The 113,481-nt window shown below is 64.8% G+C and carries 99 protein-coding genes and 7 tRNA genes (1 of these 106 running past the window's edge); 57 read left to right on the top strand and 49 right to left on the bottom strand.

Annotation, left to right across the window (positions count from 1 at the left end; translation table 11 throughout):
* Nucleotides 1-54: 54 nt before the first annotated feature.
* The 8 genes from M2339_RS09015 (at nucleotide 55) to nadC (ending at nucleotide 6,274) form a co-directional block, all read left to right on the top strand.
* Nucleotides 55-381 carry a DUF1476 domain-containing protein gene (locus M2339_RS09015; protein ID WP_264574774.1) on the top strand — a complete coding sequence of 109 codons (327 nt, stop codon included), beginning with the start codon at nucleotides 55-57 and terminating at the stop codon, nucleotides 379-381.
* A gap of 12 nt (nucleotides 382-393) precedes the next feature.
* Nucleotides 394-627 (top strand): BolA/IbaG family iron-sulfur metabolism protein, encoded by a 234-nt coding sequence (locus tag M2339_RS09010; RefSeq protein ID WP_181559130.1) that lies wholly within the window; start codon nucleotides 394-396, stop codon nucleotides 625-627.
* A gap of 46 nt (nucleotides 628-673) precedes the next feature.
* Nucleotides 674-1,003 (top strand): Grx4 family monothiol glutaredoxin, encoded by a 330-nt coding sequence (grxD, locus tag M2339_RS09005; RefSeq protein WP_264586850.1) that lies wholly within the window; start codon nucleotides 674-676, stop codon nucleotides 1,001-1,003.
* Nucleotides 1,004-1,320: 317 nt separating this feature from the next.
* The gene (locus M2339_RS09000; RefSeq protein ID WP_413714793.1) at nucleotides 1,321-2,205 is read left to right on the top strand and encodes an MBL fold metallo-hydrolase; all 885 of its coding nucleotides are present in this window, start codon (nucleotides 1,321-1,323) and stop codon (nucleotides 2,203-2,205) included.
* 66 nt (nucleotides 2,206-2,271) lie between these two features.
* Nucleotides 2,272-3,036: a hypothetical protein gene (locus tag M2339_RS08995; protein ID WP_264586852.1), complete on the top strand. Its 765-nt coding sequence runs from the start codon at nucleotides 2,272-2,274 to the stop codon at nucleotides 3,034-3,036.
* 68 nt (nucleotides 3,037-3,104) lie between these two features.
* The gene (gene nadA / locus M2339_RS08990; RefSeq protein WP_264586853.1) at nucleotides 3,105-4,100 is read left to right on the top strand and encodes a quinolinate synthase NadA; all 996 of its coding nucleotides are present in this window, start codon (nucleotides 3,105-3,107) and stop codon (nucleotides 4,098-4,100) included.
* Nucleotides 4,101-4,116: 16 nt separating this feature from the next.
* On the top strand, nucleotides 4,117-5,430 hold the full coding sequence (locus M2339_RS08985; RefSeq protein WP_264586854.1) for a DUF2254 domain-containing protein: 1,314 nt from the start codon (nucleotides 4,117-4,119) through the stop codon (nucleotides 5,428-5,430).
* Nucleotides 5,414-6,274 carry a carboxylating nicotinate-nucleotide diphosphorylase gene (gene nadC, locus M2339_RS08980; RefSeq protein WP_264586855.1) on the top strand — a complete coding sequence of 287 codons (861 nt, stop codon included), beginning with the start codon at nucleotides 5,414-5,416 and terminating at the stop codon, nucleotides 6,272-6,274. The genes M2339_RS08985 and nadC overlap by 17 nt, the downstream gene beginning before the upstream one ends.
* A gap of 33 nt (nucleotides 6,275-6,307) precedes the next feature.
* On the opposite strand, the gene M2339_RS08975 is transcribed toward nadC, so the two are convergent.
* From M2339_RS08975 to aroA, 7 genes are all read right to left on the bottom strand, one after another.
* A complete protein-coding gene (locus tag M2339_RS08975; RefSeq protein WP_264586856.1) occupies nucleotides 6,308-6,715 on the bottom strand; it encodes a DUF4112 domain-containing protein in 408 nt (135 codons plus the stop codon).
* Nucleotides 6,716-6,792: 77 nt separating this feature from the next.
* Complete coding sequence (locus M2339_RS08970; protein ID WP_264586857.1) at nucleotides 6,793-8,283, bottom strand: ABC transporter substrate-binding protein; 1,491 nt, start codon at nucleotides 8,281-8,283, stop codon at nucleotides 6,793-6,795.
* 116 nt (nucleotides 8,284-8,399) lie between these two features.
* A tRNA-Leu gene (locus tag M2339_RS08965) sits at nucleotides 8,400-8,486 on the bottom strand.
* A 165-nt stretch (nucleotides 8,487-8,651) separates the two neighbouring features.
* Nucleotides 8,652-8,936, bottom strand: coding sequence for an integration host factor subunit beta (locus M2339_RS08960; protein WP_181559138.1), 285 nt, complete (start codon nucleotides 8,934-8,936; stop codon nucleotides 8,652-8,654).
* 213 nt (nucleotides 8,937-9,149) lie between these two features.
* A complete protein-coding gene (gene rpsA, locus M2339_RS08955; RefSeq protein WP_181559139.1) occupies nucleotides 9,150-10,850 on the bottom strand; it encodes a 30S ribosomal protein S1 in 1,701 nt (566 codons plus the stop codon).
* 176 nt (nucleotides 10,851-11,026) lie between these two features.
* Entirely contained in the window at nucleotides 11,027-11,656 is a 630-nt protein-coding gene (locus M2339_RS08950; protein WP_264586858.1) for a (d)CMP kinase, read from the bottom strand.
* Nucleotides 11,653-12,993 carry a 3-phosphoshikimate 1-carboxyvinyltransferase gene (aroA, locus tag M2339_RS08945; protein ID WP_264586859.1) on the bottom strand — a complete coding sequence of 447 codons (1,341 nt, stop codon included), beginning with the start codon at nucleotides 12,991-12,993 and terminating at the stop codon, nucleotides 11,653-11,655. Before aroA ends, M2339_RS08950 begins: the two co-directional genes overlap by 4 nt.
* Nucleotides 12,994-13,165: 172 nt before the next feature.
* Here aroA and M2339_RS08940 point away from each other — a divergent pair, with 172 nt between their 5' ends.
* From M2339_RS08940 to M2339_RS08900, 9 genes are all read left to right on the top strand, one after another.
* The gene (locus M2339_RS08940) at nucleotides 13,166-13,495 is read left to right on the top strand and encodes a TIGR02300 family protein (protein ID WP_181559142.1); all 330 of its coding nucleotides are present in this window, start codon (nucleotides 13,166-13,168) and stop codon (nucleotides 13,493-13,495) included.
* 110 nt (nucleotides 13,496-13,605) lie between these two features.
* Nucleotides 13,606-13,681 (top strand) — tRNA-Ala (locus M2339_RS08935).
* A 315-nt stretch (nucleotides 13,682-13,996) separates the two neighbouring features.
* Nucleotides 13,997-15,199: an aromatic ring-hydroxylating oxygenase subunit alpha gene (locus tag M2339_RS08930; RefSeq protein WP_264569823.1), complete on the top strand. Its 1,203-nt coding sequence runs from the start codon at nucleotides 13,997-13,999 to the stop codon at nucleotides 15,197-15,199.
* 144 nt (nucleotides 15,200-15,343) lie between these two features.
* Nucleotides 15,344-15,829: a VOC family protein gene (locus tag M2339_RS08925; protein ID WP_181559144.1), complete on the top strand. Its 486-nt coding sequence runs from the start codon at nucleotides 15,344-15,346 to the stop codon at nucleotides 15,827-15,829.
* A 201-nt stretch (nucleotides 15,830-16,030) separates the two neighbouring features.
* Nucleotides 16,031-16,813 carry a 4,5-DOPA dioxygenase extradiol gene (ygiD, locus tag M2339_RS08920; RefSeq protein ID WP_264569825.1) on the top strand — a complete coding sequence of 261 codons (783 nt, stop codon included), beginning with the start codon at nucleotides 16,031-16,033 and terminating at the stop codon, nucleotides 16,811-16,813.
* A gap of 40 nt (nucleotides 16,814-16,853) precedes the next feature.
* On the top strand, nucleotides 16,854-17,945 hold the full coding sequence (locus tag M2339_RS08915; protein ID WP_181559146.1) for an acetamidase/formamidase family protein: 1,092 nt from the start codon (nucleotides 16,854-16,856) through the stop codon (nucleotides 17,943-17,945).
* Nucleotides 17,926-18,945, top strand: a complete 1,020-nt coding sequence (locus tag M2339_RS08910) for a helix-turn-helix domain-containing protein (RefSeq protein ID WP_264586860.1) — start codon at nucleotides 17,926-17,928, stop codon at nucleotides 18,943-18,945. Before M2339_RS08915 ends, M2339_RS08910 begins: the two co-directional genes overlap by 20 nt.
* A gap of 78 nt (nucleotides 18,946-19,023) precedes the next feature.
* Nucleotides 19,024-19,836 carry a TauD/TfdA dioxygenase family protein gene (locus M2339_RS08905; protein WP_264586861.1) on the top strand — a complete coding sequence of 271 codons (813 nt, stop codon included), beginning with the start codon at nucleotides 19,024-19,026 and terminating at the stop codon, nucleotides 19,834-19,836.
* Nucleotides 19,836-21,152, top strand: coding sequence for a serine hydrolase domain-containing protein (locus M2339_RS08900; RefSeq protein ID WP_264586862.1), 1,317 nt, complete (start codon nucleotides 19,836-19,838; stop codon nucleotides 21,150-21,152). Before M2339_RS08905 ends, M2339_RS08900 begins: the two co-directional genes overlap by 1 nt.
* On the opposite strand, the gene M2339_RS08895 is transcribed toward M2339_RS08900, so the two are convergent.
* The 7 genes from M2339_RS08895 to M2339_RS08865 all read right to left on the bottom strand — a co-directional run bounded on the left by M2339_RS08895 (nucleotide 21,142) and on the right by M2339_RS08865 (nucleotide 30,396).
* On the bottom strand, nucleotides 21,142-23,487 hold the full coding sequence (locus M2339_RS08895) for an acetamidase/formamidase family protein (RefSeq protein ID WP_264586863.1): 2,346 nt from the start codon (nucleotides 23,485-23,487) through the stop codon (nucleotides 21,142-21,144). The genes M2339_RS08900 and M2339_RS08895 overlap by 11 nt on opposite strands.
* 99 nt (nucleotides 23,488-23,586) lie before the next feature.
* Entirely contained in the window at nucleotides 23,587-24,957 is a 1,371-nt protein-coding gene (locus M2339_RS08890) for a peptidase M20 (protein ID WP_264606305.1), read from the bottom strand.
* A 31-nt stretch (nucleotides 24,958-24,988) separates the two neighbouring features.
* The gene (locus tag M2339_RS08885) at nucleotides 24,989-26,224 is read right to left on the bottom strand and encodes a CynX/NimT family MFS transporter (protein WP_264586865.1); all 1,236 of its coding nucleotides are present in this window, start codon (nucleotides 26,222-26,224) and stop codon (nucleotides 24,989-24,991) included.
* 104 nt (nucleotides 26,225-26,328) lie between these two features.
* On the bottom strand, nucleotides 26,329-27,618 hold the full coding sequence (locus M2339_RS08880) for an MFS transporter (RefSeq protein WP_264606304.1): 1,290 nt from the start codon (nucleotides 27,616-27,618) through the stop codon (nucleotides 26,329-26,331).
* Entirely contained in the window at nucleotides 27,615-28,271 is a 657-nt protein-coding gene (locus M2339_RS08875) for a cysteine hydrolase family protein (RefSeq protein WP_264586867.1), read from the bottom strand. The genes M2339_RS08880 and M2339_RS08875 overlap by 4 nt, the downstream gene beginning before the upstream one ends.
* Nucleotides 28,264-29,382, bottom strand: a complete 1,119-nt coding sequence (locus M2339_RS08870) for an LLM class flavin-dependent oxidoreductase (RefSeq protein WP_181559154.1) — start codon at nucleotides 29,380-29,382, stop codon at nucleotides 28,264-28,266. The genes M2339_RS08875 and M2339_RS08870 overlap by 8 nt, the downstream gene beginning before the upstream one ends.
* A gap of 75 nt (nucleotides 29,383-29,457) precedes the next feature.
* Nucleotides 29,458-30,396 (bottom strand): ribokinase, encoded by a 939-nt coding sequence (locus M2339_RS08865; RefSeq protein ID WP_264569834.1) that lies wholly within the window; start codon nucleotides 30,394-30,396, stop codon nucleotides 29,458-29,460.
* A gap of 168 nt (nucleotides 30,397-30,564) precedes the next feature.
* On the opposite strand from M2339_RS08865, the gene M2339_RS08860 reads away from it, so the two are divergent.
* The 3 genes from M2339_RS08860 to M2339_RS08850 are packed head-to-tail and all read left to right on the top strand — an operon-like array spanning nucleotide 30,565 to nucleotide 32,691.
* Nucleotides 30,565-31,419 (top strand): oxidoreductase, encoded by an 855-nt coding sequence (locus M2339_RS08860; protein WP_264569835.1) that lies wholly within the window; start codon nucleotides 30,565-30,567, stop codon nucleotides 31,417-31,419.
* Nucleotides 31,412-32,071 carry a cysteine hydrolase family protein gene (locus M2339_RS08855; protein ID WP_264569836.1) on the top strand — a complete coding sequence of 220 codons (660 nt, stop codon included), beginning with the start codon at nucleotides 31,412-31,414 and terminating at the stop codon, nucleotides 32,069-32,071. The genes M2339_RS08860 and M2339_RS08855 overlap by 8 nt, the downstream gene beginning before the upstream one ends.
* Nucleotides 32,072-32,091: 20 nt before the next feature.
* Nucleotides 32,092-32,691 carry a nitroreductase family protein gene (locus tag M2339_RS08850; protein WP_264569837.1) on the top strand — a complete coding sequence of 200 codons (600 nt, stop codon included), beginning with the start codon at nucleotides 32,092-32,094 and terminating at the stop codon, nucleotides 32,689-32,691.
* Nucleotides 32,692-32,773: 82 nt separating this feature from the next.
* On the opposite strand, the gene M2339_RS08845 is transcribed toward M2339_RS08850, so the two are convergent.
* Nucleotides 32,774-33,859, bottom strand: coding sequence for a TauD/TfdA family dioxygenase (locus M2339_RS08845; RefSeq protein WP_264569838.1), 1,086 nt, complete (start codon nucleotides 33,857-33,859; stop codon nucleotides 32,774-32,776).
* A gap of 386 nt (nucleotides 33,860-34,245) precedes the next feature.
* Here M2339_RS08845 and M2339_RS08840 point away from each other — a divergent pair, with 386 nt between their 5' ends.
* Nucleotides 34,246-36,633, top strand: a complete 2,388-nt coding sequence (locus M2339_RS08840) for a TonB-dependent receptor (RefSeq protein WP_264586868.1) — start codon at nucleotides 34,246-34,248, stop codon at nucleotides 36,631-36,633.
* A gap of 249 nt (nucleotides 36,634-36,882) precedes the next feature.
* Here the strand turns inward: M2339_RS08840 and M2339_RS08835 are convergent, their stop codons facing one another.
* Both M2339_RS08835 and M2339_RS08830 read right to left on the bottom strand, forming a co-directional pair.
* Entirely contained in the window at nucleotides 36,883-37,572 is a 690-nt protein-coding gene (locus M2339_RS08835) for an HD domain-containing protein (RefSeq protein ID WP_264606303.1), read from the bottom strand.
* 180 nt (nucleotides 37,573-37,752) lie between these two features.
* On the bottom strand, nucleotides 37,753-38,250 hold the full coding sequence (locus M2339_RS08830; protein WP_181559161.1) for an Lrp/AsnC family transcriptional regulator: 498 nt from the start codon (nucleotides 38,248-38,250) through the stop codon (nucleotides 37,753-37,755).
* A gap of 338 nt (nucleotides 38,251-38,588) precedes the next feature.
* Between M2339_RS08830 and M2339_RS08825 the strand changes: the two genes are divergently transcribed.
* Nucleotides 38,589-38,795 (top strand): cold-shock protein, encoded by a 207-nt coding sequence (locus M2339_RS08825; protein ID WP_181559162.1) that lies wholly within the window; start codon nucleotides 38,589-38,591, stop codon nucleotides 38,793-38,795.
* 167 nt (nucleotides 38,796-38,962) lie between these two features.
* On the top strand, nucleotides 38,963-39,136 hold the full coding sequence (locus tag M2339_RS08820; RefSeq protein WP_264586869.1) for a hypothetical protein: 174 nt from the start codon (nucleotides 38,963-38,965) through the stop codon (nucleotides 39,134-39,136).
* Between the two features lie 120 nt (nucleotides 39,137-39,256).
* Here the strand turns inward: M2339_RS08820 and M2339_RS08815 are convergent.
* Nucleotides 39,257-39,333 (bottom strand) — tRNA-Pro (locus tag M2339_RS08815).
* A gap of 194 nt (nucleotides 39,334-39,527) precedes the next feature.
* Between M2339_RS08815 and thyA the strand changes: the two genes are divergently transcribed.
* The 3 genes from thyA (at nucleotide 39,528) to M2339_RS08800 (ending at nucleotide 41,845) form a co-directional block, all read left to right on the top strand.
* Nucleotides 39,528-40,508, top strand: coding sequence for a thymidylate synthase (gene thyA / locus M2339_RS08810; protein WP_264606302.1), 981 nt, complete (start codon nucleotides 39,528-39,530; stop codon nucleotides 40,506-40,508).
* An 11-nt stretch (nucleotides 40,509-40,519) separates the two neighbouring features.
* Entirely contained in the window at nucleotides 40,520-41,707 is a 1,188-nt protein-coding gene (locus tag M2339_RS08805) for an AI-2E family transporter (RefSeq protein WP_413714790.1), read from the top strand.
* Between the two features lie 61 nt (nucleotides 41,708-41,768).
* Nucleotides 41,769-41,845: transfer RNA gene (locus M2339_RS08800), tRNA-Asp, on the top strand.
* 91 nt (nucleotides 41,846-41,936) lie between these two features.
* Here M2339_RS08800 and M2339_RS08795 read toward each other — a convergent pair.
* The 4 genes from M2339_RS08795 to M2339_RS08780 form a co-directional block, all read right to left on the bottom strand.
* Nucleotides 41,937-42,158 carry a DUF2842 domain-containing protein gene (locus tag M2339_RS08795; protein ID WP_264569843.1) on the bottom strand — a complete coding sequence of 74 codons (222 nt, stop codon included), beginning with the start codon at nucleotides 42,156-42,158 and terminating at the stop codon, nucleotides 41,937-41,939.
* Nucleotides 42,155-42,733 carry a 5-formyltetrahydrofolate cyclo-ligase gene (locus M2339_RS08790; protein WP_264586871.1) on the bottom strand — a complete coding sequence of 193 codons (579 nt, stop codon included), beginning with the start codon at nucleotides 42,731-42,733 and terminating at the stop codon, nucleotides 42,155-42,157. The genes M2339_RS08795 and M2339_RS08790 overlap by 4 nt, the downstream gene beginning before the upstream one ends.
* A 200-nt stretch (nucleotides 42,734-42,933) precedes the next feature.
* Nucleotides 42,934-43,269, bottom strand: a complete 336-nt coding sequence (locus M2339_RS08785) for a cell division protein ZapA (protein ID WP_264586872.1) — start codon at nucleotides 43,267-43,269, stop codon at nucleotides 42,934-42,936.
* Nucleotides 43,270-43,272: 3 nt separating this feature from the next.
* Nucleotides 43,273-43,521 (bottom strand): hypothetical protein, encoded by a 249-nt coding sequence (locus M2339_RS08780; RefSeq protein ID WP_181559167.1) that lies wholly within the window; start codon nucleotides 43,519-43,521, stop codon nucleotides 43,273-43,275.
* A gap of 269 nt (nucleotides 43,522-43,790) precedes the next feature.
* Between M2339_RS08780 and tkt the strand changes: the two genes are divergently transcribed.
* The 3 genes from tkt (at nucleotide 43,791) to M2339_RS08765 (ending at nucleotide 48,082) form a co-directional block, all read left to right on the top strand.
* Nucleotides 43,791-45,758 carry a transketolase gene (gene tkt, locus M2339_RS08775; RefSeq protein ID WP_264586873.1) on the top strand — a complete coding sequence of 656 codons (1,968 nt, stop codon included), beginning with the start codon at nucleotides 43,791-43,793 and terminating at the stop codon, nucleotides 45,756-45,758.
* A gap of 23 nt (nucleotides 45,759-45,781) precedes the next feature.
* Nucleotides 45,782-46,792 carry a type I glyceraldehyde-3-phosphate dehydrogenase gene (gene gap, locus M2339_RS08770; RefSeq protein ID WP_181559169.1) on the top strand — a complete coding sequence of 337 codons (1,011 nt, stop codon included), beginning with the start codon at nucleotides 45,782-45,784 and terminating at the stop codon, nucleotides 46,790-46,792.
* A gap of 84 nt (nucleotides 46,793-46,876) precedes the next feature.
* Entirely contained in the window at nucleotides 46,877-48,082 is a 1,206-nt protein-coding gene (locus M2339_RS08765) for a phosphoglycerate kinase (RefSeq protein WP_264579317.1), read from the top strand.
* On the opposite strand, the gene M2339_RS08760 is transcribed toward M2339_RS08765, so the two are convergent.
* A complete protein-coding gene (locus tag M2339_RS08760; RefSeq protein WP_181559171.1) occupies nucleotides 48,083-48,607 on the bottom strand; it encodes a TlpA family protein disulfide reductase in 525 nt (174 codons plus the stop codon). It abuts the gene before it with no gap.
* A 149-nt stretch (nucleotides 48,608-48,756) separates the two neighbouring features.
* Here M2339_RS08760 and M2339_RS08755 point away from each other — a divergent pair, with 149 nt between their 5' ends.
* From M2339_RS08755 to M2339_RS08740, 4 genes are all read left to right on the top strand, one after another.
* Nucleotides 48,757-49,656, top strand: a complete 900-nt coding sequence (locus M2339_RS08755) for a fructose bisphosphate aldolase (RefSeq protein ID WP_264586874.1) — start codon at nucleotides 48,757-48,759, stop codon at nucleotides 49,654-49,656.
* A gap of 113 nt (nucleotides 49,657-49,769) precedes the next feature.
* The gene (locus M2339_RS08750) at nucleotides 49,770-50,339 is read left to right on the top strand and encodes a glutathione peroxidase (RefSeq protein ID WP_264586875.1); all 570 of its coding nucleotides are present in this window, start codon (nucleotides 49,770-49,772) and stop codon (nucleotides 50,337-50,339) included.
* Nucleotides 50,340-50,369: 30 nt separating this feature from the next.
* Complete coding sequence (thiE, locus tag M2339_RS08745; RefSeq protein WP_264586876.1) at nucleotides 50,370-51,014, top strand: thiamine phosphate synthase; 645 nt, start codon at nucleotides 50,370-50,372, stop codon at nucleotides 51,012-51,014.
* Nucleotides 51,011-51,538 (top strand): TPM domain-containing protein, encoded by a 528-nt coding sequence (locus tag M2339_RS08740; RefSeq protein WP_264586877.1) that lies wholly within the window; start codon nucleotides 51,011-51,013, stop codon nucleotides 51,536-51,538. The genes thiE and M2339_RS08740 overlap by 4 nt, the downstream gene beginning before the upstream one ends.
* An 11-nt stretch (nucleotides 51,539-51,549) precedes the next feature.
* Here M2339_RS08740 and epsI read toward each other — a convergent pair whose 3' ends face one another.
* On the bottom strand, nucleotides 51,550-52,281 hold the full coding sequence (epsI, locus tag M2339_RS08735) for an exosortase-associated protein EpsI, V-type (RefSeq protein ID WP_413714789.1): 732 nt from the start codon (nucleotides 52,279-52,281) through the stop codon (nucleotides 51,550-51,552).
* A 339-nt stretch (nucleotides 52,282-52,620) separates the two neighbouring features.
* Here epsI and ffh point away from each other — a divergent pair, with 339 nt between their 5' ends.
* The 9 genes from ffh (at nucleotide 52,621) to M2339_RS08690 (ending at nucleotide 60,058) form a co-directional block, all read left to right on the top strand.
* Complete coding sequence (ffh, locus tag M2339_RS08730) at nucleotides 52,621-54,108, top strand: signal recognition particle protein (RefSeq protein ID WP_264586878.1); 1,488 nt, start codon at nucleotides 52,621-52,623, stop codon at nucleotides 54,106-54,108.
* A 51-nt stretch (nucleotides 54,109-54,159) separates the two neighbouring features.
* Complete coding sequence (gene rpsP, locus M2339_RS08725; protein ID WP_264569852.1) at nucleotides 54,160-54,624, top strand: 30S ribosomal protein S16; 465 nt, start codon at nucleotides 54,160-54,162, stop codon at nucleotides 54,622-54,624.
* Nucleotides 54,625-54,626: 2 nt separating this feature from the next.
* On the top strand, nucleotides 54,627-55,121 hold the full coding sequence (gene rimM / locus M2339_RS08720) for a ribosome maturation factor RimM (protein ID WP_264586879.1): 495 nt from the start codon (nucleotides 54,627-54,629) through the stop codon (nucleotides 55,119-55,121).
* Between the two features lie 91 nt (nucleotides 55,122-55,212).
* Nucleotides 55,213-56,217 carry a class I SAM-dependent methyltransferase gene (locus M2339_RS08715; protein ID WP_264586880.1) on the top strand — a complete coding sequence of 335 codons (1,005 nt, stop codon included), beginning with the start codon at nucleotides 55,213-55,215 and terminating at the stop codon, nucleotides 56,215-56,217.
* Nucleotides 56,218-56,230: 13 nt separating this feature from the next.
* A complete protein-coding gene (trmD, locus tag M2339_RS08710; protein WP_264586881.1) occupies nucleotides 56,231-56,932 on the top strand; it encodes a tRNA (guanosine(37)-N1)-methyltransferase TrmD in 702 nt (233 codons plus the stop codon).
* A 42-nt stretch (nucleotides 56,933-56,974) separates the two neighbouring features.
* Complete coding sequence (gene rplS / locus M2339_RS08705; RefSeq protein WP_181559181.1) at nucleotides 56,975-57,343, top strand: 50S ribosomal protein L19; 369 nt, start codon at nucleotides 56,975-56,977, stop codon at nucleotides 57,341-57,343.
* 186 nt (nucleotides 57,344-57,529) lie between these two features.
* Nucleotides 57,530-58,324: an ATP-binding cassette domain-containing protein gene (locus M2339_RS08700; RefSeq protein ID WP_264586882.1), complete on the top strand. Its 795-nt coding sequence runs from the start codon at nucleotides 57,530-57,532 to the stop codon at nucleotides 58,322-58,324.
* A 3-nt stretch (nucleotides 58,325-58,327) separates the two neighbouring features.
* Nucleotides 58,328-59,890, top strand: coding sequence for an ABC transporter permease/substrate-binding protein (locus tag M2339_RS08695; protein WP_264586883.1), 1,563 nt, complete (start codon nucleotides 58,328-58,330; stop codon nucleotides 59,888-59,890).
* A gap of 91 nt (nucleotides 59,891-59,981) precedes the next feature.
* Nucleotides 59,982-60,058, top strand: a tRNA-Arg gene (locus M2339_RS08690).
* A gap of 5 nt (nucleotides 60,059-60,063) precedes the next feature.
* Here M2339_RS08690 and M2339_RS08685 read toward each other — a convergent pair.
* Nucleotides 60,064-60,777, bottom strand: a complete 714-nt coding sequence (locus M2339_RS08685) for a DNA alkylation repair protein (protein WP_264586884.1) — start codon at nucleotides 60,775-60,777, stop codon at nucleotides 60,064-60,066.
* A 208-nt stretch (nucleotides 60,778-60,985) separates the two neighbouring features.
* Between M2339_RS08685 and M2339_RS08680 the strand changes: the two genes are divergently transcribed.
* Nucleotides 60,986-61,984 carry an SdiA-regulated domain-containing protein gene (locus tag M2339_RS08680; RefSeq protein ID WP_264586885.1) on the top strand — a complete coding sequence of 333 codons (999 nt, stop codon included), beginning with the start codon at nucleotides 60,986-60,988 and terminating at the stop codon, nucleotides 61,982-61,984.
* Between the two features lie 45 nt (nucleotides 61,985-62,029).
* Here M2339_RS08680 and M2339_RS08675 read toward each other — a convergent pair whose 3' ends face one another.
* The 4 genes from M2339_RS08675 to M2339_RS08660 form a co-directional block, all read right to left on the bottom strand.
* Entirely contained in the window at nucleotides 62,030-62,464 is a 435-nt protein-coding gene (locus tag M2339_RS08675; protein ID WP_264579304.1) for a pyridoxamine 5'-phosphate oxidase family protein, read from the bottom strand.
* A 94-nt stretch (nucleotides 62,465-62,558) separates the two neighbouring features.
* Nucleotides 62,559-64,001, bottom strand: coding sequence for a family 43 glycosylhydrolase (locus M2339_RS08670; protein ID WP_264586886.1), 1,443 nt, complete (start codon nucleotides 63,999-64,001; stop codon nucleotides 62,559-62,561).
* Nucleotides 64,002-64,056: 55 nt separating this feature from the next.
* Nucleotides 64,057-64,761: an acetylxylan esterase gene (locus tag M2339_RS08665; RefSeq protein ID WP_264586887.1), complete on the bottom strand. Its 705-nt coding sequence runs from the start codon at nucleotides 64,759-64,761 to the stop codon at nucleotides 64,057-64,059.
* A gap of 61 nt (nucleotides 64,762-64,822) precedes the next feature.
* Nucleotides 64,823-65,773, bottom strand: coding sequence for an alpha/beta hydrolase (locus M2339_RS08660; protein ID WP_413714786.1), 951 nt, complete (start codon nucleotides 65,771-65,773; stop codon nucleotides 64,823-64,825).
* 325 nt (nucleotides 65,774-66,098) lie between these two features.
* Between M2339_RS08660 and M2339_RS08655 the strand changes: the two genes are divergently transcribed.
* A complete protein-coding gene (locus tag M2339_RS08655) occupies nucleotides 66,099-68,561 on the top strand; it encodes a glycoside hydrolase family 9 protein (RefSeq protein WP_264586888.1) in 2,463 nt (820 codons plus the stop codon).
* Between the two features lie 193 nt (nucleotides 68,562-68,754).
* Here M2339_RS08655 and M2339_RS08650 read toward each other — a convergent pair whose 3' ends face one another.
* Both M2339_RS08650 and M2339_RS08645 read right to left on the bottom strand, forming a co-directional pair.
* Nucleotides 68,755-69,351, bottom strand: coding sequence for a 2-dehydro-3-deoxy-6-phosphogalactonate aldolase (locus M2339_RS08650; RefSeq protein WP_264588327.1), 597 nt, complete (start codon nucleotides 69,349-69,351; stop codon nucleotides 68,755-68,757).
* Nucleotides 69,352-69,397: 46 nt separating this feature from the next.
* Nucleotides 69,398-70,408, bottom strand: coding sequence for a sugar kinase (locus tag M2339_RS08645; RefSeq protein WP_264586889.1), 1,011 nt, complete (start codon nucleotides 70,406-70,408; stop codon nucleotides 69,398-69,400).
* 140 nt (nucleotides 70,409-70,548) lie between these two features.
* Here M2339_RS08645 and M2339_RS08640 point away from each other — a divergent pair, with 140 nt between their 5' ends.
* The 4 genes from M2339_RS08640 (at nucleotide 70,549) to M2339_RS08625 (ending at nucleotide 74,758) form a co-directional block, all read left to right on the top strand.
* Entirely contained in the window at nucleotides 70,549-71,649 is a 1,101-nt protein-coding gene (locus M2339_RS08640) for a fumarylacetoacetate hydrolase family protein (RefSeq protein ID WP_264588328.1), read from the top strand.
* Nucleotides 71,646-72,410, top strand: coding sequence for an SDR family NAD(P)-dependent oxidoreductase (locus M2339_RS08635; protein WP_264574820.1), 765 nt, complete (start codon nucleotides 71,646-71,648; stop codon nucleotides 72,408-72,410). Before M2339_RS08640 ends, M2339_RS08635 begins: the two co-directional genes overlap by 4 nt.
* Nucleotides 72,379-73,272: an SMP-30/gluconolactonase/LRE family protein gene (locus tag M2339_RS08630; protein ID WP_264606300.1), complete on the top strand. Its 894-nt coding sequence runs from the start codon at nucleotides 72,379-72,381 to the stop codon at nucleotides 73,270-73,272. The genes M2339_RS08635 and M2339_RS08630 overlap by 32 nt, the downstream gene beginning before the upstream one ends.
* 67 nt (nucleotides 73,273-73,339) lie before the next feature.
* A complete protein-coding gene (locus M2339_RS08625; protein ID WP_264579294.1) occupies nucleotides 73,340-74,758 on the top strand; it encodes a sugar porter family MFS transporter in 1,419 nt (472 codons plus the stop codon).
* A gap of 61 nt (nucleotides 74,759-74,819) precedes the next feature.
* Here M2339_RS08625 and M2339_RS08620 read toward each other — a convergent pair whose 3' ends face one another.
* From M2339_RS08620 to M2339_RS08605, 4 genes are all read right to left on the bottom strand, one after another.
* Entirely contained in the window at nucleotides 74,820-75,893 is a 1,074-nt protein-coding gene (locus M2339_RS08620; RefSeq protein WP_264586891.1) for a LacI family DNA-binding transcriptional regulator, read from the bottom strand.
* Between the two features lie 261 nt (nucleotides 75,894-76,154).
* Nucleotides 76,155-77,465: a xylose isomerase gene (gene xylA / locus M2339_RS08615; RefSeq protein ID WP_264586892.1), complete on the bottom strand. Its 1,311-nt coding sequence runs from the start codon at nucleotides 77,463-77,465 to the stop codon at nucleotides 76,155-76,157.
* A gap of 28 nt (nucleotides 77,466-77,493) precedes the next feature.
* Nucleotides 77,494-78,942: a xylulokinase gene (gene xylB / locus M2339_RS08610; protein ID WP_264586893.1), complete on the bottom strand. Its 1,449-nt coding sequence runs from the start codon at nucleotides 78,940-78,942 to the stop codon at nucleotides 77,494-77,496.
* Between the two features lie 5 nt (nucleotides 78,943-78,947).
* The gene (locus tag M2339_RS08605; protein WP_264588329.1) at nucleotides 78,948-80,060 is read right to left on the bottom strand and encodes a glycoside hydrolase family 43 protein; all 1,113 of its coding nucleotides are present in this window, start codon (nucleotides 80,058-80,060) and stop codon (nucleotides 78,948-78,950) included.
* Nucleotides 80,061-80,320: 260 nt separating this feature from the next.
* Between M2339_RS08605 and M2339_RS08600 the strand changes: the two genes are divergently transcribed.
* On the top strand, nucleotides 80,321-81,982 hold the full coding sequence (locus M2339_RS08600) for a glycoside hydrolase family 43 protein (RefSeq protein WP_413714784.1): 1,662 nt from the start codon (nucleotides 80,321-80,323) through the stop codon (nucleotides 81,980-81,982).
* Nucleotides 81,983-82,001: 19 nt separating this feature from the next.
* On the top strand, nucleotides 82,002-84,368 hold the full coding sequence (locus tag M2339_RS08595; RefSeq protein ID WP_264606299.1) for a glycoside hydrolase family 95 protein: 2,367 nt from the start codon (nucleotides 82,002-82,004) through the stop codon (nucleotides 84,366-84,368).
* On the opposite strand, the gene M2339_RS08590 is transcribed toward M2339_RS08595, so the two are convergent.
* From M2339_RS08590 to M2339_RS08575, 4 genes are all read right to left on the bottom strand, one after another.
* A complete protein-coding gene (locus M2339_RS08590; protein WP_264586895.1) occupies nucleotides 84,352-87,021 on the bottom strand; it encodes a glycoside hydrolase family 3 C-terminal domain-containing protein in 2,670 nt (889 codons plus the stop codon). The two genes, M2339_RS08595 and M2339_RS08590, sit on opposite strands and share 17 nt — an antisense overlap.
* Before the next feature lie 46 nt (nucleotides 87,022-87,067).
* Complete coding sequence (locus tag M2339_RS08585; RefSeq protein WP_264606298.1) at nucleotides 87,068-89,071, bottom strand: right-handed parallel beta-helix repeat-containing protein; 2,004 nt, start codon at nucleotides 89,069-89,071, stop codon at nucleotides 87,068-87,070.
* A 161-nt stretch (nucleotides 89,072-89,232) separates the two neighbouring features.
* A complete protein-coding gene (locus tag M2339_RS08580) occupies nucleotides 89,233-90,777 on the bottom strand; it encodes a tryptophan halogenase family protein (protein ID WP_264586897.1) in 1,545 nt (514 codons plus the stop codon).
* Nucleotides 90,778-90,842: 65 nt separating this feature from the next.
* Nucleotides 90,843-93,746 carry a TonB-dependent receptor gene (locus M2339_RS08575; RefSeq protein ID WP_264586898.1) on the bottom strand — a complete coding sequence of 968 codons (2,904 nt, stop codon included), beginning with the start codon at nucleotides 93,744-93,746 and terminating at the stop codon, nucleotides 90,843-90,845.
* A gap of 364 nt (nucleotides 93,747-94,110) precedes the next feature.
* On the opposite strand from M2339_RS08575, the gene M2339_RS08570 reads away from it, so the two are divergent.
* The 5 genes from M2339_RS08570 (at nucleotide 94,111) to M2339_RS08550 (ending at nucleotide 100,148) form a co-directional block, all read left to right on the top strand.
* On the top strand, nucleotides 94,111-94,800 hold the full coding sequence (locus M2339_RS08570) for a SapC family protein (RefSeq protein WP_264586899.1): 690 nt from the start codon (nucleotides 94,111-94,113) through the stop codon (nucleotides 94,798-94,800).
* A gap of 13 nt (nucleotides 94,801-94,813) precedes the next feature.
* Nucleotides 94,814-95,830, top strand: a complete 1,017-nt coding sequence (locus M2339_RS08565; protein WP_264586900.1) for a cupin-like domain-containing protein — start codon at nucleotides 94,814-94,816, stop codon at nucleotides 95,828-95,830.
* A 46-nt stretch (nucleotides 95,831-95,876) separates the two neighbouring features.
* Nucleotides 95,877-96,959, top strand: a complete 1,083-nt coding sequence (locus tag M2339_RS08560) for an esterase family protein (RefSeq protein WP_264588331.1) — start codon at nucleotides 95,877-95,879, stop codon at nucleotides 96,957-96,959.
* 119 nt (nucleotides 96,960-97,078) lie between these two features.
* Nucleotides 97,079-98,911: an NPCBM/NEW2 domain-containing protein gene (locus tag M2339_RS08555; RefSeq protein WP_264586901.1), complete on the top strand. Its 1,833-nt coding sequence runs from the start codon at nucleotides 97,079-97,081 to the stop codon at nucleotides 98,909-98,911.
* 367 nt (nucleotides 98,912-99,278) lie between these two features.
* A complete protein-coding gene (locus M2339_RS08550) occupies nucleotides 99,279-100,148 on the top strand; it encodes an OmpA family protein (RefSeq protein ID WP_264584712.1) in 870 nt (289 codons plus the stop codon).
* A 78-nt stretch (nucleotides 100,149-100,226) separates the two neighbouring features.
* On the opposite strand, the gene M2339_RS08545 is transcribed toward M2339_RS08550, so the two are convergent.
* The 6 genes from M2339_RS08545 to M2339_RS08520 form a co-directional block, all read right to left on the bottom strand.
* On the bottom strand, nucleotides 100,227-101,036 hold the full coding sequence (locus M2339_RS08545) for a FadR/GntR family transcriptional regulator (protein WP_413714783.1): 810 nt from the start codon (nucleotides 101,034-101,036) through the stop codon (nucleotides 100,227-100,229).
* A gap of 120 nt (nucleotides 101,037-101,156) precedes the next feature.
* Nucleotides 101,157-102,728, bottom strand: a complete 1,572-nt coding sequence (locus M2339_RS08540) for an alpha-N-arabinofuranosidase (RefSeq protein ID WP_264586903.1) — start codon at nucleotides 102,726-102,728, stop codon at nucleotides 101,157-101,159.
* A gap of 82 nt (nucleotides 102,729-102,810) precedes the next feature.
* The gene (locus M2339_RS08535; RefSeq protein ID WP_264606296.1) at nucleotides 102,811-104,751 is read right to left on the bottom strand and encodes a sialate O-acetylesterase; all 1,941 of its coding nucleotides are present in this window, start codon (nucleotides 104,749-104,751) and stop codon (nucleotides 102,811-102,813) included.
* Nucleotides 104,752-104,841: 90 nt separating this feature from the next.
* Nucleotides 104,842-105,774, bottom strand: coding sequence for a Gfo/Idh/MocA family protein (locus tag M2339_RS08530; protein ID WP_264586905.1), 933 nt, complete (start codon nucleotides 105,772-105,774; stop codon nucleotides 104,842-104,844).
* Nucleotides 105,774-106,766 (bottom strand): AraD1 family protein, encoded by a 993-nt coding sequence (araD1, locus tag M2339_RS08525; protein WP_264586906.1) that lies wholly within the window; start codon nucleotides 106,764-106,766, stop codon nucleotides 105,774-105,776. Before araD1 ends, M2339_RS08530 begins: the two co-directional genes overlap by 1 nt.
* A gap of 72 nt (nucleotides 106,767-106,838) precedes the next feature.
* A complete protein-coding gene (locus M2339_RS08520; protein WP_264586907.1) occupies nucleotides 106,839-108,371 on the bottom strand; it encodes an aldehyde dehydrogenase (NADP(+)) in 1,533 nt (510 codons plus the stop codon).
* Nucleotides 108,372-108,652: 281 nt separating this feature from the next.
* Between M2339_RS08520 and M2339_RS08515 the strand changes: the two genes are divergently transcribed.
* Complete coding sequence (locus M2339_RS08515; RefSeq protein WP_264586908.1) at nucleotides 108,653-110,029, top strand: cation:proton antiporter; 1,377 nt, start codon at nucleotides 108,653-108,655, stop codon at nucleotides 110,027-110,029.
* 51 nt (nucleotides 110,030-110,080) lie between these two features.
* On the opposite strand, the gene M2339_RS08510 is transcribed toward M2339_RS08515, so the two are convergent.
* The 4 genes from M2339_RS08510 to M2339_RS08495 all read right to left on the bottom strand — a co-directional run bounded on the left by M2339_RS08510 (nucleotide 110,081) and on the right by M2339_RS08495 (nucleotide 112,736).
* A tRNA-Glu gene (locus M2339_RS08510) sits at nucleotides 110,081-110,155 on the bottom strand.
* A gap of 164 nt (nucleotides 110,156-110,319) precedes the next feature.
* Nucleotides 110,320-110,395: transfer RNA gene (locus M2339_RS08505), tRNA-Ala, on the bottom strand.
* Nucleotides 110,396-110,586: 191 nt separating this feature from the next.
* Nucleotides 110,587-112,044, bottom strand: coding sequence for a DEAD/DEAH box helicase (locus tag M2339_RS08500; RefSeq protein ID WP_264569905.1), 1,458 nt, complete (start codon nucleotides 112,042-112,044; stop codon nucleotides 110,587-110,589).
* Between the two features lie 308 nt (nucleotides 112,045-112,352).
* Nucleotides 112,353-112,736, bottom strand: a complete 384-nt coding sequence (locus M2339_RS08495) for a hypothetical protein (RefSeq protein WP_264586909.1) — start codon at nucleotides 112,734-112,736, stop codon at nucleotides 112,353-112,355.
* 374 nt (nucleotides 112,737-113,110) lie between these two features.
* On the opposite strand from M2339_RS08495, the gene M2339_RS08490 reads away from it, so the two are divergent.
* On the top strand, nucleotides 113,111-113,481 hold the 5' end (the start) of the coding sequence (locus tag M2339_RS08490) for a response regulator (protein WP_264574992.1). It continues 424 nt past the right edge of the window; only the first 371 of its 795 coding nucleotides appear in the window; its start codon is at nucleotides 113,111-113,113; its stop codon lies off the right edge, out of view.

The raw sequence follows: 113,481 nt of genomic DNA, 5'->3' as shown, positions 1-113,481 counted from the left end.
TGCTTCCTAAGTAGAACCTCTATTCAGTTACCTCCAGATGAAGGTGCGTCTTTCATGAGTTCATTCGACGATCGCGAGAAGGCGTTCGAGACCAAGTTCGCCATGGATCAGGAACTCGCGTTCCGGGTCGCTGCCCGGCGCAACCGCCTGCTGGGCGAGTGGGCGGCCGGCCTGATGGGGCTGACCAAGGAAGAGACCGATGCCTATGCCAAGGCGGTCGTGCAGGCGGACTTCGAGGAAGCCGGCGATGAGGACGTGATCCGCAAGGTGATGGGCGATCTTGTATCGGCCGGCGTCGACATGGACGAGCAGCGCGTGCGCACGGCGCTGAGCGACAAGGCCGCCGAGGCGCGTCGCCAGTTCATGCAGGAAGAGAATTGAGGGGCCTTTGACATGCCCATGGCGGCTGGCGATATCGAGGCGATGATCCTCGCGGCTTTCCCGGATGCGACGGTGGAGATCACCGATCTGGCCGGCGATGGCGATCATTATGCGGCGCGGGTCACCTCCGAGAGTTTTCGGGGGATGAATCGTATTGCCCAGCAGCGGGCCGTCTATGCCGCACTCGGCGGGCGCATGGGCGGAGAACTTCACGCCTTGCAACTGACCACGGCCGTTCCCAACTGATAGCGCAGCGCAGGCATCGCGCCGCACTGCTGCCCGGAGACCAGACATGACCGACCCCGTCCACGCCCGCATCGCCGATATCGTCGGCAAGAACGATGTCGTGCTCTTCATGAAAGGCACGCCCTTGTTCCCGCAATGCGGGTTCTCCAGTCGCGCCATTGCCATTCTGGAACGGCTCGGCGCACCCTTCGAGAGCGTGGATGTGCTGCAGGATCAGGAGATCCGCCAGGGCATCAAGAGCTTTTCCGACTGGCCGACCATCCCGCAGCTTTACGTAAAGGGCGAGTTCCTTGGCGGGTCGGACATCATGATGGAAATGTATGAGGCGGGCGAGCTCAAGCAGCTTCTTGCGGAGGAGGGCGTCATCGCCGCCTGACCGAGCTTCCATTTCGTTCTTCAAGCGGGCGCGGGGCAAAAAGCCCGGCGCCCGTTTTGCGTTCGGGCGCCGGAGTTCGGAGGGATTGGGAGACAAAAGGATTGGGGGACAGGCAAGAAGACCGGGTGCCCGTCCCCCAAAGCGGGTGTGTCGACAAGAAAAGCAAGCGCCGTGCCAGTTTCTCCGGGTGAGGAGAGCGGGCGGCGACGCTGGTTAAGGGCGGGGCAAGAGGTTGCGACCTGTAAAGCGCTCCGACAGTTTCGCCCGCATTTCCGCTTGCGCCTTGCAATCGGCGGCGGCCGTGACACATGGAAGAGATGATGCCTGCTGCCCCCAGTCTCGCCGCCGACACCGGCCGGGTCATGCGCCTGTCGCCGCTGGTGCAGCGCGTGCTGGCACCCAATCCCTCGCCCTTCACTTTTGAGGGGACGCAGACCTATCTGGTGGGCAACAGCGACCTTGCCGTAATCGATCCTGGCCCGGATGATCCTGCCCATTTGGATGCACTGGAAGCGGCGATTGCCGGTCGCCCCGTCATTGCTATCGCCTGCACCCACACCCATCGCGATCACAGCCCGGCGGCGCGGCCGTTGGCACAGCGCATTGGCGCGCCGATCATCGGCTGCGCGCCGCTCACTTTGGAGGATGACGGGCCGCGCGCCGATGCGGCGTTCGACCCCGATTACAGTCCCGACCGGGTGCTGGCGGAGGGCGAGCAAATCGTGGGCACGGGCTGGATTCTTACCGCGCTGGCGACGCCCGGCCACACCTCCAATCATCTGTGCTACGCGCTCGAGGAAGAAGCGGCGCTGTTCACCGGCGATCATGTGATGAGCTGGTCCACCAGCGTCGTCTCGCCGCCGGATGGCGACATGAGCGATTATCTCGGCTCGCTGGAGCGCCTCGTCGCCCGCTCGGACAGCATCTATTATCCAGCCCATGGCGAACCGGTGACGCAGCCCCAGCGTTTCGCTCGCGGCATGCTGGGGCATCGGCGGATGCGGGAAGGGCAGATCCTGCGCATTCTGGAGCGGCAGGGCGCCGTCACCATCCCGGATTTCGTCGCGAGCATGTATGTGGGCCTCAATCCGCGCCTGCATGGCGCCGCCGGACGATCCGTGCTCGCCCATCTCATCGATCTGCAACGGCGGGGGCTGGTCAAAGACAGTGCGGACGGGGTCTGGGCGAGGGTGTTGATTTAGGCGCTTGACGGGACGCGCGAACAGGATCAGCTTCCCTGCCGTCCAGGCAACGGTGGGGGGACCGTCATGGCAACACTTGCTTCAGGCATCAGATCCGAGATCGAGCGCGAGCGCAGCTTCTTCCTCAAATTGGCGCTGGCGATGGCCTTTGTCCTTGTGGCGGGCTTCTCATTCAATGTCGCCGCCGGCCGCTCGACCTTCGCCGCGCCGCTGCTGCTTCATGTCCACGCGCTGGTTTTCTTCGGCTGGCTGGTTCTTTTCGTCACCCAATCTTTTCTGGCGGCTAGCGGCTCGGTGCGCCTGCACCGGCGACTTGGTGTGCTCGCGCTGCTCTGGGTGCCGGTCATGGTCGTGCTGGGTCTGGCGGTGACGCGTCATTCGGTGCGCGCAATCGGCGGGCCTCCTTTCTTCGATACTAATGAATTTCTCTTCGGCAACAGCATCGGCCTGCTGGCTTTCGCGCTCACCGTCGGGGCGGCGCTCGTCATGCGCGCCCGTCCCGACTGGCACCGGAGGCTGATGTGCGGCGCCATGGCCGGGCTGACCGGCCCCGGCTTCGGGCGGCTGCTGCCGATGCCGTTCCTCATCCCCTGGGGCTGGTGGGTCGCGGCTGTCGTGGCGCCCATGATGTTCATCCTGGTCGGCATGGTCTGGGACTGGCGGCGCAAAGGGCGCATCCACGCCGCATGGCTGTGGGGAGCGGGCATCCTGATCGGCAGCCAGCTCATGGCCGATGCCATCGCCTACAGCCCGATGGGCCTTGCCATCACGCGCGATATGGTCGCCGGGACACCCGGTGCGATGCGCGATATGCGGGCCTTCTTCCCCTGAGCGCGGTTAGAGGTTGATCGACGGGCGCTTCGTGGCCATCTCCGCCGCATGACAAAGGAGATTCGGTGATGGATGCACGCGGCGGGATCGGCGGAAGTCTTGCGGGGCTGGACCTGCTGGAGGAGATCAATCGCCTGCGCAAGGAGCGCAATGCGGTCATACTCGCGCATTATTACCAGAAGCCGCAGATCCAGGACCTGGCCGACTTTGTCGGCGACAGCCTTGAGCTATCCCGCAAGGCGGCCGAGACGGATGCGGACGTGATCGCATTTTGCGGCGTGCGCTTCATGGCCGAGACGGCGAAGATCCTCAGCCCCGAGAAGATCGTGATCCTGCCGGACATGGACGCAGGCTGTAGCCTGGAAGACAGCTGCCCGCCAGCCCAGTTCAAGGCCTTCCGCGAGGCACATCCCGATCATATCGCCCTCAGCTACATCAATTGCTCGGCGGAGGTAAAGGCGCTGAGCGATATCATCGTCACCAGCTCGTCTGCCGAGAAGATTCTGAGCAAGCTCCCCAAGGACCAGAAGATCATCTTCGGGCCGGATAAGCATCTGGGCGGCTATCTCGCGCGCAAGCTGGGGCGTGAGATGCTGCTCTGGCCGGGCGTGTGCATCGTGCATGAGAGCTTCAGCGAGACTGAGCTGCTCAAGCTCAAGGCCATGCACCCTGGCGCGCCGGTTGCGGCCCACCCCGAATGCCCGCCGGCTATCATCGATCATGCCGATTATGTCGGCTCGACCAGCGGCATCCTGCAATATGCCAAGGACATGCCCGGCGACACGCTGATCGTCGCGACCGAGCCGCACATCATCCACCAGATGGAAAAGGCGATCCCCGAAAAGCGCTTCGTCGGCGCGCCGGGTGCGGACGGCAACTGCAACTGCAACGTCTGCCCCTATATGGCGCTCAACACGCTGGAGAAGCTCTACATCGCGCTCCGCGATCTCCAGCCGCGCATCGAGATGGATGAGCAGCTGCGGGTCGCCGCGAAGAAGAGCCTCGACCGGATGCTGGATCTTGCCAGCGATACGGTCGGGCAGGGCGACGTGGGAGCACGGTGAGCGGGGAGCCGCCCCGGTGATCGTCCGCCTGCGCTCGCTCTGGCTGAACGTTAACGCGAGCTATTGGTTCTATCCGGCGCTGTTCACGATGCTCGCCCTCGCGCTGGCGATCGTCACCATCGACATCGATCGCTCGGGGCAGGCCGCCCATCTCGTCAAGTTCGTGGATGCTGCGCGGCCGGAAGGGGCGCGCAACGTCCTCAACGTCATTGCCGGATCGATGATCGGCGTGGCGTCGACCGTTTTCTCGATCACCATAGCCGCCGTGGTCTATGCCTCGGGTAATTACGGCCCGCGCCTGCTCATCAATTTCATGGAAGATCGCGGCAACCAGCTCTCGCTGGCGACGTTCATCGGCACGTTCGTCTATGCCGTCATGGTGCTGCGGGTCGTCCGGGAGGCGGCGGAATCCAGCGTCGATGTGGGGTTCGTGCCGCAACTCTCGCTGGTCATCGCGACCGGCCTGATGCTGATTTCCATCGGCGTGCTGGTTTTCTTCCTCAATCATGTGCCGGCCAGCATCCGCATCAATTCCGTGCTTGAGGAGATCGGACGGCGCCTGACCGAGGAAGTGCGCCAGCGCTTTCCGAAAGAGGGCGACGAGGTGGAGATGATGGCGTTGTCCGACGGGCAGATCGTGCCGGCGACGGGCAGCGGCTATATCCAGATCGTCGATTTCTCAGGCCTGGCTGACGTTGCCCGCGAGCACAAATGCCGCGTGGTCATGCGCCTGCGTCCCGGCGATTTTGTGCATCCCGAGATTGGCCTGATGTCCGTCCACGGCTGTCATGTGGATGATGAGATGGCCGAGCAACTGCGGGACTGTTTCTCACTCGCTGGATTTCGGTCTCCGGCGCAGGACATCGAATTTCTGATCGACGAGCTGGTCGAGATTGGCTTGCGCGCCCTGTCGCCTGGCATCAACGATCCCTTCACGGCGGTGACGGCGATGCATTGGCTCGGCGCTTCGATGAGCGAACTTGCCCGGCGCGATCTGCGCAGCAGGCCGGGAGAGGAAGAAGAAGACTGGCAGCGTGTCATTCCGCTTAATGACGATTTCGACCATTTCCTGCGGCGCGGGTTCGGCTCCCTGCGCTCGGCCGCCGCAACCAGCCCTATTGCTGCGGCGCAGTTTCTCGATTGTCTGCTGGGCATTTCCGCCGGCCTCGTCTCGCAGCCCCGGCGGGAGGCGCTGCGGCTGGAAGGCGAGCGGTTGATGGCGCAGGCGCGGATCGCGCTGGCCGGTCCCTCCCTCGCTGAGCTTGAGGAACGCTCTTGCGCTTTCGAGGCGGCGATGAAAAAGCGAGCGCATCATGCCCTTCACACTTGACCGCTTCGACCTCGACGCCTTCGTCGCCGCCACCCTCGCCGAGGACCTTGATGGTCCGGTCAATGGGGGCGGGCGGGATGTGACGTCGCAGAGCGTCATCCCCGCAGACGCGGTGTTCAGCGGTGTGATGGACAGCCGCGACGCGGTGACGGTTGCGGGCCTGCCGTTGGCCGAAGCCTTCTTCCGTGCGCTCGATCCCGATGTCGAGATCACGCTGCTCGTCGCGGATGGTGATCAGGTGCCGGCCGGCACCGACCTCATGCGCCTGAAGGGCCGCGCACGCGCGATGCTCACCGCGGAGCGGTCGGCGCTCAACACGGTGCAGCACTTGACCGGCATCGCTACGATGACGCGGGCTTATGTGGACCGCATTGCCGGCACCGGAGCGACGCTGCTCGATACCCGCAAGACGATCCCCGGCCTGCGCGTGCTGGAGAAATACGCGACGCGCATGGGCGGCGCGAAAAACCACCGCATGGGCCTGTGGGATGCGGCGATGATCAAGGACAATCACGTCGCCGTCGCCGGATCGGTGGAAGAGGCGGTGCGCCGGGCAGTGGCTGCCGGGATTGCCGAGGTGATCGTGGAGGTCGACCGGATCGACCAGATCGAGCCGGCCATCGCGGCCGGGGCGACGCATCTGCTGCTGGATAACATGTCGCCGGGCGTTCTGCGCGGCGCTGTCACGCTGGTTGGAAAGCGCGTTCCCACGGAGGCCTCTGGCGGGGTTACGCTGGAGACCATCCGCGCTATCGCCAGCACGGGCGTCGATTATGTCAGTGTCGGGCGATTGACCCAGTCGGCACCAGCGGCAGATATCGGCCTCGATTTCAGCAATATCTAGGCTCAAGGCGCCGAAGAATGGCGCTTGGCTTGTTTAGCCTTCGATGATCGCCGTCTGGGGATGGTGCTTGTCGAGATGCTTGCGGATGATCCGCAGGTTGCGCGTGTTCGAGCGGAACATGACGTCGAAGGCATCGCCGACCAGTGGAACCGCGCCGATTGCGGTGTCGAAGGCGACATTGCCGCTCATCCGCAGCAACTGCCAGCGCGGCATCCCGAGATTACGGGCCTCCCATACAATCCATGCGCCCATGGCCGCTGCGAGAAGATCGCCGACGATGGGAATGATGCCGAGCATGGCGTCCAGCCCGACGCGGATGCGCGTCCCGGGGATCACCATCGCATTTTCGAGCACCTGCTCCATCATCTCGATGCGGCGGCGCACCGCATGGGGATCGCGCCCGAGCCGCGAACTGGCGAGGCTCTCAAACTGTCTCGCCATCTCTTCAGCAGCGTTATGCGGTTTCGCCCGGGCCATCCACGTTCCTTTGCAGGCTGCCTTGCTGGCAGCGCGAAGGATTAGTTGGGGACGGTGATCAGCGCATTCAATGGATGAACTCCGCGCGAAGAGGGTTTGAAGTTGGTCAGCCGCTGCCCGACGAGCGACCAGCGGATGGGACGACCGAGCGGAATGAACCCGCTGAACGCCACCGTCGCTTCCTCCGCTTCCGCCAGCAACTGGGCGCGCTCCTCGTCATTCTGGCTCTTGCGGGCCTCGGCGAGGCGGCTGGCCACGCGCGGATCGCACAGGAACCCGGCCGAACAATCGAGGCGGGCGAGATACCAGAACGCACTGTCAAAGGGCGCGACCTCGTCGATCAGCCGCAGATCGGCGGGCTGATCGATGGCCACCCGATCGAGTTGCAATCCGGCCTGTCCAAAGTCTTGAACCAGGCGCAGGAACAGCACGGAGGCGCCTGATCCGTCCGGCAAGGCGATCCGTAGAACCGGCGGATCGCCCTTGTCCGCCCGCCAGCGGTCGATGATCCGCCGGGCGGATTCGACGCGCTCCTCGCGCGAGCGGCCGGACCATGCCGGTGCGCTCGGCAGGCGGTTCAGTTCATAAGAGGCCGGGAGCGGGTAGGTGGCGGTCCGCCAGCCCGGCAGGCCCAGAACCTCGGCGAGCTTGTCCCGGTCGACAAGGCGGGCGAGCGCGTCGCGCACCGGTACGTCCGCGAGGAAGGACGACGTGCTCGTAAAGGCGAGGCCGAACAGGCCCTCGACCGGGTCGACCTGCGCATCGGCCATGTTGAGGCCGGCCGCGTCGATCAAGGGCAGGTGCTGGAAGCGCCCGCCCAGCACGAGATCGGTATGGCGAGCGCGGAAGCGGACGAGAGCCAGCGACGCGCGCTCGGCGCGCACTTCCCGCCGCTCGACCAGGGGCGCGGCTTCGCTCTCGGGCTCGCCCTCGGTCGGCTCCTCGATCGCGGCTGTCGCGGGTGCCAGGACGACCGGCCCGCCCTTGGCAACCGGCTCACGGCGATAGGGGCCGGTGCCGTCGCCCGAGCGGGTCATTACCGCAAGGTCCGGTTGAGCGAGCAATTGCAGGAAGGCGGGGAGGCTCATGTCGAGCCTTATTTCGATGACCCGGTCGGTCATCGCGCGCACATCGGGGGTAAGGCCCGCCAGCAGCAGCGGATTGGCGCGCATCCGCTCGCGCAGAAGCCGGGCGACCTCATCGGCATGGACCGGCTTGCCGTCCGCCCAGTGCAGCCGCTTCAGCCGGAAGATGTAGCTCTGGCCGCCATCCTCGACGATCCAGCTTTCCGCCAGCGCGCCGACAATGTCGCCGCGCGCGTCGAAGCTGAGCAGCCCTTGCGCGGTCGAGGCGAGGATCAGCCGGGCTGCCGGTGCATTGCCGTGGCGCAGCGGCTGGGCGAGCGCTTCGCTCTGGCCGATCACGTCCACCCGAACGGTGCGGTTATCGCGCGGGCTGTTGCATCCCGCCGTGGCGAGCACGGCCAATGCCAGCAGGGGGCGGACCCAGGTTCGCGCGGGGCGGGTGCCCATCGCCTTTCACTCCCTGTTCGGACAAGAATCCATCGACGTTACAGGGAGGCCGTAGCCTGCCGACGCGATTCGTCCAACCATGGCTGCGCTTGAAAGGGGGGACATCGCGTTCGCTATGGTGCGGACGGCGGGACTTGAACCCGCACTCTCAGATGAGAAGCAGATTTTAAGTCTGCTGCGTCTACCGATTTCGCCACGTCCGCAAGCACATGGGGATGCGCGAACGCCCATGCCATGCACGGCAGGACGGTTCCAGCCCTTATCAAGCGCCGGGTGAAGGACATGCTGTGCGCGGAATGACCGCAACCCGGCCGATGCGCTGCCGCATGGCCGGGCTGCCGGATCGTCAAAGGCTCAGGTGATGGTGCTCAGTCGCCGGCATTCAGGCGAATGCGCATTTCCTTGCCTGGCTTGAAGTGCGGCACGCGCTTGGGCGGTACCACCACCGAATCGCCGGTGCGGGGATTGCGCCCCGTGCGCCCGTCCCGGGCGCGGGTGGTGAAGGCGCCGAATCCACGCAGTTCTACCCGGCCCCCTTCGGCCAGGCGCGCGGTAATCGAGTCGAAAACGATATCCACGATGCGGTCGACTTCCTGCCCGCTGAGGTCAGGATGAAGAAGCGCAAGCTTTTGAACGAGCTGAGAACGAATCATCTCTGCTACTTTCCGAAAAGGCCGAAGCCGTCCCCCATAATCCGGAAGTGCCCCGAGTCCCCCTTCGTTGCGTTTTCCGTGACTCGCGCGATGCGCCAACATCGGCGTGCAATCAAGAAAAATCCCCGCAGAACGCCGGAAACGGAACGGGCCGGCCGATTGCTCGACCGGCCCACTGCCGCAATTATTAGAGGGTGGGAAAAGCCCCGGCGATCAGTTCTTCGCCTTGAGCGCCTCACCCAGAATGTCGCCCAGCGACGCGCCGCTGTCGGACGAACCGTACTGCGCGACAGCCTGCTTCTCTTCGGCGATCTGGAGCGCCTTGACCGAGAAGTTCGGCTTCTTGGAGCGGTCGAAACCGATCACCAGTGCGTCGAACTTCTGGCCGACCTGGAAGCGCTCGGGGCGCTGCTCGTCGCGGTCGCGGCCAAGGTCGCTGCGCTTGATGAAGCCGGTCACGCCGTCGTCGCCAGCCTGAACTTCCAGGCCGCCGTCGCGGACTTCCAGAACGGTCACGGTCACGGTCTCGTTCTTGTTGAGGCCGGTGCCACGCACCGCGCCAGCTGCCGGCGCACCCTTTTCGAGCTGCTTCATGCCGAGGCTGATGCGTTCCTTCTCGACGTCCACGTCAAGCACGATGGCCTGAACGGTCTCGCCCTTGCGGTGCAGGTTGAGCGCGTCCTCGCCGGAGATGCCCCACGCGATGTCGGACATGTGAACCATGCCGTCGACGTCGCCGTCCAGGCCGATGAACAGGCCAAACTCGGTGGCGTTCTTGACTTCGCCCTCGACCTGGCTGCCGACCGGGTGACGCTCGGCAAAGCTCTCCCAGGGGTTGGACTGGGCCTGCTTGAGGCCAAGGCTGATGCGACGCTTCTCGGCATCGACCTCGAGCACCAGAACTTCCACTTCCTGGCTCGTCGAAACGATCTTGCCGGGGTGGACGTTCTTCTTGGTCCAGGACATTTCCGAAACGTGGACCAGACCCTCGATGCCGGGCTCCAGCTCGACGAACGCACCATATTCGGTAATGTTCGTGACGCGGCCGGAGAGCTTGGCGCCGATCGGGTACTTGGCCGATGCGCCTTCCCACGGATCGCTCTCGAGCTGCTTCATGCCGAGGCTGATGCGCTGCGTGTCGCGGTTGATGCGGATGATCTGCACCTTCACCGTGTCGCCGATGTTGATCATCTCGCTCGGGTGGTTGATTCGCTTGTAGCTCAGGTCCGTGACGTGCAGCAGGCCGTCAATGCCGCCCAGATCAACGAACGCACCGTAATCGGTGATGTTCTTGACCACGCCCTCGATGATCTGGCCTTCGCTCAGCGTCTGGATGAGGCCGCTGCGCTGCTCGGCGCGGGTCTCTTCCAGGATCGCGCGACGCGACACGACGATGTTGCCACGACGACGGTCCATCTTGAGGATCTGGAAGGGCTGCGGAATGTCCATGAGCGGGGTGACGTCGCGCACGGGGCGGATGTCGACCTGGCTGCCGGGCAAGAAGGCCACGGCGCCGTCGAGATCGACGGTGAAGCCGCCCTTGACGCGGCCGAAGATGACACCCTCAACGCGGGCGCTCTCGGCGAATTCGGATTCCAGCTTGTCCCACGCGGCTTCGCGGCGGGCGCGGTCGCGCGAGAGCATGGCCTCGCCATTGCTGTTCTCGACGCGGTCGACATAGACCTCGACTTCGTCGCCAACCTTCAGATCGGCCTTCTGGCCGGGCATGGCGAACTCGCGCAGCGGCACGCGGCCTTCGCTCTTGAGGCCCACGTCGATGACGGCGAGGTCGTTTTCGATGCCGGTGACGGTGCCCTTGACCACGCGGCCTTCAAAGCCGCCGTCTGCACCACCAAGAGATTCATTGAGAAGCGCGGCAAAATCATCGCGCGTCGGGTTTGCCTGAGAGGCCATGTGAGAGTTCCTTCAAGTCGTTGCTGGCCAACCGGTTGTCTCCGGTGGTCTTTGGCCAAACTGCCCGAACGACCTCATGCCGGCCGGGCATTCACCAGGCGGCGCGAAGGCGATCACTCGTGCTTTGGGAAAAGCAAAAGGGCGCCTCGCAACGCGAAGCGCCTCATCCAAGCCGTCTAATGGCGACTCTTCAGGCGAGCGTCCACCAGCGCGATCGCATGCTGAACGGCGGCGTCTATACTCAAATTGCTGGTATCCAGCAAGTCCGCATCTTGGGCCTGCTTCAGGGGCGCATCGGCGCGCTGCATGTCCCGCGCGTCACGCTCGGCGAGGTCGGCGGAGAGAGCCTCCAGCGCGACGGGATGGCCATGGGCGGAAAGCTCCGCATGGCGGCGCTGCGCGCGCACCGCAAGGCTGGCGGTGACGAACAATTTGGCGTCGGCATCCGGCGCGATCACCGTGCCGATATCGCGCCCGTCGAGTACCGCGCCGCCCGGCTGTGCGGCGAAGGCGCGCTGGCGCTCCAGCAGCGCCGCGCGCACCTGCGGGTGGCGAGAGACGCGGCTGGCGAGGGGGCCGGCTTCCTCCGACCGCAGTGCCGGATCGGTGAGCAGGCTGTCCGGAAAAGCGCAGGCCGCTGCGGCGTCGGCCGGATTGTCGGCATCGCCGCCCTGCCGCGCGACTGTCACGCCGACGGCGCGATACAGCAAGCCCGTGTCGAGATGGGGCAGGCCGTAATGCCGCGCCAGTGCCCGCGCGATCGTGCCCTTGCCGGAGGCGGCGGGACCATCGACGGCAATGATCATGCCGCGCCCTTGAGCGTGGCCAGCATGTCGGTGAAGCCGGGAAAGCTCGTCGCGACCGGGCTCATATCGTCGATGATGAGGCCGCCGCGCGTGTGATGACCGGCGACCGCGAAGCTCATCGCGATGCGGTGATCGAGATCGGCACCGATCGTCGGCGGTTCATTGCCGCCGTCCAGCGGCTCGCCACCGCGCCCGTGGATGATGAGGCCGTCGGGTGTCTCCTCTACCGACACGCCGAGGCGGGCGAGGCCGTGCGCCATCAGGGCGAGTCGGTCCGATTCCTTTACGCGCAGCTCGTCCAGCCCGGTGGTGCGGGTGGTGCCCTGTGCGCAGGCCGCCGCGACGAAGAAGATCGGGAATTCATCGATCATGCTCGGCGCGACCTCGGGCGGCACGTCGATGCCTGTGAGCGTGCTGTGGCGCGCGACGATATCCGCGACCGGCTCGCCACCGACTTCCCGCTGGTTGGTCAGCGTAAGGTCCGCCCCCATCGCCTGCAGCATGGCGAACAGGCCGGTGCGGGTGGGGTTCATGCCGACATTGGTGACGGTGATGTCCGATCCCGGCGTGATCAGCGCCGCGACCACGGGGAAGGCGGCGGAGGAGGGGTCGCCCGGCACCACCAATGTCTGCGGCTCGAGTTCCGCCTCACCGGTTAGCGAGATGATCCGCGTGCCGTCCGCCTCGGTCTCCACGGTCAGGTCCACCCCGAAGCCGCGCAGCATCCGCTCACTGTGGTCGCGCGTCGGCACCGGCTCGATGACGCGGGTGATGCCCGGCGTATTGAGTCCGGCCAGCAGCACCGCCGATTTGACCTGCGCCGAGGCGACCGGCAGCCGGTACTCGATCGGCACCGCCGGGGCGATGCCGCGCATGGTCAGCGGCAGGCGGCCGCCCGGCGAGGTCATGAACTCGGCGCCCATCAGCCCGAGCGGTGTGGTCACGCGGCCCATTGGGCGCTTGCTGAGCGAGGCGTCGCCCACGAAGGTCGCGGTGAGATCATGGCTCGCCAGCAGGCCCATCAGCAGGCGCGTGGAGGTGCCGCTATTGCCCATGTCGAGCGCGGTCGCGGGCTGCGTCAGGCTGCCGACGCCGACGCCATGAATGCGCCACACGCCGTCCTCGCCGCGCGTGATCTGCGCGCCGAGCGCCCGCATCGCCGCCGCCGTTGCCAGCACGTCCTCGCCTTCCAGCAGGCCGGAGACGCAGCTCTCGCCCACCGCCAGCGCGGACAACATCAGGGATCGGTGGGAAATGCTCTTGTCGCCGGGCACGGTCACCGTGCCACGCAGCGGAGCACCAGGCTCGAAGAGCATGTTGCGCGCAATGTCAGTCATGAAAATCAGGTCCGAAAAATGGCCGTCGCTGCGCGGAGCAGGAGGGCGGGCAATAAAAATGGCGAACTGCTTTTGACAGTGCCCGCCCGCTATGGCAAGGCGCCCCACACTTCGCGGCAGGCCTGCCTGTCCGCGCACTTGGCTATTACTCTCTGGAAGGATGAGGCGGCACATGGTGAAGCCTGAATGGGGATCGAAGCGGACCTGCCCCAAATGCGCAACGCGCTTCTATGATCTGGGCAAGGACGAGCCCGTGACATGCATCGAATGCGGCAATGTCTGGACGCCCGAGCCCGTGCTCAAGTCCAAGCAGCCGCTGCCCTTCGAGGAAGCGCCGCAGAAGGTCGCGGCCGGTGCGGATACGGAAAGCACGGCGGACGATGATCTGGACATCGACATCGACGTCGATGAGGCCGAAGGCTCGCCCGACAACGACGTCGATCTCGGCGGCGACGACGATCTCGGCGTCGATGCCGGCGACGATAACGACGAAGAAAACTGAGCGCGCAGGAAAGATTGCGCGCCATAAAAAATGGACTTGCAGCGAGGCAGAGCCTGACCTAAAGGCAGCGCCTCGCCGCGACGGACCCACCCGTCGCCGCTGCAATGATCGGGGCCGTAGCTCAGCTGGGAGAGCGCTACACTGGCAGTGTAGAGGTCAGGGGTTCGATCCCCCTCGGCTCCACCATTTCCCTTAATCGAAAGTCTGTTGAGCGCTATAGAGCGTGCCCCGTCGTGAATGCGCGGCGTCGGGCCAGCGCCGCGTCCGGAACGCACCCCAACCTCTCTTATTGATGGCGACCGGGCTACCCGCGCAGCTTCGCGTCACCCGGTCCACCCTGCTTCCCTCGACAAAAAGTTGGTCGCCCGGCGCAAAGCCAGTGGGGGCGGCGCTTGGTACACATCTTCTCAGCCTGGGGTGCTTCGCGCTGCATGGCGGTTCTGGCTGAGGGTCGGGACTGAACGCGCGGCGCGGCATGGACGCCAATTGCGAGGATGTGACATGACTCTTCTGACCGACAAGTTCTTCGACAGCTTTGCCTCCTCGGTGAAGCCCACGGAAGAGGCGGAGACGCTGCCGCCGGAGATATACACGAGTCAGGAGTTCTACGAGTTCGAGAAGGACGCGCTGTTTTATCGCGAATGGCTGTGCGTCGGGCGGGACGAGTGGATCGCGGATGTCGGGGATTTCTTCACGACCAGCCACGCCAATGAGCCGATCATCATTTCGCGCGGGCGGGACGGGGAGATCAAGGCCATGTCTGCCGTGTGCCAGCACCGCGCCATGCTGGTGGCGGAAGGCAAGGGCAATACGCGCGGTTTCACCTGCCCCTATCACCACTGGTCCTATGATCTGGACGGCAAGCTGGTCGGCGCACCGGCGATGGGCCGCACCTGCAATTTCGACAAGGCGCAGTATAATCTGCCCAAGCTCAAGGTGGAGCTGTGGCACGGCTTCATCTTCGTCAATTTCGATCCGGAAGCGGAATCGCTGGCCTCGCGCATGGGGCCGATCGAGCCGGTAGTGGCGAATTACGAGTTTGCCAGCCTGCGCGGCCCCGAGCCGCTGTCCCACGAATATCCGTGGAACTGGAAGGTCCAGTTCGAGAATAACAATGATGGTTATCATGCCAGCCGGCTTCACCAGGGGCTGCACGATTTCGTCCCGAGTTCGCTGGCGAGCTTCCCCGAAGTGCCGCGCGAGACGGCGGGCTATTATCGCCTCAACGGGTCCACGCACCCCAATGCGAGCTTCAACCCCACCGAGAAGGCGCTGCTGCCGGTCTTCCCCAAGCTGACGGAGGAGGAGCAGAGCCGGCTGCTGTTCGTGAACCTGCCGCCGACGCTGTCGCTGGTCGTGCTCAACGATGTGGTGATCTACCTCATCATGGATGCGCGTTCGCCGACCACGCACGGCCTGACCTTCGGCAGCCTCTATCATCCCAGCGCCTTCGAGGACCCGGAGTTCGAGGAAAAGCGCCGGATCAATGACGAGCACACGGCGGATATCGTCGCGCAGGATCTGCACGTCGATCTGCTGGTGCAGCAGGGGCTCTCGTCCCGCTTCGCCCCGCGCGGGCGCTACAGCTGGCAGGAAGATGCGCAGCGCCAGCTCAATGTGTGGCTGGTGGACCGCTACCAGCAGGAGTGGGACCGTCGTCGCGGCCCCTCGGCGCCGGTCACGCGGTTGCACGCAACCTCCTGATCTCGCCGGCGGCGGGGCAGGGCCTCGCCGCGACGGGCTGAGGCCCGAAATCAAAACATTGTTCGCAGGAGACACAGCTTCGCGTCCGCCGCGCTGCCTAACTGGCGCGGCGGCCGAAAGGCTTGTGTCCAGTCAGAGGTGATGATGACCAATTCGCTTATTTTCTTCGATATTCCCGCCGACGATCCCAATGCTGCCGGCGAATTCTACGCGCAGGTCTTCGGCTGGGAGAATGATCCCCGCCCGATGGGCGTCTATCACCGCATGGTGCCGGGCGGCTTCTTCAAGAAGAAGGACGGGACGGACAGCGAGATCGGCAATCTCCATATGGGCATCGCCAAGGTCGACAATATGCGCCCGCATCCCGACCCGGCAGGCGTCGCGCCGCGCCATATCGCCAGCGATGGCCGCAAGCCGCGCATCTGGGTGTTGATCAGCGACGATGATTCGGCGGATCGAATCCTGGCGACGGCGCAGGAGCTGGGCGCGACCCTGCTGTGGCGCGACCATTATTGGGCCGAGTTCAACGGCTATAACCACTGCTTCGTCGACCCGTGGGGCAATGAGATCCTGCTGTGGGGCAAGGCGGGCGAGAATCCGCAGATTCCCGAGACGTTCACCAAGGAATGAGGGGTGCGCGCGGCCCGCTTGGCGGGTTGGCGGAACAACATGTTGTGCGCCAATCTGCAAGACCGGGCCGCGACCCTTCCCATAGCCTCCAGTCATCCAATGCAACGGCCCGAGCGGCAAGCATGAGGCAAAAGCGACCATGAGCCTACAAGTTCAACCCTGTCCGTCCGCAAGGTGCGCCTGCGCAGCGGGAGACGGACAATGAGCCGCCTGCCGCTGATCTTCTTCGGTCATGGCAGCCCCATGGTGGCGCTCGAGCAGAGCAGCACCACGCAGGCCTGGCAGGGCATCGCACAGAGCATCGGCAAGCCCAAGGCGATCCTGTGCATCTCGGCGCACTGGCTGACACGCGGCACGGCCGTGACGGCGATGGCGCAGCCCCGCACGATCCATGATTTCGGCGCCTTTCCGCAGGCCTTGTTCGACATGCAATATCCGGCGCCCGGCGATCCCGCCCTGGCGCGGCGCGTTGCCGAACTGCTCGATCCGGTGCCGGTCCATATGGATGCCAATTGGGGCCTGGATCATGGCACCTGGACGGTGCTCGTCCACGCCTATCCCGAGGCCGATATTCCGGTCGTGCAGCTGGGCATGGACGTGAATGCCACGCCCGAGCAGCATTGGAAGATCGGCCAGATGCTCCGCCCGCTGCGCGACGAGGGCGTGCTCATCATGGGCACCGGCAACATCGTCCACAATCTGCCGGCGATGGACTGGAACAACCCGGATGCCGAGCCCTATCCGTGGGCCGACCGGTTCAACAGCACGATGCTGGACGCCGTGGTCGCGGATCGCCCGCAGACGGTCATCGATTTCGCGGCGCTGGGCGACGATGCCCGCCTGTCGGTGCCGACGCCCGACCATTTCTGGCCGCTGCTCTATGTGCTGGGTGCGCGTCATCCGGGTGAGGAAGCGCAGCTGCACCCCAATTTCATCCATCACAAGTCGCTCGGCATGACGAGCATCCTCATCGGGGCTTCCTGAGCCTCCACAAACCCAACACTGACTGACGAGCAGGGGAATTATGGCGCTGATCTGCAATCATGGAATGCGACGGAGCGAAACGCAGCCCGGAGCGCTGCACTATTTGCGGGCGACGCCTGAGACCGTGCACTGGGGCTTCTTCTCACCGGAACTGAAACCGGCGCTGACCGTCAAGAGCGGCGATCTCATCCAGGCGCAGGCGGTGACGCACCACGCTGGCGACGATCCCGAGCTGATGTTCGACGAGCACATCCAGCGCATCTTTACCGAGGTCGATCCCAGCACGCGCGCACCGGGCTGTCACATCATGACCGGGCCGATCTATGTCGAGGGCGCAGAGCCCGGCGACATGCTGGAGGTGCGCTATTTCCAGATGACGCCGCGCTTCAACTACGGCTCCAATCTGCAGGCGAACTGGGGGCATCTCTACAAGGAGTTCGGCGAGACCGAGCGGGTGACGATCTACGAGCTGGACCCGAACGCCAACACCGCCACCGCGCTTTACGCCTATGATGTCGAGGGCGTTTATACGACGCCCGGCCGCATCACCAATTGCCCGCATTGCGACCGGCAACCGGCGCTGCCCGGCGTAACCATTCCTGCCCGCCCGCATCTCGGCACCGCCGGCGTCGCGCCTGCGGTCGATGCGCCGGTCAGCACCATCCCGCCGGGCCTGCATGGCGGCAATATCGATAACTGGCGGATCGGCGCCAATGCCCGCATGTATTATCCCGTGCAGGTGAAGGGCGGGCTGTTCTCCATCGGCGATCCGCATGTCAGCCAGGGCGATGGCGAGATCAGCGGCACCGCCATCGAAGCTTCGCTCGACGTGCTGTTCCAGATCATCCTGCGCAAGGATTTCAAGTTCCCATCGCCGCTGCTGGAGACGCCCAATCACTGGATCGTCCACGGCTTTGGCGACGATCTCGATGCGGCGATGAAGAATGCCGCGATGGACATGATCGAACTGCTCTCCGAACATCAGGGCCTGTCGCGGACGGACGCCTATTCGCTGATGAGCGTCGGCGCCGACTTTGGCGTGACGCAGGTTGTCGATGGCACGCAGGGCATCCATGTGCGGATCGACCGTGGCATGTTCCCGAACAAGGGCAGTGTCCGCGATCCCCGCTGATCCGGCCCGGCCGGGGGAGGCAGTCTCCAGTCCGGACGCCTGGTCCTTCGACGTCGCGTCGCTGCCGGCGGCGGAGCGCGCCCCGGCATGGGCCGCCGCCATGCAGCGCCTGCAGATGCCGTTTCCGAACACGGCAGAGGCAGGCGGGTCGGTGCTCGCCATCACCTCGCCGATGGGCTTCGAATTCGCGGTGGTGACGGGCGGCGCCCTCACCATCGCGGGCCGCACGCCGGGGGCCGCACCGGGCCTGTGGCTGGGTCTGCTCATCGATGGCGAGGCCTCGCTGGAGACGCATGAAGGCGTGATGCCGCTCACCGGCGACTGCCTCATCTACGGCGCGACGGGCGTGGATGCTGCGTTGCGGTTCAAGACGCAGTTTCGCCAGTTCTTCGTGCGCATCCCCAGCGTCGCGATCGATGCGCGGATGCTGGCGCCGCTGGCGCGGCGCATCGGCGTTATTCAGCCGGACAGCATGGTGGCTCACGCGCTGCTGATGCTGCTGCGCAGCGCTGCCGACTCGCTCTCGGAAGGCCGGGCGCGCGAATTCGCGCCGCTTGAGACTGCGCTGATCGAATTGCTCGTGCCAGTGATCGCCCATGCCGGCGGCGTGGAGGCCAAAGGTGGTGCCGCCGCGCACCGCGCCCGGCAATTCGAGAGGATCTGCCGCACGATCGAAACCAATCTGACCGACGCGGACCTCTCGGTGCAGTCCGTTGCGCGCAGCGAGGGCGTGTCGGTGCGCTATATCCAGCAGCTCTTCGCGCGTTCGGGGCAGACGGTGACCGGCTATGTGAAAGGGCGGCGCCTTGAGCGCGCGCGAGCCGATCTCGTCAATCCGCTCCATGCGCAATTGAGCATTTCCGAGATCGCCTTCCGCTGGGGTTTCAACCAGTCGGCGCATTTCAGCCGGGCCTATCGCGAGCGCTTCGAGGAGGCGCCGCGTCAGACCCGCGCCAATGCGCGGCAGGCGCTGCCGGACAATCGAGCTTTCGCGGGCTGACAAGACGTGTGTGCGCCGCTGGCGCATGATCGCGCAGCCCACATGCCAAGGGTCACGTTCCAGTCGAGGTTGTTCGCCATGTCCTATGATGTTCTTGATATCCGCCCCGTCACCCGGCGGATCGGTGCCGAAGTGTTCGGGGTCGATCTGAACGTCCCGCTCGGCAACAAGGTCGTCAGCGAACTGCATGATGCCCTGATGGAGCATCAGGTGCTGTTCTTCCGCGACCAGAATCTGGAGCATGACAATCACAAGCGCCTGGGCCGCTATTTCGGCGAGCTGGCGCTGCACAGCGGGGTTTCCGGCCTTGCCGAACATCCCGAGATCGTGGCGATCCATGCGGATGCGAACAGCAAGTTCATCGCAGGCGAGGACTGGCATTCGGACCTGAGCGAAGATGCCGAACCGCCGATGGGCAGCATCCTCTACATGCACACCGTGCCACCCACGGGCGGCGATACGCTGTGGTCGAGCATGTATGCCGCTTATGATGCGCTGTCGCCGGCCATGCAGGCTTTTCTGGAACCGCTGACGGCGGTCCATGATTCCAACCACATCTATCGCGAGTTGTTCCCGGATGTGGACAAGGTCTACCCGCGCAACACCCACCCTGTCGTCCGCACCCACCCGGTGACCAAGCGCAAATGCCTGTTCATCAGCAAGTCGAAGACGATCAAGATCAACGGCCTCTCGGCAGAGGAAGGCGATGCGGTGCTGCGCTTCCTCACCGAGCATGTGAAGAACCCGAATTTCCAGGTCCGCTTCCGCTGGCAGCCGCATTCGGTCGCCTTCTGGGACAATCGCTGCACTCAGCATTTCGCGACCTGGGATTATTTCCCGGAAACACGCTCGGGCTATCGGGTGACGATCGCAGGCGACCGGCCGTACTGATGCGGGCCGCCGCCCGACTGGCGGCTGGTGCGCTGGCCTGTCTGGGGCTGACGGCCACGCCGCTCGCGGCCAAGGCCGGTGCTGCGGCAGAGGCCGTCGCGCCGGCCGATGCACTGTCCGCCCTGCGTGCGGGGCTGCAGGCCATGGTCGACGCGCGGGAACTGCCCAATGCGCAGGCCGTGATCGTCAAGGACGGCCGGGAGCGGCTTCGCGTTTCGACCGGTAAGCTGGACCTCGAAGCCGACCGCGCACTGCCCGTCGATGCGATCTTCCGGCTCTATTCGATGACCAAGCCGATCACGAGCGTCGCGGTGATGATGCTGGTGGAAGAAGGCAAGATCGCCATCGATGCGCCGCTCAGCCGCTACATGCCGGAATTCGCCGATCTGCGGGTCTATAAGAGCGGCAGCCTCGATGCGATGGTGACCGAGCCGCTGAACCGCCCGGTGACCATCGGCGATCTGCTCACCCATAGCAGCGGAGTAACTTACAATTTCACCGGCGACGGCCCGGTGCAGCAATATTATCGCCGCCATGGGGTGATGCGCGCTGGCGGGGTCGGGCAGAATGCCGATGATGCGCCGCCAGCCAGGACGATGGACGAGCTGATTGCGCGCCTCGCCAAGGCCCCGCTGCTGCATCAGCCCGGCGCGCGCTTCTCTTATGGCAACTCCACCGGCATTCTGGGCGCCCTGATCGAGCGGGTGACGGGGCAGGGGCTCGATGCGTTTTTGCAAGCCCGCATTTTCGATCCGCTCGAGATGACCGACACGCGCTTCGTGGTGGACGATGCGCGCGCCACACGGCTTGTCACCAATTATGCCGCGGTGGACGGCGGCCTGCAGGCTATCGAGCCGGCGGCGACGTCCGAATATCGCGATCCGGCCCGGCCGTTCGACGGCGGCGGGGCGCTGGCCGGCACACTGCATGATTATCTGAACTTCGCGCAGATGCTGGCCAATCGGGGGACGTGGCACGGCAAGCGCCTCCTCCGGCCGGAGACAGTGGACCAGATGTTCCAGCCCCGGCTGGAGACTGGCGGGCAGCCGCACGAGAATGTCCTGTTCGGCTATGGCCTGGGCCTCGGCGATGCGGTCAGCGAGCAGCGCGGCGGGATGCCGGCCGGCGCCGGCGGCTGGTCGGGGTCCGCCAACAGCTATTTCTTCGTCCATCCCGGCCGAAATCTGGTCGCCATCGTTATGACCAATGTGCTGGTCGGCCCGGCCTTCGTGGATCGGACGATCAGATTGCGGCGCCTCGTCGATCAGGCAGCGCAGGCCGTGCTTGCCGAGCGGGAGCCAGCGATCAGGCGGTAAATAGTTCCTTGCGAATGATCGCGTGGACGCCCCAATTGCCGTTGGCGACCTGCGAGATGCCGAAATCCACCCCGACCGACAGAAGCGAGATGGTTTCGTCTTCCGAGAGATCCTTGGTGGTCATCAGGAACCGCCGCGCCTTGCGGAACGCGTCGCGCATGGCGGCATCGATGGACGCGCGCTTGTAGACTTCGCTCTGCGCGTCCTCGCCCAGTTCCTTCAGATAATCCGGGTGGCTGAAGCCCATGATGACCCATTCGGTCTCGGTCTCGATCATAGGATAATCGAGGTCGCGCAGCTTGCCGGTCAGCTCGCCGGCGGGGTGGCGGATCACCTGAATGAGCGCGGTCATCGAGCATTCGATGGCGGTGCCGCATAGTTCGGAATCGCCCTGCGAGGCATGTGGGTCGCCGAGCGAAAGCAGTCCGCCCGAGACCTGCACGGGCAGGAACACGCTCGATCCGGGGCCGGTCCGCCAATTGTCCATATTGCCGCCAAAGGCGCTGGGCGGAATGGTATCGACCGGCTCGGCATGGGCCGGCGCCAGCGCGATGACGCCGAAATGCGGGCGGATCGGGATTTCGACATTCTGGAGGATGTCGTAATTGCGCTCGATCGTCTCGGGATCGACCGGCACGCCCGGATAATCATAACGCTCGTGGACGGTGCCCGAGGGGTCGGTCTGCGGTGTCCAGTGATAGGAGTAGACCGCATGCGCGGTCGGTCGCCGTTCGCCGCCGGATTCAACCTCGTAGATGGTGATCACTTCGCGGTTCTTAGGCTCGGTGAGCAGATCGTTATAGTGGAAGCCCCAGAAGGTTGCGGCATTGCTGCCGAAGGACTTGCCCTGAAAGCGCGGATTGCCGCTCCGACGCGGCTCCAGGCTGAGGATGCGTACTTCGATGATGTCGCCCGGCTCCGCGCCCTGAATGGCGATCGGCCCGGTGCAGATGTGCACGCCAAAGCCCTCGCCGGGGCCGCGCCCGAACTCGCTGGCGCTCATCGGGCCAGCACCGCGCCGCTCGATAGCCCGGCCTGTCTCGTCCCAGCGATAGACGCTCTCTGCGCCATGATCGCCCTCGACCATGCGTTCGGGATCGTCATTGGCGTGGTGGGTTAGCGTCTCCACCGTCACGAAGTCGCCCGAGCGCACCATCAGCGCCGGTTTGATCGCCGAGCTGAAATAGCCCCAATGGACCGTGCGCGGGCTCACCGGCAGATGATGATGCCGCACCGTGCCTTCATCGCCGATCGCCGGGATGACATTGGCCTCGACGCCGTCTGTTTCCGCCTCGCCGCTGTCCAACTCCTCGACCGGCGCGACGGCGGCTTCGTCGTTGACCGCCCGCTTGGCCGTCGACCGACCGCGCCGCAGCGTGTCGGGGCCATGATCGGCCTCGTCCACGGCCGGCATCTTGCGATAGTCGCGCGGGGAAATGCCATATTGCTCGCGGAAGGCGCGGCTGAACGAGGCGGAATCGTTGAAGCCCCATTGGAACAGAATGTCCGAGATCGATTTCTGGACGTGGAGCGGACTGCGCAGGTCGAGCCGGCAGCGCTCCAGCCGCCGCACCTTCACATAATGGCCAAAGCTGTCGTCTATGGATTCGAACAGCTTCTGCAGATAGCGCGGCGAGATACCATGTTCGGCGGCAACCTGCTGGTAATTCAGATTGGGGTCCGAGAGGCGCATCTCGATGGTTTGGAAGATCCGCTCCAGCAGCGCGGCGCGCATCCCCGCGGCGCCCCCGAGCGCGCGGGCCGGCGCATCGTTGAGCAGGCTGGCCAGCAGAAACTCGGGCAGGGCCAGTTCGACGGGACGTAGTTCCTCGTCCGTCACGTCATTGCCCATGTCCGCCAGCGAGCGCAGCACGGTGGAGAGCAGGCGGGCAGGGCCGCTGTCGGCGGAAAGGTGCCGGGGCTTTTCGGGTAGCAGGGCCTTGAGGCGCTGATCGAGCGCGCGCGGCGGAATCTTGAGCAACAGCACGCGGTGATCGCCGGTGAACTGCAGCGACATCGGCATTTCGCTGCGCGCGCAGACCATGTGACCATCATCGAGGGTGAAGCTGGTGGTGGCGTTGCGCGCCACGCTTGGCGCATCGAGCGTCACGGCCAGCCAGAAGCAGCCCGGCTCGTCGCGAAAATCAACGGTATATTCCTGAGCGGTGGCCAGCAGGCGCACAAACACGATGCCGTTGCTGCTGGTGAACTGGATAAGCTCGCCGTAAAGCGTGGCCTCGTCGGCCGCTTCCAGCGTGATCGAAACGCGCTTGAGCGCAAAGCTCCATGCGCTGAGTCGCTGCTCCTTGGGGTAGGCATTTGTAGTCGAGCGCAACGGCGGTTCTCTATGTTTTGGTGCGCCTCTCCCGGGTCTTTATGCCCGCCAAGATGCGCGCCTGAGAGAGCCCGGTCAATCCATCACGCGGCGGCTGTTTCAGAATGGGTCATCCCTGCCCCCGTAAACAGATGAAATCGCAGCAGAATTTGGTGCGTGCTCGGAGCGTCCGCATACGGCCAGCATGGTCAGTGCATAGATGAGAGCGCTGGAGTGCAGATCCTCGGGTGCCGGGCGCCAGCGTGGCATGCCGGTCGTGATGGCGGGAATGCCCTGCATGTTGAACACATTATGGTCGCGCCACATGCTGGAATAGATAGGATGCGCGCGCTCCACCGGCGCCTGCCGAGCGAGGCGCGTAGCGGCATCCACCGCGCCGGCGAGTGGCGCGACTTCGTCCGCGTCGGCAACGAAACCGTGGCGGACGACCATTGGCTCGACATCGAAGCTGTCGAGATCGAGCGTGCGCATCGCCGCGACGATCTGGTGATAGGCCTGCGCCGACTTTTGCCCGGGTGCGAGGCACACTTCCACATAGACGGCGCACACCTCGGTGCCGGCGCCATAGTCGGTCGGCGCGCCAGCACGCACGGACGCGATCTGCGTCTTGGGGAGGGAGAGGCCACCCGCCGTCTCGAACACGCCCTGGGCTTCCCACTGCCGGCCCCACTGGTGCAGCGCGTCGATCACCGGGCCGAGCTTGTAGATGGGGTTGAGGTGCTGGGCGACGGTCTCCGGCGTCTCCAGGATCGGCGTGAACATGCCCGTGCCGAAGATGCGCACGCGGAAGAGGGCATAGCCGCAGCCCTGCCAGGTCAGGCCGAAATCCGTGCCTTCGGCGGCAATGGCATAATCGGGCGCGACGCCGCCATGGTGGAACAGATAATGCGCGCCGATATCCTTGCCGAGATAGTCGATGCCGGAGAATTCCTCGATCGGCTCGGGGCCGATCTCGCCGGGGCAGGCGGTGAGCCAGGTTTTGCCCGCAAGGCCGATGCCCGCCTTCTTCAGCGCCTTGGCCGCCATCAGGAAACAGGCCATCGGCCCGCGATCGTTGGAGATGGGGAAGCCGCGCAGGCGCCCGTCCTCGTCGAGCCAGCACTGCGTCCATTCCGGGTCGCGCATCGTCGTTTCGCGATAGCGGAACTTATCCTGCGAGAGGTCGCCGCTCGGGCTTTCCGTATCGAGATGGGCGGTGAAGAGCAGGTTGGCGCCCGTACCCAAGCCGCCATACTCGCCGATGATATTGGGTCGCTCAGGTGTGGCGCCGGCGCGGCGGGGCTGGAAGCCTTCGCGATCCATCCAGTCATAGACATATTGCGCGGCGGCGGCTTCCTCACGCGAGCGGCTCGGAATGTTGCCGAGTTCAAGGGCGAGGGCGACCAGCTCATCGGAATCGATGGCGGCGGCGAGAGCGTCCTTCTCGGCTTCGGTCACCTGATAGGGAGCCGTGGCAGGATGGGCGAACATCGGAGCGGGTTTGGGCTGGGCTTGGGTCATGTCATGCTGCCAAGGCGGGCTCGGCATCCTCCGCTGTGTCTTGTTGGGGGAGCTCCGGGGTGCGGAGCAAGAGCAGGGCTCCGACGAAGATGAAGCCGAGCAGGGCGCAGCCGAGGAAGACAAACGAGAACCCGCCCGTTTCGTCGCGAATGACGCCGCCCAGCGCCGGGCCGATGGCGGCAGCGGTGGAGATCAAGCTCATCGTGGAATAGAGCTCGAGATTGGCGCGCTTGCCGAACAGGTTGAGCATCAACATGGCCGTGCTGACATAGCTGAAGCCGAAGCCCACACCCAGTCCGATCACGGCCAGCGAGACGACGAACAGATTGCCGCCGATCATCAGCGCCAGCACACCGAGCGAGGTGGAGGTGATGGAGAGCAAGGTGAGCTCGCGCGCGCCGATTTTCTCGCCCGCCATGCCGGCGATCATCGATCCGGCGGCGCTGACGAGGGCAATGCCGCTCATCACGGTGGCGGCCGCACCCATGGTCAGGCCGGTCTCCGTCAGATGCTTCACCGCAAAGCCGTGGACGGTGGTGTTGATCAGCAGGAATGAGGTGTAGACGCCGACCACGATGTAATATTGCGCGGTGCGCATCGCGGCCCGTGCCGTCCAGCCGTCCGTGGCCATGGCTTTCCGGGGCTTGGGCGCAACCTCGGCATCACCGGGCCGGTCGCTGGTGACGAGGGCGGCGAACATCGAGAGCAGCACGGCGGCAATGGCGGCCGTCCACCAGTAATGGCGCCACTCGCCGGTGATCGCCTGCGTGGAAAACGCGATCAGCGGCCCGACAACTGCGCCCATGCCGCCAGCGGTGAAGTACACGCCCATGGCGGTCGAGCGCTTCTCGAAGGAGTGGGAAATGACGTTCACGCCGCCCGTGGTGCCGCACATGGAGAAGCCGACGCCGGCGAACGCCGTGCCGATGAAGTAGACCATCGCCGTTTTGGTAACGGCCAGGCAGGTGAAGCCGATGAGGAGAAGCGCGCCACCGATCATCATCGTGCGGGAAACGCCGAGGCGCCGGATCGAGATAGCGGGTGCAAGGCTGGACAAGCCGCAGGCCACGCCCAGGAAGGTGAAGCCAAGGCCGGCGACGGCCCAGGGCCAGCCCATCTCCTCGACCATATAGGGGAGCACGACGCCAAGCCCGTTGAATGTGAAGGCGTTCAGCATGAAAAACAGCAGGCAGAACGCCGTCAGCGCCAGGTATTTTTTCCGTCCTTCATAGGTCATGCAGCGACTCGCCTATCTGGAGTAAGTGCCTGGAAGATGCCGGTTTGGGTGTGCCGGTGTCTTGACGTGGGGCGTCCTCTCGCTTGGCGGGCCGCCGTCCCGTCTCATTCGGCGGGAGCAGACGATCCGGTGTTGGCGGCATAGGGCGGAAGCAGGAAAAGCAGCAGGCTGCCGACGGCCATCACGCCGACGGCGACGACCACCGCAGCGCGATAATGGCCGATCATGTCGTAGCTCAGGTCCATCAGCACCGGCGTGATGCCCTGCGCGCCGATGACAGCCGAATACATGACGCCGATGATGACGCCAAAGCTGCGCAGCCCGAAATATTGGGCGATGAAGTAAGGCAGCGCGCCGAACTGGGCGCCGAGCGCAATGCCAAGGCACAGGCCGGCAACGGGCAGAAGGGCGCCGAAGGGCGAAAATTCGAGCAGCAGCAGGCCGAGAATGGCCAGCGCATACATCGGCACGACCACGCGCGGCCCGCGGCTCTTGTCGAGCACGCGCCCGGTGAAGATCTGCCAGAGCGAGCCAGTGAGCGCGAAGATGCTGACGATGGCGGTGCCGGTGCCAAGGCCATAGCCACGATCCGCCAGAATGGGCACGACATGGCTCAGCACGGCGATCATGGTCCCGCCACCGGCCGCGATGGCGATGAGCATCAGCCAGAATGGTGCGGTGCCGATGGCTTCACGCAGGGTCATGCCGTCCACGGCGGGGACGGCTGTCTCCGATGGGTTGCTCGGCGCTGCCGGGCGCGGTGCATCGCGCAGTAGGAAGAAAAAGATCGGAAAGCCGACGCACAGGATCAGTGCGCCGATCCCCAGATAGCCCGCGCGCCAGCCGGCTGTGGAGACGATCAGCGCGGTCATGATCGGCACGCAGACCGAGCCAATGCCGTTGCCGAGCCCTGCGCTCACGCCAAGCGCGGTGCCCCGATTGGTGTCGAACCATTCCGCCACCAGGCGCGAGAAGACCGAGGTAGCGGGCAGCGAGCCGAACAGGCTGATCGCGAGAAAGTTGAGGTAGAACAGCATGAGGTTGCCGTTCGTGAGCGCAAGGCAGGCGACCGAAGCGGCGAACAGCACATTGCCCAACAGCACCATGTTGCGGGTGCCATGCCGATCGGCATAGCGGCCGGCGAGCGGATAGATGCATGCGCTCACGACGGCTAGGATCGCCAGCACCATCGAAATGCTCGATCGTGCCCAGCCGAATTCCTGAGAGAGGGGCACGAGGAAGGTGCCGAAAACCGCATGAACCGTGGCGGTCTTGCCGAGCGCATTGCCCGCCGTGGCGGCGATCAGCACGCCGGTCCTGCTTTTGTTCAGTGCGGGCGCTTCGCTGAGAGGGCCGTTCGCGGCGTCGAGGGCGATCGCCGGCGGCGGGGTCATAGCGTCCAGGCCGTTTTGGCGGCTTGCGTGGTGACCATCAGGGCGCAGTTCTTGCTGAGCACCTTGAGCGTCGCTTCATGCAGTCCGGGCTCATAGGCGGCAGTGGCGTCCGATACGACAAACACATTGAAATTGCGGTGGAAGGCCGAGCGGGCTGCGGCGTCAACGCAGCAGTCAGTGCTCAGTCCCGTAATCAGCAACGTGTCGATGCCGCGCTCGTTGAGCTGGGCTTCAAAGTCGGTGCCGTGGAAGCAATCGTAGAGAACCTTCTCGACCTCGATATCGCCCGGCTCGGGCAAGAGCCGATAATAGTCGGCTCCATAGCCCTTGCGGCAGATGACCTGTCCGCCGGGTTCGCCGCGACGCGTGTAGAAGGTCTTGAGCGCCTCGGAATCGGTTTCGGGCGTCGTCACCACCCGCACGAAGGCGAGCGTGACGCCAGCCGCACGCGCCGCGGCGACCAGCTCCTCGGCCTTGTCGATGGCAGCATGGGGTGCGGAGAGATCCACCCCATGCTGCCCGAGCAGGCCCTCGGGGGCGGCCCAGTCGTTCTGGATATCCACCAGCACCAGCGCGGTGCGCTCGGGCGCGATCATCCCCGCCAGATCGCTGGCGGCGACGTGGGGAATGTCCACGAGCGCCGCGTCAGGCATGGACCGGAACCTTGCCGGGGAAGCGCTCGCGCAGGACCGGGAGGACACGCTCGCCGAAGATCGGGATGTCCTTCATGTAATCGGGGAAGATCAGCATCAGCCCGTCCGTACCGGAAACCTCGAACAGTTCGGTGAGCTTCTCGACCACCGTCTCGGGCGTGCCGATGACATGGGGGGTCATGAAGCCGGCCCGGCTCTTGCGGGTGAAGTCGTTTTCCTTGCCGATCTCGCTGTCGAGGAAGCCGTAGGCGCGCATCATGCCGTGCAACGCGCCTTCGTCGAAGCCGTCGCGGATGGATTGCGCAAAGGCTTCCGCTTCCGCATCGGTCTCGCCAAACACGGGCGTCATCATCGAATAGGTGCGGATCGGCTTGCCGATGTCGGCAGCGACGGCCTTGGCCTTCTCACTGGCGGTCTTGAGTTCTTCCGGGGTGCCGCCGGAGAGGAAGATCGCATCCACCTCGTCAGCCGAAAAGCGCATGCCCTTGCCGGAGGTGCCGGCGCAGACGAGGAAGGGGCGGGTGGAGGGTGTCGGCAGCGAGCGACAATCCTCCAGCGAGAAATATTTGCCTTCCTTCGTGACGGTTTCGCCGGTCCACAGCGCCTTGATCGCCTGGATCCATTCATAAGCGAGGTCATAGCGCTCATCATGGTTCACATCGTCGCGCCACGCGCCCATCTGCGCGAACTCGTCCTTATAGGAGCCGGTGACGATGTTGAGGCCGGCGCGGCCCCCGCTGATCTGGTCCAGCGTGGCGACCATCTTGGCGACAACGCCTGGATTCTGCAGGAGCGTGTGAACCGTGCCCCACACCTTCACCCGGCTGGTCGCTTCCGCCACGCCGGCAATGGTGAGGTAGGAATCGAGCTGATAGTCCCAATGTTCGGTCTCACCGCCGAAGCCGCGGTACTTGGCCATCGCCATCGCGAAATCGAGCCCGTGCTTTTCCGTCAGCACCGCCGCATCGCGGCAGTAGCTGTAGGACGCATCGATGTGCGGCTTGTTTTTCGAGAGGATCCATCCGCCGTTGGCGATGGGAAGGAACACGCCCAAATCCTTTCCTCCTGTGTCGGAGGGCAACCCGAAGGGCGTCGGCGTAATCTCGCTCATAATCTCAATCCCGTGACCTTATTGGCACGCCCACCTTATCGCGCGGACCGATCCGTTCTTGATCATTCGCGCATATTATATTGGTCGGCCCTCGTTCGGATGGGCGGCGATGAAGGCTTCCACGTCGCTACGCAGTGGCATGGCGGGCACGGCACCGGGCTTTTGCGTGCACAGGGCGGCCGCGGCATTGGCGAAGATCAGCAGGGCCTCGTCCGTTGGCCGAGCGTCGCCGGCGCGATCGAGCATGGCGCACAGCGCGCCGACAAAGCAGTCGCCCGCGCCCACGGCGTCGCGCGGCACGACCGGAAAGGCCGGAACATGCACAGCGCTGCCCGCCCGCACCGCTACCGAACCGGATGCGCCGAGCGTGACGATGACGAGCTGATCGTCGCGGCTGATCAACGTCCGCGCGGCCAGCGCGGCCTGCGGCGTCGCTCGCTCCTCATGCCGGCCGAGATAGACGGCCAGCTCATGCTGGTTGACGATCAGCACGTCCGTGGAGGCAAACAGGCGTTTGGCGTCGATCACCGCAGGGGCCGCATTGAGGACTCGCACCGCCTGCTTTCCCGGCGATGCGGCGAAGAAGGCCGCGACGGTTTCGACCGGCACTTCGAGCTGAGCCACGCGGATATCGGCGTCTGCCACGGTATCGACCATGGCGGGCGCCAAGGCGGCGTTGGCGCCGGACGCCACGATGATCTGATTCTCGCCGGACGTGTCGACGGTGATGTAGGCTGTGCCGGTCGCCGCTCCTTCGACGGCGACCACTGCGAGGGTGTCGACTCCAGCGGCGGAGAGCTGCTCAGTCATCCAGACGCCGGATTCGTCTTCGCCGACCGCACCGATCATGCGCGTCTGCGCCCCTGCGCGCGCTGCGGCGACGGCCTGATTGGCGCCCTTGCCGCCGGGCAGGCGCTCGGACTGCAAGGCAAGCACCGTTTCGCCGGGCCGGGGGAGGGCATCCACGGACTGGATCAGGTCCACATTGATCGATCCTGCTACCACCACCGCCATGCCGGCCTCCTTCTGAACTGCCTCGCTCCCAACCATGATCGGCGCCGCGTCACAATGCGCCGCGCGCCGGCGTGCGCTCCCTGACAACAATTGCGGTCTGCCTTGCAAAGCGCTGCGCCGCCACGGGCGTACACAGGGCGCAGCAACTCTCAACAAGGTAGATGACGCATGGTGAACTGGCTGATCACAGGTATTGGCGGCGGTCTCGGCGAAGCGCTGGCCCAGGCCGCGCTCGACCGGGGCGACCAGGTTTTCGGCACGTCGCGCAGTGGCGAGGCGTGCGCCCGTTTCGCGGCGCTGGCGCCGGGGCGCTCCTTTGCGCACGGCCTCGATTTCGGCGATCCGGCCGCGCCGGCCGCGCTCGTGGCGCTCGCTGAGGAAACCATGGGCAGTGTCGACCGGCTGGTGAACAATGCCGGATACGGGCTGATCGGTGCCGTCGAGGAAATCACGCTGGATGACGCGCGCGCGCTGTTCGACATCAACCTCTTCGGTGCGATTGCGATGATCCAGTCGGTGCTGCCGGCGATGCGCGCACGGAAGGCGGGGCATATCGTCAACATCACCTCCGTCAGTGGCCTCGCGCCTTGGGCGGGGACGTCCATCTACGGGGCGAGCAAATATGCGCTGGAGTGCATCGGGCAGACGCTGGCGCAGGAGGTCGCGCCGCTCGGCATCAAGGTCACCAATGTCGCCCCGGGTGGCCTGCGCACCAATTTCGCGGGCGGATCGCTGCGTCTCGCTGACCGGATGATCGCCGATTATGAGGACTCGGCCCATTTCGCCCGCCAGTCGCTCAAGGAAGGCGTCGGCAAGGAGAAGGGCGATCCGATCCGCGCCGCTGCCGCAATCCTCGCCGCGCTGGACGCGCCGCAGCCGCCCATGCACCTGTTGCTGGGTGAGGATGCGCTGCATTATGCCGAAGGGCAGACCGATCTGCTGCGCGCAGAGATGGAGCGTTGGAAGGACTATTCCCTCTCCATCGCCTACCCGGCCGAGGAGATGGCAAGCGCCGATGCATGACAGCCGCCTGCCGGCATGGGCCATCGAGCGCGGGCGCTATCTGAACAGCTTTTCGGCGATCGTTCCGGAGCGGACTGCGCTGGTTGTGATCGACATGCAGACGGCCTTCCTGGCCCCCGGCGCGGTGTTCGGCAATCCGCATGGGATGGACATCATCCCGGCGGTCAACCTCCTCGCCATAGCGATGCGGGCAGCCGGCTGCCCGATCCTCTGGACCCGGCAGAGCGTCTCGGACGATCCCCCGCTCGCCATGGCGCCCTGGCAATATGCTCGGGCCGATCCCTATGTGCAGGCCGCCATGGAGGCCCTGACCCCCGGGTATCCGGCGCATGGCCTGCATCCGGCTATGGCGGTGGAGACGGGCGATGTGGTGCTCGACAAATATCGCTATAGCGCTTTCGCCTGCCCGGCTGGCCAGCTTGAGGCGCAGCTGCGCGAGCGGGGCATCGAGATGCTGGTCATCGCCGGAACGCTGACCAATGTCTGCTGTGAAAGTACCGCGCGCGATGCATATATGCGCGGCTACAAGGTCATTGCGACGCTGGACGCGATGGCCGCCGTGACGGATGAGGAGCATGAGGCGGCGCTGCTCAACCTGCGCCTCAATTTCGCGGACGTGCGTAAGAGCACGTCCATCATCAACATGCTGTAAAGCAAGGAAGACGCTGACATATGACTGACGCTGGCTCGAGGACGACCCACCACGAGATCGATGACATCTTCACCCGCCGCTGGTCTCCGCGCGCCTTTGATGGCAGCGCGGTGGCGGAAAGCGAGTTGCTGCGGTTGTTCGAAGCCGCGCGCTGGGCGCCGTCGGCGTTCAACGCGCAACCCTGGCGGTTCCTGTACGCCGTGCGCGACGGGGCGGACTGGACGCGGTTCCTCGATCTGCTGATTCCGTTCAACCGGAGCTGGGCGGAAAGCGCCGGCGCGCTGATCATCATCCTTTCCGACACGCAGATGCGAAATCCGGACGGCACGCCGAAATCCGCATCGCACAGCCATTCCTTCGATGCTGGCGCGGCATGGGGCATGCTCGCTGTGCAGGCTACGCTCAGCGGGCTTTACACGCACGGCATGACCGGAGTCGACTTCGACAAGGTCCGCAGTGAGCTGAGCGTGCCGGAAGACTTTCGCATCGAGGCGGCCGTTGCGGTAGGGCGCATTGGCGATGCATCGACCTTGCCCGAAGGTCTGCGCGAGCGCGAGCAGCCCTCTGACCGCAAGCCCGTGGCCGACTTCGCCTTTGCAGGGGGCTTTCCCGCGGTCTGATCGTCCCGTCTCTCGGCAATAAAAGACCCCGGAAAGCAGTGCTTTCCGGGGTTTCTTCATGTTTGCGGGAGAAGCAGGCAGGTCAGGACAGCAGCCGGGGGACGGAAATCGCGCCGACGGTGAATCGTGCGTCCGGATGCTCCTCACCGCCGTCGCGCGGCTTTTCGCGGTGCTGTACGACGCCATTCTTGCCGAAATTCTCGACCACAGGCCGTCCGGAATCCCGGTGCAGCCACAGGCGAAGCAGGTGGCGGCGGCGCTGCGGTTCAGGGAAATCGTTGAACGATGTGCGCGCGTGCAGCGCGGCGTAGTTGGAGAGCCACTGGATGTCGCCGGGGCGGAAATCCATCTCGATGGCCATGCCCGGCTCATAGGTGATGTCGTCGAACAGCTTGAGCACTTCGATCTGCTCGGGCGTCAGGCGCGGTGCTTCGGGATAATCCTGCGCGGTAAGGATATAGAGCGACCCGGCGTACATGCTGAACACACCCTCTTCCATGCTGATGATGGGGGAGGTGTAAGTGTTGGCGGGCGCATTATGGTCCTGCCGCCGCCAGTCCCAGTGGAACGGCTCGAGCAGCAGGGGCGCCAGGTCGGGCCGGCGGGCGAGGATCTCATTGTAGATCTGCGCGCCCGAGACGAGACAGGATGCGCCGCCTTCCTTGGCTGGGCGCAGGCACATCAGCGCCACGATATCCGAGCTGTCCGAGTGGTAGACGAGCTTGTCCCGCACCTTGGAGGAGAGGGCGGTGGGATCGTCCATGGTCTTGTCGGAGGTCGCGTAGACATGGTCGATCAGGTCGCCCATTTCGTTCTGGCGGATGGGGTCGCCCATGTGCAGGCCCAGAATATAGTAGATCGCCGCCGAGAGCGCGTCTGAGTAGAGATGGGTGCGCAGGCCGCGCACCAGCACGAAGCCCCGGCCGTAATCGACGTCGCGGCCCCATTCGGCGGCAGCGTCGGCGCAGGCAACCAGCGGATAATCCTGCTTGGAGACGAAACGCAGGTCAGGATTGGCCTCTACGAACCGGGTGCCCAGCGTTTCCAGTTCCGCAACCTGATCCTCCGAGAGCCGGTAGATCCAATCCTGAGATTGGGACAGCGTATCGCCGCGCCAGGCGGCGTCGGTCCGTACCGGTTCCAGGGCTATGGTCGTCGTCGTGGACATGGTCAGCGCGGCTCCTCTTGCAAGGCCATTATCGTCGTCTGGATCTGATCCTGCCTGACTAAAGCGTCCCTTTCTTCCCGTCTTGGCAGCACATGCAAAATTAGTGTCCGGTGCGCGAATCAAATGCGGGCGTGGGCGCACCGCCAGCGTTCGCGCCGACCAGCCGGTGGTGATGCTTCTTATATAGGGCGCGCAGGCCAAGCACCCGCCCGGACTGTGCTGCAATGCAGCATGGCGCATTTGCATCAACAAGTTCTGCGCCCCGCCTCAAGATTAAGTTCCCCAAAACTGGCTCAATGCAGGCTCAGCGGCACTCAGGGAAAACCGGGGCCGGAACAATCGCCGGAGAGGAGCCGCGAGGTCAGGCCGAGAAGGGGACCGCGACAATGAGCGACAGACTAGGAAAGACATACGGATATTTCATGGCGGGTGCGGCGATGGCCGCGCTGATGACCAGCGCAGGTTTCGCGCAGGAAGCGCCTGCGGATAGCGCGAGCGCACATGATGGCGACGAGATCGTCATCACCGCCTCCAAGGTGGATGTGAGCCTGCAGCGCGCCAACCTCTCGGTGTCCGCCGTGACCGCAGAGACGCTGAGCATGGCCAACGTCACGGATGTGACCGGCCTCAACGGCTCGGTGCCCGGCCTCGTGGTCGCCAAGAGCGGCGGCGCCGAGCGCATCATCACCATCCGCGGCATCGGCTCGGAAACGCCGGAGAACACGAACACCCAGCCGGGCGTCTCCTATCATGTCGATGGCGTCTACATCTTCAACTCCATCGCTGCCAACGCGGCGTTTATCGACGTGGCCCAGGTCGAGGTGCTGCGTGGCCCGCAGGGCACGACCTTCGGTCAGGGCTCGACGGGCGGCACGATCAATGTCGTGTCCCGCCAGCCTGTGCTGGGCGAATCCAGCGCGAATGGCGAGATCGGCATCGGCAACTACAACATGCTGAAGATGAATGCCGGCGTGAACGTACCGCTGGTCGATACGCTCGCCCTGCGCGTCGCTGGGCAGCACCAGAAGCATGACGGTTATGCCGTGGCGACCGATGTCGTCGGCTTCGGCCAATATGAACTGGATGACGCCAATGAGACCGGCTGGAAGGCGGCCCTGCTCTGGGAGCCTACCGACAGCATCTCGGTCAGCCTGAACACGATTCAGTACCGCAGCAATACCCACGGCACGGCGCAGAAGAACGTGTTCGATCCTGAGCCCGATCCACGGCGCCTCACGCAGGATTATCCCGGTCGGTCGGTGGTGAACACAGAGCTTTACTACGGCGTGGTCGCCTTTGATGCCGGCTTCGCGACGGTGAAGTCGATCACCAGCTACCAGAAGGTCCACAGCGAGCAGAGCTGGGATGCGGACGGCCTGACGGCCGACCTCTTCGAGGCACTGACCTACAGCCCGCTCACCTTTGGCGGCACCCGCTACGACCACGTGGCCATGTGGGAGAGCAACACCAAGAGCTGGACGCAGGAGTTCAATATCTCCTCCACGCACGAGGGGCCGTTCCAGTGGATCGCTGGTGCGGTGTATCTGCAGTCGACCAACGACCAGTATATTCTCGAATATCGCGGCAGTGACGACAATCTCGTTCCGCCCGTCCTGCCGGTTACCACACCCTATAACGACCCGCTGGTCGGCAATCTCACTTATGCGGAGCTCTCGTCGATCAAGCGTGAAGCCTGGGCCGCCTATGTGCAGGGCACCTACGACTTCTCATCGCAGTTCAGCCTCACGGCAGGCATCCGTTACAACAGCGACAAATATAGCGGTCAGGGAGCCAGCAACAGCGACACCGCAAGCTACACGTCCGGCGCCTTTCTCCAGCCGACCCCCACGGACGGCCTGAGCACGACGGAATGGACAGGCAAGGTGGCGCTGGACTTCAAGATCACGCCGGAAAATCTGCTCTACGCCAGCTTCACCCGCGGCTTCAAACCGGGCGGCATCAACAGTTCGGCTGCAGGCGGCAACAGCTCCTCGTCGCTGGGCTTTGCGACCGGTATTCAACCGACCTACAAGCCCGAGACGGTCAATTCGTTCGAGATCGGTTCCAAGAACCGCTTCTTCAACAATGCGCTGACCTTCAACGCCTCCGCTTTCTATTATGACTACAGCAACATGCAGTTCCTTGACGAGGATGCGATCCTGTATGGCGAAGGCACGGCCAACGCCCCCGGCGCGCATATCTACGGCCTGGAGTTGGAAGGGGCCTGGGCGGTCACCAGCAAGCTGAAGATCGACGGCTCCGCCTCGTTCCTGCGCGGCAAGTTCGACGAGGATTATCTCGCGCTCGACCCGGTGAAGGCCGACGAAGCGCAGACGGCGGCGGGCTATCCCGACTGGCTGTTCTGGAGCAACTTCTACCCCGCCGTGCTGGCGCGTGAAGCGGCTCGCGAGAATATCAACGGCAACCGGGTGCCCAAGTTGCCCAAGTTCCAGGGCTCGATTGCGGTCACCTACACCGATCAGCTCGGGGCCGGCGAACTCACGGCGCGGGCGCAATATCTCTATCGCGGCCAGTTCTTCTATCGTGTGTTCAACGACGATTTCTACGACAAGACGCCGTCCTACGACACGGTCAACCTGTTCGTGAAATATGCGCTGGACCATGCGCCGGTGTACTTCAGCGCTTCGGTCACCAATGTGTTTGATACGACGGGCGTCAACTCGCGCTTCTCCGACCCTTATGGCAGCTCGCAAGGGTTCGAGACGTACATCGCGCCCCGGCAGGCGATCTTCTCGGTCGGCTTCAACTTCTGATCACCACTGGCACTGCCTTATAAGGGCAGGCTGACACAGCGGCGCTCTTCTTCTCGGGGAAGGGCGCCGCTCCTGTTTGGCGGTGTGTGGTCGTGCCCTCCGTTCGTCCTGAGTAGCTGCTGAGCCTGTCGAAGCAGCGTATCGAAGGCCTGCTCCGTGCGCCGCGATGCTTCGATACGGCTCTTCGATACGCGCCTGCGGCGCTCCTCAGGGCCTACTCAGCACGAACGGTGAAGATCGGCGCACCGATCATAGGAAGTTGTTCGGCCAGATCATCGTGCGCCACATGTGCGCGGTGGGTGAGCGATCGAAGCCCAGGCCTTCTTCTGGCTCCCGGAAGTGCCGCCCGATGATGTCGGTAAACTCTTCGGGATCGATCGGCGGAGACTGGTCGAAGAAGTAATAATCGTAGATCGTGACTAGCCGCGAGCTCATGTACCATTTGTGGTTGCGGGCATATTCGGCATCGCGCTGGATATATTCGGGCGGAACATAGTCCGGCCCGAAGAAGCGATCATAGCTTTCCGGATATTCATATCCCACCGACTCATCCGCGAAATAGCGGAGCGGCTGGTGATATTGCACGGCCCAGGCGATCTCCTCGGAGACATAAGGCGCAATCATCTGCGCGCCCCAATAGCCATGGTCGGCGCGCACGAAGCAGCCATTGGAGATGTCGTGCAGCAGGCAGGCAAGGACGATCTTCTCTTCCTGCCCATCGTCCAGCGCGCGCTTGGCGCTGGTCAGCAGATGGCGGATGGCAATATCGTTGAAGCGATATTTGAAGAAATCCATCAGCTTGGGCTGTTTCGGCATGCGCGGCAGCGCGGGGTTGTCGCCCATCATGAAGACGTGATTCTCGTCCATCTGGCGGATGAGGTCCGGCTCCGGGTCAGGCATGCCGGTGCCGATCCTGCCCACCGGGGCAGGCACGATCATGCGGGTGCGGCCTTCCTGGGGCCAAGGATGGTCATCGCACATCAGGTCTCTCCATAGTCAATCGCGGTGGCGCTCATAAGGAACGACTATCACCTTCATGCGGGCATGAATGATCTTTATACACCGAAATTAGCAGATTATCGGGTGGATATAGCCCGCATTGGCACCAGGTGCGGTCGATTACGCCGCATTGAGCGGCAACGCCGGGCTGTCCTTGACGACATCCAGTGCAAAGGTGGTGCGCATGTCCCGGACGCCCGGCAGCTTGAGCAGCACGCGCTGGGCCAGTTCGGCATAGGCATCCATATCCGGCGCCAGCACTTTCAACAGGAAATCGAACTGCCCGGCCGTGATGACGCAACTCACGATTGCCGGCTCGTTCAGCACGGCCTCCTTGAACTGTTCGATAATCGAGGAGCTGGAGGACCCCGTGGCAGCGCCGCTGGGCGTCTGGGGCACCTTCACCTCTACATAGGCAAGGATGCCAAGGCCGACGCGCTTGCGATCCACGATCGCTGTATAGCCGGTGATGATGCCCTCTTCCTCCAGCCGCCGCACATGGCGCAGGCACGGGCTGGGCGACATACCCACGCGCTCCGCGAGGGCCAGATTGGTGATGCGGCCGTCCTGCTGCAGTTCATGGAGAAGCTTCAGGTCGGTGCGGGAAAGATCCGTCATGCGCTGGTGCCGTTCGCTCGCGATGATGAGTGGTCGCCCCGACCTATCATCGCTTCGCTGGTGTGAACATGGCTGGCATGAGGTGGCCGCGCTCGATTGGCAAAGTCGAGTTGGCGCCGCGCACGGTTTGAGTGGAAATATGACGATAAAATAGCCAAAGTTATCAAGCAAAAATGCTAAAATATTGACATTTCGGGCAATCGGTACCATCTAATATCCGCTAACGTCGCACCTCGACGGATTTTGATGCCATTGCAGCAGATTCTTCCTTTGATACTTCGGCCAGCGCCACCGGGACGCGCGTTTCGGTGGGTTTCTTATGTAAAAGGAATGATCCCATGCCCATTGGCACAGTCAAATTCTTCAACGCCGACAAAGGCTATGGCTTTATCGCACCCGACGATGGCGGTGAAGACAGCTTCGTCCATATCAGCGCGGTCGAGCAGGCCGGTATGCACACGCTCGACAAGAATCAGCGCGTGAAGTTCGAGATCACGACCGACCAGCGCGGTCGGGCCTCGGCAACGCAGCTCGAAGAAGCCTGAGCAGCACGCTCTCCCTGGCTGGCTCGTCCAGTCGGGGGTGTGCCTCGCAAGGATTTCTCGCAAGGATTTCTGGGCGGGGCAGGGGAGACGGTAAAACGCCAATCTTCCCATCAGAGTTCACGCTGGGGCCGCCGCGGCCCCCGCGCACAGCCGGCAAGGAGCGTGCAATGTCAGCGACCAGTGATTTCTATCTCGCCCGCGCGGCGGAAAGTGCCGATGCTGCCAGCAAGGCCGACCTGACCAATGTCCGCGAGCGCTGCCTGCGCGCAGAAGCTGCTTGGCAGCAGATGGCGGACCGACTTATCGAGATCGAGCGCAAGAAGCGTCAGGCCGCCGCTTAAGCGGATCGGACTTCTCTATCAGAACGGCGTGACTTTCGGGTCACGCCGTTTTTCGTGCTGATTTTCGCGATGTGATTGTGTCCGTCGCCCGATTAATCTCAGGCCGACGGCGCAATTAAATGGTCGGGGAGAGAGGATTCGAACCTCCGGCCCCTGCCTCCCGAAGACAGTGCTCTACCAGGCTGAGCTACTCCCCGACCGGGCCGACGCTTGAAGCGCCGGCAAGACAGGCGCTGCCCTATAGTCAGGGGTTTGCGTGCTGGCAAGCGCTGCATCGAGAAATCGTCAAACAGCGCGGTAACCCTAGGCTGCGGGATCGTTTGGTCGCGCTTATCAGGGCGGCCGATGGCATGTGCTGGCGCTCGCGCGGCGGCGCGGTTAAGCTCGATCCATGCTATCATCTGTCTCCCTCGCCGAGTCTGCGCCGCCAACGAGCGCTTCGCCGCATTATGAGCAGCAATATCTCGATCTGATGCGGCATATTTGGAATGCGGGCGATGAACGGGTGGACCGCACCGGCGTGGGCACGCGGTCGATTTTCGGGGCGACCATGCGATTCTCGCTCGGCGATGACGCGGTGCCTCTGCTGACGACCAAGCGCGTCTACTGGAAGGTCGCCGCGCGGGAGATGCTGTGGTTTCTCTCCGGGGATACCAGCATCCGCCCTCTGGTGGCGCAAGGCGTCCACATCTGGACCGACTGGCCGCTGGATCGCTACCGGCGCGAAACCGGCGACATGATCTCCATGGAGGATTTCGAGGCGCGCATTCTGGCAGATGATGCCTTCGCGCAGGCGTGGGGCGATCTTGGCCCCGTCTACGGCCGGCAGTGGGTCAACTGGCCGCATTATGAATTGGCGCCCGAGGCCGGGGAGGGGCTTTATCGCCGCGCCGCGACGGGTCACAACCAGATCGCGACGCTTGTCGATGCCATTCGCAACAATCCCGGCTCGCGCAGGCTGCTCTTCACTGGCTGGAATGTCGATGAGTTGGAGGGCATGGCCCTGCCGCCCTGCCACATGACTTATCAGTTCCATGTCTCGAACGGGCGCCTCAACGGCCTTTTGTTCCAGCGCAGCTGCGACTTGGGTCTCGGCTTTTCCTTCAACATCTTCGGGCTGGCGCTGCTGACGAGGATGCTGGCGCTGCAGTGCGATCTGGAGGCCGGCGAGATCGTCTGGCAGGGCGGGGACGTCCATCTCTATCTCAATCACGCCGATCTGGTGGAAGAGCAGCTGTCGCGGACGCCGTCCGGCTCGCCCAAGCTGAAGATCCTGCGCAGACCGGATACGATCTTCGCGCATCGCATCGAGGACTTCGTGGTTGAGGACTATGCGCCGCAACGTGGCATCGCTGCCCCGGTCGCGGTTTAAGGGGCTTGTCGGTGCCGCTGGACGAGCAAAATCTGCCTGCAGAGCAAGGCGCGGGCGATCAGCCCTCGGCCGAGCGCTTTGACCGCAGTACCTGGGAGCGCAACCGGCTCGTTGCCTCGATCGCGTTGTTCGCGGGGCTGGGCGTGTTGCTGGCCCTGCCGTTCGTGCTTCGGGCTGGTGGTGCTTTCTTTCTTCCCCTCACGGTCGCGCTGGTGATCGCGATCTGCCTCGTGCCCTTCCTCGAGTGGCTCGAGCGGCGGCGAATCCCGTCGCCGCTGGCCGCGCTGATCGCGCTCGTGTCCTTCCTGTTCGCTGTGAATGCCGCGCTGGTGCTCATCGTGGTGCCGGCGGTCGACTGGATCGCCCAGCTGCCCGAGCGGATCGGCCAGATCAAGACGACGCTGGAGCCGGTCATCCGCCTCTATACCGAGGCGCAGGGTTTCATCGACGGGCTGCTCAAGCTGGTCACGGAAACCCGCAGGGCGCCGACGGTGCCCGGCGAGGTGCCGCGCCCCGGCTCGCTACTGGACATGCTGACCACCGCCGCGCCGAGTGTGGTCATCAATGTCGTGTTCGGGCTGCTGGTGATCTTCTTCTTCCTCTCCGGCTGGACGCGCATGCGCCGGCGGACGATTCAGGGGCGGGGCAGCTTCTCGGGCGCGCTGACCATTGCCCGGGTGATCCAGAACGTCGTCGATGCCACGTCGCGTTATGTGCTCACCATCGCGCTCATCAATGTGCTGCTGGGCTTCACCGTCGCCATCGCGCTCAGCCTGTTCGGGATGCCCACGCCGTTCATGTGGGGCGGATTCGTCGCGCTGCTCAACTTCATTCCCTATTTCGGCCCCTTCGTGGCGGCGATCCTGCTGGCGATGGGCGGGCTGATGACCTTTTCCACGGTCGGCTGGGCGCTGATGCCGGCGATCATCATGACCGGGCTGCACCTTATCGAGGCGAATGTCGTGACGCCGCTGGTGCTCGGCGAGCGCCTGAAGCTCAGTCCGCTGATGATTCTCGTCTCGCTGAGCTTCTGGACGTGGGTGTGGGGCACGGCAGGCGCGCTGCTGGCGGTGCCGCTGTTGATCATCATCCAGACGGTGCTGGCGGCGGCTGGTAAGCCGGATATCGCCGGTTTCCTGTTCGAGTCCGGAACGCTCACCAGCGTGCCATCGGACCCGCAGGAAGAATATCGCAATTGATCGCGCGAAGCGTGTTGACAGGGCCGGCGCCCTCTTATACCTGCGCCCTCCTCAGCCAAGCGCGGGTGTAGCTCAGTTGGTTAGAGTGCCGGCCTGTCACGCCGGAGGTCGCGGGTTCGAGCCCCGTCACTCGCGCCATTTTCTTCAATGAAGAGAATGGCATCGCGCTGGCTTCCCCCTCCTGAACGGAGCGGGACAAGCCCCTGGAAAATGGATTTGGAACTGGCGCTCAGGCGCGCCAGCGGCCTGTCTCCATCCACACCAGGATGGGCCGGGTCGGGAAGATCCAGATGATCCCCACGATCACATAGAAGACGAGTTGAAGGGCGCCGGGCCAGCGCGCGATCTGCTCCGAGAAGGAGCCGATGATGGCGGCCCAGACGGCGATGATGCCGAGGATGGCGAACATGCCAGCCGGCTTGCGCCAGCTCGGTTGCGGCGCGTCGTTCACGCGGCCTCTCCCTCGATGACGCTCTGCTCGGTGAACAGCATGTGCAGGGGTACGTCCCACGGCTGGATGGGCAGCGCATCGACCATCTGGCAGCTCCACGCCATGCCGATTCGCAACGCGTTGGGCAGCTTGGCGAAGGCGCGGTCATAATAGCCCGCACCATGGCCGATACGATTGAGCGAGGGATCGAACCCGACGAGCGGCGTCAGCACCACGTCCGGCGTGACCGTGGCGGCCTGCGGGGCGGGCTGAGGGATCCGGAGCTGGCCCGGCACCAGAATGTCGTCCGGCGACCAGTCGGCAAATTCCATGTCCTCGGCAGTGGTCTTGCCGAGCCGTGGCAGGCACAGCTTGAAGCCGCGCTCGTGGAGGAAGTCTATCAGCGCTTCGGTCGGCGCTTCCGAGCCCATCGCCCGGTAGATGGCGACCCGCGAGCCCGGCGGCATGCGGGCAAGCACGGGGGAAGGGATAACCCGGAAGGCCAGCGTGCGCACCGAAGGCGGCAGGCCTGCGACAAAGGCGGAGCGCCGGGCGAGCAAAGAGGAGCGCAGCTTGGCGCGATCAGTATCGGTCATTCTTTGGGTCCTGTCCGAGATGCCGGCGGGGTGACGGGACCGCCGTGGCCGTTTGCCGGAAAATCCTCTGACGCCTCAACGTCAGGTGGGGACCATGTAGTTCGGACCTGGGTCCGGCCAGGGACAGCCCCCTTGGATGTGATTATCGCCTCAGGGATGTTCGCTAATGCGCGCACCGGGCAGTACCCGTCCCGCCTTACTTAGGCGTTGGACAGCTGGGCTGCAAGGCTGTCGCCCAAGGCTTCGATCCGCTGGGCCAACGCATCGAGCGCGTCCAGCGTTGCGGATTCGTCCTCCGGCTCGGCGGGCGGTCGCGGCGCGGCTGCCGCGGCAGGGGCTTTTTCGGTGAGGGAGTCGGCCAGCAGCAGTCCTGCGAACAGCAGTTGCCGCACCTCGGTCAGCCCGGGACTGCCGCTGCTGACCTGCTGGACCCGCTCGGACATCAATGCGGCCAGCTCGTGCAGGCGCGCTTCCTCGCCATCCCGGCAGTGCACTGCATATTGCCGCCCGCCGACCATGATTCGTACTTCTGCCATAGATCAGGCTTCGCTCCTGGCCTTTTGAAGATCGCCAATGAGCGCATCGAGCGATTTCAGCGCTGCGATCGCCTTGTCGCGTGAGAAGGGGTCGATGTCCACCGGCGGGCCATCGTCCTCGATGCTGCCGGCCGCGAGCTGCGCCTCGATTTCCTGCGCACGCGCCTCGGTCAATTCCCGCGCCAGTCCCTCGGCGCGCGTCACGGCGCGTTCCAGCCGCTCGATCGCCTGCATCATCGCCTTGCTTGCCATGAGCGAACCCTTATCACGCTCCCGAGCGAATGCAAAAACTCGTTGCGCAGCTGCGGATTGAGCGTGACGGCGCCAGAATCACCGTGCCTTTGAGGCTGTGGGGCGCCCCGCAGGTTGACGCTCGGGCCGCTAGACGACATGGAGACCGCGCGGCGACTCATGGCCCGTTCTCTCGGCGCCGGCGCGGCCGTTCATCGACCATCTTCGGTCCTTGATCGCTCTGGAGCAACACGCCTGCGGGCCAGATAAAGAAGAAGGGGCGCTCGCCCATGTCAGTCACCGAAAAGCGGCTCGCCGACGCCATTCGCGTCCTTTCCATGGACGGCGTGCAGGCCGCCAACAGCGGCCACCCAGGCATGCCGATGGGCATGGCCGATGTCGCGACGGTGCTCTTCAAGGATTATCTGAAGTTCGATCCGAGCGCGCCCGGCTGGCACGACCGCGACCGCTTCGTGCTCTCGGCTGGCCACGGCTCCATGCTGATCTATGCGCTGCTGCACCTGTCCGGCTATGCCAGACCGACGATGGCGGACATCCGCAATTTCCGTCAGATGGGCAGCCCTTGCGCCGGCCACCCCGAGAATTTCGAGCTGGCGGGCGTTGAAGCCACCACCGGTCCGCTGGGTCAGGGCCTGGCCATGGCCGTCGGCATGGCAATGGCCGAGCGGCATCTCAATGCGACCTTCGGCGATCCGCTGGTCGATCACCGCACCTGGGTGATCGCGGGCGATGGCTGCCTGATGGAAGGCATCAATCACGAAGCAATTGGTCTTGCCGGTCATCTGGGCCTCGGGCGCCTGAATGTGCTGTGGGACGATAACAAGATCACTATCGACGGCGCTGTCAGCCTCTCCTCCAGCGAGGATGTCCTGGCCCGTTACGCCGCGACAGGCTGGCATGTCACGGCCTGCGACGGCCATGATTTCGGCGACATTCGCCGCGCGATGGATGAGGCCATGGCCGATCCGCGGCCCTCACTCATCGCCTGCCGCACCCGCATCGGCCAGGGCGCGCCCAACAAGGCAGGCTCGCACAAGGTGCACGGATCGCCCCTGGGCGAGGACGAAATCACCGCGACGCGCGAGGCGCTGGGCTGGGATCTGCCGCCGTTCGAGCTGCCCGATGATGTGAAGGCTGCATGGGCAGAAACCGGCACGCGCGGCAAGAAGGCTCATGCCGATTGGCAGGGCCGCCTTACAAGCCATTCTGACAAGGATGAATTCGAGCGGCGCATGGCGGGGAAGCTGCCGGCCGGCTTCTCCATCCAGTCATATCTCGATGGCCTGATCGCCGAGCCCAAGAAGGTCGCGACGCGCAAGGCTAGCGAGATGGCGCTCGATGCGATCAACGTGCAGCTGCCCGAGATGTTCGGCGGCTCGGCGGACCTGACCGGCTCCAACCTGACCCAGTCCAAGGATCAGAAGGTCGCTTTCAGCCGCGACGATTACAGCGGTCGCTATGTCTATTACGGCATCCGCGAGTTTGGCATGTCCGCCGCGATGAACGGCATCGCGCTGCATGGCGGCATGATTCCCTATGGCGGCACCTTCCTCGTCTTTTCCGATTATGCGCGCAATGCCATCCGCATGTCCGCTTTGCAGCGGCTGCGCGTGGTCTATGTCATGACGCATGACAGCATTGGCCTGGGCGAAGATGGCCCCACCCACCAGCCTATTGAGCATGTGATGTCGCTGCGGATGATCCCCAATCTGGAGGTCTTCCGTCCCGCCGACACCATCGAGACAGCCGAGTGCTGGGCGCTTGCCTTGCAGCAGGAGTCCACGCCGTCCTTGCTGGCGCTCAGCCGCCAGAATCTGCCGCAATTGCGCACCGACGCTTCTGAAAATCTCTGTGCCAAGGGGGCCTACACCCTCGTGACCAGCGGGACCGCGCCCAAGGTGGTGCTGATCGCCACGGGATCGGAAGTGGAGATCGCCGTGAACGCAGCCAAGCTGCTGGAAGCGCAGGGGGTCGCCACCAATGTCGTCTCCATGCCCAGCATGTCGCGCTTCCTGGCGCAGGAAGAGGGCTACCGGGCTTCGGTGCTGCCGCAGGGCGCGCTGCGTGTCTCGATCGAGGCCGGCACCACCTTCGGCTGGGCGACGATTACGGGAACCGATGGCATCAATATCGGTATCGACAGCTTCGGCCTCTCGGCGCCGGCGCAGGAAATTTACGATCATTTCGGGCTGAACGCCCAGAGTGTCGCGGCACGGGTTTCCGCCGCGCTGGTTTGACTTTGAGCTAAGGAGTGCAGGACATGGCGATCAAGGTAGCAATCAACGGGTTCGGACGGATCGGGCGCCTCGTCGCGCGCGCGCTGCTGGAGCGCACCGATCATGATTTCGAGCTGGTCGCGATCAACGACCTCGGCGATGCCAAGTCGAACGCGCTGCTGTTCAAGCGGGACAGCGTGCATGGCAATTGGAAGGGCGAGGTCTCGGTCGACGGCGACAGCCTCGTCGTGGACGGCAAGCGCATCAAGGTGACGGCGGAGCGTGACCCCGCCAATCTGCCGCACGCCGAGCTCGGCGTGGTGATCGCGCTCGAATGCACCGGCATCTTCGCGGACAAGGCCAAGGCCAGCGCGCACCTGACCGCCGGCGCCAAGCGTGTCGTCATTTCCGCGCCGGCCACGGGCGTCGACAAGACCATCGTGTTCGGTGTGAACCATGATGCGCTGACCGCCGACGACATCGTCATCTCCAACGCGAGCTGCACCACCAACTGCCTCGCGCCGCTCGCCAAGGTGCTGAACGATGCGGTCGGCATCGAGAGCGGCTTCATGACGACGATCCACAGCTACACCAACGACCAGAACACGCTGGATCAGATCCACAAGGACATGCGTCGCGCCCGTGCCGCTGCGCTCTCCATGATCCCGACCACGACGGGCGCTGCCCGCGCCGTGGGCGAGGTGCTGCCGGAGCTGAAGGGCAAGCTGGACGGCTCCTCGGTACGCGTGCCGACGCCGAACGTGTCGGTCGTCGACCTCAAGTTCATCGCCAAGCGCGACACGACGAAGGAAGAGGTCAACAGCCTGCTCAAGGCTGCTGCCGACAACGGCCCGCTCAAGGGCGTGCTGGGTTATTCGGACGAGCCGCTGGTCTCCATCGACTATAATGGCGATCCGCGCAGCTCGACGGTCGACAGCCTCGAGACGGCGGTCATCGACGGCAAGCTCGTGCGCGTGCTGAGCTGGTACGACAATGAGTGGGGCTTCTCGAACCGCATGATCGACACCAGCAAGGTTGTTGCTGGCCTGATCTGAGGATTGCGGAACACCGCTGACATTTCTTCGGGCCGGGCATGTTCACACACGCTCGGCCCGATTCACGCATGGGAGAGTGACGACGTGGCCAAACCCTTCAAGACGCTGGACGACATGGGCGATATCGCCGGCAAGGCCGTGCTGGTCCGCGAGGATCTGAACGTGCCGATGTTGGAAGGGTCGGTGAGCGACGACACGCGCCTGCGGGCCGCCGTGCCGACGCTGCTGGAACTGGCTGACCGGGGCGCGAAAGTGCTGATCCTCGCGCATTTCGGTCGCCCCAAGGGCCAGAAGTCGCCCGATCTCTCGCTCAGCCTTGTGACGCGCGGGCTGAGCCAGGTGCTAGGTCGCGACGTGCAGTTCATTCCCGACTGCCAAGGCGAAGCGGCGGCTGCCGGCATTGCGGTGATGCGCGGTGGCGACATCGCCATATTGGAAAACACCCGCTTCCATGCGGGCGAGGAGAAGAACGATCCCGCGCTGGCCGATGCGATGGCGGCGCTGGGTGACATGTATGTCAACGATGCCTTCTCGGCAGCGCACCGGGCGCACTGCTCGACCGAGGGCCTTGCGCATCGCCTGCCGTCCTTCGCCGGCCGCTCGATGGAGAAGGAGCTGGACGCGCTTGAGGCCGCGCTGGGCCAGCCGGAAAAGCCGGTCGCGGCGGTCGTGGGCGGCGCCAAGGTTTCGACCAAGCTTGCCGTGCTCGAGAACCTCGTCGCCAAGGTCGACCATCTGATCATCGGTGGCGGCATGGCCAATACCTTCCTCGCGGCGCGCGGCGTTGACGTGAAGAAGTCGCTGTGCGAGCATGATCTGGTCGATACGGCCAATGAGATTTTCGAGAAGGCCGAAGCGGCGGGCTGCACGCTGCACCTACCCTATGATGTCGCCGTCGCGACCGAATTCGCTGCCAATCCCGCCAGCTACCGCGTGTGCAACGTGAACGAGCTGGCCGATGGCGAAATGATCCTCGACGTGGGACCGGCGGCCGTCGAGGCGCTGGCGGACGTTCTCAAGACCTGCAAGACCCTGGTGTGGAACGGCCCGCTCGGCGCGTTCGAGCTGACGCCCTTCGACACGGCCACCGTTGCGCTGGCCCGCACCGCCGCGGCGCTGACGGCGGAAAGTTCGCTGGTGTCAGTTGCCGGCGGCGGCGATACGGTCGCCGCCCTCAATCATGCCGGCGTGGCTGCGGATTTCTCGTTCGTCTCGACCGCAGGCGGCGCCTTCCTGGAGTGGATGGAAGGCAAGGAACTGCCGGGCGTCGCGGCGCTTACGCGCGGTTGATCAACGCGAGCGAGCGGGAGCCGTTGGCGCCCGCTCGTTCATCAGCGGAATGATTACGCGGTTGAGTTGATCGAGGTCGAAGGCGCCGGTGGCGGCATAACGAACGCGTCCGTCGCGCCCGATCACGAAGTTTGTGGGGAGCGCGCCCAGATGGCGATAGGGGCCTTTCACCCGTCGAACCATCGGGATGGTCATCCCGGCCAGCATTTTCTTGAGCTTGGGGAGCGGCACGGAATCTTCTGTCGCCACGGCAAAAACGCGCAGCCCCTTGTCCTTCAGGATGTCGTGAAAGGCGTCCAACGTCGGCAGTTCCTTGATGCATGGTCCGCACCATGTCGCCCAGAAATTGAGGACGACGACTTGCCCTTTGAGATCGGCCAGCGAAACCGAGCTTCCATCAGCCAGCATCAGCGTGAACGCTGGCGCTAGGTCGCCCACCTTGATCTTTTGAGCGTGCGCTGGCCGGGCCACGCTCATGCCGATGATCGCAATCAGTGCGGCAACGGCCGCGAATTTTGAGCGCATCGATCGTCCCCCCTTCCAACCATCTTTCGTTCCGGGCAGTGCGCCCGTCAAGATGGTTGACCGGCTTGCAATATGCGGCGCAGGCGCGGCATAGGCGTGCCACACAGCACCGCCGATTTTGGCACCACTTCGAAAAACAGGACAGGATGATGCAGGACTCCGACATGACCGAGAAGATTGCCAAGGGGCAGGGCTTCATTGCCGCGCTCGACCAGAGCGGTGGCTCCACGCCCAAGGCGCTGAAGGGCTATGGCATCGAAGAAAACGCCTATTCGGGCGATGAAGAGATGTTCGGCCTGATCCACCAGATGCGTAGCCGCATCATCACCTCGCCCGCCTTCACCGGCGAGAAGGTGCTGGGCGCCATCTTGTTCGAGAAGACCATGGACGGCACCGTGGACGGCAAGCCGACGCCGGCCGCGCTCATCGAACGCGGCGTCGTGCCGTTCATCAAGATCGACAAGGGCCTGGAAGACGAGGCCAATGGCGTGCAGATGATGAAGCCGATGCCGGAGCTGGACGCGCTGCTCAAGCGTGCCAAGAGCCTCGGCGTGTTTGGTACCAAGGAGCGCTCGGTCGTCAATCTCGCCAATCGCGAGGGAATTGCCGCCATCGTCAAGCAGCAGTTCGAGATTGGCCAGCAAGTGCTGGCGGCGGGCCTGATGCCGATTATCGAGCCGGAAGTGAACATCAAGAGCGCCGAGCGGGCGCAGGCCGACCAGATCCTGCTGGAGGAAATCCTCAAGGCGCTCGATGCGCTCCCCGAGGGTCAGCAGGTGATGCTCAAGCTGTCGATTCCCGAGAAGGCCGGCCTGTTCGGTCCGCTGGTCGATCATCCCAAGGTGCTGCGCGTCGTGGCGCTCTCGGGCGGCTACAAGCGTCCCGAGGCGTGCGCCGAACTGGCGAAGAATCGCGGCATGATTGCCAGCTTCAGCCGCGCTCTGCTGGAAGATCTGCGTCACCAGATGAGCGATGAGGAGTTCAACGCCTCGCTCGCCAGCGCGATCGACGAGATCTACGAAGCCTCGACGGACAAGGTCGCGGCCTGACGCGACACGACGGGGCGGCGCCCAATTGCGTCGCCTGCGGTCTCCACCCGATGACAGAGGAAGGGCGGCTCCCTATCTTGGGCGAGCTGCCCTTTTTCATCTGGAGGATGACCATGACCGCGACGACGACTGCTTTGGACGAAATTCCGCTCAAGACCATCAAGGGCGATGATGCGTCGCTGGGCGATTATGCCGGCAAGGTGCTGCTGATCGTCAACGTGGCGTCCAAATGCGGCCTCACCCCGCAATATGAGGGGCTAGAAGCGCTCTATCGCAAATATAAGGACGATGGCCTCGTCGTGCTGGGCTTTCCCGCCAACGATTTTGCGGGGCAGGAGCCGGGCTCCAATGAGGAGATCGAGAGCTTCTGCACGACTAATTTCGGCGTGGGCTTCCCCATGTTCGAGAAGGTGGTCGCCACCGGGCCGGACAAGCACCCGCTGTTCGCGGCCCTGACGCAGGCGCAGCCGGAAGCGCGCAACGATGGCGCGTTTCGCGAGCGCCTCAAAAGCGGCAACCGCACGCCGAACGATCCGCCGGAACTGCTCTGGAATTTCGAGAAATTCCTCGTCGGGCGCGACGGCACGGTGCTGGCGCGCTTCTCCCCGGATACCAAGCCGGACAATGGCGATCTCGTTGCCGCGATCGAGGCGGCGTTGTCGGGTTCCGCTGCCGCCGGTTGACCGCGCGGCCACCGGGCTTATGGGGGCGGAATGACCGAGACCACACAGGCGCTCAGCCTTCCGCCCTGCCAGCTCTACCTGATCTCCCCGCCGGTGATCGGCGAGGATTTCGCCGCCCGCCTTGCCGAGGCGCTGGACGGTGGCAGCGTCGCCGCGTTTCAGCTTCGCCTCAAGGGCGTGAGCGAGGAAGAAGTCGCGCGGCTGGCCGAACCGCTCCAGCGCCTGTGCGCAGAGCGGGATGTCGCCTTCATCGTCAATGACAGCATCGCGCTGGCCCAGCGCCTCGGCGCCGATGGCGTTCATCTGGGGCAGGGGGATGGGGATCCTCGCGAGGCCCGGCGCATGCTCGGCCCCTCGGCCCAGATTGGCGTGACCTGTCATGACAGTCGTCATATGGCGATGGAAGCCGGGGAAGCTGGCGCTGATTATGTCGCCTTCGGGGCCTTCTATCCCACCACCACCAAGGAGGTGAGCCACCATGCGGAACCGGACCTGCTGCGCTGGTGGTCGTCCATCTTTGAAATTCCCTGCGTCGCCATCGGCGGCATCACTGCCGACAATGCAGCGCCGTTGGTCGAGGCTGGCGCCGATTTTCTCGCGGTGAGTGGCGCGGTGTGGAACCACCCTGATGGGCCGCGCGCCGGTGTTGCCGCCTTTGCGAAAGTGCTTGGGTGATCCTGACACGCGGGCTTTCCGCGCTTGGCATCGCGGCCCTGTGCGTGGCGGCGGGGCTAATCGGTGCGCCCGCCGCGGCCGGTGAACCGACCGAGACCGCCCAGATCGTCCTCCCATCCAGCCTGCCGATCGCGCGCGATGGCTGGGTGACCGACGTTGCGGCGCTGTTCACGCCCGATCAGCGGCACCAGATCGAGCGCCGGCTGGTAGGGCTGCAGGCCGCGACCGGGCGGGAGGCCATCGTCGTCACGGTGCCGTCCCTCGATGGGCAGGACATTGCCGGCTATGCAAGCGAGCTTGGCGATCGCTGGGCCGTGGGTGCGCCGGGGGCTGAGGGCATCGTGATTCTGCTCGCGCCGAGGGAACAGCTGGTCCGCATCGCGGTCGGGCAGGGCCTTGCCGCCGCCATTCCGGACGATGACTGCCAGGCGATCATAGACACTCTAATGCTGCCACAGTTTCGCAACGGGCTTTTCGCGGCCGGGCTGGTCGCCGGGATCGCCGAGCTGGAAGGCCGGCTCTAGCGACGTCGGGATCAGGCGTCGCCGACGACCATGTCCCGGGTCGGTTCGCCCGAATGCTTGAGCATGTCTGCGATGAAGCTCTGCATGTTGTGCAGGGACTCATCGTAGTTCTTGTCGATCACCGACATGCGGACAAGCAACCCGTCGGCAAGATAGCCGGCGATATTGGCCTTGGTCATCGCGATGCGCTGCATCAGCCAGCTTTGCGGGAAGTCGGAACCGATGCGCGTCCAGTACAGGATGTTCTCGTTGCGCGAGCCGAGCACTGCTGTCACCGACCGAGCCGGAATGACTGTCTGATGGCCGGCGACATCGACCGGAAGACTGATGGGTTCGCTATTCTTGATCGCGAAGCCCCCAGCATAATAGCAGATTTCGGGGCGGTGGAGCTGGACGTTGTTCAACTGCTTGCTGTTGTAAGCCGCCAGGAACATCACGCCCACGCCCTTGGAATTGACGTAGGTACGCGTGAGAATGTGTTGATAGAGCTTGTTGGCAAGGTCGCTCTCGGGCGGCAACACGAGCTCGCTGACCGGGAGCGTCTTCCAATCGCCGAACGCCTTGGGGAACAGGGCCTCGAACTGCTTGTCGGAGAGGTCGCGGTAACGCTGATGTGGCTCGCGCGCGACGGCAAGGCCGCTGACGGCCAGCATGGCGCCGCCCATGAGGAGATGGCGACGGCTAAGTGTGCCCGGGGTAGGCTCGCTCTCTACCGCAACTGAATTTACGTCGTCCGCTGCCACTGCACCCTCATTCCTTGGCTCTGTCGCGCAGAATAGCAGCTAAGAGCGGATTTCCAAACTGCAAGCGCCATAGCGGCAAATTCCTGCCAAAGCCTTTCTGATTCGGCCTCTCCGTGCGTCCACCGCAGGCCCGGATGCCTGCCTTCTTGTCTTAACCGGCGGATTTCGTTAAGGAGCCGTTGTTCCGGCGCGGTTGTCCAACTGCCCGGGCGCCCTGACAGTCCTGGATTTTCACTGTCCAAGGATAGACGCTGGTCGGCGAGGTTTCGCCCACCGGCGCTTTGTGCGTTGTGGCGTTTTGGTTGGTTTTTCAGCGGCTTCTGCCGCAATGAGGTGGTGATGTTCGATAGTCTGAGCGATCGGCTCGGTGGGGTGTTCGAGAAGCTTCGGGGGCGCGGCGCGCTGACCGAGGCGGACGTGCGTGCCGCGATGCGCGAGGTCCGAATCGCCCTGCTGGAAGCCGACGTCGCCTTGCCGGTCGTGCGCGCGTTCGTCGACAAGGCGACCGAGCGCGCGGTGGGGTCGGACGTTCTGCGCTCGGTCACGCCGGGGCAGATGGTCGTCAAGATCGTCTCCGACACGCTGACCGAGACATTGGGCGCCGAGACCAGCGAGTTGTTGATCGACGTGACGCCACCGGCCGTCATCATGATGGTCGGCCTGCAGGGCTCGGGCAAGACCACGAGCACGGCCAAGCTCGCCAAGCGCCTCAAAGAAAAAGAGCGCAAGAAGGTGCTGATGGCGTCGCTCGACGTCAATCGCCCGGCGGCGCAGGAGCAGCTCGCCGTCCTCGGCACGCAGACCGATGTCGCGACGCTGCCGATCGTGCCCGGTCAGCAGCCGGTGGATATTGCCCGCCGCGCGCTCCAGTCCGCGAAGCTGCAGGGCTTCGACGTGCTGATGCTGGACACGGCCGGCCGCCTGCATGTCGATCAGGCGCTGATGGACGAGATGAAAGCGGTCGCGGATGTCGCGACGCCGGCTGAAATCCTGCTGGTCGTCGACAGCCTGACCGGCCAGGACGCCGTCAACGTCGCCAAGAGCTTCACCGAGCAGGTGCCGCTGACCGGCGTCGTCCTCACCCGCATGGACGGCGATGCGCGTGGGGGTGCCGCGCTCTCCATGCGTGCCGTCACCGGCCAGCCGATCAAGTTCGCGGGCACCGGCGAAAAGCTCGATGCCATCGAGCCCTTCCATCCCGCGCGGGTCGCGCAGCGCATCCTTGGTATGGGCGATGTCGTCAGCTTGGTCGAGCGCGCGGCGGAGACGATCCAGCAGGAAGATGCCGACAAGCTGGCCAAGCGCATGGCTGCCGGCAAGTTCGATCTCAACGATCTGCGCGCGCAGCTCAGCCAGATGCAGCGCATGGGCGGCCTCGGCATGCTCGCGGGCATGATCCCCGGCCTCAAAAAGGCGCAGGCGCAGATGACCAATGCCGGCGTCAACGACAAGACACTCGTTCACCTCGATGCGCTCATCGGCTCGATGACGCTCAAGGAACGGGAGAAGCCGGAATTGCTCAACGCCAAGCGCAAGATCCGCGTGGCCAAGGGCGCCGGTCTTCAGGTGCAGGACGTCAACCGTCTCCTCAAGATGCACAAGGAGATGGAAACCGCTATGAAGAAGATCAAGAAAATGGGCGGTCTCAAGGGACTGGCCAAGATGTTCGCGGGCGGCGGTGGCGGCGGCGGGCTGGGCGGTTTGCTCGGCGGTGGTGGCGGTACACCGGGAGCCGGGCAAGGCGATCTCAGCGCCCTCAAGGGCCTTCCGGGGATGCCGGACATGCCTAAACTTCCGCCGGGTTTTCAGAATTTTCTCAAGAAGTAACGTAACGAATTTCAGGTTCAGAGTTCAGAAGAAAGGTAAGGTAAGTTACAGATGGCAACCAGCATTCGCCTGTCGCGCGGTGGCTCCAAGAAGCGCCCCTATTACAAGATCGTGGTGACGGACAGCCGCTCGCCGCGCGATGGCCGCTTCATCGAGCGCATCGGCAGCTACAACCCGCTGCTCGCCAAGGATGACGAGAAGCGCGTCGTGCTCGACACCGAGCGCGCCAAGCACTGGGTGAGCGTCGGCGCCCAGCCGACCGACCGTGTCGCCCGCTTCCTCGATGCCGCAGGCGTCAAGGAGCGCGCCGCGCGCAACAACCCCAACAAGGCAGAGCCGGGCCAGAAGGCCAAGGACCGCGCCGAGGACAAGGCCACCAAGCTGGCCGAGGCCGAGGAAGCCCGCAAGGCTGCGGAAGAAGCCGCCAATGCTCCGGCTGAAGAGCCGGCTGCTGAAGCCCCCGCCGAGGAAGCACCCGCTACCGAGGCTGCCGCTGAAGAGCAGGCCGAAGGCTGATCTTGCCCGTGGATCGTCCCGTCACGCTCGCGGCTGTCATCGGCGCGCATGGCGTGACGGGGGAAGTGCGTCTCAAGCTCTTCGGCGATGGGCCGGAGAGCTTGAAGCGCTACAAGAGCTTCGAGGCGGTCGGTCGCACCCTCACGCTCAAGACGGTACGCGATGGCTCGAATGGCGCCGTCGCGCGTTTTGCGGAAATTACCGATCGCAATGCCGCCGAAGCCTTGCGCGGCGTGGAACTCACCGTTCCGCGCTCAGCGCTGCCCCCGCTCGAACCCGGCGAATATTATCATGTCGATTTGATCGGCCTGTCCTGCGTTGCCGAATCGGCTGAAGCGGTGGGGACGGTCGTGGCTGTCGAGAATTTCGGGGCCGGTGACGTCATCGAAATCGAGAAGCCCGGCGGAAAACGGTTCATGGTCCCCATGCTGCCGGAAGCGGTGCTCGACTGGAACGAGGAAAGACTTGTCCTGAGCAGTCTTTTCCTTGCAGACTGACAGGACATTCCGCTTCGGCGAATGAGGACGGGCCTCTTGCTTGCCCACATGGATCGGTCTCGATCGATCACCTCCAAGAGCGCAGGGCCGCATGAACGCGATTGTTTTGGACAATGAGGGTATTGGCTGCCTGCCCGCGCCGGATTGTCCCTTGTGCGGCGAATCGGGCACTCAGCACTATCGCGATCTGCGCGATCCGATGTTCGGCGCGCCGGGACGCTGGGGGCTGAGGATCTGTCGCGATCCGCACTGCGGCTCTGGGTGGATCGACCCCATGCCCACGCCGCAGAGCCTGGCGACGCTCTATCAATCCTACCATACCCATGACCAGGCACCGGTGATCGTGGCGCCGGAGGGGGCCGCCTCGCATGCGCCGGCTTTGCGCTATCGGCTTCTGGGCCTGCTGCCCTGGTGGAAGCATCACTACCAGTCGGGTCTCAATTACTTCGCGCACCGCAAGCCCGGCGTCATGCTGGATGTCGGCTGCGGGTCCGGCGGGTTCCTGCGGTCGATTGTCGAGGCGGGCTGGAGCGCCGTCGGGATCGACTTCGATGAACAGGCGGTAGCCGTGGCGTCGCAGGTGCGCGGCGCACAGGTCTTCGCGACCGATATTTTTGATCCGCGATTTGATGGGAAGAGGTTCGACGGCATCCTGCTCGACAATGTCATCGAGCATGTCCCCGAGCCCGGTCGCACGATTGCGCGGTGCGGTGAACTGCTCGCACCAGGCGGGCGGCTAGTGATGATCACGCCGAACGTCGATGCGCTGGGGCACCGCCATTTTGGGGAACATTGGCGGGGGCTGGAAACGCCCCGGCATCTGCATCTGTTCACCAGGCGCGCCCTGAGAAACCTGGCGGTCAGCAATGGCCTGCGGTCCGCCAAGGTTTTTGCCAAGCCCAGCTCGCGGCAGTTCAATTTCATGGTGGGCGCTTCGGAAGAGATCATGCGGACGCGCGGGCTGCGCACGAGGCGCTGGCCGGTCGCGAAGCGTCTCCTGCGGGTCAAGTCTCTCCTCTCGGCGCTTCTGGGCGGCGGGGAGGCCGAATTTTTGGTGTGCATCGCCGATCGTCCCGCACGTCCGCAATCCCGCTGATCGCCTTTAAATCATGACCTTCACTGCACAGATTCTCACCTTGTATCCGGAGATGTTTCCCGGGCCGCTCGGCATTTCGCTTGCCGGTCGGGCATTGGGGGAGGGGGCGTGGTCCTGCGCACCCATCCAGATCCGCGACTTCGCGACGGACAAGCACAAGAGCGTGGACGATACGCCGGCAGGCGGCGGGGCAGGCATGGTGCTGCGCGCCGATGTGCTGGCCCGGGCGGTCGATCATGCGCTGGATGCGCGCCCTGACCTGCCGGTGCTGGCAATGACGCCGCGCGGCACGCCGATCACGCAGGCGCGGGTTCGCACGCTGGCCGAGGGGCCGGGCGCCACGATTCTATGCGGGCGCTTCGAGGGCTTTGACGAGCGGCTGTTCGAAGGGCGGCCGATCGAACAGGTGTCGATGGGCGACATCATCCTCTCGGGCGGAGAAATCGGCGCTTTCATGCTGCTGGATGCTTGCATTCGCCTGCTTCCCGGCGTAATGGGCGCGGCTTCTAGCGGTGTCGAGGAGTCGTTTGAGAACGGCCTCCTTGAATATCCGCAGTATACCCGACCCCAGGAGTGGGAAGGGCGTATGATCCCTGAAGTGTTGCGATCGGGGGATCATGCGAAGATCGCCGCCTGGCGGAAACAACGGGCGGAGGATGACACACGGTTACGCAGGCCGGACCTCTGGGAGCGTTACAGGAACGCTCGGGACTGACCTGCCTCTGGCGCGCGACGCAGACGAAGGAAGACAGGACAGATGAACCTGCTGCAGACCATTGAGGCGGAAAACATTGCCGCCATCTCCAAGGATATTCCGGATTTCCGTCCGGGCGACACGCTGCGCGTGGGCGTGAAGGTCGTCGAAGGCGACCGCACCCGCGTCCAGAACTTCGAGGGCGTGTGCATCGCGCGTTCGAACAAGGGCATGGGCTCCAACTTCACCGTGCGCAAGATCAGCTTCGGTGAGGGCGTTGAGCGCGTGTTCCCGCTCTACTCGCCGAACGTGGACAGCGTCACGGTCGTCCGCAAGGGCGTCGTGCGTCGTGCCAAGCTCTATTATCTGCGTGGCCGCACCGGCAAGCGTGCGCGTATCGCCGAGCGTCGCGACACTCGCGAAGAGGCATAAGCCTTATGGGTGCGGTGACGCGCCCAAAGCCATCAGGCGATGGCGAGCGATCATCCCGCGGGATGATGTGAGCGGAGGCCCAAGGGCCTCCGTTTTCGTTTGTGGGATGCTGGCATCGCGCCGCATTTGCGGCGGGCCGGGGAAAGTTCGCTTTCTATTGTCGCCTGGCGCCGCCATCATGCCCCGATGAGCCAAGCCGATGCGATCGCGCTGGAGAGCGTTGCCAAGAGTTTCGATGGCGGTCGGACCTTCGCCACCCATGATGTCGATCTGCACATTACAGCGGGCAGCTTCGTGGCGCTCGTGGGCGCCTCCGGCTCGGGCAAGACGACGCTGCTCAAGTGCATCAACCGGCTGATCGAGCCGGACCGCGGTATCGTCCGCATCCACGGCGAGCCGGTGAATGACCGGCCCGCTTATGAAGTGCGGCGGGAGATCGGCTATGTGTTTCAAGGCATCGGCCTGTTTCCGCATCTGAGCGTCGCCGAGAATATCGGCCTGACGCCGCGCCTGCTCGGCTGGCCGGCGCAGGATATCGCCCGCCGCGTAGGCGAGCTGCTGGCGCTGGTCGAACTGCCCGAGGATTATGGCGCGCGCATGCCGGATGCGCTCTCGGGCGGTCAGCGGCAGCGGGTCGGGATCGCGCGAGCGCTGGCGGCAAGGCCCGGCATCTTGCTGATGGACGAGCCGTTCGGGGCGCTCGACCCGATCACCCGCGACACGCTCGGCCGCGCCTGCCGCCGCCTGCACGAGACGCTGGGCCTCACCACCGTGCTGGTGACCCATGACGTCTTCGAGGCCGTGCTGCTCGCCGACCGGATCGTCATGCTGGAGGGCGGCCGGATCATTGCCGACGATACCCCGCACCGGCTGCTGACCGATCCGCCCAATGAGGCCGTGCGCGCGCTGATGGCGATGCCGATGCGGCAGGCCGAACAGGTCCGGCGCCTGATCGCGACCGGGCCGGAGGGGACCGACTGAGCGATGGACAGCTCCCTCTCCAGCGCGCTGCGCGTCCTGCCGGAATATCTGGGCTTTCATGTGCTGCTGAGTGCGGCCGCGCTAGGGCTTGGCATTCTGCTCAGCCTCCCGCTCGCCATCGCCGCAAGCCGGAGCGCGCGACTGCGCTGGCCGGTCCTTTCCTTCGTCAGCCTCGTGCAGACCATTCCGGGGCTGGCGCTGATGGCGCTGTTCTACCCCCTATTGCTAGCGCTCTCGCTGCTCTCTCTGCGGCTGACCGGGCAGGGCTTCTCGGCGCTCGGCTTCCTGCCTGCGCTGCTGGCGCTGACCCTTTACTCCATGCTGCCGATCGTGCGGAACATCGTCACCGGCATCACCACCCTTGATCCGGCGCTGATCGAGGCGGCGCATGGCGTCGGCATGACCGACCGGCAGCGCCTGTGGCAGGTCGAGATGCCGCTGGTCGCCCCGGTCGCCATGGCGGGGGTGCGGACCGCAGCCGTCTGGGTGATCGGCACCGCCACGCTGGCGACGCCGGTCGGGCAGACGAGCCTTGGCAATTATATCTTCTCCGGCCTCCAGACCGAGAATTGGGTGTGGGTGCTGTTCGGCTGCGGCGTCTCTGCGGCACTGGCGCTGGCCGTGGATCAACTGCTGGGCCTTATCGAGACGGGGATCGCCCGCCGCGCGCGCCGGCGCATCTGGGCGGGCGCGCTGATCCTGTGCCTCGGCATCGCCACGGCGGCGGCCAGCGTGTTCGCCCCGGCAACGAAGGGCGGTTACGTCATCGGCGCCAAGAATTTCACCGAGCAATATATCCTGGCCGATGTTATCGGGCAGCGGCTGGCCGATGAGGGCGGTACGGCCACCGTGCGCAGCGGGCTGGGATCGGCGGTGGTCTTCCGGGCACTCGCGCAGGGCGATGTGGACGTCTATGTCGATTATTCCGGCACGGTCTGGGCCAATGTGATGGGGCGTACCGATCAGCCGGGGCGCGCCGCGATGCTGGCGCAGATGGCGGAGTGGTTGAAGCGCGAACATGGCGTGACGCTGGTCGGTCCACTCGGCTTCGAGAATGCCTATGCGCTGGCGATACGCGCCGACAAGGCGCAGCAGCTCGGCATCCGCTCGATTGCGGACCTCGCGCCCTACGCCCCGCGCTTTGTCATGGGCGGCGATTTCGAGTTCTTCACGCGGCCGGACTGGACGGCGCTGACCGAAGGCTATGGCCTGCGCTTCGCACGGACGCGTGAGTATCAATCCACCTTCATGTATCGCGCAGTGAAGGATGGGGATGTCGATGTGATCTCCGCCTTTTCAAGCGACGGGCGCATCGCGGCGGACAATCTGCGGGTGCTCGCTGACCCGCTGGAGCGCATCCCGCCCTATGACGCGATCGTGATGGTGGCGCCCGGCCGCGAGACGGATGCGCGGCTGATGGCGGCGCTCAAACCGCTGATCGGCGCCATTCCGGTCGAGCAGATGCGCGCGGCCAATCTGATGGTCGACCGCCCGGATCGTCCGGTTGCCCCGGCCGTCGCCGCCCGGTGGCTGATGGAGAGGAACGCAGGGCAGGGCGACCAATAATCGCGGCCCAATCATCGCCCGCCAATAATCGGAGGGCGGCCTACCTTTGCTCTTGGCCGGCTGCATCAAAACTGATAGCGGACCTTTCCACGCACCCGTAGCTCAGCTGGATAGAGCGTTGCCCTCCGAAGGCAAAGGCCACTGGTTCGAATCCAGTCGGGTGCACCAAAATCTCACAATTTTGATCGCTGCTTGTGGTGCAGCCTTTCGATCACCTTCTCACTTGAGAGTTCGCGGCGCGCGTCGCTGCCGATCCAGCGTGCGGTCTTGTCGTCCGATGCGGCGAGCTGCTCGGCGAGCGCCAGGGCGGGCTGGTGGCAGGCGAGGTTGCGTTTGCCGATGTTGCGCAGCGCCCAGTTCACCGCCTTGCGCACATAGTTTCGCGCATCCTGTGCGTGGTGCGCGATCAGTGGCAGCGCATCCATGAAGGTTGCATCCGGCTCGGCCTTGCGATGGACCGCCATGCCGGCGATCATGGCAAAGGCAGCGCGGCGGACGAACTCGCGCTCGTCGGCGGCGAACAGGGGAATGAGCGCGTCAAGCCCCGCTTCCACGAACAAGTCAGCAGCGATGTCCACGATCTCCCAGGACTCGAAATCGTCCGCCCATGCGCGGGCTTGCTCTGTCGTCAGCTGGGCCGGCTCGGCGGTGTAGATCGCCAGCACCCGAACATCTCGAATGCCAGTCTGCCACAAGGCCATCGCGCGTTCATGGTTAGGGCCGATCTGTTTGGCGATGCCCTGCAAAACCGGGTTGCTCAGCCCCAACGCATTATCGGTACGAATGCCGACCCGCTGCATGCCGGCAAGCACTGGCCCGGAGGCCATGCTTTGCATGGCGGTCACGATCTCCGGCACCGTTGATGCTTGGGTGAGGCGGTCGGGCATGAGTTGAGATCCTGCATTGGGAACGTTGCGAGGTTGCATCTAGGCTGCTTGCCGCATTCGCTCTTTGATGTGGCGCAGGCGCATGTCCCGATCTGGTGCGGTCCTCTCCGCAGCCGGCATCATGGTTAATCAAATGTAATCATCCTGTCATTCGCGCCTCCGATAGGCGGGCGACCTCCATGGGGGAGGGCATGATTCGGAGGTTGCCATGAAGATGATGTTCCTGCGTGCGGGCATTGCGATGTTCGCCTTTTCTGCTGCGTCTTCCCACGCGGCTGGCCTGCTCGACAATTATGTCGTCGGCTTCAGCAAAGCGATCGACACCAAGGAAGCCAGCGCGGTTGCTTATAACTGGGACACGCGCACGCTGATGGTCACCAATGACGAGGAAGAGGATGACGGTACGAACATCTGGGGCGAATATGATCTGAATGGCAACAAGACCGCCACCATCATCCTCTCCGGCTGCCTCTCGCTCGGCTCTTCCCAATGCGACGCCGAGGGTCTCACTTATGTGGGCAATGGCCAATATGTCGTCGCCGAGGAGCGCTATCAGGATATCGCGCTGCTCAGCCAGACTGGCGTGGACGGCACGACCCGCACCTACACAGCTTATCCGGATGCGCCGACGATCAGCGTCGGCCCCGATGCCGGCAACAGCGGCCTGGAGGGCATTGCCTACAACAAGGTGACTGGCGACTTTTTCGGCGTGAAGGAACGCAGCCCGGAGACGATCTGGAAGATCTCCGGCGCCAATTTCGGTACGGAGACGGCGACGGTCACCGAGCTGTTCGATATTGCGGCGCTGCCGGGCCTCGACCGTCTGTCTGACATCGCGGTGCTCTCCAACGGCATCTTCTCCGCGACGCCGTTCGGCGACAATCTGCTGATCCTCAGCGGCCGCTCGTTCAACCTGCTCGAGGTGACGCAGGCCGGCCAGGTCGTGAGCAGCTATGATCTCTCCGGCTTCAAATCGCTAGTCGACCCGGCCAACCAGGGCGGCAAGTTCGAGGGCCTGACCCTCGACGATGCCGGCAACATCTACCTCGTGAGCGACGATGGCGACGGGCCGAACCAGTCCTATCTCGTCAAGCTGAGCTATGCCGGATCGGTGCCGGAGCCGGCGACTTGGGCGATGATGCTGGGAGGCTTCGCGCTGATCGGCAGCACCATGCGGCGGCGCAAGGTGGCGCTCGCTTTCAGCTGACGGCGTAGGAACGGGCGTCGCGGGCAACCGCGGCGCCCGTTCGGATCAGAGGGGGACTTCCCCCTCGTCGCTGCCGTTCCAATAATGGATGCGACGGGCGCGGACCTGGATCATGACCAGATCCGGCGTGTCGATGCCCTGCTCGAACCAGCGTTCGAGATCTTTGTTCCAATGCTCGGCGAAGTGCGCCTTGTCGCGGATCAGCTCCGCGCGACCCTCGACGGCGATGAACAGCGGGGGTCCGCCCAGCAGCCCGACCGCGCCGGTGAAGGTGAGGCCGACCTCGGGATCGCGCTCGATATCGGCGATGGTGCGCGCCGCCTCATAGGTGAAGAAGAAGCTGTCGCCGCGCCAGGCGACCTCACCATTATTGCTCATAGGCCGGCTGGCTAGCGCGCCGCCCTCCGTGCGCGTGGAGAGCATCCCGAAATCGATCTTGCCCATCTTCTCGGACAGGTCATCGAGTGTCATCTCAGCCATTGGGAGCCTCCTGAAAAAGCCGGACGAGCGCGTCCGGTCTCCTCCAACGGATCATGATGGCTTAAGGTTGCGTCGGGTCGCCTGACACCGATCTTCAGGGCTTCTTGAACGTCCAGCGGCCGGCCGGACTCTCGGGATCGAACTTGACCAGCGCCGGCGTAGTACCGCCGATGGCAACGAGGGCGCGTGCTTCGCCCGTGCCAGGCGTCGCCTTCGGCATGATCCGGTACGTGCCGTCGGTGAGCTGGTCGATGCGCCAGAGCTGCTCGGGCGCGCCGGTGAAGGCCGGCACCGCTTCCACCTCACCGGTGGCCGTCGCCGCAAGCGTCCGTTGCGTGCCGGAAATGACGATCTTGTAATAAGGCGCACCCATCACGCCGCCCGCGCCCGGCACCGGGGCGACGGTCCAGAGCTGCTGGGGGCGAACCATATAGTCGCCCAGATCGACGGGCACGGCTGCGGGCGGCCAGCCGGGTTCGACCTGCCCCAAGGTCTGGTCGGGTACGTTGACAGGCGGTGTGCCGGGCGGGGCGAAGAAGCTGCGTCGGGCGTCAAAATCGATCCGCACGAAGTCGGCGGTAAGCTGGAGGGCATATCCGCTGCGCTCGGCCTCGATCTCATAGGTGCCCTCGGCGATATTGTCGCCCGCGACGGGCCAGCCATCCTTCCACAGCAGGGGGCGGATGCCGAGCACGCTGCGGCCTCGGTTCATGTCGATCTCATAGTGCATCGAGAACTTCTCGACCCCTTCGCCCAGGTCGATCTGCCCGAAGTGGCCGGGGCCGATGTCCCGTCCGCGCGCGTTGACGACCATCTTGCCGCCCCCCTTGAGCAGCGGAATGCCCATATGATCCACATAAGGCCCAAGCGGATCGCGTGAGCGGCCGACGCGGATGTGGTAGGTGGAATTGGGGCCGTCGCAGCAGGTGCCGTGGGTGCCGAGCAGATAATACCAGCCATCGCGGTGGAGCAGGGCGGTGGCTTCCATGTCGATGGCGATATCCACCGGCTTGTTGCCGGCCTTGCGCGCGCCGGTGGCCGGGTCCAACTCGATCATCTGGATCGCGCCGAAATAGGTGCCATAGCTCAGCCACAGCCGGCCATCGACATAGAGGAAAGCGGGATCGATGGCGTCGAGATTCTCCTTGCCGTCGCTGGAGGCGACTATGCCCACTTCATGATAGCCAAAGTCGGGCGAGGCGGGATCGAGGGATTTGGTCCACATCATCTTCACGTCGCTGGCATGGCCGCCGGACATGCCGCCGCCACCGACGGCGTAGGAGACGTAATAGCGATCGCCGATCTTGATGACATCCGGCGCCACGCCACCGCCCGGCCGATCGCCGCCGCTGCGCCACGTCCAGCCATCGTCGGAGACGAGGCCGCCCTGACCGGTACCGAAGGTGTAATATTTGCCGTCCGAATAAGTGATGGTGGACGGATCGTGGATATAGGGTTCGCCCTCAAGCTGCGCGCTGGCGGGACTCTGGAGCAGGAGGGCAAGGGCGAGGCCGGTGGCTGCGACGGTGCGGTTCATGCGATCACCTCGGTTGGGCGAAGAGGGAGAGGGGAGGAGCTGGGGTGCGGCTCGGTCAGAGCGTGGTCACCGCAAGATCGGTGACGCCGCGTCCGGCTTCATCGATGAAGCGGACGCAATAGTCGCTCAGGCCCGGCCCGTTGATGACCGCGCCGCGAATGATGTTGCGGCCCTTTTTCAGGGTGATGCGGCGCGAGACCACATCATCCATCACCATGCGGCGATCGTTGAACAGGACGGCGGTCTCGGCTCCGTTCACCCACCACATGGAGGCGGAGTTGGAGCCGACGGCCATGCGCACCTGCATGTCGCGCGGGCTGTCCACGACGGTCGCGACATGGAAGATCACGCCATATTTGGTCTTGCCCAGCGACTGGGCGAAATTGAACAGCTTCACGTCGAACGCACTGGAATCGAGCGCATGCCAGGCGAGTGTCTGCCCTTCCACGGTCACAGTCTCACCCGCGCGTGGCAGGCCGCTGGTCTGGTTGGGAAAGGGATAGGCGGTCAGCGTCTTGCGCACATAGCTGCCGGTAAACACCGTGTTGGTGCGGTTGGGCTTGGCGATCGGCTCCAGGATCAGCCAGCGGCGGATGAACCCGTCCGCATCCGGTCTGGCCGAGGCGCGTCCGGCTGGCGTGAAATAGGGCGCGAGGGTGCCCGCGCCCTCCGCCGCGCTTGCGACGCCCGGCAGGGTGCCCAACAGGATCAGCGAGGCGAGGCAGCAACGCACATGGGATATGGCCTTGGACGCTATCATGGTCATTCCTTCAAGGGTGGGCTGCGGCGTGCCCAGCCCGGGAAGAGACCTGCGGGGCAGGTCAGGACGGTTTCAGCAGCCCGTGCATGTCCAGCCACGCTACAAAGGCATCCAGCCAGCCGGTGCTGGTCGTGCCTTCCTTGCCGAGGCCGAAACCGTGGCCGCCGCGCTCGTAGAGGTGGAATTCAACCGGTTTTCCGGCCTCCTGCCAGGCATCGAGCAGGCCGAAGCCCTTTTTGGCGAACAGGGGATCATCCGAGGCGATGACGCCGAAGAGCGGCGGCGCGTCGGCGGGCACGGTCACCCGCTCCATCGAGCCGTAGATGGGCGCGATGAACGCCAAGTCGAGATCGGGGCGGGCGAGGGTCGTGACCATCGTCGTCATGGCCCCGGCGGAAAAGCCCATCATGCCGACGCGCTTGGGATCGATCCCCCACTCGGCGGACCGCGCGCGCACCAGTGTGATCGCGGCGACGGCATCGGCGATCTGCTCCGGCAGGCCGGCCACGGCCTCGTCCGGGCTGGAGCGCGTCTCCGCCCGGCCGACACTGGCGAAGGCAGCGCGCAACTGGCGGTCGAAATCGGCAAGCGCGGGCGGCGTGGGCCGCAGGCGATATTTGAGCACGAAAGCCGTGATGCCCCGGTCTGCCAGCGCCCGGGCGACCTGCCAGCCTTCATTCTCCATGGAGAGCAGCAGGAAGGCGCCGCCTGGTGCGACGATGACCGCGGTGCCATTGGCCTTGCCCGGTGCCGGCAGCACCGGTGTAACCGTGGCGGTGGAGACATTGCGGGCCATCGGCACGCCATATTGCCGGAACCAGCTTTCGGGCGCCGTGGCGCCCTTGACCGGGCCGGTGCCGAGCGGAATGGCGCCCGGCTCGGCCGGCGCGGGAATGGCGGTAACGGTCGCATCCTGCGCGGCGGCAGGTGACAGGGCGGCAGGAAACACGACGGCCAGGGCCATCGCAGACAGCACGGCGTGAACGGACGCATGACGAATCGAGATGTTCAAGACTTTCCTCCCCGGTTCAGCGGCGGTCGATAGGCCGACTGCCTGCCTGCTCCTCGATACGACATTGCGGCGAACCTGCGAGTCCCCCGATGCGATGGCAGCAGGATAATCGTTGATTTCTTCAAACGTCAACTTGTCAGACAAAAATAGCCCGCAGTTTCAATCTCTGAGCGCCGCCGGGAAGTCTGTAAGTTAACGTTATTGCACAATTTTGTTGCCAACCTAAAAATCACGCTATTATGTTAGCGTTAACAAAATCAGGAGGGATGGGATGAGGCGCGCAGCTTTGCTTGGGTCTTTTGTCGTAGTTTTTATGGCTTCGGTGATGCCCGCTGCGCATGGCGAGGAACCGGCCCTGCGGCTTGGTGACTCGGGCTATTTCGAGGCGCCGGCCGCCAATGTGCTGGTGTTCAGCAACTGGTATGACGGGCTGTTCGCCGACTCGAAGATCAGCGGGGTGGAGATCATCCAGCAGGATCGGCGGATCGCGACCAATGGCGATGTCCGCCTCTCCGCCACGCCGGGCCAGTGGGATGCCATCGGGCGGATGATCGAACGCAAGGTTGATGCGCGGACCGGCACCATCGAGGCCGTTCTGGAATATCCCGAGCATGATTTCCGCTACATCATCCGCGCCGTTCCGCGCGGCGCCGACCTTCTCCTGACCGTCGAATTGCCGCGCGCCTTGCCGGCGGCGCTGGTGGGCAAGGCGGGGCTGAATTTGGAGTTCCTGCCCTCGGCTTACTACCACAATGCCTTCATGGTGGATGGCAAGGCCGGCGCCTTCCCACGTTATCCGGCCAGCGCGATGGTGCGGACGCCGGAGCGTAATCCTGCGAGCGGACGCAGCGATGGCCCCGGTGCCGAACCGCTCCCTCTGACTCAGGGCAGTGACATCGTCCTCGCGCCGTCCGATGCCGCGCGCCGGGTCCGCCTCCGCTCGCAGACGCCTATCGCGCTGTATGATGGGCGCAATCAGGCGCAGAATGGCTGGTTCGTCCTGCGGTCGCTGCTGCCGGCGGGCAAGACGGGCGTGGTGGTGCAGTGGACCCTCTCGCCGACCAGCGCGCCCGGCTGGCTACGGCCGCCATCCATCGGCCATTCTCAGCTGGGCTACACGCCGGGGCAGGCGAAGGTCGCGACGATCGAGATCGACCGCGCCGACACCCGTCGGCCGCAGGCGCAGCTTCTGCGCGTCGAGCCTTCGGGGCAGGAAGTGCCCGTTCTCAGCAGCACGCCGGCCGAAGCGGGGGATTATCTGCGCTATCGCTATCTGCGCTTCGACTTCAGCGCCGTGCGCGCGCCGGGGCTCTATCGGCTGGCCTATGGCGACAGTAGGACCGCCCCGTTCCGCATCGCGCAGGATCTGTTTGCCGATGCCTGGCATCCGACACTGGACGTCTACTTCCCGGTGGCGATGGACCATGTGACCGTCAACGAGGCCTATCGGATCTGGCACGGCGAGTCCCACCAGGACGATGCCCGGCAGGCGCCGCTCAATCATGAGCATATCGACCTGTATGCGCAGGGTCCGACCACCGATACGCGGTTCAAGCCCGGCGAGCATATTCCCGGCCTCAACATCGGCGGATGGTACGATGCCGGCGACTATGACATCCGCACGCAGACGCAATATGCCGTGATACGCTCCATGGTGCGGAGCTGGGAGGGCTTCGGGCTGGATCGCGACACGACCAGCGTGGATGGTGCCACACGGCGCGTGGAAATCCATGTGCCGGATGGTCAGCCCGACCTGCTCCAGCAAATCCGCCACGGCACGCTCCAGCTCGTCGCGCAATTCGATGCGGTGGGCCATGCGATCCACGGGATCGTGGAGCCCGATGTGGGGCAGTACACGCATCTTGGCGACGCCGTGACCAAGACCGACGGCAAGATTTATGATCCGGCACTCAAGCCTTATGAGGTGAAGGGGGACCGCAGCGGCACGCCCGATGATCGCTGGGCGTTCACCAGCCGGTCCTCGGCCCTCAATTACGGTTCGATTGCGGCGCTGGCTGCGGCCAGTCGCGCCCTTAAGACGCTGGACCCGGTGCTCTCCGCCAAGGCATTGGCCATTGCGACGCGGGTGTGGGCCGAGGAGCAGAGCCATCCGCCTCATGTCTTCCAGCATGGCAATACGACCGGCGGGCCGCTCGAAGCCGAGCAGTTCGCGGCCGCCGTGCAGTTGCTCAAGACCACGCGGGACAAGCGCTACGCGGCACAGATCGAGGCGCTGCGGCCGTCCGTCTCAAAATTCTTCGGCTTTCAGGCCGCGCTGGCAATCGAAGCCCTGCCGTTCATGCCGCCTTCCTACCGCACGGCGATGGAGCCGCTCGTGCGGCAATGGGCCGCGCAGAGCGACAAGATCGCCGCCGCCAATCCCTATGGCGTGCCGATCTCGGAAGGCGGCTGGGCGGGGAATGAAGGGGTGATCGACTATGGCCTCGCCGCTTATGCGCTGCACAAGGCCTTTCCCGAGATCGTCAAGCCCGATGCGGTGTTTCGCAGCATCGATTATCTACTCGGCAACCATCCTGGCTCGGATATTTCTTTCGTCTCGGCCGTTGGCGCGCGATCCAAGGAAGTGGCCTACGGGACGAATCGCGCGGACTTCAGCTTCATCGCTGGCGGGGTTGTGCCCGGTGCGCTGATCATCAGACCGGATTTTCCGGAGAACCATGAGGACTGGCCGTTCTTCTGGGGGCAGAATGAATATGTGATCTCGGCCGGCGCGGGATTTATCGAACTGGCGAACGCTGCGCATGAGTTGGCGAACGCGGAGCGGTAAGCAGGGGTGAGACTAACCACCCCTCCAACCGTCACCCCGGGCTTGACCCGGGGTCCAGCTAACCTGTTCCGGCGCATTTCGTCTGGCAAGATCCTGGCGAGAAGTCGGTCCGGAAGGAAGCTGGACCCCGGGTCAAGCCCGGGGTGACGGCGGGGGTGGGGCAGGGTTTTGCCGAACACGCCGCCTCAGGCGCTCAGTTCTCAAGGGCGCGCCACGCCGTGACCATGGCATCGGCCCGCTGGCGGACCTGCGCCATATCCAGGCCTGGCTGATAGATCGATGATCCAATGCCGAACCCGGCAGCACCGGCGCTGCGCCATGCGGCCATATTGTCCGGCCCGATGCCGCCCACCACCAGCACGGGAATGTCGGCCGGCAGCACCGCCTTCATCGCCTTGAGCACCGCCGGGCTGTGCATCTCCGCGGGGAAGAGCTTGAGCACATCGGCCCCGGCATCGATAGCAGCGAAGGCCTCGCTCGGGGTTGCGATGCCGGGCATGGAAAGCAGGCCGAGCGCCTTGGTGCGGCGGATTACCTGCGGATTCATGTTGGGCGAGACGATGACGCGCCCGCCCGCCTGCGCGACCTGATCCACCGCGTCCACGCTCAGCACGGTACCGGCCCCGATGAGCGCGCCGCCGGGCAGGCGGGCGAGGGCGGCGATGCTCTCCAGCGGGCGCGGCGAATTGAGCGGCACCTCGATGCAGCGCAGACCTGCCTCGATGAGCGCCACCCCGATCGCGGGGGCCTCCTCGGGGGTGAGGCCGCGCAGGATCGCCACCAGCGGCATGTCGGCGATCTGATCGAACCATGGTTTCACAGGGATGCTCGCTTTCTCATCGGCGGACGTCGCCGGTTTGGCCGGGGCGGAATGCGGCGAGTTCCTCCGCGCTGATCGAGCTGAAATCGCCATGAACGAAATGATTGAGCACACAGAGCGCAAGGCCGCGTTCGGCTGCGGTGGCGATGCCGGCATCGAGATGCGCGATCACGCCGGCGGCGAACGCATCGCCAGTGCCGATCCGGTCAACGATTCCGCTGACTTCAATCGCTTGCGTCTCGAAGCTGTCATCCGGTGTATCGAGGCGGGCGCAAAGGTGATGGAGCCCGGCATGTGTGACCACGCGATGGGTGGAGGCGATGTGGCGCAGATTGGGGAAGCGCGCGAAGGCTGCCTGGGCAGCGGCGCGGCGCCCGTCCACGTCCTGCGCATCGAAGGGCTGGCCGAGCAGCATCGCGATGTCCCGCGCGCTGCCGAAGAACAGATCGGCCATCTCGACATGGCGGGCGAGGATCGGCGCGGGATTGTCGCACCAGCTTTCCCAGAGCGTCGCGCGGAAATTCCCGTCGAAGGAGATCGGAATGCCGGCGGCCTTCGCCGCTTCCATCGCCGCGAGGGACAATTTGGGAGCGTCAGGCGAGAGGGCGGGGATGATGCCGGAAAGATGCAGCATGGCCGCCCCCTCCAGCGCCGCGGCCCAGTCATAACGCTCGGCGGGGGTGATCGCGAGGCTGCTGCCGGCGCGATCATAGCTGATCGCGGGTGCGCGCAGGCCGCTCCCCGGCATGAGATAGAACAGCCCCATCCGTCCCGGCTGGCGCTGCACATGGCGCACGTCCACGCCGGGCCGGCGCAATGCGTCCAGCGCCGCGTCGCCGACCGGCCCCAGCGGGAGAGCGGTGAGCAACGCGCTCGGGATGCCCAGTCGCGCCAGCGCCACCGCGACATTGGCTTCCGCGCCGACGAATCGCGCATCCAGCCGCTCGCTCTGGAACAGGCTCTCGCCGGGTACGGCGGAGAGGCGGAGCAGCAGTTCGCCGAAACAGAGGATGGGGCCGGGTGTCATCGTCTCTCTTGTCAACGCGTTAGAGGCGCAGGAGTAGCCCCTCTTGACAAACAAGCGCAATAGCTCTTGATAGCGCTAACACACAGGGGCGCCCTCGGGGCGAGGGAGAGGAAGTGATACATCCAGACGAGTCCGGCCCGATGCTGCCCGTCGATTGGGAAGAGGGTATGTTTCTGGGGCGAGCCGATTTTGGCGATGGCCCGAGCCCCGTGCTCGTCCGGCAGGGTGAACTGCTCGATATGGCGCACGTCTGGCCGACCGTCTCGGCCCTTGTGGAAAGCGGCGATTTTTCAGGCGCTGGCGGCACGTCGCTGGGCCATTTTGATCCTGCATCCACGCGCTTGCTCAGCCCCGTCGATCTACAGTGCGTCAAGGCTTGCGGCGTCACCTTCGCTCTTTCCGCTATCGAGCGGGTGATCGAGGAGCGGGCGCGGGGCGACTGGAGCCGGGCGGCGTCGATCCGCGAGCGGCTGGAGTCGCGCATTGGCGGGCAAATCCGCTCCGTCCAGCCCGGCACGCCAGAAGCCGCCTCGCTCAAGGAGGCACTGATCGAGGATGGGCTGTGGTCGCAATATCTGGAGGTCGCCATCGGCCCGGATGCGGAGGTGTTCACCAAGTCGCCGGTGCTCTCTACTGTGGGGCCCCGCGCCGCGATCGGCATCCGCTCGGATTCTGCGTGGAACAATCCTGAGCCGGAGATCGTGCTGCTGGCGGACAGCCTCGGCGCCGTCGTCGGCGCGACGCTTGGCAATGACGTCAATCTCCGCGATTTCGAGGGCCGCTCGGCGCTGCTGCTCGGCAAGGCCAAGGACAATAACGCTTCCTGTTCCATCGGCCCGCTGGTGCGGCTGTTCGATGACAGCTTCAGCATCGATGATGTGCGCCGTGCCGAAGTGCGGCTGACCATCGCCGGCGAAGACGGTTTCGTGCTCGAGGGTGTCAGCAACATGGCGGAGATCAGCCGCGATCCGCTCGATCTGGTGCGCCAGACCCTGAGCGAGCATCAATATCCCGATGGCTTTGCGCTGTTCCTCGGCACGCTGTTCGCGCCCGTGCAGGACCGCGACGAGCCGGGGCGTGGCTTCACCCACAAGGTGGGCGATGTTGTCACCATCGCGTCCGATAAGCTCGGGCGCCTGGTCAACCGGGTCGTCACCTCGCGCGATGCACCACCCTGGCAGCTGGGTATTGGCGCCTTCTACGCAAATCTGCAGCGGCGCGGTCTTCTGGAATCGGCATGAACAAGTCTGAGCAAACACAATACGCCGTCTATCCCAGCCTGGCGGGCAAGAACGTGCTGGTCACCGGCGGGGCGACCGGGATCGGGGCGGCCATCGTCGCGGCCTTCGCGGGGCAGGGCGCGCACGTCGCCTTCCTCGATTTCAACGACATTGCCGGCGCCGATCTGGCGCGGGATCTCGCCGGCGCGCGCTTTCGCCATTGCGACCTGCGCAACGTCGCCGAACTGGAGCGGACCGTCCGCGCGCTGGAGAGCGAGATGGGCGGGTTCGACGTGCTGGTCAACAATGCCGCCAATGACGACCGCCACCGCTATGACGAGGTGACCGCCGATTATTGGGACGAGCGCATGGCCACCAACCTGCGCCATCAATTCTTCGCCGCGCAAGCTGTGGTTCCGGCGATGCGGGCGCGGGGCGGCGGTGCCGTCATCAATCTGGGCTCGGTGAGCTGGCATCTCGGCATGTCCGAGTTGGTGCTCTACCAGACCGCGAAGGCCGGCGTGGAGGGCATGACCCGCGCGCTGGCGCGTGATCTGGGCGGCGACAATATCCGCGTGACCGCCATCGTGCCGGGCAATGTCGATACCCCCCGCCAGAAGCAGTGGTACACGCCGGAAGGTGAGGCGGAGATCCTGCAGGCCCAGTGCCTCCCGCGCCGCATCCAGCCGCGCGATGTCGCCGCGCTGGCGCTGTTCCTCGCCTCGGATGATGGCGCGCTGTGCAGCGGGCATGAATATTTTGTCGACGCGGGCTGGCGCTGAGATGCAGCCCGAGCCGATCCTTCCCCTGGGCATGAAGCTCGGCGAAGGGCCGGTCTGGTGGGACGATGCCCTGTGGTTCGTCGATATCAAGGCGCACAAGCTCTACGGCCATGTGCCGGCCACCGGCGCGCTGGCGGTATGGGATGCGCCGGACCAGATCGGCTGGGCGCTGCCTACGCGCAGCGGCGACATGATGACCGGCGTGCGCACCGGCCTGCATCGGTTCGATCCGCAAAGCGGGGCATTTTCGCTTTTCCACGATCCCGAGCCGCATCTGCCCGACAATCGGCTGAACGACGCCGCCACCGACACTCAAGGGCGGCTGTGGTTCGGTAGCATGGACGACAGCGAAGCCGCGCAAACCGGGTACCTCTATTGCCTCGCCGGTGGGCAGTGCGCCGCCACGGCCGTGCCTGCTGTCGAGATCACCAACGGTCCTGCCATCAGCGCAGATGGGCGCACGCTTTATCACACCGACACGCTTGGCCGGAAAATCTGGAAAGTCCCCGTCGATGAGAACGGCACGGTCGGCGCGGGCGAGCTGTTCATCACCATCGAGAATGGCGCGGGCTGGCCCGACGGCTCCGTGCTGGATAGCGAGGGTTGCCTGTGGGTCGCTTTGTTCGGCGGCTGGGGCGTGCGGCGCTACGATCCGCAGGGCTCGCTGATGCAGACCATCTCCTTCCCGGTCGCCAATGTCACCAAGATCGCCTTTGGTGGGCCGGATCTGCGTACGGCTTATGCCACGACGGCGCACAAGGGTCTGGATGCTGCCGCGCGTGAGGCACAGCCGTTGGCCGGCCACGTTTTCGCATTCGATCCCAAGGTTGCAGGATTGCCGGTTACCCCGGCAGATATTTGACAGAAGAAACGCCGTCCCGGCCTCGGCTGGAGTCGGCAGAATTTTTGAGAGAGAGGAGGGGCTCGGCATGAGCGCTGAAACGCACGCCATCGGGCGAACCAACATCGGGTTCATATTCGCCATCGTGGCCATCGCCACCATTGGTGGCTTCATGTTCGGCTATGATTCCGGCGTGATCAACGGCACCCAAAAAGGGCTGGAATCCGCGTTTGACCTGGGCGCGCTGGGCATCGGTATCAATGTCGGCGCCATTCTGGTCGGCTCCGCGCTGGGCGCGTTTCTCGCCGGGCGCATGTCCGACCTCATTGGCCGTCGCGGCGTGATGATGCTGGCCGGCCTGCTCTTCCTCATCAGCGCGCTTCTGGCCGGTGCGGCCGGGTCTTCGGCGATGTTCATCATGGCGCGGATCATCGGTGGCCTCGGCGTCGGCGCGGCCAGCGTGATTTCGCCGGTCTATATTTCCGAGGTGACGCCCGCCTCGATCCGGGGGCGCCTCTCCAGCATCCAGCAGGTGATGATCATCACCGGCCTTACCGGAGCGTTCGTCGCCAACTTCGTGCTGGCGCGCTATGCCGGCGGCTCGACGGCGACCTTGTGGTTCAACCTGCCGGCCTGGCGCTGGATGTTCCTGCTGCAGGCGATCCCGGCGGCCATCTACATCTTGGCGCTGCTGATCATTCCCGAAAGCCCGCGCTATCTGGTGGTCAAGGGCAAGGAAGAGCGCGCCCACGTCGTTCTCTCGCGGCTGTTCGGGCCGGAGGAAGCGACGCGCAAGGTGAGCGAGATCCGCGACAGCCTCGCCGCCGATCACCATCGCCCCCGTCTTTCCGACCTGATCGACAAGACGACCGGGCGCATCCGGCCGATCGTGTGGACCGGCATCGGCCTTGCGATCTTTCAGCAGTTCGTCGGCATCAATGTAGTCTTCTATTATGGCGCCACCTTGTGGGAGGCCGTCGGCTTCTCGGAGGATTATGCGCTGCAGACCAACATCCTCTCGGGCGTGCTCTCCATCGCCGCCTGCATCGCCACCATGTTCCTGGTGGACAAGATCGGCCGCAAGCCGCTGCTGCTTTTCGGATCGGCGGGCATGGCCGTCACACTGGCGATCGTGGCCTATGCCTTCTCCACGGCGGTCACGGGCGCCGATGGCGGCGTGGTGCTGCCGGGCAGCAATGGCATCATCGCGCTGATTTCGGCCAATCTCTACGTGATCTTCTTCAACCTGAGCTGGGGGCCGATCATGTGGGTGATGCTGGGCGAGATGTTCCCCAACCAGATCCGCGGCTCGGGCCTCGCGGTGGCGGGGCTGGCGCAGTGGCTGGCGAACGCTCTCGTTTCGGTGAGTTTCCCCTCGCTGGTCATCAGCCCCGGCCTTGCGGTGGCCTATTTCGGCTATGCCTTCTTTGCCGCCGTCTCCTTCTTCTTCGTCCGCGCCATGGTTCGCGAGACCAAGGGGCGGGAACTGGAGCAGATGGAAGGCTGATCGCTCACCCAATCATACGCTCGGCCCGGTCACGCTTAGGCGTCGCCGGGCTGTTCGCTTTTCAGGGCTTGGGCTGGGGCGGGGGGCCGTCGCTCTCGCGCGCAATCAGCGTGTAGGGCGTCACGACATGGGGATGGTCCACGCCCTTCGATGAGGCGTTGCGCATCCGGATTTCCCGCGTCAGCAGCGCCACCGCCTGCTGCGCCATATCGGTGATCGGCTGGCGGATCGTGGTCAGCTCCGGCCAACTGGTGAGCGCCAGAGCGGTATCGTCGAAGCCGCAGATGGTCAGCCTCTGCGGCACGTCGATGCCACGCCGGTGCGCGACGGTGAGCGCAGCTGCGGCCATGTCGTCGTTCGAGGCGAAGATCGCCGTTGGCGGCTCGGCCAGATCGAGCAGGCGCGTGGCTGCCTCCAGGCCGGAGCGGAAGGTGAAGAAGCCCTGCTCGATCAGCTCGGGCTGCGGCGCAATGCCGTGCTTCTCCAGCGCGGAGCGATAGCCCTCCAGCCGTTCGGCGCTGGCCGTCTGGTTGGGGTGGCCGGTGATGAAGCCGATGCGCTGATGCCCGAGCAGGATCAGGTGATCGGCCATGGCGTGGGCCGCCGCCTTGTCATCGATGCTCACCGAAAGCGCCCAGTCCGGCGCGCGCCCAGTGGCGACCGCGACGACCGGCACGCCGGCGCCTTCCAGCACGGCGAGCACGGAGGGGGAGTCGCTCAGCGGCGGGGGCAGGACGATCCCATCCACCCTGCCCTTGAGCAGCGCTTCGATGGCCTTGTCCTCTGCGCCTTCCTCATTGCACTCCTTGACGATCAACTGCGCGCCTGTGCGGCTGGTCTCCGCCAATATGCCGACCAGAAACTCACTGAGATAGGCAAAGCTCGGGTTGGAGTGGAGCAGCCCGATGCGCGTGTCCTCCCCGCCGGCAAGCGTGCGAGCGGCGATATTGGGCGCGTAGTTCAGCTCGGCAATCGCAGCCTCGACCGCCAGGCGCTTGTCCTCACGGACATTGGTGCCCTTGTTGATCACGCGGCTCACGGTCATCGGCGAAACGCCGGCCAGGCGGGCGACATCCTCGATCTTGGGCCCAGAGCTCTGCCGACGGGACGAGCGGGAACTGCGGTTGGTGACCATCGCCTGACTTGTTCGCCTTCCTATCCGGAACCGGGCGAGACCTCTCCCAATATCGTGCGGTCACCGCAACAGATAAGATAAGGGGGCGATCTTGCTTTGGCTCCGCGTCGTTATCGTCTCGTCGTACCGATCTATGGGCACGGCAATTTCGGTTTCGTTAGCGCCTGGGCGAGAAGATAGCAAAAAAAGAGGTGGCCGCCGGAGCGACCACCTCATCAGTGACCTGACCCGGCGAAGAGGAAGCGCCCGGTCCGGCATGGCTCAGATGAAGCGATTGACGAGATTTTCGATCCGCTCCTGCCGGCCGGAGGCAGGCTTGGGGTCGAGCGCGCGGGTCACGGCCAGATCGGCGATCCCGGCGAGATCGAGCGCGGCGATCTCCTTGCCGAGCGGGCCATCCCAGCCCGCATAGCGCTGATTGCGCAGGGCATCGATGCGGCCATCCTCGATGATCGCGGCGGCATTCAGCAGGCCACGCGCCACCGTGTCGATGCCGCCGATATGGCCGTAGAACAGGTCAACCGGGTCCATCGACTGGCGGCGGACCTTGGAATCGAAGTTGAACCCGCCGGTGGTGAAGCCGCCGGCGCGGATCACCTCGATCATCGCGACGGTGAGTTCTTCCACGGAATTGGGAAACTGGTCGGTATCCCAGCCATTCTGATGGTCGCCGCGATTGGCGTCGATGGAGCCGAAGATTCCGAGCGCCGCTGCCGTTGCCAACTCATGCTCGAAGGTGTGGCCGGCGAGCGTGGCGTGGTTCGCCTCGATGTTCACCTTCACCTCATTCTCGAGGCCATAGCGCTTGAGGAAGCCGTAGACGGTGGCCGTATCGAAATCATATTGATGCTTGGTGGGCTCGTGGGGCTTGGGCTCGATGAGGATCGTGCCGGAAAAGCCGATCTTGTGCTTGTGCTCGACCACCAGCGTCAGGAAGCGCCCGAAATTATCGAGCTCGCGCTTGAGATTGGTATTGTGCAGCGTCTCATAGCCCTCACGGCCGCCCCAGAGCACATAGTTGACGCCGCCCAGGCGATGCGTCGCCTCCAGCGCATCGCGCACCTGCATGGCGGCGAAGGCATAGACTTCCGGGTCCGGATTTGTCGCGGCGCCGGCAGCAAAGCGGGGATGGCCGAACAGATTGGCGGTGCCCCACAGCAGCTTGCGCCCGCTCGAAGCCTGCAGCTCTTCCAGATGATCGATGGCCTCGGCGAGGTAGCGGCGATGCTCGGCCACGCTTTCGGCCTGCGCCATCACGTCGACATCGTGGAAGCAGTAGAAGGGGACATCGAGCTTTTTGAAGAAATCGAAGGCGACTTCGCGCTTCTGGGCCGCAGCGGCGCCGTTATTGGCGCCAGCATGCCAGGGGCGGTTGAAGGTGCCGGCGCCGAACACGTCCGAGCCCGGCCAGCAGAATGTGTGCCAGAAGCATACGGCAAAGCGGAGATGATCCTCCATCCGCTTGCCGAGCACGACGCGATCCTTGTCATACCAGCGATAGGCCAGCTCGTCGTCGGTATCCGGGCCTTTATAGGTGATGGGGGCAATGTCTGCGAAATAGTCGGTGGCCATCAGGCGCTCCCTGTCGGTTTCAAGAATGTCAGCTCTGTGCGGCGCGAATGGCGGGGTAGGCGCGGCGGAAGGCCTCGCGCTTGGGGGCCAGTCGTTCGGCGGTCAGCGGGTCGGGCTCGATCACGTGGGCGACCGGCGGCGTCGTGCAGATGTCGGCGGGTGCGCCGCCGGTCACGCCGATCTGGGCCAAGCGGGCCGCGCCCATCGCCGGGCCGACCTCTCCTCCCTTGAGGTAGTTGAGGCGCGTGCCGAGCGCAGCGGCGATGATCTGGCCCCAATAGCGCGACCGCGCGCCACCGCCGATCACGGCCAGTTCCTGCACATCGCTGCCGGCGTCGCGCAGCGCATCCAGCCCATCGGCAAAGGCAAAGGCAACGCCCTCCAGCACCGCCTGCGCCAGCCGCTCCGGCCCGCTATCATGATCGAGATTGAGGAAGGCGCCGCGCACCTGCGGGTCGTTATGCGGCGTACGCTCGCCCGAGAGATAGGGGAGGAAGAGTTCCGGTCCGCACGCGGCGCCAACGGACTCCGCGCGGGAAAAGAGGTCGGCGGCGCCGGCTGCACCGGAGAGGCGTGCAGCAAAGTCAATGCACGACGCCGCCGACAGGTGCACGGCCATCTGATGCCAGTGTGCAGGCAGGCAGTGACAGAAGGCGTGCACGGTTCGGTCTGGATTGGGTTTGAACTGGTCGTTGGCGATGAAGATCACGCCCGATGTGCCGAGGGAAAGCAGCCCGTCGCCATCGCTGACGATGCCGATGCCCGCAGCGCCGGCGGCATTATCGCTGCCCCCCGCGGCAACCGGAACGGGGGACATGCCCCAGAGCTGAGCGACCTCCGCCCGCAACGTGCCGGTCAGCTCTGTGCCCTCGTACAGCGCCGGCATGTGCGCAAGGCTGAGTCCGGTCGCGTCCAGCAGTGCTTCCGCCCAGCGCCGCCCGGCAACATCCAGCCACAAGGTGCCGGCAGCGTCGGACATATCCGTGGCTTTGTCGCCGGTCATTTGCAGGCGGATATAGTCCTTGGGCAGCAGCACGGTGCGTGTGGCGGCGAAGATCTCCGGCTCGTGCCGGGCGACCCAGGCGAGCTTTGGTGCGGTGAAGCCGGGCATGACGATGTTGCCGCCGATCGTGCGGAAGGCGTCGGTCTTGTCTTCCAGCGCGATGCATTCCGCATGGCTGCGCCCGTCATTCCACAGGATCGCGGGACGCAGCGGCTGACCGTCCGCACCGAGCAGCGTGGCGCCATGCATCTGGCCGGCGAGCCCGACGCCCAGCACGGCGCGCCGCACGGCGGGGTCGATGGCCTGCACGGCTGCGGTGGTGGCGGCCCACCACGCCGCCGGGTCCTGTTCGGACCAGAGCGGTTGCGGCCGTTGCACGGTGAGCGCTGCCGTTCCCTGGCCGACAACGGCGCCATGCTGGTCGATGACGACCGCTTTCACGCCGGAGGTGCCGATGTCGATGCCGAGGAACATGCCGGTCAGTCGCGGAACGGATTGATCGTCTGGATCGTGCCGTCGGCGTTGAAGGTCAGCTCGGTGACCTTCACGTTGCGCAGGTGGTTTTTGCCGCTCAGCTGCGTGTCGTGGTAGAAGAGCCAGGTCTTGCCGCCCCAGTCCACAATCGAGTGGTGGGTAGTCCAGCCCTGCACCGGCTCCATGATTTTGCCGCGATAGGTGAACGGACCATAAGGCGTCTTGCCCGTGGCGTAGACGAGGAAGTGCGTGTCGCCGGTCGAGTAGGTCAGGTAGTAAGTGTCGCCGCGCTTGTACATCCATGTGCCCTCGAAGAAGCGGCGATCATGGTCGCCACCAAGCAGCGGCTTGCCTTTTTCGTCGAGGATCACGGCGTCGCGCGGCGCTTCGGCATAGCTCCTCATATCGGCCGACATTTTAGCGACCTTGGGCATGAGGGCCGGCTGGTCGTCCGCCTTGAGGTCGGTCACGCCGACCGCGGCATCATATTTGCCCTTGGCCCAGTTCTGCAGCTGGCCGCCCCAGATGCCGCCGAAATACATGTAGCTGGTCCCGTCCGTGTCCGTGAACACATTGGGGTCCATGGAGAAGCTGCCGGCAATCGGCTTGGGCTCGGCCTTGAACGGACCCATGGGCGTGCTGCTGGTCGCCACGCCGATGTGGAAGATGCCGTCCTTGTCCTTGGCCGGGAAGTACAAATAGTAGGTGCCATTCTTGAACGCGGCGTCGGGTGCCCACATCTGCTTGGCTGCCCAGGGCACATCCTTCACGTCCAGCGCGACCGGGCCGATCTTCACCGGGCCGCCGATCTTGTCCATCTCCAGCACGTGATAGTCATGCATGGCATATTGGTTGCCCAGGTCATCGTCCGGGATGCCGGCGTCGACATCATGGCTGGGATAGACGTAGATCTTGCCGTTGAAGACATGGGCCGAAGGATCGGCGGTGAAAATCTCCGTCACGAGCGGCTGGGAGAGGAAGCGCTTGCCGTCAGCCGAGATGCCATCCGATTCATGCGCCGCGCCAGTCGCGCCATTGTTTGCAGCGGCCGGTTCATCCGAGGAGCAGGCGGAAAGGGCGGTGGCGAGACCAAGCACGACGAGGCTGGTCCGGAGCATCGGGACTTTCGGCAAGGGGGCTCTCCTTTGTTTATCTTGCGCGCCGTTTATGGTTGTGCGGCGTTGTTAAGGTAGCGCTACCATTACGGATGTGGCGCGGTCAAATGGATTCCGCTCGCGCATGAATTTGTCCTGTTTGGAAGAGGATAGGCGCTCCTGCAGATAAACAGGGCTGGGCAAGGAGAAATGGGAGCGCTACCAAAGTGACTCAGGGCAGCGAATCCGCACAGGATCAGCGTGCCGCAAAAAGGAGAGGGACGATGAAGATCGCGGCGGGACTGTGGGCGCGTGGATGGATGGCCGCAGCGCTGGCCTTGATGCCCGCGGCGGCATGGGCAGGGCCGGAGGCCCGCTTTGCAAGCTTCGATTATGATGGCCAGTCCATCGAGCAGGTAACGGTCAAGCCCGGCGCCTACCGCAACCCAATCCTCTCAGGCTATTATCCCGATCCCTCGATTACGCGGGTGGGGGAGGATTATTATCTCGTCACCTCATCCTTCGCGCATTTTCCGGGGCTTTCGGTCTGGCATTCCAGGGATCTGGTGAACTGGACGCAGATCGGCAATGCGATCGACCGGCCAGACCAGCTCAATCTTGCCGGGCGAGGCGTGTCCGAGGCGGTGTTCGCGCCGGACATCAGCTTTCACGATGGCACCTTCTACATCGTCAACACCTGCGTGGGATGCCGGGACAATTTCGTCATCACCGCCAAGAACCCCGCCGGCCCCTGGTCCGACCCCATCTGGCTACCGTTCGAGGGGATCGACCCGTCCATCTATTGGGAAGGCGACAAAGCCTATATCGTCAACAATCGCGGGCCGGATGAGACGCCGCGCTATGAGGGGCACCGCGCAATCTGGATTCAGGAATATGACTGGCGGGCCGGCAAGATGGTCGGGCCGAGCACCCAGCTCGTCAATGGCGGGGTGGACCTGAGCAAGAAGCCGATCTGGATCGAGGGGCCGCACATTCTGCGCAAGGATGGCTGGTATTATCTGACCGCAGCGGAAGGTGGCACGAGCGTCGATCACTCCCAGGTGGTGTTCCGCTCGCGCAAGCTGCGCGGACCTTATGTGCCGCACAAGGATAACCCGATCCTCACCCAGCGCGACCTCGACCCCGCGCGGCTCGATCCGATCACCTCCGCCGGCCACGCCAAGCTCGTCCAGACCCCGGCAGGTGACTGGTGGGCAACCTTTCTGGCGGTGCGGCCTTATGCCGACAACTATTACAATATCGGCCGCGAGACCTTCCTGCTGCCGGTCCAGTGGAAAGACGGCTGGCCGGTCATCCTGCCGCATGGCGAGACGATTCCGTTCGCGCCCAAGGCGCCCGCGCTGTCTCCACAGGTCCGGCCGCCGCTGCCGACCAGCGGCGATTTCGCGTATGCCGACAGCTTCGAGGGCGACCAGCTGGCCATGCAATGGGTTGGCGTCCGCACGCCGGATCACCCGTTCTATCGGCTGGAGCGTGGCGATCTGGTGCTGGCCAGCGCCGCACCGCTCGGTGACAAGGCCGGAACGCCCGCCTTCCTCGGGCGGCGCCAGCAGCATCATGTCGCGACGATGCGCACGGTCGTGACCTTCTCGCCGGAGCAGGAAGGCGACCGCGCCGGCCTTGCCGCGATGCAAAGCGACGATGCCTGGCTGTTCTTCGGCCTTACGCGCCTGAACGGCCAGGATGCGATCACGCTGTACGCGCGCGCCAAAGGCAAGGAGCAGGTGGTTGCCTCTGCCCCGGTCGACAACCGTGGCCCGATGACGCTGACGATCCGCGCGAACGGCGGCACCATGTCCTTCGATTATGCGGGGGCAGGGGGCATGGGCCGGCTCGCGGCGGATGTGGATGCCCGGTTCCTCAGCACACAGGATGCAGGCGGGTTCACCGGCACCATCGTGGGGCCTTATGTCTGGACCCGCTAGCCGAAAGGACCGTTGAGCCATGGTCACGCGCCGCGATGTGCTGGAAGGCTCGCTGCTGCTCGCCGCCAATGCCTGTTTGCCGGGCGCCGCCGTGGCCGCGTCCGAGAGCGACAGACCCTTGCGCGACCGGCTTTGGTATCGGCGCCCGGCCACAGAATGGACGCAGGCCCTGCCGGTCGGCAATGGCCGGATCGGCGCAATGGTGTTCGGCGGCGTCGGAACCGAGCGCCTGCAACTCAACGAGGATACATTATGGTCCGGCGGGCCTTATGATCCGGTCAATCCCGCTGCCCGTGCCGCCTTGCCGGAGGTGCGCAGGCTGATCGCGCAGGGGCATCATGCGCAGGCGCACGACCTCGCGAACCGCACGCTGATCGGCCAGCCGGTCGAGCAGATGGCTTATCAGAGCTTTGGGGATCTGTTGCTCAGCTTGCCGGGCGCCGCGTCCGCTGCTGTCCCGGCGGATTATGCGCGCGTGCTGGACCTCGACCGCGCCACGGCGACGACGACGTTCACGCTGGCGAACACCCGGCATGAGCGCACGGTCTTTGCCTCGCCCGTGCGACAGGTGGTCGTGCTGCGCCACAAGGTGGATGGCCCGGCGTCGCTCGATCTCGATATCGGCTTCACGCCGGCGCAGGAGGCTCAGGTGGAGGCTCGCGACGGGCTGCTGCTCATCCGGGGGCGCAATCGCGGGGCGCATGGTGTCGATGGCGCGCTGAAGCTGGCAGGGCTGGTGCGCGTGATCTCGGAAGGCGGCTCGCTCACCGCGCAGCGCGATCATCTGGCGCTGCGCGGCGCGCGGGCGGTGACGGTGCTGGTCGCGATGGCGACGAGCTTCCGCCGTTTCGACGACGTCTCCGGCGATCCGGATGCACTTGTGCGCGGCTGGATCGTCGACGCGATGGCGCGCAGCACCGAGCAACTGCATGGTGAAGCGGTCGCTGCCCATCGCGCCCTGTACCGCCGCGTCGAGATCGACCTTGGCGATGACAGCGCCGGCGCGCTGCCCACCGATGAGCGCGTGATCGCCGCGCAGAGCCGCAATGACCCCGGCCTGGCGGCGCTCTACTTCAATTATGGGCGCTATCTGCTGATCGCCTCGTCGCGCCCCGGCTCCCAGGCCGCGAACCTGCAGGGTATCTGGAATGAGAGCATCGATCCGCCTTGGGGATCGAAATACACGATCAACATCAACACGCAGATGAATTACTGGCCGGCCGAGATCACGGCCTTGCCCGAATGCACCGAGCCGCTGGTGCGGATGGTGCGGGAACTGGCGGAAAGCGGCGCCCGCACCGCGCGGGAGATGTATGGCGCGCGCGGCTGGGTGGCGCATCATAACAGCGATACCTGGCGCGCCACCGCGCCGGTGGATGGCGCGCGCTGGGGCCTGTGGCCGACGGGCGGGGCGTGGCTGTGCACCCATTTGTGGGAGCGCTGGGATTATGGGCGGGACACGACCTTCCTGCGCGATGTCTATCCGCTCATGCGCGGGGCGGCGCTGTTCTTTGTCGATACGCTGCAGGTCGATCCCGAGACCGGCGCTCTCGTTACCAGCCCGTCGCTCTCTCCGGAGAACGCCCATCATGGCGACATCGCGATCTGCGCCGGGCCGGCGATGGACCAGCAGATTTTGCGCGACCTGTTCGACCAGACAGCGCAGGCCGCCGATTTGCTCGGCATCGACAGCGCGTTCGCGGCGGAGCTTCGCGCCTTGCGTCGCCGTCTCGCGCCGGATCGCATCGGCGCGCAAGGGCAGTTGCAGGAATGGCAGCAGGATTGGGATGCGCAGGCGCCCGAGCCGGACCATCGCCACGTCTCGCATCTCTACGGGCTGTTCCCGAGCCAGCAGATCGATCTGGACGACACGCCAGCGCTCGCGGCGGCGGCGCGCCGCTCGCTGGAATTGCGCGGCGATCTCGGAACGGGCTGGGCGACGGCCTGGCGGATCAACCTGTGGGCGCGGCTTGGCGATGGCGACCGCGCCCACCGCATCCTGCGCTTTTTGCTTGGGCCGGAGCGGACTTATCCCAATTTGTTCGATGCCCATCCGCCTTTCCAGATCGACGGCAATTTCGGCGGCACCGCTGGCATCGCGCATATGCTCATGCGCTGCCGGGGCGGTGAGATCCATCTCCTGCCGGCTCTGCCCTCGGCTTGGCCGACCGGCGCGGTGCGGGGGCTGCGGGCGCGGGGCGCCTGCAGCGTCGATTTCAGCTGGGCGCAGTCCCGGCCGCGCACGCTCACGCTCACCAGCGCCATCGATGCGGAGCGGACGGTCCGCTTCGCCAGCCAGCGCCTGACCGTGCGGCTGAAGGCTGGCCGCTCACAGCAGGTCGACGTGAGCGGCTGGCTGGGCCTCCCGCCTATTTCGGCAGGGTGACGCCGGTGGCGATGGCGAAGTCCGCGCTCTGCACCGGCAGGCCGCTATCGGGCTGCGCCGAGCCGACCGACACGCGATACGCACCGGGGAAGACCTGCCGCACGCCCCCCAGCGACACCGCGCTCAGATCGCGCGGCGAGAGATCGAAGCTGATTTGGCGGGATTCACCGGGCTTTAGCGCCACGCGCTGGAAGCCACGCAAGGCGATACGCGGGGTGCCGGGCACATCCGGGAAATCGAGATAGAGCTGCGCCACCTCTTCGCCCGCTCGCTGCCCGCTATTGCGCACGGTGGTCGAGACCCGCACGCCTTGCGCAGCATCGCTGGAAGCCTGCACCCGCAGCGGCTCATAGGCGAATTGCGTGTAGCTCAGCCCATAGCCAAAGCCATAGACCGGCGTGCCGGTGAAGTAGCGATAGGTCCGCCCGGCCATGCTGTAATCGCCGAACGGTGGCAGCTCATCCACGCTGCGATAGAAGGTGAGGGGCAGGCGCCCGGAGGGATTGGTCTTGCCGGAGAGGACATTGGCCACCGCGAGGCCGCCATTCTGCCCCGGATACCAGGCCTCCACGATGCCCGCTGCATGGTCCTTCGCCCAGGCGAGATTGATCGGGCTGCCGTTCATCGCCACGATGACCAGCGGTTTGCCCAGCGCGCGGGCCTTTTCCAGCATGGCAAGCTGCTCGGCCGGCAGATCGAGCGTGGTCTTGTCGCCACCCTCGAAGCCCGGCACCTTCACCGGCGTTTCCTCGGCTTCCAGATCCGAGGTGAGGCCCACGACCGCGACGATCACGTCCGATTGCGCCGCCGCAGCGGCAAGCGCCGCATCGGCATCGGGCGAAACGCGCTTCCACATCAGGTCGATGCCGGTATTGATGTGCGAGGTCATGGTGATCTCGATCGGGTAGCGCTTGCCCTTCTCCAGCGTCAGCGTCTTCATCGTCGGCAGGCTGTTCCAGCGCGAGTTTTTGAGGTCCACGAACGGCTTGCCGTCGAGCAGCATCTCGCCGTTGGAGCCGGACAGGCCGAGCCGGTAGGTGCCGCTCTCGGGCGGGACGAAGAAGCCGGTCCATACCACGCGATGATGGTCGGAGACGTTCGCCAGATCGAGGCTGCGTCCTGACACATCGGCTTCCCTGCGGGTCACAACCGGCCTGGTCTGGAAGGTCATTGCCTTTGTGGCGCTGTCGAACGTGCCCGGGGCGAAGCGGGCCGGCGGCGTCTGCGTGGGATTATAATAGCGCGCCAGCAGCCCGGGCTTGCCATCCGGTGCAATGAGCGCCGTTGTCGGCACGCGGTCGCCATCGGTAAAGGTCTCGGCGAAGGGGGCATGGTGGATCGTCGCGGCGGGCATGGCCTGTCGCAGCCCCTCCAGCACAGATATCGGCGAGCCGGAGAGCGTGGAGGAATAATTGCCGCGCAGCACGCGGGTGGCATCCGCCAGCGGGCCGATGACGGCGATGCGGGCATTGGGCTTGAGCGGCAGCGCGCCATCATTTTTGAGCAGCACCAGGCTTTTCTCGGCGGCCTTCAACGCCAGCGCATTGTGGTCCGGCGCGCCGATGACGGAGGGCGCGATGGTCGGGCGCGGCGCCAGACCGGGCAGATCGCCATTGCGCAGGCGGGCGGAGAACAGCCGCACGAGCGCGGTATCGACATCGCTCTGGGTGATTAGATTGCGGTTCAGCGCATGGAGATAGGGCTGGCCCAGCCTGGCGGTGTCGCTCAGCGTCGCGCCATTGCACTCGCTGTCGACGCCGGCGCGCATAGCTGCGGCGACCGCCGTGGCGGCATCCGGCGCATAATGATGGTTGCGGCTGATATCCGTCACCGCATCGCAATCGGAGACGACATAGCCTTTGAAGCCCCAGGCATCGCGCAAATGCGTCTTGAGCAGATCGTCACTGGCGCAGGCCGGTTGCCCGTTCACGCGGTTGTAGGCGCACATGATCGATCCCGCCTTGGCGTCCACAATGGCGGCGCGGAAGGCGGGCAGATAAGTGTCCTCCATATCGTGGCGGGAGACGTAGACATTGGCATGATGGCGCGTCGATTCCGGGCCGCTGTGCACGGCGAAATGCTTGGGTGTCGCGATCATGTTCGGCCGCGCCGGGTCTGGTCCCTGCATGCCGGTGATGAAAGCCTTGCCGATCTCGGCGGTGAGGAAGGGGTCCTCGCCATAGGTTTCCTGCCCACGTCCCCAACGCGGATCGCGGAAAATGTTGATGTTGGGCGACCATGTGTCGAGCCCCGTGCCGATGCGCCCAAGCCGCCCGGTCTGCCGCGCCAGCGTATGCAGGCCGCGCATTTCGACGCTGATGATGGTGGCGACATCATGGACCAGCGGCGCATCGAAGGTGGCGGCGAGGCCGATCGGTTCGGGGAAGTTGGTGGTGGGCAGCGTGCCCATCGCGCCATGCAGCGATTCCGTCCACCAATTGTAGCCGGGAATACCAAGGCGCGGGATGGCGGGCGCGACATTCACAAGCTGGTCCGCCTTTTCCTGCGGCGTGAGCTTCGCCACGATCTCCGCCGCCTGCCGCTCCGACTGCGCCATGACCGTGTTGGCGTCGTCCGTCTGAGCGGCCAGCGGCAGGGCGAACGCTGCAGCACCGGCGAGGATGAGGGCGCGTAGGGAGGGTGCGGGGGTCATGATCTGTCTCCAGCGTCTGAGTCGGCGAAAGGATGGGGAAGGGCGGTCATGGCGCGATGCCGTCCATCTGGACCCCGGCACGGGCGATGACGGCGCGCGCCTCGGGCGGCCAGGCCTGCCCGTTGACGGCGATGTTATCGGCGAGGTGGTTGTTCAGATAGGTTGACCAATTGCCATTGGCCTTGCCGCTGTTGAACCAGTTACCGGAGGCAATGTTATCCAGATTGGTTCGACGTGGCCGGGCATCATCCTGCGCATTGAGGTTCACCCACAGGCCGACGCCGTCGATGACGTTATTGCGGACGGTGACGTAGCGCGAGCCTTCGTCCAGATAGACGCCGATGCCGCCGGGGACATCATAGATGTGGTTTTCGGCAATCAGCGCGCCCGGATCGGCGGAGAGGTGGTAGATCGCCCCGCCGTCCGGAAACCAGCGTTTCACGCCATGAACGCGGTTGCCGAAGATCGCCGTGTCGCGCAGGATCGTCGGCGTCCCGTAGATGCGGTTGCCGGGCTGATCGTAATAGCCGCGCGCCCGCGTCATATAGGCGGTGTTGCCGCCGGGATCATTGGTCCCCCAGCCCCAACCGACATCGACGCCATCATAAGGCGCATCGGAAACATCATTGTGCAGGATGAGCGTGGCCGAGGCGTAGGTAACCAGAATGGCTGCCTGCTCGCGATAATCCTGCGATACCGTCTCGATGTGATTGTTGCGGATCAGTATGTCGCGGACGGCCAAGTCCGGCCTTGAGGGATGGTGGGCATCGACGGTCGTTCCCCCAACCATGATCGCGCCGCCGGCCAGCGGGCCGAAGCGCGAGCCATTGACCTCGATCGACTGCGCGGCAAGCCCTGGGCCGCGCACATTCGCCTCCGGGTTGTTGCCGATGCCAAGAGCGATCTGCCCCAGTTGCGCGAAGGTGACATTGCGGAACGTGATCCGGCGCGCGGCGGAAATCTGCACGGCGGCGGGCTGCTGGCGCCAGTGGTTGCGTTGCGCCTCGAACGCGGCACAGCCCCAGCTGCAATCGCGAATTGGATCGGCGGGATAATTGGCGATGTCGCCTGCGAGATAGCTCCCGCTCTGCTGGCTGGCATAGCCCTCGGCGCTGCTGGGCCCACGCCAGCTTGTGTGGCGGAAGGCCAGTCCTTCGAAGACAACATCGGACACTGGCGCCTCCGCGCTGCCGGCAATGGTGATGAGCGCCTCCAGTCGGGGCACGACGATCTCGTGCCCCTCCGGTGAGTGGCCATCCTGCGGCTTATAGTAGAGCAGACCCTTGGCGGGATCGGCATACCACTCGCCTGCGGCGCGCATGAAGGCGAGGGCATTGGCAATGAAGAAGCGGGCCTTGTTGCCGGAGACCGGCTTGGCGAAGGTGTCGTAGCCGATCAGATTGTTGCGCCAGCCGGCCTGCTTGAGAAGAATGCGGTCGCCCTCGATACGGTCGATGACTGCCCGTCGATCGGTGAAAAAGCCGGTGTTCTCCACCTCCATGCGACTCTGGTCCGGCAAAGCGGCAAGAAAGCGCCATGCCGGATCGACAATCTGGATGCCCCAATCGAAAAAGGCGAAGGCGCTCCGAGGCGCCTCGACAGCGGCGCGATGGGCGAGGCGGCCATCGACCCATAATTGGCGCGGATCGCTGCCCTTGCCGATCGACGCGGTCCAGATGTTGCGGTCGCGGTCCGCGAGCGTCCAACCCTGCACGATCGACCCGCCGGAAAGAGTCGGCTTCGCGCCGGGCGCGGCTTCCCAGCGGACGATATGGCCGGCATGGCCGCCATCCTCCGCGCCAAAGTGCAAAGGCGCGGCGAGGGAATAAACGCCGTCGGCGAGCTGGACGGTGACCGGCCTGTCGCGGTTCAGCCGCCGCACCGCCGCCTGCGCCTGCACCAGCGTGCCGAACGGACGTGCGGCGCTGCCGTCGCCCGTCTCTGCGCCAATCGACGCGACATGCAGCACCACCGGCTCGGCCTCCGGTCGCGGGGATATCTGCACGTTGGCGAAGGCATCTTCTGAGTTGGGCGCGCCTCGCGCAGGCATTGCGGGGATGACGGGCGCAGGCGGCAATTGCGCGGCGACGACGCACGGCCATCCGCAGGTCAATGCGATCGAGATGCGAAGTGGTAGAAGAAAGGTAGCGCTACCCAAAAAGCGCGGGACTAGGCCCTGAATGCCGGAAGCCTGTCTCATGCCCCCCAAGCTCAGACGGGCTGGAGGCCATAGTCGCGGATCTTGCGCAGCAGGTCGCGATGGCGGGGGAGGCTGGTGCGCAGCCGGTCGGTCTGGCGGCTGTTCTCGCGGATCGCCTGCATGGCGACGGCGGCCTCGGGCGTCAGCGTTTCGGGCGCGACCTCGGTGCGGAAGCCCATGCCGTACAGCACATATTGGTAGCTCGCGGCGGGGAAGACCTCCTCGATGCGGTCGAACTCGTCATGGAACCAGGGCGACTGGTAGCGCCAAAGGTGCAGCAGGTCCGCCAAGCGGTCCGGGATGGTCTCCGGCAGCAGATTGTCCCGCCAGAAGGCGCTGTCGGTGCGTTTGGTCAGCACATAATGCAGCTTGAGAAAATCGATGATCCGGCCCCAGCGGTAGCTGGTGGTCTCGTTGAAGCGTCGGGCGATGATGTCCATCACCTCCCGGCAGGCCGGCATCTGCTCGGCGATCATCTTGGCGGAGAGTTCCACCAGCACGATGGCTGAGGCCTCTAGCGGCTCTAGGAAACCGGCGGCGAGACCGACCGCGACGCAATTGCGCTTCCAGAAGATTTCGCGGTGACCCGAACGGATGTCGATCTTCCTTAACGGAAGGTCCGCGCCCGCCGGGCCGAGATAGGCGCGCAGCTCGCGCTCGGCCTCGTCCTGCGTGATGTGGCGGCTGGAATAGACATGGCCGATACCCCGGCGGGAGGGCAGGCCGATGTCCCAGATCCAGCCGGCGCTTTGCGCGGTGGAGATGGTGTGCGTCGCGACCGGGCTGCTCTCGCTCTCATAGGGCAGTTGCACGGCCAGCGCGGTGTCGCAGAACAGGATGTCGCCGCAATCCTTGAACGGCACGCCCAGCGCATCGCCGAGCAGCAGGCTGCGAAAGCCCGTGCAGTCGATGAACACGTCGCCTTCGATCTCGCCGGCCTGCTCCGTGTCGATGGCGCGGATGTCGCCATCCTCCGCCAGCAGCACTTGCCGGACATCGGCCAGCACATGGCGCACGCCCAAAGTCTCGCAGCAATGGCGCTGCAGGAAGGGCGCGAACTTTCCGGCATCAAGATGATAGGCGTAGTTGGCGGCGCCTTCATACTCAGCCGTGGTGATGGATTTGGGCCCTAGATTCTCGTCGCAGATCACGCCCTGCGGACACACCGTGTCGCAAAAGCTCTGGCCTTTTCCGTTGGCGAGCCAGTGCGGGACGAGATTGACCCGGGCAAAACCCTCCGGGAGGACGAGCGGGTGATAATAGCCGTCATCGGCCGCGCCGGTGGTCCAGCGGTTGAAGCGCGCGCCCTGTTTGAAGGCCGCGTCGCATTCGCGGAAGAAGTCGGTTTCGGATACGCCCATGGTCTTGAGCGTCGAGCGCAAGGTGGGCCAGGTGCCTTCGCCAACCCCAATGATCGGCGTGTTCGGCGATTCCACCAGCGTAACGGTGAAGCTGTGCGGGATGCGGCCACGATGTCTCGCCGCGATGATCCCGGCCGTCAGCCACCCGGCGGTGCCGCCGCCGACGATCACGATATTCTTGACCGGATGAACCATGACCACTCACATGAACGATGCGGGGGAGCGCAGGAGTGCGCTCCCCCGGCAAGAAGTCAACCCGATCAGTACTTCACGCGGACACCGGCCGAGAAGCGGCGCCCGTAGGAGAAGACATCCAGCGTCTGATTGCTGAACCGCCCGTGCGTGCTGTAGGTCGAATTGTTGAGGTTGTTGGCCTCGACAAAGACCGTCGCGAAAGGCGTGACGTCATAGCTGGCCGAGGCATCGATCTGCAGTTGTTGATCGACATAGACCGGCTCCGCACCGAAGGTGCCGCCCTGATCCTGACCGAGCCGGACCAGATATTCGTCACGCCAGTTGAGGGCGCCACGGATCTGGAAACCGTCCTTGTCATAGAAGGCGATCAGGTTGGCGGACTTGGCAAGGCCGGTGATCGAGAAGGCCGAGCCGTCCGTGCTGGTGGGATCGTAGTTGCGGTTGCTCCACGGGAAGGTGGCATTGGCCTGGAAGCCGAAGCCGCTCTCGCCAAAGACGTGCTGCACCGCGATTTCCACGCCCTTCACGGTCGCTTCCGGCCCGTTGACCTGGCTGTTCACGTTGAAGCGCGCAATCCGGCCGGTGCTGGGATCGATCGCATCGTCAATCGACTGCACCGACACACCGCCGACCACGAAGTTGGTGATGTGCTTGAGGTAGAAGTTAGCCGAAACATAGGAGTTGCGCTGATAGTACCACTCCGCCGCCGCATCGAAGTTATCGGAGAGATACGGCTTGAGGTCGGGGTTGCCGCCACTGGCCGAGAGGCTGCCCACGCGCAACGTTCCCAGCGTAACGGTGGGACGCAGCGCGGCGAGGCCCGGACGGGTGAGGGTCCGTGAGGCACTCATGCGCAGCAGCAGGTTGGGCATCACTTCCAGCTTCGCATCGAGGCTGGGCAGGAGGAAGGTGTAGTTGGAACTGCGCGAGATGGTCGTGGGATCGGAGAAGCCGTTTGTCCCCAAGGCCGGGTTCGGCTGGATAAGGGTCGGATCGCCCGACGGGATCGACAGGCCCAGCAGACGGCGCCCGATCGCGTTCGAGGTCAGATGCGTGCCTTCATGCCGCAGACCGGCCGTCAGGCTGAACGGCATGCCGCCCAGATCGGTGTCGAAGGTCGCCCGGAAGAAGATGGCATAGGTCTTCTCGCGGATTTCATACACGCTGGCCGGATCGAGCGTGGGCGCCACTGATCCACCCGAGGCTTCGAGCAGCTTGTAGACCTGATAGGGATCATAGACGATGACCGAAGGCCCGAGATTACCCTGATAGCCGGGGATCCAGTTCGCGGTGCTGATGATGCCCTGATAGACGCTGGCCGGCAATGGCGCGATGCCGCCGCTTGATCCGCCGGGGCGTCCGGAAGGCGTGCCATAGCCCGAGCGGCTCGCGAACACGCCGTTGCTGAACGTGCTGGTGTTCTCGCCGTACAGCTTGTCTTCCATATACTGGCCACCGAAGGCCAGCTTGACGTTGTCCTGATCCCAGCGAAGAACGGCCCGCAATTGCTTGACGGTGTCAGCATTGTAGGGCGCGCCACGGACAATAACGTGCGAACCGATCACGCTCGTGTCGGTAAAGCGCGAGACATTGCCTGCCGGACCGATGTCGTGGATCTGCGGCAGATAGTCCTTGCTGGGGCCGAGGATCGTGACGCCGGTATTGGCTCCCAGGATGGTCGTGCCGCCAGCATTGGTGCCACCGTAACCGATGTCCATGCTGTCATTATAGCCGTTCCGGCCCGGATTGCGGGTGCTGCGGGAAATGAAGCCGTCAACATCCAGCTTGAGATTCTCGCTGACATCCCATTTGACGTTCGCACCGATGGTGTTCGTCTCAAGAATGGTGCGGGTGTAGTTGGCGTTGAAGTCCATCGGCGTGCCGAATTGCGAGAAATCGACGACCGTGCCGTTCTCGTCATACTTCACGTTGCGCAGGTCACTGCCGTTGAACCAGGCGGCATAGCCGAACGCATTGCTGTGCACGGTCTGACGGCTGAAATTGTCATCCACCGTGATGAGCAGATTGTCCGAGGGCTGCCACTGCAGAGCGATGCGCGCATCGAGGCGCTCGTCCTTGGTATGGATCTGCTCGATGCCGGTTTGCTGCGGGAACCAGTTCAGCACCGAATTGCGATTCGAGGGCGTCGCCCAGGCGGCGCTGGTCGCATCGCTGGTCGGCGTGCAGGTCGGCACGTTCGGGCCGGCCTGACAGGGTGCGAAGTTGGCGCCGATCCAGCCCGGTACGAACACGCGGTTGGAGGTGGTGTCCGTGCGCTTATAGTTGACGTTGCCGAGGATGCCGATGGTGTCATCGGCGAATGTGTTGGAGATCAACAGGCCGGCAGACGGCGTCACATCCTTGCTGCGCGACTGGTACGAGCCGGAGGCGCGGCCGATGACCTGGAAACCCGGACGGTCGAACGGCTTGGGCATCTCCACATTGATGAAGCCGCCGATGGCGCTGGTGGAGAGTTCGACATTGGGCGTCTTGTAGACGTTCAGCCGGCCGACGAAGTCCGAGCCGATGGTCGTGAAGTCGACACCGCGGTTGCCAATGGCGGTGGAAATGTGGCGGCCATCGACCAGCGTGTCGATGAAGTCGCCGCCAAAGCCGCGGATGGTGACGCCGTCCGCCTCGCCACGGCGACCGTTGCGCTGCACGGAGACGCCGGGCAGGCGCTGCAGGGCAGCCGCGACGTTAGGATCGGGGAACTTGCCGATGTCCTCGGCCGAGATCGCTTCCACGACGCCGGCGGATTCGCGCTTGATGTCGAGATTCTGCTGGAGCGAGGCGCGGTAGCCGGTGACGATGATGTCTTCAGTCGATGCGCTCTGGGGCGCTGCGCTGCTTTGGGCCATCGCCGGTGCCGAGACGATCAGCGCCAGGGCACTGGGGGCGCCGAGCAGGACCGCCTTGAGAATTGCAGGACGATTGAGATAATCGAAGTTAGGCTGATTGCTTTTCATAACCCCCTCCACTTGTAATCATCGAACGGCTCCGCTGGCCGGTTTCCCGGACAGAAGACGCCACGAAACGGCATTGCTGCCGCCGGTTTTCACATGATGCGGATAAAGTGGTCCCTTGTCGGCGTGACACGTCACGCTTACACCCTCTCCAGACATCGTGTTTTTCTATGCTTGAACGTTAGTGCGAAAAGGTAGCGCTATCAAGCTCAAATTTTCGGTGTATATATGGCCCACCGAAGGGCTGGATTATCGACCGAAAACGTCCGATTCCTGCGGTGGATTACAGCGATCGGACTCGCGGTGCGGAGAATGGCGTCAAGAAGCGCGCTCCCGCCATCGCAAGAAAAATGAGGAGAGGGATGACATGGACGCGGCACTCGAAATTCTGGATTCGCAGGCCCATCGGCACCTGCGTTTAGGCGCGATTTCGCCGGAAACGCGCAACTTCGTGCCGGTCCTGCCGTCGGAATTTGCGGCGGCTGCGGCGGTCTGCCCGATTCTCTTTGCGAAGAACCCGGAAACCGGCGCTTTCTATGTCGGCGCCCTGTTCGGCTTCAAGGAAGGCGAAAATCTGCTGGTCGACTCGCATTCCGGCAAGGCGCCTTTCCGCTCGCTCGATGAGCAGCGTGAGGCCTTCTTCGTGTCCGGTGAGAATATCGCGATCGACCGGGCCAGCCCCCGCCTGAGCGAAGTGTCCGGCGAGCCTTTGTTCGATGAGGATGGCGGGGCGACATCGACCACGCGGCATATGCAGCGGTTGCTTGGGCAGATTGTCGCCGGCCAGCAGGAGGCCGAGCGCTTCATCGCCACGCTCAACCGTTTGGGCATCATTCAACCGATCGATATCTCGCTGCGGTTCGACGATGGCGAAACCATTGAGCTGGCGGGCTTGTACACGGTCAGCCTCGATCGGTTGCACGATCTTGACGATGCCAGCGTGCTGGCGCTGTTCCGCAAAGGCGATCTTCAGCTTGCCTATTGCGTCGCCGCATCGCTCAAGCAGGTTCCGGTGCTGGCCGAGCGTCGCAACCAGATGCTGACCCGGGCCGGTTGATCGGAGAAGCTCGATGGCGGCCGTCATTGCCGAACTGGACCGGGAGGCACTTACCGGCGCGGAGGCGTTTCGGCGCCTGCTGGTCGAACCCTGCCGGCCTGCGGTCATTCGCGGCCTGTGTGCCGATTGGCCCGTCGTCCGTGCGGCGGCGCGGGCGGACGGTGCGCTCGCGGACTATCTGGACCGCTTCGCCACCGACCGGCCGGGAGAAATCTTCGTCGGCGCGCCGGACATTGCCGGGCGCTATTTTTACGACGATGGCCTGGAGGGCTTCAATTTCGAGCGGCGCGAGGTGCCTCTGCGCGAGGGCTTGCGGCAGATCCTGACCCGCGCCGAGACCTCCGGCGATGGCACGGTGTATATGGGCTCGCTGCCGACCAGCAGCTATGTGCCGGGCTTTGAGGCGGACAATGCCCTGCCATTCATGCCGCAGGGCGTGGTGCCGCGCATCTGGCTGGGCAACGCATCCCATGTGAGCTGCCATTACGACACGTTCGAGAATCTCGCTTGCGTGGTGGCGGGCCGGCGGTGCTTCACGCTGTATCCGCCCGATGCGATTGGCGACCTGTATGTGGGGCCGATCGACCGCACCTTGTCCGGTCCGCCCGTCAGTCTCGCGGCTTCGGCGCCGGAGGGCGATCCCCGTTACCCCCGCATGGCGCAGGCCCGCGCGCGGGCCGTTACGGTCGAGCTTCTGCCGGGCGACGCGCTCTACCTCCCCAAATTATGGTGGCATCAGGTGGAGGCGACCGCACCCTTTAACATGCTCGTCAATTACTGGTGGGACGCCTTCTCCGCCGGCCCGGATGCGCCCATGACGGCGATGATGCTGGCAATGATCGCCATCGCGGAGCGTCCGGCGGCTGAGCGGGAAGCATGGCGCGCATATTTCGATCATTATGTTTTTCAGCGCGACGGGCATCCGCTTGCCCATCTGCCGGAGGCGCAGCGCGGGTTGTTGGGGCCGCTGCGGCAGGGGAATTACGCGCGCATCCGGGCGCTCGTCATGCAGCAACTGCGCGGTGGCTGACTGGCTGCCGCTGATCATCATCAAAAACAGGAGGATGGGGATGACTATGAAGACAAGCGCAATTCACGCGGCCCTGCTGGCAGGTCTGTGCCTGGCGACGCCTGCCGCGCCGGCTCTGGCGCAGGTTGCCACCAACGCGCCGGCGCCGGTGCCGGGCGCGCCGAAGGTGACGCTCGAGCGAATCAAGGTCCATTCCCCGGCCATCGCAGGGAATCTGGAAGGCGAGTCTGCCGATCGCAATGTCATCGTCGTCCTGCCGCCCAGTTATGCCGCCAATCGGGCCAAACGATATCCGGTCGTCTACGCTCTGCACGGCTATTCCATCGGCGCTGAGCAGTGGATCGGCGAAATCCATGTGCCGCAAGTGATCGAGGGTGCGCTGGCCAAGGGCGCGCAGGAGATGATCCTGGTCTTCCCGGACAGCAAGACCATTCACAATGGCTCGATGTACTCAAGCTCGGCGACAACCGGCGACTTTGAGCGGTTCATCTCGCACGATCTCATCGCCTATATCGACAGCCACTATCGCACGCTGGCGAGCCCGCGGAGCCGTGGCCTCGTCGGCCATTCCATGGGCGGCTATGGTGCGGCACGGATCGGCATGAAGCACGCCGATCAGTTTGGGGCGCTCTATCTGATGAGCCCGTGCTGCCTGTCCGCGCGCGATGCCTTTGCGCTGGATGAAGCCGGGTTGGCGCAGATCGCGGCGGTCAAATCCCCCGCTGACTCCGCGAACCTGCCATTCCCGTTGCGGGCGCAGCTTGCGGTCGGCGCGGCCTGGTCGCCCAACCCCAAAAAGCCGCCGCTCTATCTCGATCTTCCGGGCGGCGATGAGGCGCAGCGCAATGCCATTCTGGCAAAATGGGCGGCCAATGCGCCATTGGCCTTTGTCGACCAATATATCGGCGCGCTGAAAGGCTATGCCGCGATCGCGATGGACGTCGGCGATCAGGATAGTCTCAAGACCGATACCGAGACGCTGCACAAGGTCCTCGATTCCTACGGCATCGCCAACAGCTTCACCCTCTATGAGGGCACGCACACCAGCCATGTCGCGTTCCGATTCCAGGACCATGTGCTGCCGTTCTTCAGCGCGCATCTGGTTTCCAAGGCCGGCGCGGCCCGATGACCATCAGGCATGCGTCCCGTCTGCGGCTGGCGGTAGGTGTGGCAGCGGCGGCGTTGGCAGCGATGCAAGCTGGCGCCCAGACAACCCCCGCCGCGTCGCCAGATGCCGCCCGCAGCGCTATGGTTGATTCGCTGGCGCCCACGGGGCGCTGGAGCATCTATAGCGGCGGGCACGCCCCGCTGCCGCCAATGGGCTGGAACAGCTGGAACGCCTTCACCAGCGATATCGACGAAGCCAAGCTGATGGCCTCGGCGCGGGTGATCGTGGAGAGCGGCCTCGCCGCAAAAGGCTATCGCTACATCAACATCGATGATGGCTGGTGGCTCAAGCGCCGCCAGCCGGATGGCCGGATGCTCATCAGGACCGAGACTTTTCCCTCGGCGGCGACCGCAGGCGGCGGCAACAGCTTTCGGCCGCTCACTGACAAGCTGCACGCCATGGGCCTCAAGGCCGGCATTTATTCCGATATCGGCCGTAATTCCTGCGGGCAGGTGTTCACATCGACCTTCCCCAACCAGCCCGAAGGCACGGTGCTGGAGCGCGAAGTGGGGCTCTATGGTAATGTCGATCAGGACATCGCACTCTACTTCAAGGAATGGGGCTTTGACCTCATCAAGGTCGACGCCTGCGGTATTCGCGGGCTGCCACCCAGCGACCCGCGCGTGAAGGCAGGGCAGTATCGCGGCCTCGATCCGCTGATCGACGTGGAGTCGCTCGGGCGGACCGACATACCGGCCGTCAAGGGGCTGTATGACGAGGTGCGGCAGGCGCTGGAGCGGCACAATCCCGACCAGGATTATGTGTATTCGCTGTGCCTGTGGGGATCGGCGGACTCGCGGGCATGGTCCCGGACGGTCGGCAACATGTCCCGCACCAGCGAGGATATCTTCCCCACCTGGAGCCGGATGCTGCACAATCTCGACAGCGTCGCGCATCGCCCGCTCTATGGTCACCCCGGCTCCTGGAATGACCCCGACATGCTGTTCGTCGGCACCGGGGATTTCGACATGACCAACCCCGTCCGTGCGCGCTCGCACATGGCGCTGTGGGCCATGGTCAATGCGCCGCTGATCATCGGCTATGATCTGCGCAAGGCCTCGCCGCAGATGCTGGCGATCCTCGGCAATGAGCGGATCGTCGCGCTCAATCAGGACCCCGCAGGCAATCAGGCGGTGCTCGCCTTCGATTCGCAGGATGTGCAGATTTTCGTGAAGACGCTTGCCGATGGCGACAAGGCGGTCGCGGTTTTCAACCGCACGGCCGCGCCCGCCAAGGCGGTGCTGACGGCGGATCATCTGAAGTTCGCGACCAGTGCGCCGGTCAGGCTGACCGATCTCTGGCAGGGCGCAGACCGCCAGTTCACCGGCGAGCAAGCCCTCGACCTCGCACCCTATGAGACGCTGATCTTTCGCGCAGAGGGCGCGCGGCGGCTCGTTGGCGGGCTTTATCTTTCCGAGCAGCCGTCACGGGTCAATCCTGCGCAGGATGGCGTGGTCGTGCCGGAGGCGGACCCGCAGGTGTATCGCGGACTCCTCCCCTGGCGCGGGACCAAGGGTGGAGGCGAGCGCACGCAATATGGCGGCTGGGGCGGGGCACGGCTGGACCAGACGCCGTTCGGGCAGGCGCTATCCGTTGCTGGCACGCATTTCGAGACCGGCCTTGGCATTCTCGCCAATTCGCGGGTGGAGGTGCGTAACGAGGGGTTCCGGCGCTTCGTCGCCTCCGTGGGAGTGGATGACTCCGCGCGCTCCCGCCAGCAGCCGGTGACATTCTTGGTCTATGGGGATGGCAAGCTGCTCGCCCGCTCCAAGCCGGCCCAGGCGGGGGAAGCGGCGCAGTCGTTTGATGTCTCGATTGACGGCGTTCGCATCATTGAGCTGGTCGCCCGGACGGCGCAGGCTGAGCGCTTTCCCGACCCGGTGACCTGGGGCGACGCGGCGCTGATGGAATAGGCGCCGACACGCTACCACGAGGCATGCCTTTGCTCTCCCCCGCCGAGCGATAAGGACGATCCCGCCTGTTCGTCGGTCATCGCATTTCTGTGCGCCTGCATCGCCGAGTTGAGTCGGCGCAAAGTCGTCCTGCCGCATGATCCACTCTGGTTACCGGTGGTTAACGTGGGGGGAGGGGAACCGTTCATCTATGCGCAAGGTTCCCCTGAACACGCAGGAACTCGTGGTGCTTCCTGCGCCGCATTGAAAGGTTCGGAGAGTTCATGACGGAGGGGTTTCTGACAGTCGAATACGCACCTCGCGAGCGGCGGTCGGATGATGCTGCGATCCTGCAGACCCCGGCCGATCGACGAGTAGGAGAAACGTAATGAATACCCTTTCCACCAGTTCCAAGCTTCTTATGACGCTGGCCTTGATGACCGGCGTGGCGTCCGGCAGCGTGCTCGCGCAGACCGAAACCGCCCCTGAGGCGGATGTCTCGACGACGGTTTACACCGATTCCGCGCAGATGACGGCCGGCCCGGAGATCGAGGGGATTATCTCCGCGCGCAATGGCGACCAGCTGCAGATCACCTCGACCGATGGCACGCGCAACACGGTCACCGTCAACAGCTCGACCCGCATTACCGCCAGCGGCGGCTTCCTTGGCCTCAATCGCGATCAGCTGGGTGCCGATCAGCTCCTGAACGGCCTGCCGGTCAAGGTCGACACGCTGCAGGGCGGCGGCGGTCTGGTCGCCAGCAAGATCGACCTCAAGAACCGCGATCTGCGTACGGCGGAAATGATCCGCAACGGCACCTCGCAGCGCTTTGAGGAGCAGACGGCCGCCACCGACGCCCTGCGCGCCCGCATGGGTGATATCGACAAGTATAACATCAAGAGCACGACCAACGTGAACTTCGACACCGGCAAGGCGGTGCTCTCGCCGATGGCCAAGCAGAACCTCTGCGCCACTGCCGCGCAGGCTGAGGCGACCGAGAATGCCCTGCTGCTCGTGGTCGGCTACACGGACTCGACCGGCGACCCGGAATTCAACCAGACGCTGAGCGAGAAGCGCGCGGCGAGCGTGCTCAATTATCTGCAGCAGACCTGCAAGTGGAAGCCATACCGCATGCTCGCCCCGGCCGGCATGTCGCTCTCCGATCCGGTCGCTGATAACGCCACGCCGGAAGGCAAGGCCCAGAACCGTCGCGTGGAAGTCCATGTGCTGGTCAGCAAGGCGGTCGACGGCGCCTAAGTCAGGATCGCGCCGGCCCCGTCCATTTCTGGCTCAGTCGAGCCGGCAGTTGGCGGGGCCGATCTGCGTTCGGAAGCGTCACGGGAGGTCGCCTGGCTCGCCCTCCGCCGGACGCTGCATCGCCGCCCGTGTGTCATCAAGGGCGAGTTGCACGAGAACCTGCATGGCCTCCGCCGCCGCATCTGCGTCCCCGGCGGCAATCGCATCGTACACGCGCATATGATCGGGCACCGGGTCGCGCGGAAGGCCGACGGACCGCTGCTTGAACTGGGTCGTCCAGTTGACGGCCGCACCGATACTGGCGCTGAGCGTCATGAGCACGGCGTTGCCGGTGCAGGCAAGCAAGGCGCTGTGGAAATCCCGGTCCGCTTCCCGCCCTTGCTCGGTCGCCAGCGTGAAGCGGCGCATCCGGGTCAGCGCATCCTTCATCGCGGCAACATCATTGCGATCCCGCCGCTTGGCGGCGAGGCGCGCGGCCTCCGGCTCGACGATTGCCCGCAGCTCGAACAGGTCGCGCACATAATTCACATCCGGCTCGCCGCCGAACGCCCAGGCCAGCACCATCGGATCGAGCAGGTTCCAGTGACTGCGCGGCAGCACGCGCGTGCCGGCCTTGGGGCGGCTTTCCACCAGCCCCTTGGCGGTCAGCACCTGAATGGCCTCGCGATAGGCACTGCGGGAAACGTCCAGCGCCTCGGCATTCTCAATCTCGCCCGTCAGCCGCTCGCCCGGCGCGATCCGTCCGGAGACGATGGCCGAGCCGAGATAATGAGCCACAGCCCCGCGGAGCCGGCGTCCTGACCCCTTCGCCGAGCGGGGGAGCCCGGTCGGGGTGTCGCTCAAACCCCCGTTCCCGGACGCGCTGTTATCCTGCGTGCTGATAGTCATGCCCCTGTTGCCGCCAGATCGTCTGGACGTTGCTGGAGGCTCAATTAGCGGGACTTGGGGCCTTGTGGCAACAGGAGGGCTGGCGCGGGCGCGATCATGCGCGCCCGCGCGGCTTCTTCATCAGGGTTCCAGCGCGATCACCGCGACGGACTTGGCTGGCATGTCGATCGTCAGCTTGCCACCGCGCACGCTGCCCGCAATCGGCTTGGGGCTGACGGTATTGGGGGCGGCGAAGCTGTTGATGCTGTCCACCTTTGGCGCGGTCAGCACATCGCCACGCGCCGAGCGCACGTTCAGCCCCGCGACGTTGACCGTCACCGGCGCGGCGCGCTGGGTGTCGACATTGGTCAGTGCCAGCCAGTATTTGCCCTGCTTGTCCTTCACGGCAACGGCATCGATGCGAGGCAGGGTGATGTCTCCATGCTGGTACGTTCCGGCCTGGAAACTGACCGGAATGAAGGTCGCATCCTGGAACGGCACATACATTTTGAAGACGTGATAGGTGGGCGTGAGCACCATCTTCTCTTCGTCGGTGAGGATCATCGCCTGCAGCACGTTGATCATCTGTGCGATGTTGGTCAGCTTCACCCGGTCCGCATGGCGCGCGAAGATGTTGATGTTGAGCGCCGCGATGATGGCGTCGCGCAGCGAGTTCTGCTGCTGAAGGAAGCCGGGATTGGTGCCGGGCAGAGGCTTGAGCCACACGCCCCATTCATCGACGGCGAGCGAGACCTTCTTCTCGGGATCATATTTGTCCATCACCGCCGCATTGGCCTTGATAAAGCCGTCCATCCCAAGCGTTTCCTTGACCAGCCGGGCATAGGCGCCCTCATCGAAGGCGTCGCTGGGGTAGGAGGGCGGCCAGCCGCCGGTCGTGTAGCGGTGGAGCGAAAGGCTCTCGATCGACCACGCCCAGTCGTGCTGCTTCCAAGCCTTCATCACCTCTTCGGTGTAGGCGGTATTGTCATCGCCCGGCCCGACGGCGACGCGCAGCATGGCATCGGGTTTTCCCTCGCCCTGCTCAGGGTCATAGTTGCGCACGAAGCGCGCATAGAGCTTCATCTGGTCGGCATAGAATTCCGGCCGCATCGCCCCGCCGCAACTCCAGCTCTCATTGCCGAGGCCGAGATATTTGATCTCGTAAGGCTCGCGATGGCCATTGTCGGCACGCTCCTTGCCGGCCGATGTGGTGGGATCGGCGGTCATATAGGCGACCCAATCTGCCGCTTCCTTCACCGTTCCGGAGCCGACATTGACGTTGAGATAGACCTCAGCGCCCACCTGGCCGACGAAATCCATGAACTCGTCGGTGCCGAATGCGCTGGTCTCGACCGAGCCGCCCCAGTTGGAATTGATCGAGCTGCGGCGGTTCTTGGCCGGGCCTACGCCGTCGCGCCAATGATATTCGTCCGCAAAGCAGCCGCCCGGCCAGCGCACCAGCGGGGTACGAATGGCGCGCAGGGCGTTGACGACATCGGTGCGGATGCCGCGGACATTGGGAATCTTGCTGTCCTTGCCGACCCACACGCCGCCATAGATGCCGGTGCCAAGATGCTCGGCGAACTGGCCGAAGATGTCGCGGCTGATCGTCGCGCCCGGCTTGGTGGCGTCGATCCGCACCTCGACCGGATCGCCGGCGCGAGCCTGCGCGGCGGCGGGCGTGGTCGCGGCGGTGAAAGCCGGGATGCTCATGGCTGTGGCCAGCAGGGCCAATGTTGCAAATCTCAAAGTCTCTCTCCCCTATTTGAATGTCTTCAGTGCGAATGATCTTTTGTCAGGGCTGCGCCTCGCTGCGGATCGGCAGTTCAAAGCCGGGAACAGGCAGCGCGCGGGCATCGAACAGATTGACGATGGGGCTGTCGCCCCACGCATAGCGCACCCGGCTGGCGGCGTGGCCATCGTCCTCGAGCCATACGTCGGCTCCCGAGATGCGAGCCTGCGCATAGCGGCAGCTCTCCTGCGCATCGCCGCATAGCTCGAAGCCGATGGGCGCAGAGGTGCTCCACGCGGCGAGGCTGCCCTCGATCCCTGAGAAGCTGATCCTGATCCGCCCCTGCGTGCGCAAGGCTTGCATGGGCATCGGCAAAGGCGTTCCCTGCGCAGCCATGGCCAAGCGAGCGCCGAGCAGCGCCTTGTTGGCAGGGTGGATATCGGTGCGCTCGCCGATGTCGATGGCGGTCACCAACGCGGCATTGGCGTCACCGCTGACGAAGGCGCGCTGGTCCTCGCGAATGGTCGCCCAGCCGGACGCCGCCGGAGCGAGCTGCGCGGGTCCATAATTGGCAAGCTGGACCACCAGAATGCGCAGGTCCTTGCCGAACTGGTGACGCCATCCTGCCGCAAGCGCGGTGAGGCGGCGGGCATAGCCGGGGACGTCTACGTCGCTCTCGCCCTGATACCAGGCAGCGCCGCGCAGGGCGATCTGCCCGAGGGGCGCGACCATGGCATTGTGCATGACGCCCAGGCCGCCATTGCCGTCCCATGGCGGGCGCGGCGGGAAGCTGGGGACGGGGGCGATGCTGTAGCGCCAGCCTTGCGCTAGCGGGATTTCAGCGCCGCCGGCGATCGTCAGCTTCAGCCGTTCCGGGCCGGTGGTGAAACCGCCCTTGTCCCAGCTGTTGCTGATCGCGACCATGATCTCATTATCGCCCGCATGGAGAAACACAGGCGGGACGGTATAGCGGCGCGCCTCGTCCCAGCTGAACGTATTGCCCACCGCGCGGCCGTTGACGAAGGTCATGTCCATATCGTCGATGATGCCCAGTTCCAGCGTCGCGCCGGCCTTGGCCTGTGCGCCGGTCAGCCGCACGGTGCGGCGCAGCCAGACGGTGCCGGTGGCATCCTTCGCGAGCCGCGTGCCTGTCCAGTCGTTCCACACGCCGATGGCGGGCACATCCTGCCACCTGAGGATATCCGGCTTGCGCCAGGGCTCGCTCTTCTCGGCTTCGTCCCGATACCAGCGCTCCCATTGCGGGGCGAAGGCGGTGACGGCGCCGAGCGGATCGGTGGCATGTTGGCGCAGCATTGCCAGATCGTCCTTGCCGTCCAGCGCTTCGGCGGCATCCGGTGTGAGCCAGGGTCGCAGCCGCGAGCCGCCCCAGCTCGCATGGATGAGGCCGATGGGGATCTGTTGCTGCGCCCGCAACGCCTTGCCCATGAAGTAGCAGGCAGCGGAGAATTCCGGCGTCGATTGCGGCGTCGCGGCTGTCCATGCCGTCGGGCTGCCGAAGCGCGGCGCGGGCAGGCTGGCGGTCGCCTTGGGAATTTGCAGCAGGCGCAGGCCGGGATCGCCCGACTGCATCACCACCATCGGGCCGTTCAAGGCCCGTGCGAGCGGGAACTCCATATTGGACTGGCCCGAGCACAGCCACACATCGCCGACCAGCAGATCGCGCACCGTCACAGCATTGCCATCCGCGCCCGAGAGCTGAAGCGTCAGCGGTGTTTCGCTGGCCGGGCGTGGAGGGAAGTGTAGGGTGAAGGCGCCATTGGCATCCGCCGTGGCTGCGGCGTGTTCACTGCCGAGAGTGGCGCGGATTGTCTCGCCTCGGGCGGCGGTTCCCACGATGACGATAGGCGCGTCGCGCTGGATGACGGCCTGATCCGTCCAGACCGGGGAAAGCTGAGGGGCGGCCAATGCGCCGCTGGCCGTAAGCAGACAGCCGAGCGCCAGAACAGGTCGGGCATATCCCAAGCCCCGCCTCGCGCCGCACACGCTCATCGTCCTCTCCCCACTCTTTGTTGGTAGCGTTATCATGATTGGCCGATCAGGATTCGGCAACCCCTTACAGTCAGATTTTCCGGCTCAATCCTCGAAGGCTTCCACCTGCACGCGTTGGCCGCGCAGGAAACTGTCGGCGACAATGCAGAGCGGCGCGGCGTCAACATCGCTGCGCCCATCGCGCACCAGTTCGGCGAAGCGAGCATAGAGGCCGGGATATTCAACATCGGGGCTCTCGACCGTGCCCTTGGGCAGGGAGAGCACAGCGCCGCCCTTAGCCAGATGCACAGTCCCGGCGTCGGTCTCTATGATGATGTCCCAGCTCTGCGGCCCGGTCTGGCGCCAGTCGAGATCCATGTGGATTGGCGTGCCGAGCGTGTCGGACAAGCGCAGATCGGCGGCAATCGGCGCAGCCCGGTTCTCGGGGAATTGCAGCGTGGCATCCTTGAGGAACACCGGGTTGGGCAGGATCTGCGTGAGGATCGAGAGGGCATTGATGCCGGGATCGAACACACCAAGGCCACCGGGTTGCCAGATCCAGTCCTGCCCCGGATGCCACACGCGCACATCCTCGCGCCAGATGATCGACACATGCTCGATCCGCCGCTCGGCCAGCCATTGGCGCGCCGGCTCGACGCCGGCGGCATAGCGCGAATGCCAGGAGGCGAAGAGGGTGGCGCCTGCCGCCTCCGCCAGACCTTGCAGCGCAATGACTTCCGACAGGGTGGCGCCGGGCGGCTTTTCCAGAAATACATGCAAACCGGCCTCGATGGCGCGGGCGGCGAGCGCATAGCGCACCTGAGGCGGTGTGCAGAGCGCGATCGCATCCACCTCCGGGCCATGGGCGATCAGCGCCTCAAGATCGCTGAAATGGGGGATATCGTCCAAGCCGGCGGGATGGCGGCTGACGGTCGCGGTCAGGGCGAATTCGGGATTGGCGGCGATGGCGGGAAAATGCTGGTCGCGCGCGATTTTGCCCACGCCTTGCAGCGCGATGCGAATGGGGCTGGCGCTCATTACAGCACGCCCGGGCTGACGCGGGTCTCTGCCATGCGCGTGAGCGGGTTGGAGACCGGGAGCGTGAAGGGTGCCGCGCTGATCTCGAACACGTCACCTTCCTGCGCGCTCACGCCATCACTGAAGGACAAGGTGGCCGTGCCGAAGAAATGCACGTGCAGGTCACCCGGCCGGCGGAACAGCGCATATTTGAAGTGATGATGCTCGAGATTGGCGATGCTGTGGGACATGTTCGCCTCGCCCGAGAGGAAAGGCTTCTCCCAGATCACGTCATCCCCCCGGCGGATGCGGCTGGTCCCCTCGATATGGGTTGGGGAAGGGCCGAGCAGCAATTCCGGCCCGAGCGCGGCCTTGCGGAGCTTGGAGTGGGCGAGCCAGAGATAATTGTGCCGCTCGGTCACATGATCGCTGAACTCGTTGGCAAGCGCGAAGCCGAGCCGCCACGGCTTCCCGTCTGCATCGATGATGTAGATGCCGGCCAGTTCCGGTTCTTCGCCGCCATCCTGCGCGAAGGCTGGCATGTCCAGGGGCTGGTGCGGGCCGAGGAGCTGGGACCCATCGCCTTTGTAGAACCATTCCGGTTGCTGGCCGATCTCGCCAGGTGCGGGCTTGCCGCCTTCCAGCCCTTCCAGGAAGATGCGCATCGAGTCTGTCAGCGTTTCGGCCTGCAGCGCCTGCTTGTGCATCTTGTCCCGCCCTTCCGCGGAGCCGAGATGGGTAAGACCGGTGCCGGTCATCAGCAGATGGGCCGGGTCTTCATGATCGATCGGCGCGAGCAATTCGCCGGCTAAGAAGGCGGCGGCGAGATCCACAGAGGCACCTTTGGCATAATGCTGCACGGTCTCCAGCAGGGACTGACGCCGCGCGAGAGCGTCCTGCGCCAGCGCTCGGATGTTGCTGCTGCCCTGCAGCAGCCAAGCCTCGTCATCCACGGCGAGAATCACGGATCGCGCGCCAGAAGGTGCCTGATGTTGCAGCAAACGCGTGGCCATTGGACGTCCTCTTCCATTCCTCATGCGCCGCGCGGGCGCCGGTTCGTGCTGTCTCGTCGGGGAGTGCCGGCCTCAGCGACCGGCGAGCACAGTGCCATCATACAGGCGCGGGATGCCATCCCCCAGCGCGGTATCGCGCAGCGGCTCTGGCAGCACCGACTGGGCGAGATTCTGGTAGCTCACCGGCCGCAGAAAGCGATCGATGGCGAGGCTCCCCACCGAGGTGGTGCGCCCGTCCGACGTGGCCGGGAAGGGGCCGCCATGGACCATGGCGTGGCAGACCTCGACGCCCGTGGGCCAGCCATTGGCGAGGATACGCCCCACCTTGCGTTCCAGCACCGGCAGCATCCGCGCAGCAAGCGGCTCATCCTCGGCGTCCATATGGAGCGTCGCGGTAAGCTGACCCTCAAGCGCCTTGAGGATCGCCATCACTTCGGCCTCATTGGCGCAGCGCACCAGAATGCCGCTCGCGCCGAACACCTCCTCGGCCAGATCGGGATTGGCGAGGAAGGCCTGCGCGCTGGTCTGGAACAGGATCGCGCCGCCGCTGGTGCCCTCACCGGGGCTGCCACTGGCCAGCGTTTCGACGGCGTCATGGCCGGCCAGCGCCGCGACGCCTCTCCCATATGCATCGCGAATGCCGGACGTGAGCATGGTCTGTGGCGCAGCCGCTGCCACGCCGTCGGTTGCGCTGGCGATAAAGGCATCGAGCCCGTCGCCCTCCATGGCGATCAGCAGGCCCGGATTGGTGCAGAACTGGCCGGCGCCCATCGTCAGCGAGCCGACGAAGGCGGTGCCCAGCGCCGCGCCGCGCGCCTTGAGGGACTGCGGGAGAAGCAGAACCGGATTGATGCTCGACATCTCCGCATAGACCGGGATCGGAACCGGGCGGGCCTGCGCCAACTTGACCAGCGCAAGGCCGCCGGCGCGTGAGCCGGTGAAGCCGACCGCCGTGATGCGGGGGTCTTGGACGAGCGCGGCGCCGAGTTCGTGCGACGGCCCCATGATCTGGCTGAACACGCCTGCCGGGAGATCGCAGGCCTTCACCGCCGCCGTCAGCGCCTGCGCCATCAGCGAGGCCGTGATCGGGTGGGCCGGGTGGCCCTTGACGACGACCGGGCAACCCGCCGCGAGCGCAGAGGCCGTGTCGCCACCGGCAGTCGAGAAGGCGAGTGGGAAGTTGGAGGCACCGAACACCGCCACCGGGCCGAGCGGGATCATCCGCATCCGCAGATCGGGGCGGGGCAGGGGCTGCCGCTCGGGCATCGCCGGATCGACGCGCAACTGCTGCCACCATCCTTTGCGCACGACATCGGCGAACATGCGCAGCTGGCCCACGGTGCGTCCACGCTCGCCTTCGAGCCGGGCGCGCGGCAGGCCGCTCTCGCGCATGGCGGTTTCGATCAGGCCATCGCCCAGCGCCATGATCTCCTCGCCGCAACGCTCAAGAAAACGCGCGCGATCGTCGCGGCTCGTCGCGCGATAAATCTCGAAGGCCTCCTCGGCAGCAGCGCAGGCGGTGGCGACATCCTGCGGGCCGTGGACGGGCAGCGGATCACCATAAGGCGCACCGGTTTCGGCAGTGATCGAGCGGAATTCGGTCATGAAAGACTCCCTTTATTACTCCGACATATGAGGCCGGGCGCGCAAAGGCAACGGGGCGCGGCTGCGCTCGGGAAGTTTTTGTATCGCCGAATTTCCGATGCCTCCCCAGCTTGTCGGACAATCCATAGGCAGCGCATAGCCGCTTTTTTTTGGGCCAGACGCGTCCGTTGGCCATTTACAGGTGCTGCAGTCCCCGCTTCCAATGATAACGCTACCATGTTAGCCTCCGGCCAAGCGCGGGACAAGCGGGCCATCGGGGAGGACATATGGAGCAGGGCGCGATGCAGCAATCGCTTTGGGATGAATTGGGCCGCGTCTTGACGCCCCACGGCCCCGCCGTTCAATCCGCTGTGAGCTTCACGCCATCCGACTACAGCGTGCATTTCTTTCTGCAGATCGCCGTCATCCTCGTGACGTGCCGGGTGGTTGGATGGCTCGGCCGCACCCTGTTTAAGCAGCCGCAGGTGGTTGGGGAAATGATCGCCGGCGTCGTGCTCGGCCCGTCGCTCTTCGGCCTGTTCGCGCCCGATCTGCAAGCCGCGATTTTCCCCAAGGAAACCAGCAACGTCCTTTATGTCGGCGCGCAGCTTGGCGTAGGCCTCTATATGTTTCTGGTTGGATTGACGCTCCGGCTCGATCACGTCCGCTCGAAGGCGCGCGCCGCCGGCGCGGTGTCGGCGGCGGGCATCGCCGTGCCGTTCATGCTGGCGGCGGTGATCACCCCCTGGCTGTTGACGATCGACGGGCTGTTCACGGCCGGGGTGGGGCGGGGGAGCGCCACCTTGTTCCTCGGCGCGTGCATCGCGCTCACAGCCTTTCCCATGCTGGCGCGGATCATCAACGAGCGCGGCCTCGCCAACACGTCGCTGGGCACGCTCTCGCTGACGGCGGGCGCCTTTGACGATGCCGCCTCCTGGTGCGTGCTCGCGGTCGTGCTGGCGACCTTCGGCGCGGGGCCGGGGGTCGCGGTGATCGCCATTGTCGGCGCACTGCTCTATGCGGGGTTCATGCTGATGTGGGGTCGTCGGCTACTCGTCCCGCTCGGGCGTCTCGTCGAGGCGGAGGGCGGCATAAGCATGACGGTGCTCGCTATCGTCCTCGCGCTGTTCAGCCTGTCGGCGTTTCTCATGGATGCAATCGGCATACACGCAATCTTCGGCGGCTTCCTGCTCGGCGCCTGTATGCCGCGCGGGCTGATCGCGCTGGAAATCAAGCGCAAGGTCGAGCCGCTGGTGGTGGTGCTGCTGTTGCCGATGTTTTTCACTTATTCCGGCCTCAATACGCGGATGGACATGGTGAACTCCGTGCCGCTGCTCCTGACAGCGCTGGCGATTCTGCTCGTTTCGGTGATCGCCAAATTCGGGGCGTGCTGGGCCGCCGCGCGGCTGGCGGGGGAGGATCATCGCACGGCGCTGGGCATAGGCGCCCTGATGAATGCCCGGGGGCTGATGGAGCTCATCATCATCAACATCGGCCTGCAAAAGGGCATTATCGGTCCGACGCTGTTCGCGATGCTGGTGCTGATGGCCATCGTCACGACGGTGATGGCGGGTCCGCTGTTTGAACTGGTCTACGGTCGGCAGGCACGAGCACGCGGCGATCTGGCGGCGCTGGACGAGGCAAATGGTCCATCGACCGCCATGGCCCCGGCGGAGTGACGGTGGCGCGACCAGTGGGATGCTGCGCTTGATAATGTGGGAAAGTCTAAGTGGTGACCCCTACGGGAATCGAACCCGTGTTTCAGCCGTGAAAGGGCCGCGTCCTAACCGCTAGACGAAGGGGCCATCCATGTCGGTCCGTTGCGGAGCCGTCATCAGGTCCGGCGCCTATGCCGTGGGATGGCCGGAGTGGCAACCCCAAAAAGGTGGACCGGTTCACAGAAAATGCGTCTTCCCCCGCGCGGCTTAAGCCGGGGAGGGAGCGATAGCGTGGCTGGAAGAAAAATCCCTGGTGGAGCTGAGCGGGATCGAACCGCTGACCTCGTCATTGCGAACGACGCGCTCTCCCAACTGAGCTACAGCCCCCAGGGAGGGCTGCCTATAGGCAAGGCCCGCGCCGATTGCAATCGGGTTTTGCGTGTTGGTGGCGCGTCGCGTTTCGATAGCGACCTGAGTGTCGGGTGGCACAGAAATCGCCGGTTCGCGCACCGCCAGTTGGCAGGCATGGAAGCGCGCTGCCGCGTCCCCGAGCCTTCCCGTCTGTATCGTCGGCAGGTTTAGTTGTCGAAACCTACGGAGAGGAAATCCGGCATGGGGCCGTTCCATCCGTCATCCGGCTCCTGATCCGCGCGATTGCGTTGCTGCGGGGCCTTGGGACGCTCAGCGTCAGACCGTGCATCCTGACGCCGTGGCTGGGGCTGGCGATCTTCACGCGCAGGGCGCGCATCCTCACGGGCGGGGCGTGCCTCGCGAGCTGGCGATTCGGTTTCACGATCACCCTTGGCGTCGGCGCCACGCTCGCGCCGAGCCGGTGCCTTCGCCGGACGCTTGGATGCGCCTTTCGCGCCACCGCGACGATCGCGTCCGCGCCCTTCGTCCTCACCATCGTCGACGGCCTGCGTGCCCATGTCGAGGCGCGGGATTTTCGTGCCGATCAGCTTCTCGATATTTTCGACAGCTTCGGCATCGCTGTTGGTGATGAAGGTGAACGCCTTACCGGTCGCGCCGGCACGGCCAGTGCGGCCGATGCGGTGCACATAATCGTCCGGATGCCAGGGTGCATCGAAGTTGAAGACGTGACTGACGCCTTTGATATCCAGCCCGCGCGCGGCAACGTCGGAGGCGACCAGCAGGTTGATCTCGCCGGACTTGAAGCGATCCAGCTCCGCGATGCGCGCGGCCTGATCGATATCGCCGTGGATTTCGCCAGACCGAAAGCCGTGGCGCTTGAGGCTTTTGTTCAGCTCCCGCACCATCGTCTTGCGATTGCAGAAGATGATCGCGCTCTCGGCGCTCTCGCTCCGGAGCAGCGAGCGCAGCGTCTCGCGCTTGGCCCGCTCGGCGACAGGCACGAGCATCTGCGTGATGTTGGCGCTGGCGGTTGCCGGGCGCGCTACCTCGATGGACTTGGGATTGCTCAGGAAGCGATCCGAAAGCTTCTTGATCGGCGGCGGCATCGTCGCCGAGAACAGCAGCGTCTGCCGGTTCGCGGGCAGCTTGGTGCAGATGTTCTCGATATCGGGGATGAAGCCCATGTCGAGCATCCGGTCCGCCTCGTCGATGACCAGCAGCGAACAGCCGGTCAGCAGGATGTTGCCCCGCTCGAACAGGTCCATCAGGCGACCAGGCGTCGCGATCAGCACGTCGACACCCTTTTCGAGCGCCTTGATCTGGTCGCCCATCGAGACGCCACCGATGAGCAACGCCATCGAGAGCTTGTGGTATTTGCCGTATTTCTCGAAATTCTCGGCGACCTGCGCCGCGAGTTCGCGCGTCGGCTCGAGAATGAGGCTGCGCGGCATCCGGGCGCGGCTGCGGCCCTGAGCCAGAATGTCGATCATCGGGAGGACGAAGCTGGCCGTCTTGCCGGTGCCGGTCTGCGCGATGCCGATGATGTCCCGCATCATCAGGACGGAGGGAATTGCCTGCGCTTGAATCGGAGTCGGCTCTGAATACCCCGCCTCGCCGACGGCTTGCAGCAATTCGTTCGAAAGGCCGAGATCGGCAAAGGGCATCAGAATTCCGTGAATAGAGGGCGCGTGACTCTTTTGGATCACACGGGCAACCGCTTGCGCCATGATGAAGGCGGGCGCGGATGTCAAGATTTTCTAGGGATGCGGGCGCTCTTCGAGGCTTTGTCACGGCCCGCGTCTGCGCGACCCTAGCCTGTCCGAGGCGAAGGAGGGGATCTGGCACCACCGGGCTAGCAGCATCTAAAATAGCCTGATGGTGCCAGATCTGCCCGGTAAACGAGCTATAGACGGGTTCGTTCCGGCCTTCGAAAACTTTCTCGCTTAATTTGGCAGAGAATGGTTTTCGCTCATTAACCCTCGGAAGAATCGTCTGTTTCTTCAGTGTCTTGCTGGGCGCGCCATGCAAGATATCCGACCGTCGCAGCGGTCAGCCCGACGGCAACGAGCAGGGCGGGGTGGCGGCGGACGAACCGGGCGGCGGGCGAAGCCGCGAGCCCTGAGGGTTTCATGCCGGGCACATGATCGCGCACATTCTCAACGAGGGATTTCGAGCCCTTCGAAACCTTGCGCGCTGTGTCCTTCCCCAACCGGGATGCCCGGCGGCCGGCCTCGTCCGCCAGCGTTGTTGCCTTGGCAAGACCACGCTCGGCAATATCCTCTGCGCGGGAGCGAAGCGTTATGATCACGTCGCGGCCGTCTTCCAGAGGCGTGGAACGGTTTGTGCGGATGTGCATGGCTTAACTCCTCGTGATAACCTTCCTGAACCCAACGGCGGTTCGGACGGATGGTTCCTCTGTTCGCCGCGCGCGTACGGGCTCAGCAGCGGAACGACGGGAGATAATATGGGGGTGGTTGACCGGTTTCCGCACTTTGGGGGGTGAGGAGGAGCGGAAACCGGTCAAGTGACGCTGACATTATCGGGGGCAGACTAATGTCAATGCTGATCCTCAAATGCACCTGAATCGCGTTGGTTCCCGAGGTTTGCAAAAATAAATTTCTTGTGGGGAACCCTGTCGAAACCGTACATTCCGCGCACTTTTGGTGCTCCACCGCGTCATGCGGTGTTCTTGGTTGTGGGCGCTGGCTGAAATGCAGGAGACACGTTCATATGGCTCTATCCGACCTTATCGCGCGGCAACTTCCTTATCTGCGGCGATATGCTCGAATTCTGACGGGGTCTCAGTCGCTGGGTGACAGTTTCGTGCGGGAGCTTCTGGAGGCGGCGTTGGCCGATTCCAGCCTTCGCGAGCAAATCTCCACGTCGCGGACCGGGCTGTTCAGTGCCTTCTCGCGCATCTACGCTTCAGCCGGCGCCGAGCTGTCGATGAGCGGCGGCCTCGGCTCGGATGAAGGCACGACTGCCAGCAATCGCCTCGAACTGGTGACGCCACTGGCACGTCAGGCGCTGCTGCTGAACGCCGTGGAAGATTTTTCGGAAAGCGAGATCGCTGAGATTCTCGACTGCCCTGAGGACGATGT

Source organism: Sphingobium sp. B2D3C (genome assembly GCF_025961835.1).
Classification (GTDB): domain Bacteria; phylum Pseudomonadota; class Alphaproteobacteria; order Sphingomonadales; family Sphingomonadaceae; genus Sphingobium.
The sequence above is the reverse complement of the archived record's forward strand: the minus strand, read 5'-3'. Positions and strand labels throughout refer to the sequence as shown.

What these genes read in the sequence shown, in the direction of transcription:
- M2339_RS08820 (WP_264586869.1), top strand. Translation starts at nt 38,963, where the DNA reads ATGTCAGCGACCAGTGATTTCTATCTCGCCCGCGCGGCGGAAAGTGCC.
- M2339_RS08675 (WP_264579304.1), bottom strand. Translation starts at nt 62,464, where the DNA reads ATGGCTGAGATGACACTCGATGACCTGTCCGAGAAGATGGGCAAGATC.
- M2339_RS08790 (WP_264586871.1), bottom strand. Translation starts at nt 42,733, where the DNA reads ATGACCGATACTGATCGCGCCAAGCTGCGCTCCTCTTTGCTCGCCCGG.
- M2339_RS08625 (WP_264579294.1), top strand. Translation starts at nt 73,340, where the DNA reads ATGAGCGCTGAAACGCACGCCATCGGGCGAACCAACATCGGGTTCATA.
- M2339_RS08540 (WP_264586903.1), bottom strand. Translation starts at nt 102,728, where the DNA reads ATGAGCATCCCGGCTTTCACCGCCGCGACCACGCCCGCCGCCGCGCAG.
- M2339_RS08670 (WP_264586886.1), bottom strand. Translation starts at nt 64,001, where the DNA reads ATGAACCGCACCGTCGCAGCCACCGGCCTCGCCCTTGCCCTCCTGCTC.
- M2339_RS08580 (WP_264586897.1), bottom strand. Translation starts at nt 90,777, where the DNA reads ATGGTTCATCCGGTCAAGAATATCGTGATCGTCGGCGGCGGCACCGCC.
- M2339_RS08960 (WP_181559138.1), bottom strand. Translation starts at nt 8,936, where the DNA reads ATGATTCGTTCTCAGCTCGTTCAAAAGCTTGCGCTTCTTCATCCTGAC.
- M2339_RS08590 (WP_264586895.1), bottom strand. Translation starts at nt 87,021, where the DNA reads ATGACCCCCGCACCCTCCCTACGCGCCCTCATCCTCGCCGGTGCTGCA.
- M2339_RS08500 (WP_264569905.1), bottom strand. Translation starts at nt 112,044, where the DNA reads ATGCCCTTTGCCGATCTCGGCCTTTCGAACGAATTGCTGCAAGCCGTC.
- M2339_RS08620 (WP_264586891.1), bottom strand. Translation starts at nt 75,893, where the DNA reads ATGGTCACCAACCGCAGTTCCCGCTCGTCCCGTCGGCAGAGCTCTGGG.
- M2339_RS08630 (WP_264606300.1), top strand. Translation starts at nt 72,379, where the DNA reads ATGAATATTTTGTCGACGCGGGCTGGCGCTGAGATGCAGCCCGAGCCG.
- M2339_RS08995 (WP_264586852.1), top strand. Translation starts at nt 2,272, where the DNA reads ATGGCAACACTTGCTTCAGGCATCAGATCCGAGATCGAGCGCGAGCGC.
- ffh (WP_264586878.1), top strand. Translation starts at nt 52,621, where the DNA reads ATGTTCGATAGTCTGAGCGATCGGCTCGGTGGGGTGTTCGAGAAGCTT.
- M2339_RS08645 (WP_264586889.1), bottom strand. Translation starts at nt 70,408, where the DNA reads ATGACACCCGGCCCCATCCTCTGTTTCGGCGAACTGCTGCTCCGCCTC.
- M2339_RS08880 (WP_264606304.1), bottom strand. Translation starts at nt 27,618, where the DNA reads ATGACCCCGCCGCCGGCGATCGCCCTCGACGCCGCGAACGGCCCTCTC.
- M2339_RS08915 (WP_181559146.1), top strand. Translation starts at nt 16,854, where the DNA reads ATGGCGCTGATCTGCAATCATGGAATGCGACGGAGCGAAACGCAGCCC.
- M2339_RS08970 (WP_264586857.1), bottom strand. Translation starts at nt 8,283, where the DNA reads ATGGGCACCCGCCCCGCGCGAACCTGGGTCCGCCCCCTGCTGGCATTG.
- M2339_RS08835 (WP_264606303.1), bottom strand. Translation starts at nt 37,572, where the DNA reads ATGATCGTGCCTGCCCCGGTGGGCAGGATCGGCACCGGCATGCCTGAC.
- M2339_RS08855 (WP_264569836.1), top strand. Translation starts at nt 31,412, where the DNA reads ATGCATGACAGCCGCCTGCCGGCATGGGCCATCGAGCGCGGGCGCTAT.
- M2339_RS08550 (WP_264584712.1), top strand. Translation starts at nt 99,279, where the DNA reads ATGAATACCCTTTCCACCAGTTCCAAGCTTCTTATGACGCTGGCCTTG.
- xylB (WP_264586893.1), bottom strand. Translation starts at nt 78,942, where the DNA reads ATGTTCCTCGGCATCGACATCGGCACCTCCGGCGTGAAAGCGGTCGTC.
- M2339_RS08950 (WP_264586858.1), bottom strand. Translation starts at nt 11,656, where the DNA reads ATGATCATTGCCGTCGATGGTCCCGCCGCCTCCGGCAAGGGCACGATC.
- M2339_RS08555 (WP_264586901.1), top strand. Translation starts at nt 97,079, where the DNA reads ATGGTTGATTCGCTGGCGCCCACGGGGCGCTGGAGCATCTATAGCGGC.
- M2339_RS08905 (WP_264586861.1), top strand. Translation starts at nt 19,024, where the DNA reads ATGTCCTATGATGTTCTTGATATCCGCCCCGTCACCCGGCGGATCGGT.
- rpsP (WP_264569852.1), top strand. Translation starts at nt 54,160, where the DNA reads ATGGCAACCAGCATTCGCCTGTCGCGCGGTGGCTCCAAGAAGCGCCCC.
- rplS (WP_181559181.1), top strand. Translation starts at nt 56,975, where the DNA reads ATGAACCTGCTGCAGACCATTGAGGCGGAAAACATTGCCGCCATCTCC.
- nadC (WP_264586855.1), top strand. Translation starts at nt 5,414, where the DNA reads ATGCCCTTCACACTTGACCGCTTCGACCTCGACGCCTTCGTCGCCGCC.
- M2339_RS08635 (WP_264574820.1), top strand. Translation starts at nt 71,646, where the DNA reads ATGAACAAGTCTGAGCAAACACAATACGCCGTCTATCCCAGCCTGGCG.
- M2339_RS08715 (WP_264586880.1), top strand. Translation starts at nt 55,213, where the DNA reads ATGAACGCGATTGTTTTGGACAATGAGGGTATTGGCTGCCTGCCCGCG.
- M2339_RS08565 (WP_264586900.1), top strand. Translation starts at nt 94,814, where the DNA reads ATGGCGGCCGTCATTGCCGAACTGGACCGGGAGGCACTTACCGGCGCG.
- M2339_RS08900 (WP_264586862.1), top strand. Translation starts at nt 19,836, where the DNA reads ATGCGGGCCGCCGCCCGACTGGCGGCTGGTGCGCTGGCCTGTCTGGGG.
- M2339_RS08600 (WP_413714784.1), top strand. Translation starts at nt 80,321, where the DNA reads ATGAAGATCGCGGCGGGACTGTGGGCGCGTGGATGGATGGCCGCAGCG.
- M2339_RS08595 (WP_264606299.1), top strand. Translation starts at nt 82,002, where the DNA reads ATGGTCACGCGCCGCGATGTGCTGGAAGGCTCGCTGCTGCTCGCCGCC.
- M2339_RS08545 (WP_413714783.1), bottom strand. Translation starts at nt 101,036, where the DNA reads ATGACTATCAGCACGCAGGATAACAGCGCGTCCGGGAACGGGGGTTTG.
- M2339_RS08605 (WP_264588329.1), bottom strand. Translation starts at nt 80,060, where the DNA reads ATGCTCCGGACCAGCCTCGTCGTGCTTGGTCTCGCCACCGCCCTTTCC.
- ygiD (WP_264569825.1), top strand. Translation starts at nt 16,031, where the DNA reads ATGAGCCGCCTGCCGCTGATCTTCTTCGGTCATGGCAGCCCCATGGTG.
- M2339_RS08585 (WP_264606298.1), bottom strand. Translation starts at nt 89,071, where the DNA reads ATGCCTGCGCGAGGCGCGCCCAACTCAGAAGATGCCTTCGCCAACGTG.
- M2339_RS08785 (WP_264586872.1), bottom strand. Translation starts at nt 43,269, where the DNA reads ATGGCAGAAGTACGAATCATGGTCGGCGGGCGGCAATATGCAGTGCAC.
- thiE (WP_264586876.1), top strand. Translation starts at nt 50,370, where the DNA reads ATGACCGAGACCACACAGGCGCTCAGCCTTCCGCCCTGCCAGCTCTAC.
- gap (WP_181559169.1), top strand. Translation starts at nt 45,782, where the DNA reads ATGGCGATCAAGGTAGCAATCAACGGGTTCGGACGGATCGGGCGCCTC.
- M2339_RS08495 (WP_264586909.1), bottom strand. Translation starts at nt 112,736, where the DNA reads ATGCACATCCGCACAAACCGTTCCACGCCTCTGGAAGACGGCCGCGAC.
- M2339_RS08755 (WP_264586874.1), top strand. Translation starts at nt 48,757, where the DNA reads ATGCAGGACTCCGACATGACCGAGAAGATTGCCAAGGGGCAGGGCTTC.
- M2339_RS08825 (WP_181559162.1), top strand. Translation starts at nt 38,589, where the DNA reads ATGCCCATTGGCACAGTCAAATTCTTCAACGCCGACAAAGGCTATGGC.
- xylA (WP_264586892.1), bottom strand. Translation starts at nt 77,465, where the DNA reads ATGGCCACCGACTATTTCGCAGACATTGCCCCCATCACCTATAAAGGC.
- M2339_RS08515 (WP_264586908.1), top strand. Translation starts at nt 108,653, where the DNA reads ATGCAGCAATCGCTTTGGGATGAATTGGGCCGCGTCTTGACGCCCCAC.
- aroA (WP_264586859.1), bottom strand. Translation starts at nt 12,993, where the DNA reads ATGACTGACATTGCGCGCAACATGCTCTTCGAGCCTGGTGCTCCGCTG.
- M2339_RS08680 (WP_264586885.1), top strand. Translation starts at nt 60,986, where the DNA reads ATGAAGATGATGTTCCTGCGTGCGGGCATTGCGATGTTCGCCTTTTCT.
- M2339_RS08870 (WP_181559154.1), bottom strand. Translation starts at nt 29,382, where the DNA reads ATGAGCGAGATTACGCCGACGCCCTTCGGGTTGCCCTCCGACACAGGA.
- M2339_RS08940 (WP_181559142.1), top strand. Translation starts at nt 13,166, where the DNA reads ATGGTGAAGCCTGAATGGGGATCGAAGCGGACCTGCCCCAAATGCGCA.
- M2339_RS08575 (WP_264586898.1), bottom strand. Translation starts at nt 93,746, where the DNA reads ATGAAAAGCAATCAGCCTAACTTCGATTATCTCAATCGTCCTGCAATT.
- M2339_RS08750 (WP_264586875.1), top strand. Translation starts at nt 49,770, where the DNA reads ATGACCGCGACGACGACTGCTTTGGACGAAATTCCGCTCAAGACCATC.
- M2339_RS08860 (WP_264569835.1), top strand. Translation starts at nt 30,565, where the DNA reads ATGGTGAACTGGCTGATCACAGGTATTGGCGGCGGTCTCGGCGAAGCG.
- M2339_RS09010 (WP_181559130.1), top strand. Translation starts at nt 394, where the DNA reads ATGCCCATGGCGGCTGGCGATATCGAGGCGATGATCCTCGCGGCTTTC.
- M2339_RS08845 (WP_264569838.1), bottom strand. Translation starts at nt 33,859, where the DNA reads ATGTCCACGACGACGACCATAGCCCTGGAACCGGTACGGACCGACGCC.
- M2339_RS08655 (WP_264586888.1), top strand. Translation starts at nt 66,099, where the DNA reads ATGCCCGCTGCGCATGGCGAGGAACCGGCCCTGCGGCTTGGTGACTCG.
- M2339_RS08850 (WP_264569837.1), top strand. Translation starts at nt 32,092, where the DNA reads ATGACTGACGCTGGCTCGAGGACGACCCACCACGAGATCGATGACATC.
- thyA (WP_264606302.1), top strand. Translation starts at nt 39,528, where the DNA reads ATGCTATCATCTGTCTCCCTCGCCGAGTCTGCGCCGCCAACGAGCGCT.
- M2339_RS08700 (WP_264586882.1), top strand. Translation starts at nt 57,530, where the DNA reads ATGAGCCAAGCCGATGCGATCGCGCTGGAGAGCGTTGCCAAGAGTTTC.
- M2339_RS08925 (WP_181559144.1), top strand. Translation starts at nt 15,344, where the DNA reads ATGACCAATTCGCTTATTTTCTTCGATATTCCCGCCGACGATCCCAAT.
- M2339_RS08530 (WP_264586905.1), bottom strand. Translation starts at nt 105,774, where the DNA reads ATGAGCGCCAGCCCCATTCGCATCGCGCTGCAAGGCGTGGGCAAAATC.
- M2339_RS08650 (WP_264588327.1), bottom strand. Translation starts at nt 69,351, where the DNA reads ATGCCGCTGGTGGCGATCCTGCGCGGCCTCACCCCCGAGGAGGCCCCC.
- M2339_RS09015 (WP_264574774.1), top strand. Translation starts at nt 55, where the DNA reads ATGAGTTCATTCGACGATCGCGAGAAGGCGTTCGAGACCAAGTTCGCC.
- M2339_RS08760 (WP_181559171.1), bottom strand. Translation starts at nt 48,607, where the DNA reads ATGCGCTCAAAATTCGCGGCCGTTGCCGCACTGATTGCGATCATCGGC.
- M2339_RS08560 (WP_264588331.1), top strand. Translation starts at nt 95,877, where the DNA reads ATGAAGACAAGCGCAATTCACGCGGCCCTGCTGGCAGGTCTGTGCCTG.
- M2339_RS08520 (WP_264586907.1), bottom strand. Translation starts at nt 108,371, where the DNA reads ATGACCGAATTCCGCTCGATCACTGCCGAAACCGGTGCGCCTTATGGT.
- M2339_RS08695 (WP_264586883.1), top strand. Translation starts at nt 58,328, where the DNA reads ATGGACAGCTCCCTCTCCAGCGCGCTGCGCGTCCTGCCGGAATATCTG.
- M2339_RS08780 (WP_181559167.1), bottom strand. Translation starts at nt 43,521, where the DNA reads ATGGCAAGCAAGGCGATGATGCAGGCGATCGAGCGGCTGGAACGCGCC.
- M2339_RS08890 (WP_264606305.1), bottom strand. Translation starts at nt 24,957, where the DNA reads ATGTTCGCCCATCCTGCCACGGCTCCCTATCAGGTGACCGAAGCCGAG.
- trmD (WP_264586881.1), top strand. Translation starts at nt 56,231, where the DNA reads ATGACCTTCACTGCACAGATTCTCACCTTGTATCCGGAGATGTTTCCC.
- M2339_RS08865 (WP_264569834.1), bottom strand. Translation starts at nt 30,396, where the DNA reads ATGGCGGTGGTGGTAGCAGGATCGATCAATGTGGACCTGATCCAGTCC.
- M2339_RS08840 (WP_264586868.1), top strand. Translation starts at nt 34,246, where the DNA reads ATGAGCGACAGACTAGGAAAGACATACGGATATTTCATGGCGGGTGCG.
- M2339_RS08930 (WP_264569823.1), top strand. Translation starts at nt 13,997, where the DNA reads ATGACTCTTCTGACCGACAAGTTCTTCGACAGCTTTGCCTCCTCGGTG.
- M2339_RS08875 (WP_264586867.1), bottom strand. Translation starts at nt 28,271, where the DNA reads ATGCCTGACGCGGCGCTCGTGGACATTCCCCACGTCGCCGCCAGCGAT.
- M2339_RS09000 (WP_413714793.1), top strand. Translation starts at nt 1,321, where the DNA reads ATGATGCCTGCTGCCCCCAGTCTCGCCGCCGACACCGGCCGGGTCATG.
- rpsA (WP_181559139.1), bottom strand. Translation starts at nt 10,850, where the DNA reads ATGGCCTCTCAGGCAAACCCGACGCGCGATGATTTTGCCGCGCTTCTC.
- grxD (WP_264586850.1), top strand. Translation starts at nt 674, where the DNA reads ATGACCGACCCCGTCCACGCCCGCATCGCCGATATCGTCGGCAAGAAC.
- M2339_RS08830 (WP_181559161.1), bottom strand. Translation starts at nt 38,250, where the DNA reads ATGACGGATCTTTCCCGCACCGACCTGAAGCTTCTCCATGAACTGCAG.
- M2339_RS08975 (WP_264586856.1), bottom strand. Translation starts at nt 6,715, where the DNA reads ATGGCGAGACAGTTTGAGAGCCTCGCCAGTTCGCGGCTCGGGCGCGAT.
- M2339_RS08665 (WP_264586887.1), bottom strand. Translation starts at nt 64,761, where the DNA reads ATGATAGCGTCCAAGGCCATATCCCATGTGCGTTGCTGCCTCGCCTCG.
- nadA (WP_264586853.1), top strand. Translation starts at nt 3,105, where the DNA reads ATGGATGCACGCGGCGGGATCGGCGGAAGTCTTGCGGGGCTGGACCTG.
- M2339_RS08885 (WP_264586865.1), bottom strand. Translation starts at nt 26,224, where the DNA reads ATGACCTATGAAGGACGGAAAAAATACCTGGCGCTGACGGCGTTCTGC.
- M2339_RS08640 (WP_264588328.1), top strand. Translation starts at nt 70,549, where the DNA reads ATGCTGCCCGTCGATTGGGAAGAGGGTATGTTTCTGGGGCGAGCCGAT.
- M2339_RS08570 (WP_264586899.1), top strand. Translation starts at nt 94,111, where the DNA reads ATGGACGCGGCACTCGAAATTCTGGATTCGCAGGCCCATCGGCACCTG.
- tkt (WP_264586873.1), top strand. Translation starts at nt 43,791, where the DNA reads ATGTCAGTCACCGAAAAGCGGCTCGCCGACGCCATTCGCGTCCTTTCC.
- M2339_RS08685 (WP_264586884.1), bottom strand. Translation starts at nt 60,777, where the DNA reads ATGCCCGACCGCCTCACCCAAGCATCAACGGTGCCGGAGATCGTGACC.
- araD1 (WP_264586906.1), bottom strand. Translation starts at nt 106,766, where the DNA reads ATGGCCACGCGTTTGCTGCAACATCAGGCACCTTCTGGCGCGCGATCC.